The following is a 115,343-nucleotide window of genomic DNA, read 5'->3' as shown; positions in this document are numbered from 1 at the left end:
ATCGATTTCTTTAATAAGAATGATTACCAAATATTAAATATGAAATTAGAACCTATTTCTGAAGATGAACTTCCTTCAAATATTTTTTGTAAACCAAATAAGTAAATGATGTTATTTGATTTTTTAAAATATTTACAGCCGACTAATTATTTTTCTATAATAAAAAAAGATAAAACGAGTGTATTTCCTATTCCAGAAAGTTTACCAAAAGAAATCCAACAACAACTTATTATAGATAAAGAGTATGCAAGTCATGAAGCTAAAGTTTATGATGTTTCTTGGCAAGCCATTCAAAAGGGATATATAGGGAGTGAATTAAATTTCAGTGAGTTTAAAAAATTACCATTAAAAGATGAATATCGGTTTATTAGAAAATACTTTAACCCGCTTTGGTCAACCTATATATTGTTGCTAAGATTATTAAGTTTTAAAAATCCTTTTAATGAAACTTCTGCATGGTGGGCAAGCCGGAAAACCACACGAAGCAATTATCTTGAAACCCCGATAAATTATAATGAGTGGAATAACTTTGATTCTTCATTAGTAGCGGAACAGCCATTGGTGACAGTTGTTATACCTACTTTGAATCGATATCCATATTTAAAAGATGTACTATTAGATTTAGAAAAGCAAGATTACAAAAACTTTGAAATTATAATTGTCGATCAATCTAAACCTTTTCAAAAAGAATTTTATGATGATTATAATTTAAATATACATCTTATCTATCAAGAAGAAAAAGCACTTTGGTTAGCTAGAAATAAAGCAATCAAAAAAGCGAAGGGAGATTTATTGCTGTTATTTGATGATGACAGCAGAATTAAAAATGACTGGATAACCAATCATATTAAGTGTTTAGATTTTTTTAAAGCTGAAATTTCTTCGGGAGTTTCAATTTCAATGATAGGAGCAAAGGTTCCTAAAAACTATTCTTTCTTTAGAGTTTCTGATCAAATTGACACGGGTAATGTTTTAATTAAAAAAGAAGTTTTTAGAACTATTGGGTTGTTTGACCGACAATTTGAAAAAGAACGTATGGGAGATGGAGAATTTGGTTTGCGGTCATATTTACATGGTTTTTTAAATATATCGAATCCTTATGCAAAAAGGGTGCATTTAAAAGCTGAAACTGGAGGGTTACGGCAAATGGGAAGTTGGGATGGTATGCGACCGGTAAACTGGTTTGCGCCAAGACCTATACCAAGTATAATATATCTATTTAGAACATATTTTGGAAATAAATTGACGCGATTTGCATTGTTAAAGTTAATACCACCTTCCTTGATTCCTTATAAATACAAAGGAAATAATGAGATGTTAATTCTAGGGTTTTTATTAGCATTAGTATTATTTCCCTTAGTTTTGTTTCAAGTAACTAAATCATGGAGGTTAGCTTCTATTAAATTAAAAGAAGGTGCTATAATTGAAGAGCTCTAAAAAAATACTAATTGTAACATCTGAGTTCCCTCCACAACCTGGAGGCATTGGGAATCATGCATTTCATCTTGCTAATCAGCTATCAAAAAATTTTTATGAAGTAGAAGTAATAACAGATAATCGTTCTGTATCTGGATTTGAAGAAACTACATTTGATCTGGAATTACCTTATACTGTATATAGGATAAAAGTGAATTATTTAAGATTTTTCATGTACTTTAAAAGAATCTTTTTTCTTATCAAGTTGATAAAAAAAAACAAAATTATAATTGCTTCAGGTAAGTTTTCATTATGGTCGGTTGCATTCGTGAGTTTTTTTTTAACAGGAAGTATATTGCAGTAACTCATGGTTCAGAATTAAATTTAAGTCAATGTATTTTAAAAATTATTACGAATAATTCATTAAAACGTTTTTCTGAGATTATAGCAGTTTCTAATTATACTAAATCACTTATTGAAAATTTAAAATTATCTAATGTGGTTGTGATACCAAATGCTATCAATGAAAATGATTGGAATGAAAAATTAATAAAAAAGGGAACGTTTAGTGGTAATCTAAATTTAATAACCGTAGGAAATGTAACAAAACGAAAAGGACAGTTAAATGTAATTAGACAATTACCCAATTTAATTAAAAAATATCCTGCATTACAGTATCATTGTGTTGGAATTCCTACTGAAAAAGAACAATTTTTAATAAAATCTAAAAAACTAAAAGTAGCATCGCATATAACTTTTCATGGCCGTGTAAATGAAGATAAATTAAAAGAATTATTAATTGATTCCGATATTTTTGTAATGTTGAGTGGTAAAACTAAATCGGGAGATGTTGAAGGATTTGGAATTGCTATTTTAGAAGCAAATGCACTGGGGATTCCTGCAATCGGAACAAGATATTGTGGCATTGAAGATGCTATAAGCAATTATAAATCAGGAATTTTAATTTCAAACCCTGAAAAACTTTTATCAGCAATTGAAAATATTAAAGGCGATTATGTTAATTATAAAATAAATGCTCGAAAATGGGCAATGGAGCATACTTGGGATAGAATTATTAAAAAGTATATAAAAATATTTGAGCATTGAAATTAGTAATTATTTCACATACAGAACATTATTGTAATGCAAATGGAGTTATTGTTGGTTGGGGGCCTACTATTAATGAAATAAATCATTTAATAGAAGATTTTGATAAAATTACTCATATAGCAATGTTACATACAACAAATATTCCTCAAAGTTCAATGCCTTATATGTCTTCTAAAATAAATTTTATTCCTATTCCGGTACTTGGTGGCAATACGTTATTTAGTAAATTAAAATTATTACTGTATACTCCAATCATTTTAAAAATTGTTTTTAAGGAAATTATTAAAGCTGATATATTTCAATTAAGAACCCCAACAGGGATTGGTGTTTATTTAATACCTTTTTTAACTCTTTTTATAAATAAAAAGGGTTGGTATAAATATGCTGGAAATTGGAAACAGAAAAATCCGCCACTGGGATACCTTATACAGAGGTGGATGTTAAAAAAACAGACAAGAATTGTTACCATTAATGGTCAATGGGAAAATCAGTCAAAAAATATTGTAGCTTTCGAAAACCCTTGCTTGACTAATGAAGATCGAATATTAGGAAAACGTATCATTTATAAAAAGGAGTTGACAAAAAAAATGGATTACTGCTTTGTAGGAGAATTAAATTATAATAAAGGAATTGATAAGATTATAGAAGCTTTTACTGGATTATCAAATGATTATATAGGAACATTACATATTGTGGGAAATGGACAGTTAAAAGAAGAAATTGAAAATAAAGCAAAGCTCTTAGCAATTAATGTTAAGGTTTATGGAGCATTACACAAATCTAAAGTATATGAAGTATATAAGAATTCACATTTTATAATACTCCCATCTAAAAATGAAGGTTTTCCTAAAGTAATCGGAGAGGCTATGAATTTTGGTTGTGTTCCGATTGTTTCTGATATATCTTGTATAAACCAATATATTGAAAACGAACGAAATGGATTTTTAATACGTCCGAATACAGTTGAGAGCTTAAAAAAAATAATAATAGAAAAAATCTTTTATTTCACGAATGAGCAGTACAAGTTATTTGTGAAAAAAAACTATGTATTAGCAAATAAGTTTACTTATGAATATTATAAAGAAAGATTAAATAAAGAAATAATTAATAAAAAAACATCACAAAAATAATAACTACCTTTTGAAAAAGGTTACTGATGAGTTTTTATAACCTGACAATTGTTATATATCCATTTAAAGGAGATAATGAGTTTAGGTCGTATGATGTTTTAGGAATTGTTATTATCTTCTGTTAATCAAAATACATCAAAACTTATCAAATATGAAGTTATCATTATATTATAAACTTCTAATTTTTCATATCCTTTTGGCTATGGGTATTTTTTTATTTAAGCCCTTGGCATTAGCTTATTTTTTATTTATAAGTGTTTTTTTTTCTTATAAGATTTTTATGACTTCTAAAAAGTATAAAACTTTTTATGTGTTGGTTGCCTGTGCTTATATAGTTGGAATTGAAGTCTTTTTAAGAATGAATGGGGGTACTTTTTTCTACGAAGCTTGTAAGTATTTAGTGATTATTTTTATACTCATGGGTTTGTTTACTAATGGTTTTACTAATGACGCTTTGATATATGTACTATATATTTTGCTATTAATACCAGGTATATATGTAGCGGTGAGTTCGTTGGGATTTGAATCGGACATAAGGCGAGCGGTGGCTTTTAATTTAAGTGGTCCTGTTTGCTTAGGTATAGCGGCTGTTTATTGTTATAAGCGTACCATACGATTCAATCAGTTGAAATTGATTTTAGTAGCTTTTTTATTGCCTTTGGTTAGTATGACCGCTTATTTGTTTTTATATACGCCCAATTTGCAGGAGGTCATTACTGGTACAGGTTCAAATTTTGCAGCTTCTGGTGGATTTGGACCCAATCAAGTAGCCACTGTTTTGGGAATTGGAATCTTCGTTACTGCCTCCAAGTTTTTTATGTCTAAAGAATTGATCTTTCATAGACTTATTGATTTATTTTTATTGGGACTATTTGGATTCAGGGCCCTTGTAACATTTAGTAGAGGTGGTGTGATCACTGCCATGATTATGGTTTTATTTTTTTTAGGCCTGTATTATGTTAAGGTTAATTTTAAGACCAAGTTTAAAATCAAATTTTTGGTATTGGTTTTTTTAGTGATGATGGGTTTGGTTTGGATCGTAAGTTCGATTCAAACCAGTGGTTTTTTAGATATGCGTTATGCTAACCAAGATGCTGCAGGCCGTGAAAAAGAAGACATCACTACTGGGCGTGTCGATTTATTAACTTATGAATTGGGTGCATTTATGGATAATCCGTTTTTAGGGATCGGTGTTGGTAATATTAAGGAATTACGAAAGGATGAAACGGGTGTAGAGGCCGCCTCGCATAACGAAATGAGCCGTATTATTGCAGAGCATGGTTTGTTAGGTGTATTTGCCTTTTTAATATTGCTTATAACGCCATTGGTTTTTAGGTTTAACAACAGATCAAATTTATTTTTTTATTCTTTTTATCTGTTTTGGTTTTTAACCATCAATCACTCTGCCATGCGTATTGCAGCACCGGCATTTATTTATGGGCTTTGTTTGTTGAATGTTACTTATGAGGGTAAGAAAATAGACAATAGACGAAAGACAATAGATAATAGAAAGGAAAACTTAGAAGCTTTGAAACTTTGAAACTTAGAGAGATACATAAGCCCATGAAAAACATATTATACATAGGAAACAATTTGTCTGAAACAGGTAAAACCGAAACTACTATTGAAACCTTAAGTGAAAATTTAAGAATGGAAGGGTATACGGTTTATGCGTTTTCTAATAATAAGAACAAATTGTTGCGCCTTTTTAATATGCTTTTTGCTATTTTAAAATATGCCAAAAAGGTAGACTACGTTTTAATAGATACTTATAGCACCCAGAATTTTTATTATGCTTATTTGTGTAGTCAATTATGTCGTATATTAAAGTTAAAATACATTCCAATCTTGCATGGAGGTAATTTACCAAATAGGTTAAAAAGTAAACCCAAATTAAGCACGGCCATATTTAGTAATGCCTATAAAAATGTATCACCATCGTTGTATATTAAATCAGAGTTTGAAAAGTTGGGATATTCTAATGTCATTTGCATTCCAAATGCCATTGACATTAAAAACTACCCGTTCAAACAAAGGCATCACGAAGTTGTTAATTTACTATGGGTAAGGTCCTTTTCTAAAATATATAATCCGTTGTTGGCCATAAAATTATTAAAGGCGTTAAAAGATGAAGGATATAAGGCGACACTTTGTATGGTTGGTCCCGAAGGAGACGGATCATTCAAAGAAGCACAAAACCTGGCTAAAACCTTGCAAGTTGAAGTTAAATTCACCGGGAAATTATCAAAGGAGGAATGGATTCATCTATCAGAAGATTATAACATTTTTATAAACACGACCAATTTTGATAATATGCCCGTGAGTGTTATGGAGGCCATGGCTTTAGGCTTGCCCATTGTTTCTACAAATGTGGGTGGCATGTCTTTTTTGATTGAAAATGGCCATGATGGGGTATTAGTAAACCCAGATGATAGTGATGAATTTGCAAAAGCGATAAAATGGGTTGTCTCGCACCCTAATGAAACTGAACAGATGGCTTTGCATGCTAGGAAAAAGGCAGAACAATTTGATTGGGAGACCGTTAAACGGGAATGGCAGTCACTTTTACGATAGTTTTTTCAGTTAATTGAAATTTCTTACTACCTTTATAGCCTCTCAACCAAACCCAAAATGTCTCATAAAGGTATTCATTTCAATATTTCAGAACGAAAGGTTCTTTTACGTCTTTTTGATATCCTAATTGTACTTGCTGTTTTATATTTTTTAAGTGGCACTTTCAAATTTCACTACATAACAATTACCAAAGAAAATTGGATATGGGTTTTCGTCCTTATTTTATACATTTCCATCTTTGGAACCATCTTCGAACTCTATGATTTACAAAAGTCAAGCAAACTTGAAACAACGTATGCCAATATTATATTAACGGCCTCCGTAACAGTTCTTTTCTATTTTTTAACACCCTTTTTCACCCCTATACTTCCCGACAATAGGTTGCAAATAGTATATTTTTATTTGGCTATTATTTTGGCCCTTTTTATATGGCGATTTGCATATGTCACGTTTATTGTGTCGCCCAGATTTTATAAAAAAGTATTGATCGTAGGTGAAACCTCAAACATAAAAACCATTATTGAAGCGTTTAATGATTCTGACCCCAATTATAAAATAGTTGGGTTTGTTAATTGTGAAACTGATGTCACGAAAAACAAAACATTTAAAGATGTAAAAGAGTTCAACCCCAGTGACATGCTTCAGGTCATTAAAGAGGAAAACATATCGGAAATTGTTATTGCAAGTTATAATTCTGAAACCATAACATCTGAGATCTACAAAGATCTTATGACACTTCTTGAAAGCGGATTTTCCATAAAAGAATATACCCAAGTGTATGAGGAAATGACGCAACGTGTCCCTGTTCAATTTGTTGGTAAGGATTTTTATAAATATTTCCCATTTAGCAGAAGTAACCAAAATAAGATGTACTTGTTTTTTAATCATCTCTTTAATATGATAACTTCTGTAATAGGTATTTTAGGAGGAATATTATTATTGCCCATGATACTTTTGGGGAATGCTTGTGCCAATAATGGGCCTCTATTTTATATACAAGAGCGGGTCGGTAAAAATGGAAAGATTTTTAAAATAATTAAATTTAGAACCATGATTAGAAATGCCGAAACGAATGGTGCCGTTTGGTCTGAAAAAAATGATTCTAGAATTACGAAATTCGGGAAATTTATGCGAAATACGCGGTTAGATGAAATCCCTCAATTTTTAAATATTTTAAAAGGCGATATGAGTTTGATTGGACCAAGACCAGAACGCCCACAATTTGTTAATGAATTATCAAAGTCCTTGCCCTTTTATGAAACCAGACATATGGTAAAACCAGGTCTTACAGGTTGGGCGCAAGTTAATACAAGATATGGGTCTTCTGTAGATGATAGTTTGCTCAAATTACAATACGATTTGTATTATATAAAGCATAGAAGTTTTTTCTTAGATATAAATATTTTAATAAAAACACTAAGTACCATGATTTTCTTCAGGGGGCAGTAATCTGCATGGAGTTTGCAATCTCAGTATGCAGTAAGAACTTTGAATTATAAAATCGTATCAAAAATAAATACCTAATACCTAAAGCGATTAAAAAAGGTATCAGTCCTATGGCAAATACTTGTACGCCAATGATCCAATGGAGAGTTAATAAACATAAGAGGATCACCAAAAACTTCAAGTATTTAATAAACCAAGCACTTGTTTTTTTTCTTAACAATTGACCAATCATGAAAACATTAAGTACACTAGCCCAAAGCAAATTATAATTTTGATGGGTCGCTTTATGGTCTGTTGCAAACCAAAGCAATAAAATTACGATTCCAATAATACCTGTAAGACTGAACAAGGTAACATCTAACCAAGCACTTTGTTTTTGGTTTTTAAAATCTTTGTAAGTGATAAAAAGGATGAACAATCCGATAATGCCAAAAATGAATAACGGACTTGTGAAAAAATTTATTGACTCTGGTGTATCTATTTTTTTAAAAATTACCTTACTCCCTTTTACTAAAGGCTCTCCTGTTCTTTTAATAGTAGCATTTTCAAAAAATTCATGAATGTATTTTGGTAAAAACATGTGTTGTTCAGGCGTTGCTTTTTTATCGATCACAGAACCCAATGCCAAATCGATGCCAAAACAGCCCCAGGAATTCCTGTTTAAATTACTGTGAATTAATTCCCTGAATGTTTGTTGTTTAAAGTCTTTAGGCTCATTAAATTGAATAGAATTGTTTAAAGAAATGTTGGTGACATCCTTGATTTTTGTGGCGCAATTATCATAAAAGAAATCGTATAAATACCTTCTATTTTCGGGTTGGTAGTTATGGATTAAATAATCAAACAGTTTTTGTTTTTCGCTTTGTGATACATTTAAAACCTGCTCGTTGATGGTCCTGTTTTGAGAGATATAGTTGTTTAAAAAATCCTCATAATAATCGAATCCTATTAAATAATTGAGTTTTCCTTGGGCAAATTTTAAATAAAAATTAGGAGCTTCAAAATCATAAACACCATAATTAAAAACAAGGTCTGTGCCTTTAGCAATATCTTTTATCCTAAACCCATTGTGCCCAAAGGAATCATTTAGCGAAGCTCCTGGGCCAATAGTAAGTATGCTGATTTCAGCTTGGTCAGACAACATATGTTGTTGCCCATGTGTTATCATAACACATAGAAAAACGAATAGAATAAAGAGTGCTTTTTTCATTATCTAAAAATATTAAAATCAAGTTTTAATGAAAACACATTGGAATATAACGCCACACTTTGGTCGCCAATATCCGTAAATGCATAATCTATCTGCACGCCATTGTATTTAAATCCAACACCAAAACTAGGCTGAAAACTTAATTGCTCGGTATTATCAATTTGAAGTTCATTTTGAAAATTTCCAACCCCTCCACGCAAATACACCATATCTACATAACCAAATTCAAATCCAAATGCAGGGTTGATACTGGCCACCGACGATGAAATAATATCGTTATTTTGTTCAAAGCGTACATTCAAATTAACGGCTGTTAATAGCGTATAATCATAATTAAAATCGAATAATTTTGAGATACCTAGTTGTAATTTAGGAATGGTGATTTCGGTAGTTTCGGGCAATTCTTGATTTTGACCCGCAACTGCATTTTGTATTTTTGCAAATTCGGTTTCATCAATGCTCCAAGCATTAAAAGTGGTTGTAATATCCCTTGCCATGACTCCAAATTTCCAATTATTTTGTGTTTTAAATTGTACACCCAAATCCAATCCAAAACCCCAAGACGAAGCGAAATCGCCAATAATACGTCTAATCACTTTGGCATTTACGCCATAATTGAGTCCTTGCACAGGGAGTTCCCTGGCATACGAAAACGTTAGTCCGTAATCGGCCGTAGAAAACAAACTAATCCTGTCGTAATTTATATTGCCTTGTTCATCAATAAGTTGAGTGGTATTTAAAATATCATCAACTGCAAACCTAATTAAAGAAATCCCCATCGCGCTTTGGTCGTCTAAAGGCATCGCAAAAGCAGCATAATCATAATTGGCAATATTGGCAAAATAGCTGGAGTGCATCAGTGCTAGTTGATTGTCTTCCAAATTCAATAAACCTGCTGGGTTCCAATAACCTGAATTTACATCAGCAGAATGAGACGTAACCGCGCTGCTCATACCCAAAGCAGCAGCATCAACGCCAATATTCATAAACTCGTTGGAATATTTTCTAACGGTTTGGCAGAAGATATTTAATGAAGCAATAAAGAATATGGTGGTTAAGGATGTTCTCAATCGCAAATTTTTTTACAAAGATGCATATAATTTGTCAGCTAATAAACTTGAAATAACAACACTTATTGTTGGATTGTTGTTTTAGACGTAAATTCTTTGCTATTTTTACATCAAAGAAATACATAACATGAAAAAGTATATACCAAATGCGTTGACGTTGTTGAATTTGTTCTGCGGAAGTATTGCCGTCATATTTGTTTTAAATGATGATTTTGTTATTGCTTCATTATTTGTGTTCTTGGGTATTTTCTTTGATTTTTTTGATGGCTTAGCTGCTAGAAAATTGAACGTTCAAAGTGAATTGGGCTTACAATTGGACTCATTGGCAGACATGGTTACCTGCGGATTGGTGCCAGGACTCATCATGTATAAATTGTTTGCTTTATCTGATAATGCTTGGGGGCATTCCGAGATTGATTATTCCAATTTTAATCTTTCCCATATCAATGTACTACCTCTGCTGGGCTTGTTCATTACATTGGCTTCGGCTTACAGACTGGCTAAGTTTAATTTAGATGAAGATCAACAAACCTATTTTAAAGGATTGCCAACGCCAGCAAATGCGTTGTTTATTATCTCATTGCCATTAATTATGGAGTTTCAGAATAGTGATTATCTGAATACCATTATTCTGAATAAATGGTTTTTAATAATTATAACATTGGTGAGTTGTTATATGTTGAATTCTGGTATTAAATTATTTGCCTTAAAGTTTAAGGATTGGCGTTTTAAAACCAATGCGACCAGATATGTTTTTATTTTTCTGTGTGCTTTATTTATAATCGTTTTACAATTTGCAGCCATACCTATTATAATATTAACTTACATTGCCATGTCGCTTTTGGATAATGTAACTTCAAAGTAAATTTTTAGACTTATAGGTTAATCCCTTTAAAAACAAACATAATATATGGCATCAGGTTTTTTCGCATTATTAGACGATATTGGAGCGCTTATGGATGATGTTGTGGTCATGAGTAAGATTACAACAAAAAAGACAGCTGGCATTTTAGGGGATGATTTAGCGGTTAATGCCGAAAAAGCCACCGGATTTGTTGCCTCTCGTGAAATTCCTGTATTGTGGGCCATTACAAAAGGCTCTTTTCTTAATAAACTAATCATTTTACCTGTGGCTTTTTTGTTGAGTGCTTTTTTGCCTCCTGCCATAACGATACTTTTAGTTTTAGGGGCCATTTATTTAGCTTTTGAAGGGGTTGAAAAAGTGTATGAATTTTTTGTGCCACATAAACATTCCAATGACGTTATTATTTTAAGCGAACCTTCTGAAGAGGAAGTTTTGAAAATAGAGAAGAATAAAATAAAATCGGCAATCTTAACCGATTTTATTTTATCGGTAGAGATTGTCATTATCGCCTTGGGAACGGTCATAGGAAAAGATCTTTTATTTCAAATATTGGTGGTTTCCATTGTTGCCATAATCGCCACTGTTGGGGTTTATGGTATTGTAGCGCTTATTGTTAGGATGGATGATTTGGGTCTAAGACTTATAAAAAGAAGCGGTGATAAAAAGGGTATTTCAAAGACTGTTGGTACGTTTTTGGTTAATGCGCTTCCATGGGTGATTAAGAGTTTGTCCGTGATTGGTACCATCGCATTGATATTGGTAGCTGGTGGCATTTTTGTTCATAATATTGAGTTTTTACATCATTTTCTAGATGTTTTGCCAGCCATACTTCAGGAATTTGCTGTTGGGTTATTGATTGGGTTTGCGGCTTTTTTGGTGGTTAAGGGTTTTAAGGTGGTTTTTAAAAAGGATAAGCATTAATCCAGGTTCTAAAAAATTAGCCACGAATTACACAAATTCACACAAATTGATTCGTGCTAATTGTTGTGATTTGTAGCAAATAAATTAAGATTTATAATCTGGCAGGCCTTAGTTTACATTAATTAAATTCTAGGAACTGAAGGTTATATTGGTTTACTTAAACGATGGACTTTTAATTAGTTTATTCCTGCCTACGCAGGAATGACAAAATAAAAATAACGCTTATCTACTCCCGTATCTTCTTTTTGCGAAGTTCAAAATTCTGACCCAAATACACTTTACGCACCATTTCATCATTGGCCAATTCTTCTGGCACACCCGCTTTTAAGATGCTGCCCTCAAACATTAAATAGGTTCTATCTGTTATGGCGAGTGTTTCTTGTACGTTGTGGTCTGTAATTAAAATGCCTATATTTTTTTTGGTTAACTGTGCCACAATACGTTGGATGTCTTCAACGGCCACGGGGTCTACGCCAGCAAAAGGTTCGTCCAGTAAAATAAAACTGGGGTCGGTTGCCAAAGCACGTGCAATTTCGGTACGACGACGTTCACCACCAGACAATAAATCGCCTCTACTTTTACGGATATGTCCTAAACCAAATTCCTCAATTAAGGATTCCATTTTATCATGTTGCTGTTGCTTAGTAAGTTTTGTGAGTTGCAACACGCTTAATATATTATCTTCAATACTTAATTTTCTAAAAACAGAGGCTTCTTGTGCTAAATACCCAATCCCATTTTGGGCACGTTTGTACATGGGATATTTCGTGATTTCCTTGTCATCTAAATAAATAGTGCCTCCATTGGGTTTTATCAAACCCACAATCATGTAAAAAGACGTGGTTTTACCAGCACCATTAGGTCCTAACAATCCAACTATTTCTCCTTGGTTTACTTCCAAGGAAACAGACTTCACTACTTTTCGTCCGCCATAGGACTTCATTAAATTGTCAGCTCTTAAAATCATATCTGTATTGTAAACGCTAAAAATAGCAAAAACATATAACTATTTTGGCGGAGGTAAATTAATTTAGTTTTTGTCCTGGTCTTCTAAAGCATCCCAAAACTCGTAGGCACGCCTTAAATGTGGAATCACAATAGTGCCACCAACCAATGTGGCGATACTCAAGGCCTCTACTACTTCATTTTTGGTCAGCCCTAATTTATAACTGGTTTCTAAATGATATTTCACGCAATCGTCGCAACGTAAAACAGCCGAAGCCACCAATCCTAAGAGCTCTTTGGTTTTTACATCTAATGCGCCTTCGGTATACGCATTGGTATCTAAATTAAAAATGCGTTTAATAACCTTATTATTATCTGCTAGAATTTTATCATTCATTTTAGAACGATACTCATTGAATTCATTAATCATATTAGGCAAGTTTCTTTTCTCTTCTTTTTTGATTTCTAATGACAATTTTTGATATGTAGATACTCACTTCATATAAAATGAGAATAGGTATGGCAACAATAATTTGACTGGCAATATCTGGAGGGGTGATGATGGCAGATAAAACCAATACAATTATTAAGGCATATTTCCTGTATTTTTTTAAAAACTCAGGAGTTACCAATCCTATTTTTGTTAAAAAGTAAATAAGAATGGGAAGTTCAAATACCAAACCAGCTGCTATAACGGAAGATCTTACTAGGCTTATATAACTGTCTAAGTCAAAATCATTATGAACTTGCGTACTAACTTGGTAGGATCCCAAGAAATTAATGGATAACGGGCAAACAATATAATATCCAAATAAAACGCCTGTAAAAAACAGACCAGAGGCTACAATTATAAAACCTCGGGAATGTTTACGTTCGTTTTCATGCAGTGCAGGGCTTATAAATCGCCATAGTTCGTAAAGTACATAAGGAAAAGCAATAACAAAACCTGCAGTTATAGAAACCCAAATATGTGCGGAAAACTGACCAGACATGGTTCTACTTTGTATTCGAAAGGGTAATTCTTCATAACAAAAACTAGTGTTCATGCCAAAATATTGAGATAAATCACATAATATTTTATAAGTGTAAAAATCAGTTTTTGAAGGGCCAAAAATCAGAAAATCAAAAATGAATCCCTTTGCGAAAAAAGCAGCAGTAGCCGTAACCACCACAGCAATAACAATTCTTATTAAATGCCATCTTAAATCTTCGAGATGATCTAGAAACGACATCTCGTTTATGTTTTTTTTTGCCATTATATAATACCTTCTTTTATTAAATCGTGTAAGTGCACTACACCTGCATATTTGCCATGATCTTCAACAAGTAACTGTGAAATGCCATAAACTTCCATAACTTCTTTAGCTTCCAAAGCCATAGCATTGGCCTGTATACGTTTTGGATTTTTACTCATAATATCTAGAGCTGTTAGCGCTAAAAAATCATCAACCTTACTTAGCATACGTCGTAAATCACCATCCGTTATAATCCCAATAATTTCATCGTTTTCAACAACCGCAGTGACACCGAGCATTTTTTCTGTCATTTCAATAATGATATCTTTCATGCCAGTTTCTTTAAAAACCTTAGGCTTCAAATTTACGGATGATATGTCTTCAACTCTTAAATATAATCGTTTGCCCAAAGCACCGCCAGGATGGTATTTTGCAAAATCATTACTGGAAAATCCACGCAGTTCCAATAAGCAAATCGCAAGGGCATCGCCTATTACCAATTGAGCGGTAGTACTTGTGGTAGGTGCTAAATTGTTAGGACACGCTTCTTTTTCTACATAAGAATTCAGAACATAATCAGCCTGTTCACCTAAAAAGGAATCTTTACGTCCGGTTATGGCAATTATTTTATTTTTGGCACTTTTAATCAGTGGAATAAGTACTTTAATTTCGGCCGTATTACCACTTTTGGAAATACAAACCACAATATCGTCTTTAAGGATAAGCCCTAAATCACCATGTATAGCATCGGCGGCATGCATAAAAACCGAAGGCGTTCCTGTGGAATTGAGCGTTGCTACAATTTTATTGGCAATAATGGCGCTTTTACCAACACCTGTTATAATAAGACGGCCTTTTGAGTTATAAATGTGTTGTACAGCCTCAGCAAACTCATCATCAATAAGATTGGAAAGATTCAATATAGCATCCCCTTCCATGTTAATAGTCTGTATAGCAGTAGCAATAATAGAATTTATGTTTTTCAAAATTTATTATTTATTTTGATTGATGCTTTTAAAGATTTTATTATCTTTAATGATAATCAGATTAGGTTTTATCTTAATTTTGATAATCGTTACAAAACTAACGAAAAAATGAGGGTTCTCTCAACACACAATTAAATTAATTATTCGATTTGTGTTTTTATTTAAATTAAGTTTTTATACCGTTCATGTTAATAACAAAAAGTGATTTGCAAGCTGCATTAAAAAAATATTTTGGCTTTGGTAAATTTAAGGGTCTTCAAGAAGCCGTTATTGAAAGCATATTGTCAGGGAATAATACATTTGTTATCATGCCAACAGGAGGTGGCAAGTCGCTTTGCTATCAGTTGCCGGCATTGATGCAGGAAGGGACAGCTATTGTAGTATCACCGTTAATTGCCTTGATGAAAAATCAAGTGGATGCCATAAGAGGCATTTCAAACGAAGAAGGCATTGCGCACGTATTAAATTCGTCACTTAACAAAACCGAAGTAAAGCGTGTTAAGGAGGACATAAAAAATGGTATTACCAAATTATTATATGTGGCCCCAGAATCGTTGACAAAAGATGAAAATGTGGATTTTTTACGTTCGGTAAAAGTGTCTTTCATGGCTGTTGACGAAGCACATTGTATTAGTGAATGGGGACACGATTTTAGACCAGAATATAGAAACTTAAAACAAATTATTGGCAGAATAGGAGATAACATTCCTATTATTGGTTTAACAGCCACAGCAACGCCTAAAGTTCAGGAAGATGTCTTAAAAAATCTTGGGATTCCTAATGCAAAAACATTTAAAGCGTCATTTAACAGACCTAATTTGTATTATGAAGTACGCCCAAAAACAAAAAATGTAGATGCTGATATTATACGTTTTATAAAACAAAATTCCGGCAAATCAGGGATTATATATTGTTTAAGCAGAAAGCGTGTTGAAGAATTAGCGCAGGTGCTTCAAGTTAACGGTATTAAAGCCGTGCCTTATCATGCTGGGTTAGATGCAAAGACACGAACAAGCCATCAAGATAAATTTCTAATGGAAGATGTTGATGTCGTAGTGGCAACCATCGCTTTTGGAATGGGTATTGACAAACCAGATGTTCGTTTTGTAATCCATCATGATATTCCAAAAAGTATAGAAAGTTATTATCAAGAAACGGGTAGAGCTGGTCGTGATGGTGGAGAAGGTCATTGTTTGGCTTATTATTCCTATAAGGACATTGAAAAGTTGGAAAAATTCATGTCGGGAAAACCAGTCGCGGAACAAGAAATAGGTCAGGCCTTGTTACAAGAAGTGGTTGCTTTTGCAGAAACATCCATTTCCAGAAGAAAGTTTATCCTTCATTATTTTGGTGAAGAATTTGATAATGAAACTGGTGAAGGCGGGGATATGGACGATAATGTCCGTCACCCCAAAAAGCAACATGAAGCTCAAGACGATGCTAAGTTTATTTTGGAAACTATCAAAAAGACCAATGAAAAATACAAGTCTAAAGACTTGGTTAATGTTGTTATTGGGAAAGAAAATGCCCTTATTAAATCCCATAAAACAGACGAGCAGCCCTTTTTTGGTAAAGGAAATCATAAAGACAATAAATATTGGATGGCATTGCTTAGGCAATTATTGGTTGCGGGTTATCTAAAAAAAGATATAGAAACTTACGGTGTTATTAAACTAAACGAGAAAGGGAAAGCATTTATTAAAAAACCTGAATCCTTTATGATGACCGAAGACCATATTTTTGATGGTGAACAAGAAGATGGAAGTATTGTAACGTCGGCAAAAACGGTCGGACTTTCGGCTGATGAGGTTTTAATGGGCATGCTTAAGGATTTACGTAAAAAGAATGCCAAAAAATTAGGCGTACCACCTTTTGTTATTTTCCAAGACCCTTCGTTAGAAGATATGGCATTAAAATATCCCATAAATTTAACCGAATTAGCAAATGTACACGGTGTAGGTGATGGAAAAGCTAAAAAGTACGGGAAAGACTTTGTGGAACTTATTGCTAAATATGTTGAAGAAAATGATATTTTAAGACCGGACGATTTGGTTGTGAAATCAACCGGAAGCAATTCTGCCAACAAATTATTCATCATTCAAAATATAGATAGAAAATTACCGCTTAATGATATTGCTTCATCTAAAGGTATGTCTATGCAAGAGTTCATTAAAGAAATGGAAGCCATTGTCTATTCTGGTACCAAATTGAATATTACGTATTGGATTGATGATATTCTGGATGAAGACCAACAAGAAGAAATTCATGATTATTTTATGGAATCACAATCAGATGCCATTGATGTTGCCATTAAAGAATTTGATGGCGAATATGATGATGATGAGCTTCGCCTTTATAGAATCAAGTTTATAAGTGAAGTAGCTAATTAATTTTTAAGTTAAAAGTTAAAAGTTAAAAGTTAAAAGTTAAAAGTTAAAAGTTAAAAGTTAAAAGTTTTTGACTTTATATTTCTTTCTTCAGTTATCGGTCTTCAGTCATTGGTCTTTACTATGCCGTTTTCTTCTGCCACAAAAAATCATAAATCGTAAATCTTAATTCGTAAATCCTTGTTATCTTTGCGCTTCATTAAAAACGAATACCATGAAAGACGGTTTATACGCAAAATTCAACACGACTAAAGGAGACATACTTGTTGCCTTAGAATATAAAAAAACACCAGGAACGGTTGGTAACTTTGTTGCTTTAGCTGAAGGAAATTTAGAAAACAAAGTAAAACCACAAGGAAAACCTTATTATGATGGATTGAAATTCCACAGAGTTATTCCAGATTTTATGATTCAAGGTGGATGTCCACAAGGGTCTGGTGCTGGTGGGCCAGGTTACAAATTTGATGACGAGTTTCACCCAGACTTAAAACATGATGGACCAGGAGTTTTGTCCATGGCAAATGCAGGTCCTGGCACAAATGGGAGCCAATTTTTCATTACACATATAGAAACAGCTTGGTTGAATGGTAAACACACCGTTTTTGGTAAAGTAGTATCTGGTCAAGATGTTGTTGATGCGATTGCACAAGGGGATGTTATTGACAGTTTAGAAATAGTTAGAGTAGGAGCGGAAGCTGATGCCTTTAATGCGGTTGAAGCTTTTAGAACTTTTGAAGGTTCCAGACAAAAAAAAATAGCAGCAGAGAAAGCGAAATCTGAAGCAGAATTGGAGAAATTAGCGGCTGGTTTTAGTAAAACATCTAGCGGGTTACGTTATCAAATCATTCAAAAAGGAGATGGTGCAAAAGCCGAAAAAGGTAAAAAAGTATCCGTTCATTATAAAGGGCAATTAGCGGACGGAACGGTGTTCGACTCTTCATATAAACGCAATGAACCTATCGATTTTGCTTTAGGAGTTGGCCAAGTGATTCCAGGTTGGGATGAAGGTGTTGGATTACTTAAAGTGGGCGATAAAGCCCGTTTTGTAATACCAAGCGATTTGGCTTATGGAAGCGCAGGCGCAGGCGGCGTTATTCCACCCAATGCAACCCTGATTTTTGATGTTGAATTGGTCTCTGTTAAGTAAAAAATCTTTTTTTTAAATACTATTCTAAGCACTTATATATTAAGTGCTTTTTTTATATTTATATATGACAAACAATGAACTAGAAACATTAAAATATCCAATTGGTAAATTTATTTTCCCAGAGAATGTAACACAAGAATATATTGATAATTGTATTTCAATATTAGAGTACTTTCCTGAAAAATTAGAGCGTCTGGTAAAAAAAATATCAGAGGAACAATTAGATACACCTTATAGGCCAGGCGGTTGGACTGTTAGGCAAACCGTTCATCATCTGTCCGATAGCCACCATCATAGTTACACGCGTTTTAAATGGGCTTTAACAGAAGATAAACCTCTTATTAAAGCGTATTACGAAGATAAATGGGCAGCATTAATAGATTCTAAATCCGCACCCATAGAGATGTCTTTACAACATTTAAAAGCCATTCATTTTAAATTGGTTTATTTATTGAAAAGATTATCTGATGAAGATTTAAACAAATGCTTTATACATCCAGAAACTAAAAATGAGGTTTCTTTAAAGCGAAATATTGGTCTTTATGCTTGGCATAGCAACCATCATTACACACATATCGAAAATCTCTTGAAACGAAACAATTGGTTGTAACTGTAAAATATGATAAGAAATGTAAACATACACGATGCCAAACAAATAGTTGATATTTACAACTATTATGTGCTTAATTCCATTGTTACTTTTGATCAAATTCCTTTTTCTGAACAGGATTTTAAAGAGCGTATAGAAACCATATCCAGTCAGTATCCTTTTATTGTTTTTGAAGAAGATCATCATATTTTGGGTTATGCTTATGCCAATATGTTTAGGCAAAAACCAGCTTATAAACATACTGTTGAAACCACGATTTATTTAAAGCATGATGTACAAGGAAGGCAGATAGGAAGTGCATTGTATATAGAACTTTTGAAAACATTAAAGGACCAAAACTACCATGCCATTATTGGTGGACTCACCTTACCAAATGATGCCAGCGTGCGGCTGCATGAAAAACTCGGTTTTAAACAAGTGGCACACTTTAAGGAAGTTGGATTTAAGTTTAATAAATGGCTCGACGTAGGTTTTTGGGAATTGATACTATGACGGCACTTTCCACTTAATATTGCAGCCGATACTTGGTTTTTGTAATCTGGTATTTTCTTTATTTTCAAGCAAACAATCTAAGGCATGTCGCAAATTGTGTCCTGTAACAGCAATGCCATTTCCAGGTCTGGAATCGTCTATTTGCCCTCTGTAAACTAATTTTAAATCCCCATTAAAAAGATAGATGTCTGGCGTGCAGGCCGCATCATAGGCTTTGGCGACATTTTGACTTTCATCATATAAATAAGGAAATGGATAGTGTTCATTTTTGGCGTGAACCTTCATCTTATCAGGGCCATCTTGCGGATAGTTAATAACATCATTACTTGAAATCGCTATAAAGGATATCCCTTTTTTTGAATAATCGAGGGCTGTTTTAACCAATTGATGGTTTATATGAAGTACAAAGGGACAGTGGTTGCAGATGAACATAATAACTGTTCCACGTTCACCTTTTAGATTTTGTAAACTCAAATGGGTATCACTTACTGTATCTAACAAATTGAAACCAGGGGCCAAAGTCCCTAAAGGCAGCATATTTGAAGGCGTATTTGCCATAATAAACGTTTTTTCAAAGTTCGGGATAATTTGTATTTTTAAAAAATGAAATGCCTAAAACATTTTAAATAGGCTTGTATATGACCATTGAAAATATGTTAATTTGAACGGATGAATGATATAATTACTTTTGAAGATTTTACTAAAATAGATTTACGTGTGGGAACCATTGTTGAAGTGAATGATTTTCCTGAAGCCAAAAATCCTGCTTACCAATTAACGATTGATTTTGGGCAATTAGGGATTAAAAAATCGTCTGCTCAAATAACAACTTTGTATAAAAAGGAAGATTTACTAAATAGGCAAATTGTTGCCATTGTTAATTTCCCTAAAAAGCAAATCGCCAAATTTATGAGTGAGTGTTTGGTGCTTGGTGCCGTAAATGGAAAAGATGTTGTGCTTTTAAATCCAGAAATAAAAGTTGCAAATGGAAGCACGGTAAGCTAAAATTCATAAAACAACAAAGGGAACAAAAATGGTCTTTCACATTCTAAGTTCCCTTTGAAATCATTCTTTCCTTGGTTAAGATTACTTAACTAGTCAATTGGGTATACTCTCAGCTATTATAAATAATAGCACCCCTCAGAATGATTCTATAAAAATAAGAAAAGATTTTTGTAGTTCCATGTTTTCGAATCGATTGAGTTAATAATTAGAGCGATAGAGAACAATTAGGTTTTACTTATAAATAGAATAGTCTGGTAATAAAGTCGTTAAGGTTTAGCTGGTCAATTTGAAAACTACATGAAAGTAAATAGGGAGCGTATAACCTTTAGTCTAAGTTATAAAAAGGAGTTCATCGAGTTATAATGATGTATTTATGGCATAAAAAAACCGCTAACGAGAGCGGTTTGTGGTTTTTTGTTTCAGATTTATATATCCTCAAAATCAATGTCAGTAAAACTTTCTACAGATTTCCCAGATGTTTCAATGCTATCTTCTTCATCTGTATCATTTTCTTTTTTGAAATCCTTTTGGTGACGCTCGCTAATGACTTCATCGCCTTTTTCATCAATAATATAGCTGGTCATTTCAGATAATATATCTTTAAACTCATTAAAGTCTTCTTTGTAAATATATATTTTATGTTTTTTATAATGGAAAGAACCATCATCATTAGTGAATTTTTTGCTTTCAGTAATGGTAAGATAATAATCATCAGCTTTTGTTGCTCTTACATCAAAAAAGTAGGTGCGTCTTCCTGCTCTTAATACTTTAGAAAAAATCTCCTCTTTCTCCATCATGTCATTTGAATCCATAGTTATCGAATTTTATAGTATTTTCATTATTTCTATCAAAAATCTAAAAAAAATATATACTAACCAACAAATTGTATGCTTTCTTTTTAAGAAGCACAGTATTAATTAATTATAAATCAATAAAATTAAGAAATCATGAGTAAAATGATTTTGTCTAGACGTGGGTTTCACTAAGTTGCTTTAAATAGAGGTGTTTGTAGTACCCATCAACATTTATAAGTGTTTCATGCGTGCCTTCCTGAACTATTTTGCCATCGTCCAAAACAATAATTTTATTGGCATTTTTTGTGGAAGATACTCTATGGCTCACTAAAATGGTCGTTTTATCTGAAGTTATTTGATACAAGTTTTTTAATATTTTTTCTTCGGTTTCGGTATCCACGGCCGACAAGCAATCATCAAACAATAAAATTTTTGGTGATTTTATAATAGCTCTAGCAATAGAAATCCGTTGTTTTTGTCCGCCAGAAAGTGTGATGCCACGTTCGCCTAAAATGGTGTCATAGCCATGATTGAATTTAACAATGTTTTTATGAACATGTGCTTTTTTTGCAGCTTCTATAACATCCGTATCCGTGGCATTTTCTTTTCCAAACTTGATATTGTTTTTTATAGTATCAGAAAACAGAAAAGCATCTTGTGGGACATAGCCAATACTATTTCTTAAATCTTCCAGATTGTGCTGGTTGATTTCAATGCCATCTATAAGGATAGAGCCTTTGTCAATATCATAAAGCCTACCTATCAACTCCAATATGGTAGATTTTCCAGAACCCGTTTTACCTATTATAGCTAAAGTTTCTCCCGCTTTTAGTGTGAAACTAATGCCTTTTAAGGCTTGAATATTGGTATCATCATAAGTGAAAAATACATTGTTGAACGTTATATTTCCTGTCACTTCAGTGCGGTTCATAACCGTGTTTTTTATCTCTGGTTCAATAGTTAGAAATTCATTAATACGTTTCTGCGAAGCTTCTGCTTGTTGCACAATGGAAGTCACCCAACCAACAGTAGCCACAGGCCATGTAAGCATGTTTACGTAAATAATAAACTCTGCAATCGTGCCAATGCTTTCAATCTCACCACTTATATATTGTTTGCCACCTATGTAAATAACAAGTAGGTTACTAACGCCAATAAGTAGAATCATCATGGGGAAAAATAAGGCTTCAATACTAACCAGATGTATTTGTTTTTCTTTATTGGTGGTGGAAAGTTCATCAAAATTAGCCGATGTTTGAGCTTCTAAACTGTAAGCTTTTATGACCGAAATGCCACTAAATGTTTCTTGGGCGAATGATGACAGTTTTGATAAATATTCTTGAACGATGGTGCTGCGTTTGTGGATTTCCTTACTTAGTTTATAAATGGCATAGGATAAAATGGGCAAGGGCAAAATGGTATATACGGTGAGTACTGGCGCTTCATTAAACATATAAGCAATGGCAATTACAAAAAGAGCAACGGTATTAATGCTATACATGATGGCGGGCCCTGCATACATACGTACACGCCCAACGTCTTCACTAATTCTGTTCATTAAATCACCAGTTCTATTTTTTTTATAAAAATTTAACGACAGTTTTTGATAATGGTCATACACCTCATTCTTTAAATCGTATTCAATGTAACGTGATACATTAATAATGGTTTGGCGCATAAAAAAAGTAAGAATACCAGCGATGATGGCAGCACCAATAATGTAAAGGATGATTTCGGCAAGTTCGCCTTGAATCGTTCTGTCGCCAGTGTTTAGGCCAGCATTATATTTTTCAACAACTTCAAAGATGCGTTTTACATACCTTGGGGTATAAAGCAAAAAAATTCTAGCAACTATGGTAATAACAATGCCAATTAAAAGATCTTTTTTATATTTTAAAAAGTATTTGTTAAGATGCTTAAGTTCTTTCATGTGGTGGCTTCACTAATAAGGGAACAAAGATACATGTTTATACTAATAAATTCATTTTGCACACAATAGCTAAATGTTAAATATACCCTAAAGTATTACCAATAATAAACGTAAAATAGAAGTTGTTTTTTTTAAAATAGTATTATTTTTGCCGTTCAAAAGAAAAAATGATTCATCTTTTTTTAATTCAAGTTCTTTGTAAATATGCTGAATAGAAGACATATTCGAGTAAAAGTTATGCAAACCATTTACGCCTTCAAAGGTGGTGAAAGCGATGATTTTAGTCCAAACCAAAAATTCTTGCTTTTCAGTATAGATAATATGTATAATCTATATTTGTTATTAATATCACTGCTTATTGAAGTGCAAAAAAGGGCAGAAGAAGATTTACAGAAAAAGCAAAAAAAACATTTAGCAACGCATGAAGACAAAAATCCGAATAGGAAATTTGTAAATAATGAGCTATTACTTCAGCTCAAAGAAAATCTACAGCTTAAAAACCAACTGGAAACCCATAATATAACTTATTGGAGTTTAGATGCAGAATACGTGGATGTTATTTTTAAAGCTATTACTTCTAGTGATTTATACAAAACTTATTTGCAAACCAGGACATCCGATTTTAAAGAGGATAAAGAGTTTATTGTAGATATTTTTAAAGACGTTATTGCACCAAACGACAAGCTTTACGAATATATTGAAGACAAAAACCTAACTTGGTTAGACGATCTTCCAACCATAAATACCACTATTTTAAAATTATTAAGGAAAGCGAAATCAACCAATCCAGATACTCATTTTATACCTAAACTATATAAGGATTCTGAAGATAAACAATTTGCCATCGATTTATTTAAAAAGACACTCCTTAACAAAACCTCCCTAAATAAGGAGATTGAACAGAAAACCCAAAATTGGGATTCAGACCGTATTGCCAATGTCGATTTTGTATTATTGCAAATGGCTATTTGTGAACTTAAAAATTTCCCATCTATTCCTGTTAAAGTCACCATAAACGAATATTTAGAAATAGCTAAAGAATACTCAACGCCTAAGAGCAGCGTGTTTATCAACGGTATTTTGGATAAGTTGGTTAAGGAATATGAAGAAACCGGTACATTAAATAAAATAGGAAGAGGTTTGGTATAGATTTCTGTTAAGAAACCTATAAAAATTTCAAATACACTAAATAATTGTTACTTTTACAAACCTATAAATTGAAAAACTACCTAATTATGAAAAAAATAATTTTAGCATTAAGTGCTTTAAGCTTAGTCGCTTTTACGTCATGCAAAGAAGATGCATCAAAAAAAATTGATGAAGCCAACGTTGCTGTGGCGGCAGAACGAGATGCCAATTCAGGCAAATTCCCCATAATTTCATTTGATGAAACTACACATGATTTTGGTGAAATTGAAGCCAACCAACAAGTTGAAACTGTTTTTAAATACAAAAATACAGGAGATGCCCCGCTTGTAATAACAGATATTAAAAGCTCATGTGGCTGTACGGTACCTCAAGATTGGTCTAGAGAACCATTAGCTAAAGGAGAAAGTGGTCAATTTACCGTTAATTTTAATGGCAGTGGCTCCAATAAAATAACCAAAACCATTACGGTAACAGCAAATACGGAAAAAGGAATAGAGACGGTAAGTATAACGGCTTTCGTAAAACCTAACCCAAATGCAGCAGTATCAACATCTACAAATACAGCTACACCATTGATGACTTCTGGACAACAACAACAAGTTAAGTATAGTACTCAACCAGGTCACGAAGGCCATAACCACGATTAATTAAATAAAAATATGGAAGGAATTGGGCAATTTATGCCGTTTATACTAATGTTTGTAGTAGTGTATTTCTTTATGATTGCACCACAAATGAAACGTGCAAAAAAAGAAAAAAAGTTTAATGCAGAGCTTAAAAAAGGTGACAAAGTAGTCACCAAAAGTGGTTTGCATGGCAAAATATTAGAGTTTAACGACAAAGATGGTACATGTATTGTTGAAACCATGTCTGGAAAGGTGAAGTTTGAACGCTCTTCAATATCCATGGAAATGACTGAAAAAGTAAAAAAAGAACCTGTATAATAATGATACAGAAAACCAACAAGACAGGCTTCCAATTTTGGAAGCCTGTCTTGTTTTGGCGCGTTACCTTTAAAGTATAATAGGCATCTTATAAGACTTTCCTTGTAATTGGTTGTTCGTTTTTGTAACTTTGCAGCATGCAAAAAGGCATTCGAGAAAATAAGAATTACAGAATACTGAGCTTTAAATTTCTGGTTTTTAGAACCCAATCCAATAAATTCATTCCTCCTTCATTAGAATCTTAACAACACTATAAAAGATTGCCATGCTTCTTTTTTGTTGTATCAAGCACATTATTATTGGTGCTAACCCAATCCTTTTTTAAATATAATCCTTAGTATTTTCTAATATTAATTAGAAACATATATCAAATTTCATGACTATTAAAACCTATGATGCCTATTCAAAGTAACATAGTCCTGTTTAATAACAATGGCTTTGAATCAATAAACATGAATATGAGATTAACGATTTAATCATCATTAAACACAATACAAATGAAAATCATTCAAGTAAAGAGAAAAACAATACACGAAAAAAGATACAGTATAAAAATGGGACAATTAAATACAAAAGTCACTTATATTAAAAAATACATGTTCGGTTTGCCTGTTAAAACCTTGCATACATATAGGGAAACCTATTACGGAGAAGTTAAAGATTGTAACGATTGTTCATTGTTTATCTAATCATATTAAAAACAAATAAAATAATAAGATGAGAATATTAGTAATAGGTGCCGGAAACATGGGTTTAACATATGCGGAAGGAATGTCTAAATCAAGGCTGTTAAAGAAAAAAAACATCATGGTTTTGGATACCTCTGAAAAGAAATTGGAAGAACTTCATCAACTATCGCACTTTGATGCGTTTAGTGAGTTGAAAGATTGTGTGCCGCAAGCAGATATTATTTTTATAGCAGTAAAGCCCTTTCATGCCGAAAGCTTGTTTAAAGCCATAAAACCATTGGTAAACTCCGGACAAATAATCATTTCCATTATGGCGGGAGTTACTATAGCGTCTATAAAGGAGTTTTCGGGTTTAACAAAAATAGTAAGGGCCATGCCAAATTTACCAGCTAAAATAGGTATGGGGCTAACCTCTTTTGTGATATCGCCTGAAGTATCGAGAATAGAAATGTTAACTATTGAAAGTTTGTTAAATACGACAGGTAAATCCATTCAGGTAAGCAGTGAAACTTTAATAGATGCCTCTACTGGGATTTCTGGGAGCGGACCTGCGTATGTGTTTTATTTTATGCAAAGCATGATGGAAGCCGCTTTACAAATGGGGTTTTCTAAAAATGATTCAACGGTTTTAGTAAGTCAAACCTTTATAGGTGCGGTCGAACTTTTTAATCAGTCCAACTTATCACCAAATTCGTGGATGGATATGGTGGCATCAAAAGGTGGCACCACAAGAGCTGCATTAGACTCCATGGATGATAATAACGTAAAAGAATTAATAAAGGAAGCCGCATTTGCAGCCTTTAATCGCGCAATAGAACTAGGTAAAGAGAATTAATATGTATAAAGAAAGAATCGTCATTAAAGTTGGAACCAACGTTATGACCAACAATGATAATAGAATTGTTAGACCCGTGTTAAGAAATTTGGTAAGGCAAATTGCTGAACTGTATGAAAGAAACATCATGACCATATTAGTGTCTTCTGGCTCTGTTATAGCGGGAAAAGAAGTATTGGGGAAATCTAAAATTAAAGATAGAACACAGCGTAGGCAAGTGTATTCGGCCATTGGTCAACCCAGAATGATGCGGCTTTATTATGATATTTTTCACGATTATGGTTTAAAATGTGCACAGGTACTCCCTACAAAACGGGATTTTAGTCCTGGTTTGCACCGCCAAAATATGATTAATTGCTGTGAAGGTTTGTTATCAGAAGGTGTTTTTCCTATAGCGAATGAAGATGATGCTGTGTCTGTTACCATGTCCATGTTTTCTGATAATGACGAGCTGGCAAGTTTAATTGCCCAACTTATGAAAGTTGATAAATTAATTATTCTAACAGATATAGATGGCGTTTACGATGGCCATCCAGATGCTGAAGATAGTAGAGTTATATCCAACATCGTGCCCGATGAGAATTTAGACAAATATATTAATGACAGTAATAAAAACGAGGAAGAAGGTCGAGGTGGCATGGGTTCAAAGTTAGATTATGCCCAGCAGGCCGCAGCCAAAGGCATACCTACCTTTATTGCCAATGGTAAAAAAGAGAATACCATTATTGATATTATAGATGGTAAATGTGTAGGAACCAAAGTAGCTCTTTAGTTGAGGTTATAGGTTTTGTGATAAGGTAGGTTTTGAAAAAGCAACGATTCGGTATGATTACGCAAACCGTGAACTATGTAATTTTTATCTCTAATCATATAAAGCATCCCCGAAAATCATTAGGTAAGTTTGTCTATAAAGATTTAGGATTTGCAAAAACCTAATGGCATATATATTTATCATGGAAACACAAACTAAAGGATACAATTTAACCATACCCGTAAATGACTTTCAATTATCTTATGATGATGTAGGAGAAGGAAGCATCCCGATTATCTTTTTGCATGGTTTTCCTTTTGACAAAACCATGTGGCAAGGTCAATTAGATTTTTTAAAATCTTCCTATCGTTTAATCGCTTGTGATATCAGAGGATTTGGAAAATCAACGGATGAGGAATCTGCTCTAAGTATGGATTTGTTTGCTGATGATTTAATTCAGTTTATGGATAAGTTAAGTATTGAAAAAGCAATTGTTTGTGGATTATCTATGGGAGGATTTGTAGCCCTGAATGCCATGAAAAGATTTCCTGATCGTTTTGATGCGCTCATTTTATGCGATACGCAATGTATTGCAGATACTGCTGAAGTAAAAGAAAAACGCTATACCGCTATTAATGAAATTGAAAATGAAGGCGTATCTAATTTTAACGAAGGATTTATTAAAAAAGTGTTCCATAAAGATTCCATAGCAAATAAGAAGGAATTGGTTGAGGAATTAAGACATGTTGTATTTTCCAATTCGGAACATATTATTAAGCAGGGATTGATAGCCTTGGCTGAACGTTCGGAAACTTGCTCCACTTTGAAAGAGATTAACATACCAACCCTCATTCTTTGTGGTAGGGAAGATGAAGTAACACCCCTTGTCCAATCGGAATCTATGCATACTTCTATCGAAGGATCCATACTTCATGTTATTGACAATGCGGGTCATGTATCCAACTTGGAACAACCAGATGACTTCAACAAATACCTTCATGATTTCTTAACTGGTATAGAAGGTATTAATTTTGAAAAAATCAATGGGACTGAAAGAATGTCTTAATCAATTATCAATCTTCCAATGATCAGCAATAGCCTTTAGTTCTTGTTTGGTGAGGTAAGTAACAGCACCATGCTTCGGACTTGTAAAATTGGTTGTTTTCATAACGCCTTTATTAAAATGACCAATATCCTGATAGGTAACAAAATCTTTGGTTTCGCTAAAACCCATGTTGCTTGGTCTTAAACCATACACATCATACATCAGGACATAGGTGTCCGTACCAATTCTTTTAAAAACGTTAGGTGCTTCTGTATTAACTTCTTCTGGATCAATTCTTTTGTCTTGTCCTGTAAAATCTTGGTTTATTTTATCGGAAACTGCGTGCTTAATTTTGGCACCCGCAACATAAAACATTTGATATTTGTCTCCCACTTTTGTAATATCTGCATCAATACCTCCAATAGCGGTTACAAGTTTTGGTGTTGTTTCCAACTTCGTGAACGCATCATTTGTATAAGAATAGTAAATGTTCGCATCCTTATTGTTGTAACGAATCGTAAAATATACCATCATTTTTTTCTTCTCAGGATCATATATGGTTTGAGGAGCCCATGAGCAATCGATATCTCCTAGTTCAGGAAATGCTGTATCAACACGAAAATCAGAATGAGTCCAATGTATCAAGTCGTATGACTTCATCAACACAAGCGCACGGTTGTTTCCCCAACCATATTTTTCAAGAGGTCGTTCCCAATCAGTCTCACGAAATCCTGCTCGCTTACCAAAAATGTGTAAGTCGGTCATCGCTAAATAAAAAGCACCATCGGGGCCACGGGTAATATGAGGGTCACGTACACCTTTTTGTTCTGCCAACTCAGAGCCAATAAATATAGGATTACCATTATTAATATCAGTAAATGTGTAACCATCGCTACTTATGGCCATATAAGCAGATTGATTCTGGTCCTTGAAGTATACCAACAAATAACCTCCCAAATCTTTTTCATCAAACTTTTGGTCATTTTTAGGTTTTTCAAGTTGTGCTACTATTTCAATACCTGTTGGAGCCGTTGCTGTTGTGGTGTCTTGCGAATATCCAGTTTTCACGATAACTAGCCCTAATACAACTAGGATTACCTGACAAAATTTATTATTCATTTCTAATTGTTTTTTATGATATTATTTAATAAGTAGAGTGTGCAAAAAACTAACCAAGCAGATTTTTAAGATCAAGCACATTGTGACATTTTTATCTATTGTAAATATAGATAAAAGGTTATTTCGTATTCATTTTTTTTCATCATTTAACAGTTGTTAATTATGATGAAAGATCCACTTGCAGAAGTGTTTTTTGATTAAAGCTTTTTAAGAATTAAGCCGTATGTTCCAAACCTCCAGGAAATGGTCTGTACGCATAATATTGCAAAACCTCTTCTAAAGCTAATTTAAGAGCTCTATTAATGGACACCACTTGGTTTCCCAAATGAAAGTCTATTTGATTGAGTTGCATGTAGTAATCTGTAAACATGGGTACATAAAGTCCTTTGCTTATGGCTTCCATAGTATCTTGGTACAAATTCGCTTGGTTTTCTTTAATGATTTTGCAAGTTACCAAGCGTTGTTGGCCGTATTTATCCCTGGTAGCGGCATAGCCAAAAAGGCGGCAGATAAGAGCACGATATTTGTAGTCGCTACAATTTCCCATGGTGGTATCAATCAGGTTTAACGGACTGTAAATATGGCAAACGGAATGTTTTTCTTTAGTGTTGAGTTCTTTAAGCGTGTCTTCCGCTTTTCCCATTAAAAACATATGGAATGCCCAAGGTAAAAATTCCAAGGGCGAGGCTTCAATGGTTGGATTGTTACAACAGTTACCACATCCAGTTAGGCAATGCAATTTGGTTTGATCTTGAAATTGTGAAATCTCTAAATCAAGTTGTTCAAATAAACCCTCAACTAACTTTACCTTACTCTCTAAAGACATACAATTTTTTCACGAATGTACGCTATAATTTGTCTGGTTGTTAGGGTGTTAATTTATTTTTTTTTAGGATTTATTACATTGGGAAATTTAAATTTTAATAAATAAAGAGCAAGCTTATGGATACGAAAACTTAACATTGGTGTATATTTTTATACGCTATCTTTGAGGATTAAGTAACAAAACTAAAAATAACACTATGGAAGAACATATTTCAAATTTTAACGAATCCAATGAAGACGTTGTTAACAATCCAGTAAACAATACAATTGATGAACATGTGGAGGAGGTTAATAATGAAGTTTCTCAAGAAAATGCTCAAGAGGAGGTGACCAAAAAATTGAAAAAGACTAAGAAAAAAGATAAGAAGAAAGAGGATAAAAAAGAAAAGGAAAAAGAAAAAAAGAAGAAAGAAAAGGCTAAAGCAAAAGCTAAAAAAGAAAAAGCAAAAGCCAAGGAAAAAGCAAAAAAGGAAAAGGCTAAAGCTAAAAAGGAGAAATCAAAAAAGAAGAAGAAAAAATAATATCATAAAAAAAACCACTTCAAAGCGAAGTGGTTTTTTGTTATGCGCTACATATTATTTAAAATTGCTTAATTTAAACTTCTCTTTTTCATCTAACATAGTCTAATAATCTAGAAGCGAAGCAGTCTAAAATCTAAGAGCAAAGCGTTCTAATAATCTACTTAATCATCTCATAACTACGTTTAATAAAGTTTGTAAGCTCTTCACCTTTTAACAAACCTTGCGATAAACGAGCCAAATCCAAACTTTGATTAATCAAGCGTTCTTGCTTGTTTTTAGTTTTTGTTTCCAAAATCTCGCCGACTAACTTAGAGTTGGTGTTTACCACCAAATTGTACATTTCTGGGAAACCGCCCATACCAAACATACCGCCGCCGCCAGTTTGTTGCATTTCTTTCATTCGGCGCATAAATTCTGGTTGCGTAATGATAAATGGTGATGCGTCACTATCCATAGCTTCCAATTGTACCATGAATTTTTCAGAAGGAATCACTTCTTTTAAAAGCGTTTCCAAAGTAGTTTGTTGCTCTTCAGAAAGTTTAGAGATTTTAGTATCCTCTTTCTTAATTAAATTATCAATATGATCACCATCAACACGTGCAAACGATATGTTTTCTTTAGTGCTTTCCAATTTTTGGATTAAATGCGATACGATTGGAGAATCCAACAACAAGACTTCATAGCCTTTGGCTTTAGCCATTTCAATATAACTGTGTTGTGCATCTTTATCTGAAGCATACAGAATCACTAACTTGCCATCTTTATCCGTTTGATTGGCTTTTATTTTGTTGAATAATTCATCATAGGTAAAATATGCATCATCAACCGTTGGGTACAATGCGAAATCACCAGACTTTTCAAAGAATTTTTCTTCGGAAAGCATACCGTATTCAATAACGATTTTAATATCGTTCCATTTCTTTTCGAAATCCTCACGATTACCATTGAAAAGCGATTTTAGTTTATCGGCAACTTTTCTAGTGATGTAAGATGAAATCTTTTTAACGGCGCCATCAGCTTGCAAGTAAGAACGCGAAACGTTTAACGGAATGTCCGGAGAATCAATCACCCCACGAAGCATGGTTAAAAATTCTGGAACAATGCCTTCAACATTATCGGTTACATACACTTGATTTTGGTACAGTTGAATTTTATCCTTTTGGATGTTCATATCCTGACCCATTTTTGGGAAATATAAAATTCCTGTTAGGTTAAATGGATAATCTACATTTAAATGAATGTTGAATAAAGGCTCTTCAAATTGCATCGGGTACAATTCGCGATAAAAGCTTTTGTAATCTTCATCATTTAAATCGGCCGGTTGTTTCGTCCAAGCTGGAGTTGGGTTGTTAATAATATTATCAACCGTAATTTTTTTATGAGGTTCCTTGGTTTCTTTACCGTCTTTGTCAGTAATGGTTTTCGGTTCAAACTCAGGATCGTTTATTTCCTTAGTTCCAAACTTAATCGGAATAGGCATAAACTTGTTATATTTTAAAAGCAGGGTTCTGATACGTGATTCTTCCAGAAACTCTGTAGAATCTTCAGCAATGTGAAGAATGATTTCAGTGCCTCTTTCCGTTTTGTCTGATGGTTCTATGGTGAATTCTGGAGAGCCATCACAAATCCAATGCGCAGCAGGTTCATCTTTATAAGATTTGGTAATGATTTCTACTTTTTCGGCCACCATAAAAGCGGAGTAGAAACCCAATCCAAAATGACCAATGATACCAGCATCTTTAGCGGAATCTTTGTATTTGTCCAAGAATTCTTCAGCACCGGAAAAAGCCACTTGGTTGATATATTTTTCAACTTCTTCAGCGGTCATCCCCAAGCCTTGGTCAATGATATGAAGTTTTTTGCCTTCTTTATCAATCTTAACTTCAATTTTCGGATTCCCATATTCAGTTTTGGCCTCACCAATACTTGTTAGGTGTTTCAACTTTAAAGTAGCATCTGTAGCGTTACTGATTAATTCACGTAAAAAGATTTCGTGATCGCTATACAGGAATTTTTTAATAAGTGGGAAGATGTTCTCTACCGAAACATTAATATTTCCTTTTGTCATATGAATTTGTTATTTTTTATTTTCCGTGCAGACGGAAAACTGTTAAATATTCGTTTTTAATTTACTTAATAGGATTAGACAACAAAAATGCCAAGAGTCTAAAAGTGACAAACTGACACGACTTATTTTTGAATTACGATATTGGATTTTGAAGATTTAATTTTGTACTTTGTATATCTAATAAAATAGCCATGTATAATTCAAGAATAATTGGTTTAGGTAAATATGTGCCAGATAATGTGGTTACGAATGATGATTTATCTAAAATGATGGATACCACGGATGAATGGATTCAGGAGCGCACCGGTATAAAAGAACGCCGATGGATTAAGGAAGGTACAGACGATACATCGGCTGTTATGGGTGCGAAAGCTGCAAGAATTGCCATAGAACGTGCTGGTTTAACAAAAGATGATATCGATTTTATTGTGTTCGCCACCTTGAGCCCCGATTATTATTTTCCAGGCTGTGGCGTGCAAATTCAAGATATGCTCGATATGAAAACCATTGGGGCACTTGATATAAGAAACCAATGTTCTGGGTTTGTGTATGCTATTTCGGTTGCCGACCAATTTATAAAGACGGGCATGTACAAGAATGTGCTTGTTATTGGGGCAGAATACCATAGCAACGGATTGGATAAAACAACTAGGGGCAGAGGAGTCACGGTTATTTTCGGAGATGGCGCAGGCGCTGCTGTTTTAACACGGGAAGAGGATAATAAAAAGGGTATCTTATCCACACATTTGCATAGTGAGGGGAAGCATGCCGATAAGCTGATTGTAGCTTCGCCAAGTATTGCGCATTGGGTACCGGAAATTTTGGAGTCTAAAGAGGAAGATCTGTCTTATTTCCCATTTATGGATGGCACCTTTGTTTTTAAACATGCCGTCGTGCGGTTTAGTGAAGCTATTGTGGAAGGTTTAAAAGCGAACAATCTTCAAAAAGAAGATATAGACATGCTTATTCCGCACCAAGCCAATTTAAGGATTGCGCAATTTATTCAAGGAAAATTCGGATTGCGAGACGACCAGGTTTTCAATAACATTATGAAATATGGCAACACCACAGCGGCATCAGTAATTATTGCACTTACCGAAGCTTGGGAGGAAGGTAAAATTAAAGAAGGGGATCATGTGGTTTTGGCAGCGTTTGGTAGCGGTTTTACTTGGGGCAGTGCCATTATAAAATGGTAAAATTAAAAAATCCGAAACCTTTCTAAGTTTCGGATTTTTCTAGCTATTAACCAATTGCAATTAACACTAATCTTTTCGAATTTTTAATTCTGGTGACTAACTCAAATAATTATTAATTCGGTGATTGGTTACTTTGTGAACGTAATTTTTTCCGTCGATATTGTGTGTTTTTTAATTTTTAACAATTTTTAACATTGGATTATTTTTTTTCATAGAAATAGTCACCTTTGCCATATTCGTTTGTTTCTTTAGAGTGGAGTACTATTGAAATTTTATCATAGTCTCTATTTGTTGTTAATGCTTCTTTAGGTTTTTTTATTTGAGCAATATAACCAAACATATAACTGCCTCGGGCATATTCCTTTATTTTAGTAATGCTCAAAACCTCTGCTTCCGTATTGTTTATTTGAACAAATAATTCATCTAATTGAATGGAAGAAGGGGCTATGTCAATTTCCTTCTGTTTATTATCTTGCTTAAGATTTAAGCCTTTGGTTAAACTCATTGGTCTGAAATACACATAATAGGTTTCCCAAGGACTCACTTGAGGCTCCATAACATTAACGCCATATATTTCCAAGCGTTCGTATTGCGGGTTTATTTCTAAATCGCTGTAAGCAGGGATGTTCCACGCCCAATATTCTAATTTTGTTTTCCCGTAGTCGGAGGGTTTAATAGCGTACAAACAGTAGTAGTGCCCTTTAGATACTGTAAGTGAAAAATGACCATTTTTATCAGAGAGGGTTTCATAAAGGTTTTCAAAAGCTTTATTTTTTAATCTTACTGAAACACTGTCAATAGGATTGTTGTTAAAGTCTGTTACCTGCCCATATATTTTGATGGAGTCTTGAGCAGATATAAAGTATGCATTGAAGCATATTAATAAAAATAAAATTGTTGCCTTTTTCATTTGTGTCTTAGATTTTTTTGATTGAGTTAATTTATAGATACCATAATTTTGTATATGTTACACCTAAAGATTATTTTTAGGATATGAATAAAAAAACATTAGTATTAGGAGCTTCTTTAAATCCGAGTAGATATTCCAATTTTGTAATCCAAAAGCTAATTGCTCATGGGCATGACGTGGTAGCAATTGGTAAGAAAGCAGGTGAGATTGCTGGCATCAACATTGATACTGAGCAATTACCTTATAAGGATTTAGATACTATAACGCTCTATCTTAATCCAGTGAATCAAAAAGAATTTTACGAGTATATCATTAGTTTAAAACCTAAACGTGTTATTTTTAATCCAGGTACAGAGAATCCTGAATTATATAAGCTTTTAAAGGAAAACAATATTCCTTTTGAAATCGCATGTTCGTTGGTATTACTTTCTACGAATCAATATTAAGCCTAAGAAGGTGAAAATACCGTTTACGATTAACAATTCATATCCAAATTTATAACCTCCCAAATAATTTGAAGGAATGTTGGCTATGATATAACATGCTAAAACGGACGCTATGGCTACGTAAGGCACCAAATGGTCCCTGATTTTAAATTTTGTGAGGATTCCAAAAGCAAATAAACCTAATAAAGGTCCGTAGGTATATCCTGCAACCGTTAATATGCCACTAATAACACTTTGGTTCAATACATAGTAAAAGCAAATAATAACCAACACCATTAAAACGCTCATGCCAATATGGACTTTTTTACGGGTACGTTTTTGGGTATGTTCTGGTCTTTTTTCAATATTAAGGAAGTCGATACAAAAAGAGGTTGTCAAAGCTGTCAGTGCACTATCTGCACTAGAATAGGCAGCAGCGATAAGTCCTAATGTGAAAAATATGGCAACTGGTAATCCCAAATCGGAGTTAAGCGCAATTTCAGGATATAATAAATCTGTTTTTACAACACCATCAATGACAGGAACTTTGATGCCTTTGGTTTCAGCATAAACAAATAACAAGGCTCCTAAAAGCAGGAATATGAAATTTACAAATATCAAAATCAAACTAAAAGACACCATATTTTTCTGGGCATCTTTTAACGATTTGCAGGTTAGATTTTTTTGCATCATATCTTGATCCAATCCTGTCATGCAAATAGCGATGAACATGCCGCCCAAGAATTGTTTAAAGAAGTGGTTTTTTGCTAAAATGTCTTCAAAAAAGAAAATTTTATCATATTTTTCAATGGCATCGCTTCCAATAAAATCACCTAATCCCCATCCCATTTCAGAATATATTAAAACAATGGTAACAACTAGAGCGACCAGCATGAGTAATGTTTGTATAGTGTCTGTCCAAACCACCGTTTTAACACCTCCTTTAAATGTGTAAATCAAAATTAGGGCAACAGAAATAACAACAGTTAATGGAAAAGGAAAATTCCAATATTTAAAAACAAATTCGTGTAATACGCTTGCAACTAAAAATAGCCTAAATGCAGAGCCTAATACACGTGATAAAAAGAAAAAAGCGGCTCCAGTTTTATGGCTCACTATTCCAAATCTATCACCTAAATATTCGTAAATCGAAGTTACGTTAAGCCTGTAATATACTGGCATTAGAACAAAGGCAATAACCATATAGCCCAATAAGTAACCAAACACAACTTGCATGTATCCAAACATGCCTGTACCCACATCTCCTGGAACCGATATAAAAGTAACGCCACTTAACGATGCGCCTATCATGCCAAAGGCAACCAAAAACCAAGGCGAGGATTTATTGGCTCTAAAAAAGGAGTCATTACTATCGTCTTTGCCCGTTAAATAGGACACAAAAATGAGGATGCCAAAATAAATAACTATTAAAAGGAGTACGTGAAAAGGCTGCATAACTTGAATTAGGTAGGCGAAATATACAAAATTACACACCAAAACAATTGCTAATATTTTGAAATGGTTTTGGTATTTATTATTAAACCTAAAATTGTAAATTCGCAATCTATGGAATTCTCTTCAAAATTGCTAGAACGTGCCGTAAATGAAATGTCCCAACTTCCTGGTATAGGTAAGCGCACTGCATTGCGTTTGGTGCTGCATATGCTAAGGCAGCCTAAAGAACAAACCTTAGCACTGTCTGAGGCTTTGCAAACCATGCGAAAAGATATAAAATTCTGTAAATCGTGTCATAATATTAGTGATGTAGATGTATGTGATATTTGTTCAAACCCAAGTCGGAATGAAGGTATTATATGTGTTGTTGAAGATGTGAGGGATGTTATGGCTATTGAAAACACAAGTTCCTTTAAAGGATTGTATCATGTTTTGGGGGGTAAAATTTCGCCTATGGATGGTGTTGGACCCCATGATTTGAATATAGAATCATTGGTTGAAAAAGTAAAACTAGGCAAAGTAAAGGAGCTTATTTTTGCACTAAGCTCTACCATGGAAGGCGATACTACTAATTTTTACATATTCCGAAAAATTCAAGAATTCAATGTTTTAACATCAACAATAGCAAGAGGGATATCGGTAGGGGATGAATTGGAATATGCCGATGAAATTACCTTAGGTCGCAGTATTATTAACAGAATCCCATTTGAAGCTACATTAAAACTTTAATTCCTTTGATTTAGAATAGTCTTTAAGATATGATTTCAATATGTATTCCCATATATAATTTTGATGTTGTGAATTTGGTGGAGAAATTGAACAGTTTGTCCAAATCCTTAGAAGTCCCTTCAGAAATAATTTTAATTGATGATTGTTCCGATATATTTTTCAAAGAAAAGAATGAAAATGTAGGCAAAAAACACACTTATATAAAACTGGAAAAAAACATTGGAAGGGCTGCCATTAGAAATCGATTTTTAAAGTATGCAAAATATGAGTATTTACTTTTTTTGGATTGTGATTCAATTGTCCATAAGAATATTTTTTTAGTTGAATATGTTGAAGCAATAAAATCCACCCCAAACACCGTGTTGTGTGGTGGTAGGGTTTATGAAAACCAGCCTCCCCAACTGAACAAGCGATTAAGATGGAAATATGGTAAAGTAAGGGAAAGTAAAATAAGTGATGAAAGAAATTTAAATCCCCATAAATCATTTATGACCCATAACTTTGTTGTTAGCAGAAAAATATTTGAAACCATATCCTTTGATGAGAGACTAACCTCGTATGGACATGAAGATACACTGTTTGGTTTTCAGTTAAAAAAAGGAAATATAAAAGTAAGACATATTGAAAACCCAATATTAAATGGCGAATTAGAGACTAATAGCGAGTACATTTCCAGTACAGAAACCGCTATAGGGAATCTTGTTGAAATACTAGGGTTTTTAGATTGCGATAAAGGTTTTATAAAAGATGTTTCCCTCTTGAATATGTATTTTAGGGTTGCGAAATTCAAAACTATCATTGAAGTTGGTTTTAAAGTTTTTCAACCTTTGCTAAAAAAAATGTTGTCGCTAGGGTTTGTCAACTTATATTTGTTCGATTTTTACAAATTGGGAATTTTAATATTGAAAATGAAGGATAGAGACATTAAACGCATTTATAATTGAGGGTAATAACACTAAATACCAAAGATTTTAAACAGAAGTGTTCAGAATTGGTTTCTCAAATAGATTTTTATCCAGATATTATTATAGGGGTTCAAAATGGGGGAACTTTTGTTCTAAACGAGTTTAGGGATGTGGAAAAATTTGATTCTTCATATTTCGAAGTAGTAAAAATCCAAAGAAAAGATAATTTCAAAAATAATTTTTTTGCCAAAATACTTTTGAAATATATGCCATTAAAAATAGCGGATCGTCTTAGGGTCTATGAACACAATCAAATAAAAGATGGCTTAAAGGATATAAGCAAAGAACAATTATTAAAACAGGTAATAGATTGTAATATATCTTTAAATAAACCGGTAAAAAAAATACTTTTGGTTGACGATGCCATCGATACGGGAACTACCATGTTTATAGTTAAAAATAATATGATTGGAATTTTTGATGACTGTCAAATAAAAACAGCCGTTATTTCATGGACTATTGAAGAGTCCATAGTTAAGCCGGATTTTTATATATTTAAAGATGTTTTAGTACGATTTCCGTGGTCTAAAGATTTCAAAGAATAGTATTTTGAAAAAAAGGGTTTTAGTAGTCGATTTAGATGGTACACTCTACACTATCAATACGTTCCATTATTTTCTGAAATTCATTGTCTTTTTTAGTTTTAGAAAATTTAAATTCTACCTGTTTTCAGCACTTTTCTGGATTATGTTGTTAAGATTGTTTCGTTTTGTAACACATGCTAAGATGAAATATTATGTTTTAAAAACAACAGAACCATATAAATTAGATTATAGCAGGTTTGTGGAAAGTATAAAAAAACACAAAAGACATATAGAAGAAATATACAACCCAGAGTTCAGCATAAAAATTTTAGCAACAGCAGCGCCATCTTGCTATGCCAATATTATTGCCAAAAATGAAAAATTTGATGTTTGTTTGGCAACGGAATTTCCAACTAAATCATACAGCGCAGATTACGAGAATAAAGGTGAGGTGAAGAAAAACAATGTGCTTCAATATCTTCAAAGCATTGGGAATTATCAATTAGACACATTTGTTACTGATCATTTGGACGATTTGCCTCTTATGAATGTGGCACTCAATAATGTTATTTACAATCCAAACCAATTTATAGAGAAGGAATTATATAAAAGGGACATAACTTTTAAATCAAGGATATAAAGAAATACTAAAATCAATTAAAGCCAGTTTGTTAGTATATCAATAATATTAGTTTTCGATTAATCTAAAAGAATTATTGATTTTTCACTAATTTTGCATCACAAATAAAAATACCAGATTACTTTATAAATATGGCAAAATTTGAACTTAAATTACCAAAAATGGGAGAAAGTGTTGCAGAAGCAACCATCACATCATGGTTAAAAGAAGTTGGCGACACCATTGAGCTTGATGAAGCTGTTTTAGAAATAGCAACAGATAAAGTAGATAGTGAAGTGCCTAGTGAGGTGGAAGGTGTTTTAGTTGAAAAATGTTTTCATGTAGATGACGTGGTGCAAGTTGGCGACGTCATTGCCATTATTGAAACTGAAGGCAATGTTGAAGAAGAATCTTCTACATTTATTGAAGAACCAGAAGTTTTAGAAGCTGCCGAGCACGTTGCCCAAACCATGCAAGTTGCTAAAGAAACCGTGAGTCCTTTAGCTTCCAGCGACGGACGATTTTATTCTCCATTAGTAAAAAATATTGCAAAACAAGAAGGTATTTCCCAGCAGGAATTAGATACGATTTCTGGAACAGGTAAAGAAGGTCGTGTTACTAAAGATGATATTCTAGCATATATAGAAAATAAATCTAATGGTCAGAATACCTTCCAAAACAAGGTTGAAACTACAAGCCATCAAGATAAAGAAGAAGTTGTCCTTACAGAAACACCTTCGGTTCAACCTGAAGTTAAACCGATTCTACAGGAAACTTCAGTAGTAAAAGACACCATTCAAGAAACGTCTAAAGTTTCTCAAGTGCCAATAATGCCAAGTGGTGAGGATGAGATTATGGAGATGACCAGAATGGGGAAACTCATTTCACATCATATGATGGAATCCATTCAAACGTCTGCCCATGTACAAAGTTTTATTGAGGCCGATGTGACTAAAATTTGGAACTGGAGACAAAAAGTGAAAGATGATTTCATGAAACGTACAGGTGAAAATTTAACGTTCACGCCTATTTTTATGGAAGCCATTGCCAAAGCGCTTCGGGATTATCCCATGATGAACATTTCTGTTCAAGGTGATAAAATAATCAAAAAGAAAAATATCAATCTGGGTATGGCGGCATCGCTACCTGATGGAAATTTAATAGTGCCTGTTATTAAAAATGCCGATCAGCTCAATTTGTTTGGTATGACAAAACAGGTAAACGATTTAGCGAATCGTGCCAAAACAGGGAAATTAAAGCCAGACGATACACAAGGCGGTACGTATACCGTAACCAATGTGGGTTCGTTTGGAAGTATTATGGGAACGCCCATCATCAATCAGCCACAAGTTGGTATTTTGGCTCTGGGTGCCATACGAAAAACACCTGCTGTGATAGAAACTGCCGAAGGTGATTTTATTGGCATTCGTTATAAAATGTTCTTGTCCCATTCTTACGATCACAGAGTCGTCAATGGTGCCCTTGGTGGCCAATTTGTAAAAGCCGTGAAAGATTATTTGGAGGCTTGGGATAGTAATAGAGAAATATAAATAACATTCAATTATATTCAAAATCCAACCCATAAAACGGTTGGGTTTTTTGTTTTCTACACTTTTCAATTTAGTATCTTTACACATTTGTAAAATATATCTTATGCAACTCAATTTAACAAAACCCATCTGTTTTTTCGATTTAGAAACCACAGGTGTCAATATAACGACCGACAAAATTGTTGAAATTTCTGTTTTAAAAGTCTTTCCGAATGGTAAGGAAGAACGTAAAACATGGCTGGTTAATCCGCTAGTGCCCATTCCTAAGGAAGTTACGGCCATTCATGGGATTACAGATGCTGATGTAGCTGATAAGCCTTCATTTAAAGAAGTTGCCAAAGACATACATAATATGATTAAGGATTCAGATTTAGCGGGATTTAATTCCGATAGGTTTGATATTCCATTGTTGGCTGAAGAAATGTTGCGTGCTGAAGTGGATTTCGATATGAAAAACAGATTGTCCATAGATGTACAGACTATTTTCCATAAAATGGAACAACGTACCTTGAGTGCTGCTTATCAATTTTATTGCAATAAAGAATTGGAAGGCGCCCACGGAGCAGAAGCCGATACTAATGCGACTTACGAAGTTTTAAAGGCCCAAATAGAGAAGTACAAAGAGATTGAAAATGATACCAAGTTTTTGGCGGAGTTCAGCACAAGAAAACAATTTGCGGATTTTGCGGGGTTTATAGGTTATACGAAAAAAGGTGAAGAATGTTTTGCTTTTGGTAAGCATAAAGGGAAGTTAGTTACAGAAGTGTTGGAAGCTGAACCTGGTTATTTTGGTTGGCTATTAAATGCCGATTTTCCGTTGTACACCAAAAAAGTATTGACAGCCATTAAACTCAGAAATTTTAATAACAAACTTGGCTAATTTTTTCATTCCTGCGCAAGCAGGAATCTAAAAATCTAAAAATCTAACAAGTCTAAGTCAGTCTAAAAATCTAACAAATCTAGAATGAAAATCATCTGCATCGGTAGAAATTACGCAGAACATATAAAAGAGTTGGAAAACGAAAAACCGACCGATCCTGTTATTTTTTTAAAACCAGACACGGCCATTTTGTTAAAAAAGCAACCTTTTTTTATACCGGATTTTTCGAATGATGTCCATTATGAGGTTGAGGTTTTGGTTAAGATTGATAGAATAGGAAAGCACATTGATAAAAAATTTGCACATAAATATTACAACGAGATTGGTTTAGGAATCGATTTTACCGCTCGCGACGTACAAGCCAAATTAAAGGAAAAAGGCCTGCCTTGGGAAAAAGCAAAGTCATTTGATGGTGCTGCCGTGATAGGTGATTGGATTCCCATTAAAGATATTCAGGACGTAAATGCCATTGAATTTTCTTTAAAAAAGAACGAAAATATTGTTCAAATCGGAAATACAAGCCTCATGTTGTGGAAAATTGATGAATTGATAGAATATATTTCAAAATATTTCACATTAAAGATAGGAGATATTATATTTACGGGAACTCCCGCCGGTGTAGGCAAAGTTGAAGTAAATGATAAGCTCTCAGGATTTATAGAAGATAAACAAATGTTTTCAATAACAGTAAAATAAATGGAACAGCATTACAAATTAGTTAGGGTCCGTGAATTGGCGGACAACGATGAAGAGTTTATCGCCACGTTGGCGGCCGCATTTTTAGAGGAGGTTCCCGAAGATGCCGAACGGTTAAAAAAAGCAGTAGCCGAAAAAGATTATTACAATGCCTATCAAGCGGCCCATAAAATGAAGCCTACCATCGATTTATTCGAACTTGGGGTGCTTGCTACTTTAATTGAAGTGCAGGATTGGGGCAAATTCGAAAAAAAGGATATGGATATTAAACCCCATCTAAACATTGTAATTGCTGCGGTAGAACGGGCTGTTGATGAAATAAGATCAGATTTTAATTTATAATGTTAGCCGAAATAATCACCATAGGCGATGAGCTTCTCATAGGTCAAGTTATTGACACAAATTCTGCTTTTATAGCAAAAGAACTCAACAAAATTGGTGTATCGGTCTATCAAATTACCTCCGTTCAAGACGATAAATCCCATATTTTAACAGCGTTTAAAGATGCTGAAAGTCGGGTTGATATCATTATTTGTACTGGTGGTTTAGGGCCCACAAAAGACGATATCACTAAAAAAACCATAGCGGAATATTTTGACGATACTTTAGTAATGGATGCGTCGGTTTTAGCAAATATTGAATCCATTTGGAAGCAATATGTTAGGCAGACCTTGTTGCAGGTAAACATCGATCAAGCATTGGTGCCATCAAAAGCAACCGTTTTAATGAATACATTAGGAACAGCCCCTGGGATGTGGCTCGAAAAGGATAACAAAGTGTTTATTTCCTTACCGGGCGTGCCTTTTGAAATGAAAGCTTTAATCAGCAATGAGGTACTTCCTCGATTAAAAACTAAGTTTAAATATCCTTTTATTTTACATAGAACCTTGTTGATTTATGGTTTAGGCGAAAGCACTTTGGCCGATAGAATAGCGTCTTGGGAAGATGCGCTTCCAAAACACATTAAGTTGGCGTATTTGCCCGATTTAGGAAGAATGAGGTTGCGTTTGTCTGCCAAAGGATTTGATGAACAACAAATTATAGCGGATGTTCAAAACGAAATTAATAAGTTATTGCCTTTAGTTAAGGATGAGTTTTTTGACTTTGATGATGACGATGAATCTATTGAACTGGCCATAGGGCAAAAATTAACAGCCATTGGCAAGACGATTGCCACGGCTGAAAGTTGCACAGGTGGAAAAATAGCCGAACGATTTGTTGCCAATGCTGGGTCGTCGGCCTATTTTAAAGGAAGTATTGTCAGTTATGCCACAGAATCTAAAATAGATATTTTAGGCGTTTCCAAAGATGATATAGCAGAACATTCCGTGGTGAGTTCTCAAGTGGCAGAATCTATGGCGCAACATGTTTTAAGGATGTTTAAAGCAGATTATGCCATTGCAACTACGGGAAATGCTGGGCCAACCAAAGGTGAATCGGATGAAGAAGTCGGAACCGTTTTTATTGCCATTGCTACAAAAGACAACGTGTTTTCTCAAAAATTCATGCTTGGAAATATACGTTCTAAAGTCATTGATAAAGCCGCAAATAAAGCCTTTGAAATGCTCTTAAAAGAAATTTTTAAAAATTGATAATAAATAGATTGTCATAAATTAAAGATTTTGTATATTTGCACCTCGTTTTTAAACAACAATATTTAAAGTTATATAATAATGTCAAGAGTTTGTGAACTTACCGGTAAGAAGGCAATGGTTGGAAACAACGTGTCTCATGCGATGAATAAAACTAAACGCAAATTTAATGCGAACTTAGTTAAGAAACGTTTTTACATTCCAGAAGAGGATAACTGGATAACTTTAAAAGTATCTACGTCGGCTTTAAAAACTATTAATAAAATAGGTATTACGGCAGCGATTAAAGATGCAAAATCTAAAGGTTTTTTAAAATAATAGCCGCATTTAATAAGTTAAGAAAACATGGCAAAGAAAGGTAGCAGAATACAAGTTATATTAGAATGTACTGAACACAAAGAATCTGGACAACCAGGAACTTCAAGATACATTACAACTAAAAACAAAAAGAATACGCCTGACAGAATGGAGATTAAAAAATTCAATCCTATTCTTAAACGTATGACAGTTCACAAAGAAATTAAATAATTAGAGGTTTTCTAACTTCAAAATGTATTGAATCATGGCAAAGAAAGCAGTAGCATCGTTACAAACAGGATCAAAAAGATTGTCAAAAGCTATCAAAATGGTAAAATCTCCAAAAACGGGAGCTTACACATTTGTTGAAGCAATTATGGCACCAGAATTAGTTGATAATTTCTTAAGCAAGAAATAATTTACTTCTTTATAGATATTTAAAAGCTGCTTTCTTTAAGAAAGCGGCTTTTGTTTTATATTTACATCCCGTTTTAATGACAATTTTTCAGTAGATCATAATGGGCAAGAAAGTTGTTTAAACGTTTCCATAAATATTGTGGATCAAACACATAAACAAATAAACAAACAAACGAATACACGTTTTACAAGAATGAGTTTTTTTAAAAAAATATTTTCATCAGAAAAAAAAGAAACCCTAGACAAAGGACTTGAAAAATCCAAATCCACTTTTTTTGGTAAATTAAGTAAAGCCGTTGCCGGAAAATCTAAAGTAGATGATGAGGTCTTAGATAATTTGGAAGAAATTTTGGTGTCTAGTGATGTCGGCGTTAATACCACGCTTAAAGTGATAGAACGCATTGAAGCCCGAGTTGCGAAAGATAAATATTTAGGAACCGACGAACTTAATTTAATCCTTCGCGAAGAAATAGCAGGTCTACTTTCTGAAACGAATTCTGGGGAAGATACTGAATTCACCATTCCATCCACTAAAAAGCCGTATGTCATCATGGTTGTTGGCGTGAATGGTGTTGGTAAAACAACGACTATTGGTAAATTGGCCTATCAATTTAAAAAGCAAGGATTGAATGTGGTGCTTGGTGCTGCCGATACGTTTAGAGCGGCCGCCATCGACCAACTCCAAGTGTGGGCAGATAGAGTAGGCGTGCCGTTAGTTAAGCAATCTATGGGTAGCGATCCGGCGTCTGTGGCGTTCGATACGCTAAAAAGTGCCTTAACCCAAAATGCGGATGTGGTTATTATTGATACGGCTGGTCGTTTGCACAACAAAGTCAATTTAATGAACGAGCTGACCAAAGTAAAACGCGTGATGCAAAAAGTGGTGGACGATGCGCCTCATGATGTCTTGTTGGTCTTGGATGGTTCTACCGGGCAAAACGCTTTCGAGCAAGCCAAACAGTTTACAGCCGCTACAGAAGTCACTTCGTTGGCGGTTACTAAATTAGATGGTACTGCAAAAGGCGGTGTGGTGATTGGTATTTCAGACCAATTTAAAATTCCCGTAAAATATATTGGCGTTGGAGAAGGTATTGAAGACCTTCAAGTATTCAATAAATTTGAGTTTGTAGATTCGTTTTTTAAATAAGTACTCTGTTATTGACTTCGTCGAATCTTCGATTTCCTGCGTAGGCAGGAATCTACATTAATAAGGCATCTAGATTCAATCCATCAAATCATCAATTTTTATCCATAATTCATCATCAAAACCAGATAAACCGAAAGTGGGATTCAACGGATTGGCAACCTCGCCCATTCTTACCACAACCAGTTTTTTGCTTGGCACCACATAAATTTTCTGGTCATTTTTACCCAAAGCGGCGTACATATCAGCGGGTCCATAATGGATTAACGTACCATTAAATTGCAATTGGGATTGTGGTAAATGAAAGCTCGATTTCCCATTCAGCCACCATAAATAACCATAAGATTGATTGATATTTTGTGACGTTGTAGTGGCTTCATTTAAAAAACTTTCTGGAACAATTTGTGTGTTTTCCCATTTGCCTTTGGCATAAATCATCAAGCCAAAACGCGCCATACTTTTGGTATTGCTCCAGTACACATTTAAATTATCTAAATTGGTCCAAAGTCCCGTCATACCAATTTTGTCTCTCAATTTCGTGTTAAAATAACTGTTCCAAGTTTGATTGCTGGCGGCCACCACCACATCTTGCATCTTTACATACACATTATGGTAGGCCCAACGAGTCCCCGCATCGGCTTTATAGTGTAGGTTTTCAGGAGACACATCATCCCCTAATGTATCGTCTAAGCCAGAAGTCATTGAAAGCAGGTTTTTGCAGGTAATCAAGTTTTCTTTATCTAAAGGAGCACTCGTCCAACCGGTTCCTAAATAATCCGATACTTTATTGTTGATGTTTATCAAGCCTTCTTCTTGTGCTATTCCCGAAACTGTTGAGGTTAATGTTTTTCCTGCACTCGCCCAATACCAAGACGCTGTTGCGCTGTGTCCGTTAAAATAATTTTCAACAACAATTTTTCCATTATAAAGCATTATAAAACCTTTGGTGTTTTTCTCTTCCAAATAATCTAAAAGAGGCTGAAGCGCACTAGCATCCCAACCTAAATCCGAAACAGAAACCGTTTCCCAAGCATTGGAATTGATGGGTGGAAAATAAAGCTCGTCGGTTGTTGGATTTGGAGGATTATCATTGTTTGAACATCCAAAAAATAATCCAATAGTAAGTATGATAAAGATGGGCCACTTTTTCATAATGTAGGTTTTGGGTTTTACGCTATCAAATATATAAAAGGTTTAATAATAAATAGTTATATGGTTAAAAAGTTAAGAGTTAGAAGTTAAAAGTTAAAAGTTACTTCCACTAAACGATTAAACGATTAAACAAATCAACACAAACGACCCAACACCTAACAACCCTAAACCAAAATTCGTAAATCATAAATCGTATATCGTAAATCGTAAATCATTCCCTATCTTTGCACCCTTATTCAAAAAAGGCATGCGTACAAAATCTCTTAAGAAAAACCGAATTAATATAGTAACCCTTGGCTGTAGTAAAAATGTTTACGATAGCGAGGTGCTCATGGGGCAATTAAAAGCCAGCGGAAAAGATGTGGTTCATGAACAAGAGGGGAATATCGTGGTGATTAATACCTGCGGATTTATCAATAATGCCAAGGAAGAAAGCATCAACACCATTTTGGAATACGTTCAAAAAAAGGAAGATGGCGACGTGGATAAAGTGTTTGTTACGGGTTGTTTGAGTGAACGTTACAAACCGGATTTGTTAAAGGAAATCCCGAATGTGGACGAATATTTTGGTACCACCGAGCTTCCCGGATTACTGAAAGCTTTGGGTGCCGACTATAAACACGAACTCATTGGTGAGCGTTTAACCACCACGCCAAAAAATTATGCCTATTTAAAAATTGCCGAAGGTTGCGATCGCCCATGTAGTTTTTGTGCCATTCCGTTAATGCGTGGCAAACACAAAAGTACGCCGATTGAAGATTTGGTGACCGAAGCTGAAAAACTAGCTGCCAAAGGTGTTAAAGAACTTATTTTAATCGCCCAGGATTTAACTTATTATGGGTTGGATTTATATAAAAAACGCAACCTTGCCGAACTTTTGGAGGCCTTGGTAAAAGTAGATGGTATTGAATGGATTCGTTTGCATTATGCCTTTCCAACGGGGTTTCCTATGGATGTGTTGGAAGTCATGAAGCGTGAACCGAAAATATGTCATTATTTGGACATTCCCTTGCAACATATTTCTGATAGTGTTTTAAAAAGCATGCGTCGTGGCACCACAAAGGAAAAAACCACGCAGTTGATCAAGGATTTTAGAGCCGCTGTGCCTAATATGACGATTAGAACCACCTTGATTGTGGGCTATCCGGGTGAAACCGAAGACGATTACCAAACCCTCAAACAATGGGTTAAGGAGATGCGTTTTGAGCGTTTGGGCTGTTTTACATACAGTCACGAAGAAAACACCCATGCCTATAATTTAGAAGATGATGTGCCAGAAGATGTGAAGCAACAACGTGCCAACGAAATTATGGAACTGCAATCGCAGATTTCTTGGGAATTGAACCAAGAAAAAATAGGCAACACCTTTAAAGTGGTTATTGATAGAAAAGAAGGCGGTTATTTTGTGGGGAGAACGGAATTTGATTCGCCCGACGTTGATAACGAAGTGCTTATTGATGCCAGTAAAATCTATTTAAAAACGGGTGAATTTACTACGGTAAAAATTACGGATGCTGCTGACTTTGATTTGTATGGTGAGGTTGTTGACAATAAATAAATTGGATTAATTTTATTGGTTCGTTTAACGTATTTGTGTAAGATTAGTTGTGTGGTTAAGCACCTAATTTAGCAAATAAAAACCGAATAGAAAATCCGAGAATTTTCGTAAGTAGACTAGAACTAAGCAATTAATTATACACGACGTTTTTATTTCTCCTCACTAAATAAACCATCAACACTAGCTTTAAGACAAAAAGTAGATGTTCCTAAAATTTTACCACTATTTATTGGGTAGAATTTCAACATTATAGTATCATCACTTATAAGTAAAGAATTAGTTAATTCTTGTGTTAAAGCTATTGTGTCAATTAATAATTCAAATACTGGATTGCCTCTCGCTGGCTCAGGAAGAGCGTTAATCAAATCTAATTTAGAGGTAGCCATTTTCAAATCACAATTAGTTTTTATCCAATCAAGAAGTTCATTATAAAATTCACCACTCAAAACATATTGATTTCCAAAATGACCAATAAAATCTTTAGAAAATGCTTTAATCATAGATTTAGTGCTGGTCGTAAGCGTAAATTTTTTATTGAATTTTACTTTTTTATTTTTAGTTAATTCAAATAGCCTTAAAAGTGAAGTGAAATCAAGTATAAAATGCTCATACCTATAAAGGTTTAGAACTGGATAAGAAGTTTGAGTGTATTGAATTAATCCCTCTCTATCATATTCTAAATTGTAATATGCTTTTATAAAGTGTTTGGAATATTCTCCTTCAACAAGTTCTGTAAATGATAGTTTTTCTGAATAGTATTCATTTATTAATTTATGTGGATCATAATCACGTTTTCTAGTTAGCTCACTTAAAAAATCTAATAAGCTTCCTTGTTTAAGATCCTCTTCTATATTAAAAGATTCCATAGGAATTTGGCTGAATGGGTCTTTGTTATTGACTTCTTCAATTATTTCATCATGAAGGGAAAGGTATTTATTCATTATGCGTTTAACAACAATGCTTTTATTTGAATTCCCAAAATCACTAGGGAAAGTAACTATATCTCCAACTTTTTTACCTATTAATTGATTAAATTTTTTGTTTTTATCTGATATTTCAACAAACGATATTTTACCATTATTTTCATACTTAACAAAGTGACCTTTTTTAATTGAATCAAACTCTTTTATAATTTCATCTGGACATTTTACACAGGCCATGAAATATCCCATTCTCGCTTGAGAATTCGATTCATCTAGAGCTTGTCTGTAATACAACTCTAAACCCTCTTTTTGATATTTGTTTTGAATAAGGATTTCTGCGATTGCCATAGCATTTGTAGAATTGTTGAATTCAATTTTTTCAGCCAGCTCATAAAGTTTTTTGAACTGTTCATTTGAAGCGTCATCAATCTCATTCAAAGCTATAGCATAATTTGTAATTATAAATTCATCGGATTCGTCTTTATTAAAATAAAATTCGCAAATCTCTATTACTTCTAGCGACTCAAATAGTTGTCTTTTTAATTCAACTTCAAGTTGAATAATTCTCGAATTAAAAGAAAAATTAACACGCCAATTCTTTAATAATTTAATTAATTCAGAATTGTTAGATTTTGACAAATAAAGCGCTTGAATATATCTGAATAAATCAATAGACTCTTTATCATAATCTAAAAATTCCTTGTAAACTTCAATTGATTTCGAATACTCCTTTAGCAATAGGAATGTTCTTGCTAAGGTTGATTGCATATAAACTTCAGAAATGCTCCCACTCGCCCAAATCTCATTTAGATTTTGAATTGTTTCAGATTCATTTTCACCTTTGAATACTTTTAGCGTTTCTATTAAAAGATTCTTTAAATCATTATTATCGAAGTTTTTATCTTTGATATATTCATCAATTGAAATACGAGAATTTAAATTAGATTCATATAATAATTCAGCAATAAGAAACATGTGTACTAAATGATGTTTAACATCCTTAATTCCTTTTAAGAATTCCTTTGCCGTTACGATAAAGTTTTCAATTTCATCTAGTTTTGAATAACAAATCATTTTTAATGTCAAAATTTCTAATGTTTGTTCTTCCGATTCAGAAATTATTTTAATTGCATCTTTTATATCTCCAATTAAATGAAGTGAATTTGCTAAAACTAGTGTATAGTATGATTCTTTTTTATCAGATTGAGTATAGTGCTCTTTCATTTTATATACATAATCTTTTTCTCCTTCCATTAAGAATTGAAGATATGAATGTAGAAATCTAAGTGCACTGTGATTACCTTGAATTTCAGAATTATTAATAGCTTTGAGATAACTTTGTTGTATTTCAAAAATTGGTTCTAAAACACTCAAAGGTAATTTGATAGATTCATTAAAACTTATGAATAAACCCATTAGTTTTACGCTTGCACAATTGACCAAATATGCAACATCTCTAAAATTTTCAAATGTCGTAGGTTGCCCATTGAATTCAGTAATGTCTACAATAATATTATATTTAGAAAAAGCTTCAGCTAAGTCTACATATTTCTGCTTTTCTACGCTACGTGAATGAATTAGAGCTTTAAATTTATAGTCGTCTATAACAATCTTGGGTACATTACTCAAAATCTCACATAGTTTTTCACTATCTTTAATAAGGCTTTTTACAGCCCATGCCTTTGAATTATATTCGTCTAAGTTTAATATTTTATCTGCTAATTGATCAGCTTTGGCAAATTCATCTAATCTATAATAAGCATAACAAGCATTTTCTAAATTTTCTCTAGATTTATTATTCAGTTTATAAGCTCTTATGTATGCTTTTTGCCATTCGTTAATATGTTCTGGCATATATTCCAAACACCTTCCTTTTAATACCTCTAAGCTAGATTTCATAACATCTGTTGGTATGAAATTATAGTTTTCAAAGCTATCTTCTAGGGCTTTCAAATTAGAAAATGCTGTTTTTGGTTTAAAAGATTCAAGGTTGGATTTATATTGTTCAATTTGTCTCTTATATTCAAGCTCTAATTCAGATGAACTATTTCTCCTAATTTCATCTTTAATTGTTTCTATTGCTGTTTTGAATTCTGTAAGTATCTCTTGATATCGCGTTTCATCCCGGATTTCCTTTAGATACTTATAAGCAGAATCATGTTTTACTACTTCTAACTCAAAAATTTTGAAAAATTTTGAATAATCTCCTGTTATTTCTTTATTCCGTAAATCCGAATTTGGAAGTTTTGAAGCTGTTTCGAATACTTTTTTAATTTTTTCTTTTTCAGTTTTTAAAATGTCAGGATTTGAACAAAATTCTTTTAGAGCATCTTCAAATGCTTGATTTATTTGTTTTTGAACTTCTTGACTGATAAAAAGTTTTCTTCCTTCAATTACAATTCCTGCACCTAGGCTAATTCCAAAATTTGCTAATCCTTCTATCAGCGCCATTATCTACGTTTTTTTAAGAGATTGTTATTGTTATATTCAGTTGAATGTTACCTCTAAAGATAATTACGCCTAACTTTAATGATGCGAAACCGTTTTAATGCTTTATATCAGACGTTAAACGAAGATAGCTGAAAAACTTTACAAAATCAAACCAACCTATAAACATTCATCCACCAAATACAAAATAGATTCATAATTGGCATTTACCGCTTGGCTCATCGCCATTTCGCAGGTCTTGGTAGAGGCATAATAGCCATCGCAAACCACGTTATTGAGTTCTTGGGCTTCATGGTTGGTGGCAGATGTGGTGAGTTCTGGAAATAAAAATCCTCTATCGCCCGCCATGCCACAGCAACCATTATTTTTTGGTAAAATAACTTCTTTGGCAAAATGTTTGGCAAGGTTTGTAAATGCATCTTCAATCTTTAATTTTTCCAAAGCACACACCGAATGCAACACAATGCTATTTTTATACTGTTTCACGTGGCTTTTGGGAAGTACCATATCGTGTAAAAAGGCGACCGTATCTAAAATCCGTAGTTTTTTTAATTTGTCTTTGTTTTCAGCAGTTAAGGAAGCACCCATTTGTTTCAAGCTATAGGCACACGAACTGACATCAATCACTACGGGAATGGTGCCAAATTGGGTGGTGTTCCAAAGTTTTTCAATAATGGCATTGGCTGTAAAATGATACGCCTCTTGATGTCCTTTTGATGAAAATGGTTGTCCGCAACAACTGCTATTCACATCCTTTAAAACGGAAACGGCGATGTTTGTTTTTTTACAGACACTTAAAAAGGTTTCCATACTATTTTTTTCCTTGCCTTCATACGTACCCAAAACCCTAGAAATACAGGATGGGAAATAGATAATATCTGGTTTGGATGTTGACTGTGATTCTATAGCCGATAAACTGGGTGGCGATGCTATTTGGGGCGTCCATAATGGCGCGTTTGGAATGTCTTTTCTAATTTGCGTGGTTAGGTTGCTCATCGAATTTTTTCCAAAGACATTATTGATAAATGTACCGGATTTTATGGCCGATCTAATCAGCCATTGCACGGTCGCAAAATTTTTAGCAATGGTTAATGCCACAGAATTAGCAAATGTCGAGTGGTTTTCACTTCTTAGCCGTTTTACCAAATCCCCTGTATTGATATCCACAGGGCAAGCGGTCGCACATAAACCATCTACGGCACACGTGTCCAAACCATCATATTGGTATTGGTCTTTTAGCAAATTGTAATTCGCGGTATCGCCTTGATGTTCCAATGTTTTTAAGGCGCGCCGAACGACAATGCGCCGTCTTGGTGTGGTGGTGATATCTTTACTGGGGCATTTATGTTCGCAATAGCCACATTCAATACAGGTATCCACTTCAGGTTCCACCGTCGGTAAGGCCTTTAAATTTTTTAAATGCGTGTTTTTATCATCATTAATAATCACGCCCGGATTTAAAAGTCTATGAGGGTCAACGGCATGCTTTAAGGTTTTCATAATCTCGTAACCCAAACCGCCCCATTCGGTTTCCACAAAAGGTGCCATGTTTCTACCCGTACCGTGTTCTGCTTTTAAAGTGCCATCGTATTTAGTCACCACGAGTTCCACAACCTCTTTAATAAACGCGTCGTATCGATTGATTTCGTAATCATTATTAAAAGATTGGGTCACCACAAAGTGGATATTACCATCTTTGGCATGACCGAAAATAATCGCATTGTCATACTGGTGCTTTTTAAAAAGCAGATGTAAATCCACAATCGCATCGCCCAATTTCTCCACAGGAAATGCGACATCTTCTAAAATGACCGTCGTTCCGGAAGCACGCACGGCACCAACAGCGGGAAATAAACCTTTACGGATTTTCCACAACGCAGCCATTTCATAAGGCACACTTGTGAAAATAGGCGTTAAGATTAAATTTAAATACTCTGTAGTGCTTAAAAAATAATTGACTTTGTTGTCCAATGCATCAAAATCGTTTTCTTGATATTCGATGAGTAAAGCAGCGGCGAATTCTGGTAATGTTTTTACGAAATCGGGAATCGATTCCATATTTTCAACCGCTCTTAGCGAGGCTCTGTCCATGAGTTCCACCATCATAGCACCTGAATTTTTAAGAGGCACGATGGCTTTGCAAGCATCAAAAATAGAATGGAAATACAGCAGGGCAGTGGATTTAAACTTATAATCTGGAACGGTATTTAAAACCACTTCAGAAATAAAAGCTAAGGTCCCTTCCGCGCCAATAAGCAAATGTGCCAAGATATCCAAGGGATGTTTAAAATCGATAAACGCATTTAACGAATAACCGACCGTGTTTTTGGTCAAGTATTTTTTACGAATTTTATCATGCAGTTCAGTATTTGATAAAACGGTCTGTTGAAGATGGGTTAAGTTGTTAAATAAATCTTTTTCAACAGTTTCAAATCTGTTATAATCATCTTTATTTTCTGTGGAATAGGTGTTTCCGTTAGGCAAAATAAATCGCAAATATTTAACAGTATGATAGGAATTTAAAGCCACCCCACAGCACATGCCGCTGGAGTTGTTGGAGACGATACCACCCATCATCGCGGCATTGATGCTCGCTGGATCGGGACCGATTTTTTTACCATATTTTTTTAAATGGGCGTTCACCATAGCACCCGTCATGCCCGGTTGTACACGCACGGTATCACCATTATTCTCCACGGCAATCTGTTTCCAAGAATGACTTAAATCCACTAAAATACCATCGGTAATGGATTGCCCGGATAAACTGGTGCCACCCGTACGAAATACTAAAGGAATGCTGTATGTTTGGGAAAATTGAAATAAGGCAATAATCTCAACTTCGTTGATGGGTTGCACCACCGCTTTGGGCACTAAATGATAAAAACCAGCATCGGAGGCGTAAGACACCAAATCGATGTAACGCGTTTTGATTCTGCTGGCAGGTAGTATGTTTTCAAGCTCTAAGGCAATATTCTTCATATCTATATTAACGTGAGTTCAATTTAAAAGCAAGCCTAATCTAAGTATAAATTACAATATTAGTATTTATTGTCACCTTGAGCGTAGTCGAAAGGTCATGTAAATCGATAATTTATGGGTTTCGACTGCGCTCAACCTGACTTCAAGTATGAGTAAACTCACATTGATTAGAACTCGGTTTCATAATAGTGGGTCGCATCATATAGAAGTTGCTGCATTTGGTCTTTTTCAGCAGTAATTCTATCCGCATCCCAATTAAAATACTGTTTCATATCCTTTACTACCACATCTAAATGCTTGCTGATACTTTTAATGTTGAAATATAAACTACTGGTGCGTCTGACGAAAAAATCCGCCAAGGTATTTGTCATTTCATAATGAACACAGTACCATAATTCCGCTTTCACCAAACGTTCATTTGGTTTGCCTGATAGAGTTGTAGCTTTTTCTAATATGATATCTGCGTTTTTTCCAAATGTTGAACATAAATAGGAACCATAAAAAGTATCGGTAATGCCGAAATCCGCTAATTGTTTTTCAATTGTATTTATGTATAAGGTAACATCTTCAGAGGATTTTAAAGCAGGTGTTACCAATGGAATCGCATCAGTAAAGGACTCTTTAATATGTTCTTTCTTTTCTTTGGACATTGTTTTTAAAACGGTTTCAACCACCCGATGCGCCATTTTTCTGTAACCTGTTAATTTACCACCGGCAATGGAAATGAGTCCGCTATCCGACACGAAAATCTCATCTTTTCTGGATAATTCCGAAGGGTCTTTACCATCTTCATGAATCAATGGGCGTAATCCGGCCCAATTCGATTCCACATCATCAACAGTCAGCTTGACGCTTGGAAACATAACATTTATGGCATTCAGTAAATAATCAACATCCGCCATTGTAGTCACCACATGGTTTAAATTCCCTGAATAATTGGTGTCCGTTGTACCAACATAGGTGGTTTTTCCTCTGGGAATGGCAAAAACCATTCTGCCATCATCCACATCAAAATAAATGGATTGCTTAATGGGCAGTTTTTCATAAGGAAATACAATATGAACACCTTTGGTTAAATGCAGTCGTTTGTTGTCTAGGGAGACATCTTTTTTTCGAATAACATCCACCCAAGGGCCTGTAGCCGATACATAATTGGCAGCTTTGATGATGATTCTTTCTTTGGAGTTTTGGTCAATGCATTCAATATTCTCGATTTTTGAATCGGTATAATTGAAGGATGTCATTTCACAATAGTTAATAATGGTAGCGCCAAATCCAGCCGCTTGTTTTAAAATTTCGATGGTCAAACGCGCATCATCGGTTCTATATTCGGTATAATAACCACCACCTAAAAGAAATTGGTCATCTAAAAGTGGTTCCTTTTTTAGCGTTTTATGCTTGTCGAGCATTTTGCGTTTGTCATCATCATTCACATCGGCTAAAAAATCGTAAACCATTAAGCCAAGAGACGTCAGCGTTTTTCCGTAGCTGCCACCTTCAATGAGTGGCAACAGCATTTTTTCTGGAACCACTAAATGTGGCGCTAAGGTATTCAGAATGGCGCGTTCCGTCCCGGATTCATGAACCAACCCGATTTCAAATTGCTTTAAATAGCGCAAGCCACCATGGATGAGTTTCGTAGATTTATTACTGGTTCCGGAGGCAAAATCATTTTTTTCAATAAGACATACGGTTAGTCCGCGGGAAGCCGCTTCTAAAGCTATACCAGCACCTGTAATACCGCCACCAATTATAACCAAATCGAAAATGGTGTTCTGTATTTTTTCTAATGGTTTAGTTCTATGTAAAACAGAAAAAGGAATGATGCTCATTTAAGACAAGTAATGTTATGCAATCTACTCATTCGTAATGTAAAAGTGAAAATGCGTATTTATTTGTGACTAAGATATTAAATAAATAGGTGGAATTAAAAAACAACCTTTATCAATAAATGGGGGTCACTTAAATTATTAATTAAAACACGACCCATATTTTTATTGTGAATTTAATTTTGCTACTTTTGGCATCGGTTTTAAAATAAACCAATATAAACTTTCGGATAATTGACTTCTTATTGTAAAGTGATATATTTTAGGGAGTTGAAAATAGATTAACAATAACATTAAATAAAAACAAATGAAATTATTTAAATTTTTAGGAGCCATTGTATTTGCGTCATTGGTTTTTTCTTGCAATAGTAAAAAGACCGTTACAAAAGAATCATTAAAAACAGAAGTCGACTCTGTTAGTTATGCTTTAGGATTAGATGTGGCGAATAGTATTGGTGCTAGTTTTGAAGAGGTAAACAGTGAATTGTTTATGGCAGGTTACATGAATGCGATGGATTCTACGAATACCATTATGGATAAAACCGCAGTACAAACCATCATTCAGATGTATATGCAAAAGAATCAAGCTAAAATGATGCAAAAACAACAAGAACGAGCGGCTAAAGAATTGGAAGCACAATTTGGAGATATTAAAGCTGCTGGTGAATCGTTTTTAGCAGAAAACAAATCTAAAGAAGGCGTAAAGACCACTGCTAGCGGATTACAATATAGTGTTATAAAAGAAGGTACGGGTGCAAAACCAACCGCAGCTTCTACCGTTAAAGTTCATTATGTAGGATCATTAACCGATGGAACTGTATTTGAAAGTTCAGTAGATAATGGAGAGCCTGTTCAGTTTGGCGTTGGTCAAGTAATTAAAGGTTGGACAGAAGGATTGCAATTAATGACAGTTGGCTCTAAATACAAATTTTTCATTCCTCAAGATTTAGCTTATGGTGCAAACCCACGTCAAGGTGGCCCAATACAACCATTTGCTGCATTGATTTTTGAAGTTGAATTGTTGGAAATAGTAGAATAATCTATATATACCGAATGGTAGTATTATAAAAACAGGAAGCCAATGCTTCCTGTTTTTTGTTTAAAACACTATCAATAGTGCAATAATTGCCTCAAGGTTGTAACTTTGTGGCATTAAATTAAAGTGTATGAATCATAAAGCTGGTTATGTAAATATTATTGGGAACCCAAACGTTGGGAAATCAACATTAATGAATGCGTTTGTTGGGGAAAAGTTGTCTATCATTACATCAAAAGCACAAACAACACGCCACAGAATTTTAGGGATTGTAAACGGTGACGATTTTCAGGTGTTGTTTAGTGATACGCCTGGAATTATAAAACCAGCATATGAGTTACAGCAATCGATGATGGGTTTTGTGAAATCTGCTTTTGAAGATGCGGATATTTTACTCTATATGGTCGAAATTGGCGAGCAAGCTTTAAAAGATGACATGTTTTTTGAAAAGATTACGTCCTCTAAAATACCTGTATTATTGCTCTTAAATAAAATTGATACGTCTAATCAAGAACAATTGGAAAGCCAGGTACAGTTTTGGGCAGAAAAAGTGCCTAATGCAGAGATCATTCCTATATCTGCTTTAGAAGGATTTCAAGTGAAGGAAGTATTTAACAGGATTATTGAGTTGCTTCCAGAATCGCCACCATTTTATCCGAAAGATCAGTTAACGGATAAACCCGAACGTTTTTTTATCAATGAAACCATTCGTGAAAAAATCTTAATTCATTATAAGAAAGAAATTCCTTATGCCGTGGAGGTGGATACCGAAGAGTTTTTTGAGGAAGAAACCATAATAAGAATCCGTTCCGTCATCATGGTTGAGAGAGAGACCCAAAAAGGCATAGTCATCGGTCATAAAGGCGCTGCTTTAAAACGCGTAGGCGTAGAGGCTAGAAAGGATTTAGAACAATTTTTTGGCAAACAAATACACTTAGAACTGTATGTGAAAGTGAATAAGAATTGGCGCTCTAATCAAAACCAATTAAAACGATTTGGTTACAATCAGTAATAAAAACTAATGATAACTTTTTAATTAGGTAACACTAACTTTAAATAGGTACTTGATATTTGTACCTTAGTTTAGTAATTAAATATAAAAGACTTAAAATAAACTTGGTTATTGGTCTTATTGCATTTAATAAGTTTGAGTTAGTTAATTTAGTTTAAATTTTTAGTAAGCTCCAAATTGGTTTCAGTTTGGAGTTTGTTTTTTATGGTGTCTTGCATAAAATCGTATAAATCCGTTATTTCTTGTTTACTTGATGCTTTTCCTACTCTTCCAATAGCATACAGCAAAAACCATATAATCACCATCAAAATCATAAAGCCAACTTGTAGGGCATAGCCAGTATGTAATGTGATATTGGTATACGTCCATATTCCAAAAGCAATAAACAATCCCGCAATCATAAAATGTAAGAACATAAACAAGGTCCATACGGTTGGATTAGGGCCCACCAAACCACTTATAATACTGGAATGTTCTTCAATTTCGTTGATTTCAATTTGCAATTGGGGAGACCAAAATTGTCTGCTTTCATTAGATTTTCTAATAAACACATGATTATCAATACGGCTGATCACAAACAGAGATTGGGTTGATTTGGCCTGGTCAAAAGCACTTAGTGCCGCTTCTCGCTTTTTATTGATTTCGAATTTAAATCTAGGCCGTAAAGTGATGTCATTTTCGGGGAGCATGGATTCCTTTTAGTTCATGATAAATTTAATGATTTTTTGTGTTGCATGTAAGCTTTTTAATCTTTTCCCAAAATGGAGTATGCTTGAAGTATATTTGTTACTTTTGCAAAAGTTTTGAGAAAACAAAAACGAGCTTAAGCAAAAAATTATGAGCAATATAGTAGCCATTGTAGGACGTCCAAATGTTGGGAAATCAACTTTTTTTAATCGGTTGATTCAGAGGAGAGAAGCTATTGTTGATGCCGTTAGCGGTGTTACCAGAGATCGCCATTATGGAAAAACGGAATGGAATGGCAAGGAGTTTTCTATTATAGATACAGGAGGGTATGTATTGGGAAGTGACGATGTTTTTGAATCAGAAATAGATAAACAAGTAGAATTAGCGATTGATGAAGCCGATGCCATCATATTTATGGTAGATGTTGAATCAGGAGTTACTGGCATGGATGAAGATGTTGCCGCACTTTTAAGAAAAGTAAATAAACCAGTATTCTTAGTTATTAATAAAGTTGATAATTCCAAACGTAATGAGGATGCCGTAGAGTTTTACTCGTTAGGTTTGGGGGAATATTATACAATCGCTAGTATTAACGGAAGTGGTACGGGGGAATTATTGGATGACCTTGTAAAAGCGTTGCCAGAGAAAGAAAATGAAGAAGAGGTAACTTTGCCCCGTTTTGCGGTAGTGGGTCGCCCAAATGCAGGTAAATCCTCATTTATTAATGCATTAATAGGTGAAGATAGGTACATTGTAACCGATATTGCGGGCACCACACGTGATGCCATTGATACCAGATATAACCGTTTCGGATTTGAATTCAATTTAGTTGATACGGCAGGAATCCGCAGAAAATCCAAAGTAAAAGAAGATTTAGAGTTTTATTCGGTCATGCGAAGCGTCAGAGCGATTGAACATTCCGATGTGTGCTTAATCGTTATGGATGCCACACGTGGATTTGATGGTCAGGACCAAAATATATTTTGGTTGGCAGAGCGTAACCGTAAAGGGGTTGTTATTTTGGTTAATAAATGGGATTTGGTTGAAAAAGACCATAAATCTACCAACGAATTCGAAAAGAAGATAAGAGAACAACTAGAACCTTTTACAGATGTGCCTATTGTATTTATTTCTACGCTGACCAAGCAACGTATTTTTAAAGCCATAGAAACGGCCGTAGAGGTTTACAATAACAGAATTAAGAAAATAAAAACCAGTAAACTAAACGAAATATTACTTCCTATAATAGAAAACAATCCGCCTCCAGCATATAAAGCAAAATATGTAAAGATCAAATACATTATGCAGTTGCCAACAGATCAGCCGCAATTTGCTTTTTTCTGTAACCTTCCTCAGTATGTAAAAGATCCATACAAACGCTTTTTAGAGAACAAAATACGTGAACATTTCGATTTTAAAGGTGTACCCATAAGCATTTACATGCGTCAGAAATAGTCTTTGAGTAAAACATAAATTTTTGTTAAAAAGTATATGTGGCTTTATTTCCATTAAACCTTATCCTTTTAGTTAAGTCTAAAAAGCAATGTTTAATATTAAAGTCATCTAATCACTAATTGCCTAACCATCATAATTCAATGAAGTATTTTTTCACTCTAGCACTATTACTATTTACATTACTTTCATTTTCGCAAACAAAATCCTTTAAAGTTGTTGGCAAATTAATTTCAGAAGACGAAAAAATACCCCTAGAATCCGCTACGGTGTATTTAGAGCGTGCTAAAGACAGCGCGATGGTTACATATACCATTACCGATAGGGGAGGCAATTTTTCCTTAGAAAATAGAACAGGTGAAAGTGAATTAGGTATGTACATTTCCTTTGTAGGTTATGAAACATACTTTCAAAAAGTTAAAATAGATAAAGCGGAAATAAATTTAGGAACCATCAACCTAAAAACAGATACGAATGCCTTAGATGAAATTGTTGTAAGATCTACAGCTCCTATTACAGTTAAGAAAGACACCTTAGAATTTAATGTCAAATCTTTTAAAACAAAAAAAGATGCCAATATTGAAGACTTATTAAGGGAACTTCCAGGGGTAGAGATCGATGAAGAAGGTACTATTACCGTAAATGGCAAGGAAGTTAATAGGATTTTTGTTAATGGTAAACCCTTTTTTGGAGATGACCCGACGATTACAACCAGAAATTTAACCAAAGATATTGTCGAAAAAATCCAAATTCTAGACACCAAAACAAAGGACCAAGCTTTTACCGGTGAAACCGTTACAGGGGATAATAAAACCATAAACTTAGTAATAAAAGAGGAAAATAATAAAGGTGTATTTGGTAGGGTTGCAGCAGGTTTGGGTACCGATGATCACTATGAATATGCCGGGATGTATAATCATTTTGATAACGACCAGCGCATCAGTGTTTTAGCTGGAGGTAACGATATTAATTCCCCTGGTTTTAGCTTTGGGGAAATACGCCAAATGTTTGGTGGTGGTGGCGGTAACGCTGGATTTGGCGGTGGCGGTGGCGGCGGTTTCAGATCTTTTGGTGGCGGACAAGGTATTACGGAATCCCAGAATTTCGGTGGTAATTATGCAGATAAATTTGGTGAAACAACCGATCTTTCTGGTAATTATTTCTATTCTGGAAGTAATTCTGAAAATAGATCGTTAAGCAATAGAGAAAATATTTTACCTAATTCCAGGTATTTTACAACCTCTGAGTCTAATTCACTTACAGATAGTGATAGCCATAGTGCCAATGCTGAATTTGACATTAAAATAGATCCCACACTTTTAATCAACATCAGACCTTCGTTTCGTTATTCAAAAAGTACAACGATATATACGGAAGACGAATCGTCTTCTGACGACAACAATGCATTATTGAATGAATCAACACTGGCATCAAATGTAGAAAATATAGGTAAGAACTTTAGTAATCAATTAGATATCACCAAAAGGTTTGGTGCTAATGGTTCTTTTTTGAAATTTAGTATGAATAATCAATTTAATACTACTGAATCGGATGATTTTCTAAATTCAGAAACTACCTTCTTTCAAGATAGCTCAAGAGATATTTTAAGGGAGCAATATACCGATGGGAACAATAAAAACAACCAATTTAGATCGGCGGTAACTTATAGAGTGCCACTCATAGGAAAAGAATTTTTTGCGGAGTTTCAATATGCTTATTCCAATAATAAACAGGAAGACAGAAAAAGTACGTTTGATAGAGATATGAATACACTTGAATATTCAGATTTTAATACCGCTCAAAGTACCGATTTTCAATATACTAATAAAGCACAAACACCTTCGTTGGAGTTTGAATATAGGAAAGAGAATTGGTCTGCAAGTATTGAAACGTCCTATATTTTTAGAACTTTAGAAAATAATGATGATTTACGACCTGAATTGAGTTTGTCACGTGATTTTGAGGCTGTTGAGGTGAATTCTAGATTGCGTTATGCGTTTAGTCCGCAAGCATCTTTAACAGTGGGTTACAATTTAAATAATAACGTGCCTCAATTATCGCAATTACAACCTTTTGTAAATGTGTCAAATCCATTAAATACCATTGTAGGTAATCCAGAATTAGTGCCAGAGAATGCACATCGTGTGTATGTAAACTATAATACGTTCGATTTTCAAAAAGGGACCGGATTCTATGGTTATTTTAATGCCAATTTCCAAAATAACCAAGTGATTTCCAAAACAACCATTGATGAAAATTTACAAAGAGAAACTACCTATGCCAATGTTAATGGAGCTTATAATCTTACTGGATATGCATCATTAAACAAAAAGGTAAAGATAGATAGTTTAAGGACCTTGAATTTTGGTGTGGGTATAAATCCAAATATTAGACGTTCCATCAACTTTAATAACGGTATTCAATACTCCAGTCTTAACACAACCTTGTCGCCAAGCATTGACCTTCGCTTGGTTTGGCCTAATGTTCTTGAAATTGCGCCTACTTATAGCTTATCGTTTACAAGGAATACCTTTGATATTGATAATTTCAATACCCAAGAGTTTATTAGCCATAATATGATTATAAATACAGCGACATTTTTACCTAAAGGGTTTGAATGGCGTAATGACATCCGATTTAATTACAATCCAAACATTGCAGATGGTTTTCAAAAAAGTGCTTGGTTTTGGAATTCTTCTCTAGCATATTCAGTTTTAAAAGACCAAGGAACGGTAACGCTTAAAGTATACGATTTATTAAACCAGAATACCAATGCACGTAGGGTAGCTACACAAAACTACATTGAAGACACACAAAGTACCGTTTTGATGCAGTATTTTATGTTAAGCTTCAGTTGGAAGTTTAATACGCTAGGAGATCAACAAGCCCAAGGAAATAGAGGCGGCCGAGGCGGATGGCAAGGCCAAGGTGGCGGAGGAAATTTTAGAGGAGGATCTCGTTAATAATATTCTGACAAGAACAATTTAAAACAACACCAAATAGGTGTTGTTTTTTTTTGAAATAAATGGTGGCTTCACACTTTTTTTTACTTTTTGCTTGCATTGGGAAAAGTATGATTTTTAATTTAAATTTAGTTGCGTACGTAAAATTTATGTTTTTTTTAAGAATTGTCATACGATTGTGTAGTTATATTCGTTTTATTAATTATCATCAATCAATCAATCAACCAATCACATGAAACAAATCTTAATTATTGTAGTAATTATGTTTACTACGCATGCTTTTTCACAATCACAATCAATTAAAATTTCTGGAAAATTACTATCTGAAGAGGGCAATGTCCCTTTAGAATCGGCTACTGTTTATTTGGAGCGCGTTAAAGACAGTTCCATGATGACCTATACTATTACAGATAGAAATGGGTTGTTTTCTTTGGAGAACAAAACAGGGGATAGTGAATTCAATTTCTTTATTTCGTTTGTAGGTTACGAAACGTATTTTAAAAAAATAACACTAGACAGCCCAGAAATAAATTTAGGGACCATTAATTTAAAGATAGATACCAATGCCCTCGATGAGGTTATTGTTAGATCTACAGCCCCTGTAGTTATTAAAAGGGATACGTTAGAGTTTAATACAGACTCTTTTAAAATCAAAAAGGACGCTAATGTTGAAGATTTACTAAAAGAACTCCCTGGGGTTGAGGTTGCTGAAGATGGAACCATCAAGGTAAATGGTAAAACGGTGAATAGGGTTTTGGTTAACGGAAAACCTTTTTTTGGGAATGATCCCACAATAACTACAAGAAATTTAACTAAGGATATTATCGATAAAATTCAAGTAACCGATACTAAAACCGATGCCCAAGCTTTTTCAGGAGAAGAAGGCGATAGGGAAAACCAAACCATAAATCTAGTTATTAAAAAGGATAAAAACCAAGGTGTTTTTGGTAGGGTTGCTGCTGGTGCAGGAACCGATGACCGTTATGAGTATGCAGGTATGTTTAATTATTTTAATGATGACCAGCGCTTAAGTATTTTAGCAGGGGAAAATAATATTAATTCTCCTGGTTTTAGTTTTGGTGAGATACAAAAAATGCTAGGGGGTGGTAATTCCATTAGTGTTTTCAGCAATGGCGGATTTGTTATTGACGGGCGTTCTTTTGGTGCAGGCGAGGGTATTGTAACTTCTAGAAGTATAGGAGCAAATTATGCAGATGAACTCGGAAAAAAGCTGGATGTTTCCGCAAATTACTTTAATTCCAAAAGTGATTCGGAAAATGAATCGATAACTAATAGGGAAAATATTTTACCAGACAGACGTTTTTTTAATAATTCTACATTCAATACCATAACCAATAACGATACCCATAATATGGGCATGGAGTTAAAAATAAAACCAGATTCCACACTTTTAATAACGGTTCAGCCCAAATTCGGATTTTCTAAAAATGAAAACATATACAATGGCGAAGAACAATCTTTTGATGAATCTCAAGCTTTAATTAATGAATCTAGCACAGAATCCTTTACGGCTAATACGGCAAAGAATTTCAGCAATAATATGGATTTTACAAAGCGGTTTGGAAGCAAAGGGTCTTTTTTAAGAATGAATATTTACAATGATAATAATACCAATCAGATAGATGATTATCTCATGAATGAAATAAACACCTATGGCAACAATCCAGAAAATACCATACGAAACCAATATAGAAGTACAGACGATAGAAACCACAGCTTCTATTCGAGTTTAACATACAGATTACCAGTGAAGGGAAAAGAACTGTATATGGATTTTAAATATGAATACAGAAATTTAGTCACTGAAAAAAACTTGAATAGTTTTGATTTTAATGAGGCTACACAAGATTTTAGTTCAGTTAGAATTGATTCGCTGAGTACTGATTTTAAGAATATAAACATATTAAACAGCCCTTCCGTATCACTTGGTTATAGAGATGACAAATTAAGTGCCAGTGCAGAGTTTAAATTGGTGTATAGGAATCTTGAGAACACGGATGCCATAAGACCCGATTTTGATTTAACACGTAAATTTGATGCTGTTGAGTTTATTTATAATTTGAACTATAGATTCAGTCCGCAAAAATCACTTTATGTATATTATAGGTTAAAAAATAATGCGCCTAACATATCGCAATTACAAGCGTTTAGCGATGTTACCAACCCATTAAATGTCATTACAGGAAACCCTTTCTTAACTCCAACAAATGTCCATAGTTTTTATGCATACTATAACACGTTTAATCTCCAAAAAAACAATGGTTTTACTTTTTATATAAGTTCTGATATTCAAAACAATAATGTTGTTGCAAAACAAACCATTAACGAAGAACTTAAAAGGGAAACTACATATGTAAATGTTAATGGCGCTTACAGTTTATCGGGTTCTATAAACTATAATAGAAAAGTTAAAATAGATAGTTTAAAAACGGTTGATTTTTTCTTAGGAATATATCCAAGACTAACGCGATCTGTGAATTTTAATAACGATGTTCAGTACACGAACCTGGTTAAATCAATACAACCTAATATAGGTGCTAGATTTGTATGGAAAGATGTCATGGAATTTAGACCAAATTATTTTATATCATATACTCAAAATACCTATAGCCTAGAGAATTTAAATGACCAAGATTTGGTTTACCACGGATTTAATTTAAGTACGGTAGGCTATTTTTCGAAAAAGTTGGAATGGCGTAATGATTTTCGGTATACCTATAATCCCAATATAGCGGATGGGTTTCAAAAAAGTCTTTGGTTTTGGAATTCTACATTGGCTTACTCCATCATGAAAAATAATGCCACATTAACCTTGAAGGCATACGATTTATTGAATCAGAACACAAATGCTCGAAGAACAGTTAACGAAAATTACATTCAAGATTCACAGAATACAGTTTTAAGGCAATACTTTATGGTAGGTTTCAGTTGGAAATTTAACACGCTTGGAAAAGCCGGCGAGACAAATAGTGGAGGAATGATGATGGGGTATTAATAAGCGGCTATTATATGCAGAGAATTAATTCAAGTAATTTTCAATAGAATCTGTTAGCTTTTTTGGAGTATCGAGAACCAATTCAAAAATTTGGTTTTCGATACTAATTTTTTAAAGGAATACTTACTATGTGAAAATTACTTGAATTAACACTATTTTTTAAAAAATACTTAATTTTAAATCAACTAATTACCAACCACCAGAAGCGCCGCCGCCGCCAAAGCCACCACCGCCGAAGCCACCACCAAAACCACCGCCTCCAGAGCTTCCGCCTCCAAAACCTCCAGAGCCACCACCAAAACTGCCTCTACCCATATTGCTTAAAATGATGGCATCCCAAATATCGAAACCACCAGATTTATTGCCTCTGTTCCCCCCGCCACCGCTACGTTTATTGTTTGAAACGGAAATTAAAATGATGATGAAAATAATCACAAAGATCAATCCCACAGGAAATCCATTATCATTATTGGATTTTCTAGTGCCTTTATATTCGCCAGTTAACACTTCAAAAATGGCATCGGCACCTCTGTTTAATCCACCATAATAATCTCCTTGCTTAAAATATGGAATGATGTCACCTTCAATAATACGCTTAGACATGGCGTCTGTTAATAAATGTTCCACACCATAACCCGTATTAATGGCTATTTTTCTATCATCTTTTGCCAATAAAATTAGAATACCATTATCTTCTTTGGCTTGTCCAATGCCCCATTCGTGTCCCCACTGTGCCCCTAAAAAATTAATATCTTCGCCTTCCGTAGAGTTAATGACAGCAATAACAATTTGGGTAGATGTGGTATCAGAATATTTAATTAATTTATCTTCTAGGCTACTTTTTTGCTCTGCAGAAAGTAGGTTGCTATAATCATAAACACTGGTTTGAAAATCTGGTTTTTTAGGAATTTCAAATTGTGCATGTACTATTTGAATACATAATAATGCTATTAAAGACAGTAAAATGTTAATATGCTTATTGCGTGTTTTCAATTAGAGATGATTTTTAATTTAAAATGATTTTCTTTTTGGGCTATCAGTAAAAACAGAAATTAGCCTTTGGAAATGGTGTTTGGTAACTCGTTGGTATCTAAATCCGTATAAGGGAAATGTTGTTGTAGCTGTTCGCCACATTTTAAAATGCCTTCAATTAAGCCTTGTTTAAAATTACCGGATTTAAAATGAGCTTGTATGATATCCTTAGTGCTATTCCAAAAATCGATGCCAACAATGTCATTAATGCCTTTGTCACCATAAATAACAAAGGTTTTTTCTTCAACGGCTACATATATTAAAACCCCATTTTGCAATTTGGTATTGTCCATTTTTAAAGCATGAAAAACGTCCAAAGCACGATTATAGGCATCGCCTTTAGATGTTTTTTCTATATGAACACGAATTTCTCCAGACGTTTTAAGTTCGGCTAATCTAATGGCTTCTACAATCTCTTGCTCTTCATTAGTAGATAGAAATGCTTCAACCTTGTTAGACATAATTTGCTAATTGAATATGATTTTATTTGAAGTCAAAATTTACATCAGGAGCTTTTTCACTACCAGCTTCTGCTCTGAAATAATTTAATTCACTGAAGTTAAATAATCCAGCTAACATAGAATTTGGAAACGTTTTAATATGCTTATTGTAGGGTTCAACAGCGCCATTAAAACGGTCTCTTGCGACGTTAATTCTGTTTTCAGTACCTTCCAATTGGCTCTGTAATTCTAAAAAGTTTTGATTTGCTTTAATATCTGGATATCTCTCAACTGTTACTAATAATCTAGATAACGCACTACTCAATCCACTTTGAGCTTGATTAAATTCAGCTAATTGATCGGGGGTGATATTCGTAGGGTCTATGGTTGTAGCCGTGGCTTTGGCTCTCGCTTCAATCACTGCTGTTAAAGTGCTTTTTTCAAAATCTGCTGCACCTTGCACAGTTTTTACTAAATTGCCTATAAGGTCATTTCTGCGTTGGTAACTGCTCTCTACATCACCCCAAGTTTTTGTGGCTGTTTCTTTTAAGCCTACAGCAGTGTTATTAAATCCTTTTGCCCAAGAGTAAATTCCTATTACTACTACTGCAACAATAATCCATGGTAGCCATTTTTTCATTTTATATAAATTTTATGATTTTTAATCGGTTATGTAAGATTAGTAATTAATTACCAAGAAATGTTACAAATGTTCTTTAATTTTTATGAGCTGATTTCTTATATCTTCTAATTTACTTATGATTTCAAAGTTGTTGAGCGTTTCTTGCTTGTCTTCTTTTAAATGTGTTTTTGCGCCTTCTAGTGTAAAACCACGCTCCTTAACCAAATGGTAAATAAGTTTTAGATTTTTAATGTCTTCTGGCGTAAATTTTCTGTTGCCTTTGGCATTTTTTTTAGGTTTGAGGGCATCAAATTCTTTTTCCCAAAAGCGGATTAATGAGGTGTTCACAGCGAAAGCCTTAGCAACTTCGCCAATAGCATAATATCGTTTTTCGGGTAATTCTATATACATTAATCGAGAGATTGGTTTTCTAATGAAGCATGCTCAAGCATTTCATTGAATTCTTCAGCCGTTAAACTTCCATAATAAAAATTAATAGGGTCTATGCGTTCACCATCTTTAAATATTTCATAATGAAGATGCGGAGCTTCAGAACGTCCTGTACTGCCTACAAAACCAATAATATCGCCGCGCTTTACTTTTTGGTTTTTTCTAACATTGTATTTAAATAAGTGGGCATATAAGCTCACATATCCATAGCCATGATCAATCCTAATATGGTTTCCATACCCAGAAGCCGTATTGTCGGCACGTTCTACAATACCATCGCCAGAGGCATAAATAGGGGAGCCTTTTGGTGCCGTAAAATCCATACCCCAGTGCATTTTTCGAACCTTTGTAAATGGATCGGAACGAAAACCATAACCCGAAGCCATCCTGGTTAAATCTTGATTACTTACAGGCTGTATGGCAGGAATAGCTGCCAAAAGTTTTTCTTTATCTTCTGCTAGCTTGGCAATTTCATCAAGGGATTTAGATTGTACCACCAATTGCTTTTGAATGATATCCAATCGCTTATTGCTCTCAATGATTAATTTAGAATTGTCAAAGCCTTCTAAACTTTGATATCTATTTACCCCTCCAAAACCAGCTGTACGCTGTTCTTCTGGAATTGGATTAGCTTCAAAATAAACACGATAAATATTATTGTCTCTGTTAGCTATATTAGCCAAAACAAGCTCTGTTTTCTCCATTTTTTTGTTAAGCAACTCAAATTGAAGTTGGGCATTTTGCAATTCGCGTTTTAAGGCGCGTTCTTTGGGGGATTCCACAAACTGACTTGCTAAAAAAACAAAAATAAATCCAAATAAAGCAGCGGCTAGAGTAAATACAAACGCATAAGTGAAGGTCGTCCCTTTTTTACGTTCTATTTTTTTATAAGACAACGACTCAGAATCGTAATAATATTTTACTTTACTCATTATTTAATTTATACTATTTTTGCACCAAATTAAATTACCAAACATTTGGTTTTTGGTATGTAAACGAACAAACCTACAAAATATTTTTCAAAGTAAATTTAGTAAAACTAACTGATAAAAACGTAAAGAAGTTCTATCCGTTAAAAATTTAAGATAGATTTGTAGGGAAAACAAAAAAAGTTGTTTCCAAGAGAAACAATGTTTCAATAAATGTACATGAAGTCACAAGATATTCGCGCTCAGTTTTTAAGTTTTTTTGAAGATAGAAAACACCTTATTGTACCATCTGCACCATTGGTTTTAAAAGATGACCCAACCTTAATGTTTAACAACTCTGGAATGGCGCAATTCAAAGAATATTTTTTAGGAAACGGAACTCCGAAAAGCAAACGAATAGCCGACACGCAAAAATGTCTTCGTGTTTCAGGAAAGCATAATGATTTGGAAGATGTAGGTTTCGATACTTATCATCACACGATGTTCGAAATGCTTGGTAATTGGTCTTTTGGAGATTATTTCAAAAAAGAAGCCATTAATTGGGCATGGGAGTTATTGACAGAAGTCTATAAGATTCCGAAAGAGAATCTATATGTATCTGTTTTTGAAGGGAATAAAGAAGAAAATGTGCCATTTGATCAAGAAGCTTGGGACATTTGGAAGGGATTAATCAGCGAAGACCGCATTATCTTAGGAAATAAAAAAGACAATTTTTGGGAAATGGGCGACCAAGGGCCTTGTGGTCCCTGTTCAGAAATTCATGTCGATTTACGTACAGATGCAGAAAAAGCATTAGTCTCAGGAAAAAGTTTGGTGAATAACGATCATCCGCAAGTGGTCGAAATCTGGAATAACGTATTCATGGAATTTAATCGTAAAGCCGATGGTTCTTTAGAAAAATTACCAGCACAACATGTGGATACAGGCATGGGATTTGAGCGTTTGTGTATGGCATTACAAGGAAAAACATCCAATTATGACACGGATGTTTTTACACCACTTATTGAAAAAGTAGAGCAAATTACAGGTCTTAAATACACATTAAACGAAGTTAAAAATATAAGCGAAGAACAAAACAAAACCAACATCGCTATTCGTGTCATTGTCGATCACGTTCGTGCAGTGGCTTTTGCTATTGCTGACGGACAATTGCCGTCTAACACAGGCGCAGGTTATGTGATTCGTAGAATTTTACGTCGTGCGATTCGTTACGGATTTACGTTTTTGAATATCAAAGAACCATTTATCTATAAATTAGTTGAAGTATTAGCGAACCAAATGGGCGAATTTTTCCCAGAAATCAAATCACAGCAACAATTAGTTACTAATGTGATTCGTGAAGAAGAAGCGTCGTTTTTAAGAACTTTGGAACAAGGGTTACAATTATTGGATAAGGTTGTATCGGAAACTTCAGGAAAAGAAGTTTTAGGAGCTAAAGTTTTTGAACTGTACGATACTTTCGGATTTCCTAAGGATCTGACGGCCTTGATTTTAAATGAAAAAGGATATACTTATAACGAAGAAGAATTTGAAGTTGAATTGCAGAAACAAAAAGCACGTTCTCGTGCCGCATCTGAAGTTTCAACAGAGGATTGGTCGGTTTTAATCCCAGGAAATGTAGAAACATTCGTGGGTTATGACCAAACGGAAAACGACGTAAAAATCACTAGAATCCGTAAAGTGGATTCTAAAAAAGACGGCATTTTATATCAAATCGTTTTAGATAACACACCGTTTTATCCTGAAGGTGGTGGACAAGTTGGTGATAAAGGAAGCCTTATAAGCCTCCCCAACCCCTCCGAAGGAGGGGCTTCTCAAAATGAAGTGATTGAAATAATAGACACTAAAAAGGAGAATAATTTGATTATTCATTTTGCGAAAAGTTTGCCAACTGATTTAAACCAAACTTTTACAGCCAAAGTCAACACCGATTTAAGAACATCAACTTCTAAAAATCACTCCGCTACGCATTTGATGCATTTGGCTTTGAGAACCATTTTAGGAACCCATGTGGAACAAAAAGGATCGTTGGTAAATCCGAATTACTTACGTTTCGACTTTTCACATTTTTCAAAAGTGTCTGATGAAGAATTACGTCAAGTAGAAACCAGTGTCAATGCACAAATTGAAGCACAATTGCGATTGGTAGAACACAGAAATATTCCCATTAAAGAAGCCTTGGATAAAGGCGCCATGGCGTTGTTTGGCGAAAAATATGGCGATACGGTTCGTATGATTGAATTTGGACAAAGCAAGGAACTTTGTGGCGGTATTCATGTAAAAAACACCGCTGATATTTGGCATTTCAAAATCATTTCTGAAGGTGCCGTTGCTGCTGGAATTCGCAGAATAGAAGCGATTACTGGTGATGCAGTGAAAGATTTCTACCATAATCAAGAGAATACCTTGGCTGAAATTAAGGACACATTAAAAAACCCGCAAGATATTATAAAATCGGTTATTACGTTACAAGACGATAATGCGAAGTTGAAAAAACAGATTGAGCAATTATTAAAAGAAAAAGTCGACGGTTTAAAAAATAACTTAGTTTCCGAATTTCAAGAGATAAACGGTGTTAACTTTTTAACAAAGCAAGTCGATTTATCAATGAGTTCAACCAAAGATTTGGCTCAAGCTATTGGAAGTTCGAAGCCAAATTCTTTTGTGTTTTTAGCGTCAGTGGAAGATGATGCTCCCAATATCCATTGTTATATTTCAAAAGAATTAGTTGCTGAAAAAGGATTAAATGCTGGAAATGTCATTAGAGAATTAGGGAAATATATCGACGGAAATGGTGGCGGACAACCCTTCTTTGCATCAGGAAAAGGGAAAAATGTTGGAGGATTAAAAGAGGTTTTAGACAAAGCGGTTGAGTTTCTAAAATAAAATAGCTTGCAAAGACGCAGAGTCGCAAAGAAATATTTTAAAACTTTGCGAGAATAAAATAAACTATTACCTATGTCTGAAAAGAAATATCCAAAATCATTGTAGATATTAGTTATAAAATTCACACTCAATTAGGTCCTGGGTTATTAGAGTCTGTTTATGAGACTATTTTATGTTACGAATTAATAGCACGTGGATTAAAAGTCGAAAGATAAAAACCATTGCCCGTGATTTGGAATCAAACCAAAATGGATGTTGGTTTGAGAGCTGATTTAATTGTTGAAAATAAGGTTATAATTGAAGTGAAATCCGTTGAACAAATAGCAGCAGTTCATCCAAAACAAGTTTTAACTTATTTGAAAATTACGGGATTAAAATTAGGCTTATTGATTAACTTTAATGAACCATTAATTAAAACTGGAATTACAAGAATAGTCAACAATTTATAAACTTTGCGCCTCTGCGCCTTTGCGAGATAAGATGAAACTCCAAACCCAAATACCATTAACAAAGCAGTCTGAAAATCTCATAGACTATCATTCTAATGTTCTTTTATTAGGGTCTTGTTTTGTTGAAAATATAGGCGAGAAGTTATCGTATTTCAAGTTTCAAAACCTTCAAAATCCGTTTGGAATTATTTTCAATCCAGTTTCGTTGGCAAAGATTGTTCAAAGAAGTTTAAATCAACATTATTTCACGGAAAACGATATTTTTTTTAATAATGATTTGTGGCATTGCTTTGAAGTGCATTCCGAATTATCAAATCCAAATAAGGAAACCTTTTTAAATTCTTTAAACGAATTACTCGATTCCACAAATCAACAAATCAACGAATCAACACATATCATCATCACCTTAGGAACATCGTGGGTGTATCGTTTTGTTGAAACCAATACTGTGGTAGCCAATTGCCATAAAGTGGCCCAAAAACAGTTTGTGAAAGAATTATTGTCGGTTGATGATATTACGAAGTCGCTGGAAACCATTGTAGGTTTAATACATGCGGTAAATTCCAAAGCATCCATCATTTTTACGGTTTCGCCTGTGCGTCATATTAAAGATGGGTTTGTTGAAAACACACAAAGCAAGTCACATTTAATCACGGCTATTCATCAAGTTATTAAAAATCAATTATTAACAGGCAATTATCAATTGGTTTATTTTCCATCTTACGAAATTATAATGGACGAACTTCGTGATTACCGTTTTTATGCTGAAGATATGTTGCATCCAAATCAAACGGCCATCAATTATATTTGGGAAAAGTTTCAACAAGTTTGGATTTTAGCGGAAGCCTTTAAAACAATGGATGTTATTGATACCATTCAAAAAGGATTACTGCACAAACCGTTCCATCAGAAATCAGAGGCACATCAAGAATTTCTTAAAAAACTAGAATCTCATAAATTGGAGGTTCAAAAAAAATATACGCATATCACATTTTAAAACTAAGACTGTTTTTTAAACTTTAAATAGTCTTGTGGTGAATAAGTGGTTACTTTTTTAAAAGCACTAAAAAATGGGTTGTAAGAGGCGAATCCTGTTTTGTAGGCTAAAGACTCCAGAGTATTGGTTTTTAAATAACCTTGGTCGATTAAATTAAGACTATCTTTTATTCTAGAATGCATACGGAATTCCGAAAAAGAGATGCTTGAGTGGTATTTAAATAAATACACAATATGGCTTGTTGGTACGCCTAATTTATTGGCAATATCGGTAAAAGAAGCTTTGGGATTTCTAAAGATACATTCTTCATGACTCAATTTTTCAATTTCATTTATATATCCAGAAATATTGGACCTGATTTTTTCTTGTAATTTTAAATCTTGATGATTCTGTTTTGACTCAGGTTCTAATATCCAGTTTTTGTTTGTAGATTCTAAATTTTGCTCCGTATCTAATATAGGAGGCGTAAACTTGAGAAGTTTTTTGTTAAGGATAGGTAATCCGTATAATATTTCAGGAGAGATTAAGATTTTAAAAAAGATAAATAACCAAAAAACCAATATAAAAGGAGCCATTGATTTTCCGGAAATCATAGATTCAGAATTGACCTCTCTATAAATGGAAGCCAATAACGCTATAGACCCCAATACATTGAGAGTAAATAAATAGATGGACCAGTTTTTAATCAAACTAAAATGGATATCACTTATGGGGATATCTTTTTTAAACCAAATGTTATTACTTAATAATCTAAATATTAATACTAGGTAGAACAGTATAAATACTCCTATTAAAATAAAATTGGTGATGGATCCATAATGAAATAGAAAACTTTCCTTTAATGTTGTATCGGTATTAATGACATACAGGAATATAATAAAAATAAAATGCTTTAGATCTTTGGGACTGTATGCCTTTTTTTGACGCACTAGACTTTTGTAATATAAAAAAAAGCATGGAATAAGAATTAAATACAGTATGGATGGAGGGCCTTTTTTTGGTTCTAAAAAGGTCTGTATGCCCAATTCATAACTCCCATGAATGAAAAAGCGAAAAGATACTATTACAATGATTAACAATAAAAAGACATTGTAAAAAGGGTTGGATTTATAAGAAGTTATCATTAAAGCAATAGTAACAATGCCAACGATGCTAGTGAACAAAAATAAAAATGATTCTATCAATTTTTAATGGGTGGTATTTTAGTTAGTATGTAAAAATAGTAAATTAATAAAGAGTTTTTAATGGATGTAATTTATGACTAATTGGGATTTTTATGCACTTAAACGGTTTTTATCTTACTGATTAATTAAAATACTTACTGATTTAATTAAAAAAACGATAAAATGTTTGTTTTTATCGTTTAAATGCATTTTTATTGGTATGTTTACACTCGCAGAGTGAAATATGTTTGATTGAAAAATGTGTCCCTAACTAATCATCAAAACCTACTTATGAAATTATCACTCCTAGTGTGCTTTTGCTGTGCTTTTCAGCATCAAGTTTCGTCACAATCAAATTTAGTCCGATCAACTACTGGAGCTTCAGGAGCTTCAGAAGAAATAGCTAATGAAGGTAATATTTATGTAATTCAGCAAAGTATTGGACAGTCAAGTGTTATAGGTACAATTGGTGATGGGGATTATATCTTCCGTCAAGGTTTTATTCAGCCCGACGTATTATCTAAAATTATGGAAAAAAATATACCCTTAAATCTACAGCTAAGCGTATATCCGAATCCTTTTGAGGAACAGATCTCATTAGTTTTTAATGAAGACATTAAAGATGACATTCATATATCGGTATATAATATTTTGGGAGCTCAAGTGTATTCAAAAAGTTATAAGTCTGATCAACAAATAGATATAATATTAGGTTGGTTGTCATCTGGAGAATACATTTTTAAGACCATTGCTAATCGCAAACAGTTCATTTCCAAAATCATAAAAAAATAGAACTTCTGTAAATAGTTAGAAACATACTTTAAATCAACACCAATAATATGAATACTAAACTAACCCTACAATTATTGTTATTTTTTGTGGTAACAACTATAGCATCAGCACAACAGTTATACCTTGAAATAGGTAAAACGTCTTCATCATTTGATTATAAGAATTCTCAAGGCGGAACACTAGATAATTTGCAGGCTACCAACCATAATTTCATGACTCTGGGATATCGGGGTAGTATTGCATCTATTGAAAGATTGAATGGCTCTTTTGGAATTGGTTATTCTGGGTATGGAGCCATAGGAAGCGACGGTACTCTGGAAGGCATCATGGAATGGAATGTTAACTATTTAGAACTTAATGCTGGTTTGGATTATAGTTTATTTGCTATTAACAAAACAGAATTTTATCTAAAAGGGATATTTTCTACTGGATTTTTACTTCAAGGTACCCAGAGCTTAAATAATAACTTAATTAACCTTAAAAATGAAGATGATTTCAAAAATGCCATGTTCAGTTTTAAAGCAGGGGCAGGTTTCTTGCACCCAGTTTCCAGCGAATTGGCTTTTTATGTGCAATATATTTATGGAAAAAGTTTAAATCAATCCAGTAATAGTGATTATGAATCTTTAAGGATTGAAAGCCATAACATCAGTTTTGGAGTATTCATAGAACTTTTCAAAGACTAGTTTATTAATCATTTACTCAACAGCCATAGAAACCGAAAATCATAATCTACAAAAATAAAGCAATCCTCTAACCCCTAATCTTATGAAAAAAATAATACTCTTACTTTTATTGATTGTTGCTAGTTTACAGGGTTTTTCACAAACACCAGGAATTAGTTATCAAGCAGTCATTTTGAACCCAAATGAAAAAGAACTACCTGGGGCAAATGCACAAACTAGTATTTTGGCAAATAGAATTGTTGTTGTTAGGTTTACTATTATTAATGATTCCAATAACTCGGAGTACCAAGAGTATCATCAAACAAAAACCGATGCTTATGGCATGATAAATTTGCTTATAGGTCATGGAACAAGAATAGGTTCTTCATATTTTGGAGATATTGTATGGGGTGGTTTCTCAAAAAAATTAAAAGTAGACATTGATTTTTCTGGAACAGGTAGCAATTTCACTCCTTTAAGTGAGCAAGAATTAACATTTATGCCGCAACCTGCCCTTGGTCAAGATGCACAAGCCATTTTAGATAACTCGGCCAGTATTTTAGCTGAGATTACAAGAGCCACAAATGCTGAATCCGTAATTCAAGCTGATGTTAACACCAACGAAGCGGCTAGTATTTTAGCAGACATAGCACTTCAGGCCAGTATTGATAATGTTCAAGCAGATATCGATGCAAGCGAAGCGTCAATTACCTCAGCCATAGCTGCAGTACAAACGGACGTTGATAATAACGAAGCTGCTAGTATTTTAGCGGACACGATACTTCAAGCCAATATAGATAACCTTCAGCTGGATGTTGATGCTAACCAAGCGGCAGCTTCAGTAGCCATAGCTACGATTCAATCGGATGTAGATGCTAATGAAATTGCGGCACAAACTGCATTAAATTTAAAGGCCGACTTGAATTCCCCAACATTTACCGGAACCGTTTCAGGAATTGATAAAGGTATGGTGGGATTGGGTAATGTAGATAATACATCAGATGTCAACAAACCAGTTTCAACAGCCACACAAACCGTTTTAGATCTAAAAGTGGATAAGGTATTAGGTAAAGCCTTGTCGACAGAAGATTATACAACCGCTGAGAAAACAAAATTGGAGGCAATAACAGGTACCAATACTGGCGATCAGGAAATCTCCGGCATTGCTACTAATACAGCAAATATAGGCGATTTAACTAATTTAACAACCATTGACAAGTCAAGTCTAGTAGATGCAATCAATGAAATAGAAATAGGGAAAGCTGATTTAGAATCTCCAACATTTACCGGGACACCATTGGCACCTACAGCAACCGATGGAACAAATACAACCCAAATTGCAACAACAGAATTTGTGAATAATGCTGTAAATACGGCCACGCCGGTTACAGAAGTTGTGGATGAGTTTTTAGCAACAGCTTCACAAACAAGTTTTACTTTAACACAAACGCCTTCTTTGAATAGTAAGGTGAAAATGTATGTCAATGGAATTAGAATAAGTAATGCGGCTTATAGTGTCATTGGAACGACATTAACTTACATCCCAGTAAGTAATGGAGGGTATGTTTTAACAACTGGAGATAGAATTCAAATGGATTTTTATCATTAAATAACCCATATTTTAAAAGTTAATTAGATGTATATATTTAACAGGATTCTTTTAAACAAAATTTCAAATAGGTTTCGCTTATTATGTATGGTTTTCGTGGGTGTCTTTTTTTCAGGAAATGCGCAAACAATCCCATCAGGTTTTAATCTTATAGCATATGAAGGTTTTAATTATACCAGTGGTTCTTCATTACTAAATGCTAATGGTGGTGCAGGTTGGACAAATCCTTGGACGAAAGCTTATATGGATAGATACTTAAAAACGTCTACAACTGGATTTACTTATCCTGGATTAACAACAACTGGTCTTAAAGCTGAATTTGATTTTTCGTGTTATGGATCTTGCAATCAGATTGCGGCTTTAAGAAGATCAATACCCTTACAAAGCGAAGGAGTTGTTTATTTTCAATTTATATCGGTTTTTGAAGCATCTGGAGGTGGAGGTACTCCTCAAATTAGACTTTATGATGGAACAACCTATACGGGTATGATTGGCGCTGGAGGTGGTTCTTTTATGTCTATTTATTCTCTTACGAATAATAGTTCTTCCACATCAAGATTAAGTGCACAAAATTTTGTTGTTGTTAGAATAGATTATAATTTGAATAAAACGGAGATGTGGATAAACCCCGATTTGTCAAAATTTAATTATTTAAATCCAATGAGTCCATCAGCATCGATATTAGGATTTTCGCCTAGTTTTGACAGAATGGATATTTATATAAGATCAGGTAGTATTGATGAAATTACTGTTTTATCTCAGACATATGTTCCTACAATAAATAATAATGGACGCCTTTCAATTAACGCTAACGAACAAGTTAATCAATACGGAGCTTTGGCTTCTAGTGTAGGATTATCTGTGAATGGAAAAATTATTTTATCTAATTTAGATGGTTTAACCCCCGAGACAGCTGGCATAAGTGCCAAACAAATAAAAGCAGACCATGAGTCATCAGTTGATGGTATTTATTATATTAAAAATTCAAATATCAATGATGGGATGCCTTTTCAAATTTACGCAGATATGACCACAGATGGTGGTGGCTGGATGTTATTAAATGTTGGGGCAGGCACAACTGCGGCACCAGAATCTAACACGCTTACATCTCCAGATGTTTTGGGGTATTTGCCCAAAGCTCATGTTATTGAAATGGCTAAATTATCTACAGATGTTCAATTACGAGCAGGAAATTCGTCCATTTCTTATGCCCACAAAACAACGTCTACCTCTCCCTTGGCTATAGGCGCATTGCGTAGCACCGCTACAGATGTTAATGGGGCCTCAACTTGGGCGAATGGTGCTTCTTCTACGTTTGTAGTAAATTCTGGTTCTTGGCTTTGGGCTTATTGTTGTGCTGGTGCTGCGGTGGGATGGCCAAGAATGTACCATTCAGTTAATTATACTAATGGTGTACATTGGTTTGCGGATTTGGGCACTGGAAGAAAAAATTCCAATCCAAGAGACGCTTGGTTTTCAACTTGGATTAGATAGGAATTTGATTTAGAAAAATAATAAAAAATTAAATATAAAATATTGAGAAAGGTTGACTTATTAAGTCAACCTTTCTTTTTGGAATCATATAAACTTACCAGTATTCGATTTTAAATGAGTTTAGAATATTGGATATTTCTTTCAATCAAAAAATGTTCAAAAAGAAATGTATTGCATTAGGCTTAATTTAAGGCTTACTAATTTATGTGAATTGTTATTGATTCATTAAAATTGTTACTGATTCGTTTAAAAACCCCATTAGACTTATTTGTAAGCTTTATAAAATGCATTTTTATCAATAGGTTTACATTGTATTTACGAAATATTAAAACACTCTATAATTCTCAAATATAGAGATTTGTTGATATGCTATTATCAGTTTTTTTATTTATTGAGGGGTTTAATTTTGATTGATAATTTTATCACACAGTTATAAAAGGTTGTCTTAATTTAAGGCAACCTTTTATTTTTAATATTACTTAGTTATTAAAATACGTAATTCATCGTATTGATTTCATGTTTTCTAAGTTGCAATTTTGGTTTGCTATTAACCATAAAACAAATTCAACAATGAAAAATTTAAATCAATTAATTTTATTATTTGCGACTGTACTGTCAATACATATTGTACAGGCGCAAAAATCTGAAACACCCAACTACAAATACGACCTGGGTGGCAATATTGAAAAAATGATACTTACTGATTCTGGAGTATTATTAGTAACACACGGAAGTGGGTTAGCAGGTATAAAACCGGGACAGGAAGGCTTGGTGTTTAACTTTGACGATTACGGAAAAGTGAAAGAGGAAGAACTTAACATTGTACCTAATTCTCCCTATGTCATGGTAGGACAAGCAGGTTTTGGTGGTATCTCTGCAAAACAAAGTGTTATAGACGTTGTTTCTGGGCAACGTGTGTTCGATACCAAAGCCAATGGATGGAAAGCTGCTGCGCAACCTACATTAATTTTACCTGAAAACAAATTAATTGTCACTGGACAACGTACATCAAAAGAAGATTTTGCCCAGGCGGTTGGTATTTATGATATGGCCACCGGTAAAGAAGAAAAACTCTTTACATTAAAAGGGTTTGATATGATGGTGGGCAGACCAAGTATTATTGATGGTGGATTGATTATACCAACAGGAAAAGGCTTAACACGAATTGATTTGGCAACAGGTAATGAGAGTTGGACCATGAAGCTGAAAAATGTAGCCTTTGTTGAACCAGCAGAAGATGGCAAATCAATGTATGCTTTTGTAAGCTTAAATAGTGGAAAAAACCAAGAAGTTCACAAAGTAAGTTCCTCTGGAACAGCCATGTGGGCAGATGGTAATAAGGTGAAAGGCACTGTTTCCAATTTTCAGATAACACCAAAAGGATTGGCTATTGTTAGTGATGTTGTCTCTGGTGGTAATTCGGTTTTAGCCGCTAAAGGACAAAGCAATATTTCATTTTTGTCATCCACTACAGGTGAGGATTTATGGGAAAAAGCTCCTAAAACAAAAGGCTATGTGCAGCATTTCTATGTCATGGATGATGGTATTTTGTTTGGTATTTATGAAGGGGGTATCAATAAAATTTCATTTGAAGGGCAAACATTATTTAAAAAACCATTAAGTACGGGTGAAAATATACACACCATGGCGTTAACAAAACAAGGCGTAATTTACATTACTGATGAAGATGCCAACATTATAAATTTAACAACAGGCGAGCCTATTTGGAACAAGCCCATAAAATACAAAAGAGCGAAGGCTGTAACAAGTACGTATGATGCCGCTCATAAACGCTATTTAATAAGCACTGGGGAGGAAATGATTGCTATAGATGAAAATTCTGGAGATATTAGTACGTTGGCAACCTATGCCTTTGAGGAAAAGGAGGATCCAACACATTTAGAAGTTCGGAATGACGGTTTACTTTTATCATCCGATCAAAATGTGATGATGCTTAATTTTGATGGAAGTAAAAAGTTTCACGAGTATTATGCGTCGCCAGGCAAGAGCACCTTTGCAAAAATAGCTCTTGGAGCTTTAGCAGTAGCATCTACCGCCATGGCAAGTGCTGCGGCATATCAAGCTGGAGCAAATAAAAATGCCATTGGGCAGTATAATGATTATGGTGCACAAATGAAACGTGAATCAGATATGTATGCGGCCATTGGATCGGCTTCGTTTGCCGAAATGAGCAAGCGTTTTAAAGCTACTGCGGCAACGCAAGATGCTCAGTTTATCTTAACGAAGTTAGATGATGGTGTTGGTTTAGCGAAAGTGAGTAAAGATTCAGGTAAAGTTGATAAAGAAATAGTGTTAAAAGATAAAAAACCAGAGTACGAAGTAGATGAATTTGGTGGCTTTTTGTATTATAAAGCAAGCGCCAATAGTATTTATTCCTATAATCTGCAAAAATAAATCTTGTTGTTGAGATTTGTTTGATTAGGCGTGATGAATTTTTATTACGCTTAATCTTTTTTTAATAACACTTAATCGAAAAATTAGTTGAGGTTCAACATATTAAATTATTTTTAGTTTGCTATTAATCAGTTGAAAATAAACATCAGTTGCGATAATCATTAAAAAATGATTTGTGATTGGTGTTTTTTTATGCTAATTATTCATCTAAACATTAAAAACACTCTTTATTATTCAATATTTTCATTATGATGTTTAATTTGCTTTTTAGTATAGCTATTTACGGCTCCATTATCGTATTGGTTATTTTTATAATCTATATATATAGGCATACTATCAAATTAAATAGTATGGGTAAAGAAAAATATACAACACTGGAAAAAAACTTAAAAAAAGAGATGACTAAAGGGAAAATTATTAATGGACATATGTCATTGGCAACTAATTTAGAACTAAACCTTTTTAATCGGTTTTTTGAAATTAGTAAAGAACTTATTGAAGTGCAAAGGTTACTTTTAAATTCTAATTCAATATGAAGAAAGTTCTTTGTTTGACCATATGCGTGATTTTTAACTTTCCTACATATTCGCAAGAGGCATTAAAAATTATTGATAGTTTAAAACAAGTCATATCCAAAAATCCTACTGATTCCCTCAAGATAAAAGCCTATAGCGATTTGTGTTGGTATTACCGAGATGTTTCCATTGATTCTGCTTTTTATTATGGAAATACGGCATTAAAGCTTTCCCAGAAAACAAAAAACGAAAGTGGCGAAGCACAAGCGTATAACGATTTAGGCATTTTATATTACGATTCTTCCAATTATACAAAATCCATATCCTATTATAAAAGAACATTGGCTTATAGAGAAAGCATACAAGATTCTATGGGTCTGGCTGCTATCAATAATAAATTAGGGATTTCGTACCAACGAATTTTTAAAATGGATTCAGCCATTTACCATGCCACAAATGCTTTAAAAATATATGAAGCTAAAAATCATAGTAGATATGCTGCTCTTATAAAAAATAATATTGCCAACATTTATCAGGAGTTTAAACAGTATAAAAGGGCTCTAGCTACGCATCTTGAAGTGGCCAAGACCTATGAGCAAATTAATGATTATGAAGGCTTAACAATATCTTACACCAACATTGGTAATGCTTATTTATATTTAAAAGATACCACTCAAACTTTAAATTATTATGCAAAAGGAATCGAGATAGCCGAAAAACAAGGTTTAAAACGGGAATTATCCACCTTATATAACAATCTAGGTTCCGTTTTTAAAGGACAAAAAAAGTTTGCTGAAGCGATTGAAATGTATAACAAATCATTAACACTAAGAACAAATCTTAGCGATAATTATGGAGTTGCCAGTGCAGCTATCAATTTAGGAAGTCTATACCTTTCTAATGGTGACATTAATAATGTTGAAGACCAATTACGGTTTGGGCTAGATATTTCAAAAAAAATAGAAGCGAAGGAATTAGAGATGAATGCATACGCCTCATTGTTGTCTTATTATGCGTTTAGGAAAAATACAGATAGTGTCATTCATTATCAAAACAAGTACAATAGCATTCAAGATTCCATTTTTAATGAAAGAATAACCAAGGAAGTTTTAGATGTTCAAGAAAAGTACAACGCATCTGAACGTGAAAAGGAAATTCTCGCGCAGCGTGCCAATATCGCTGAAAAAGAATTAGATATAAATCAAAAAAACACTCAAATTATAGGTTTAGGTATTTTAGCCCTTGTATTGTCTTTGTTAGGTTATTTGGTTTACAAACAACAAAAACTAAAAAACCAGCAACTACAAAAAGAAGGCGAATTAAAAGAAGCTTTAATTAAAATTGAAACCCAAAACAGCTTACAAGAACAGCGTTTAACCATTTCACGCGATTTGCATGATAATATAGGGGCGCAACTTACCTTTATTATATCGTCTATTGAAAATCTCCAGTATGGCTTTAAAATCACTAATGAAAAGTTAACCAATAAATTAACTAGTATCAGTGCATTTACCAAAGAAACCATTTATGAATTGCGTGATACCATTTGGGCCATGAATAAAAATGAAATTTCTTTAGAGGATTTACAAACACGCATTACAAATTTTATAGAGAAAGCCAATATAGCTTCTGATGAAACGGCTTTTGAATTCAATGTCGATTCAGAATTAAACAAAGACATTACCTTCACATCGGTTCAAGGCATGAATATGTACAGAATCATTCAAGAAGCCATTAATAATGCTTTAAAATATGCTGAAGTTAAAACTATTATGGTATCGTTCAAAAAGGTTAATAATCATTTAGAAATTTCAATTTCTGATGATGGTGTAGGATTTAATATAAATGAGATTCAGCTTGGAAACGGACTCAACAATATGAAAAAGCGAGCAGCAGATATGGGGGCACATATTGTTATGGAAAGTCAGATTAATAAAGGTAGCAACATAGTATTAACTATATGATTTTAAGTTATGAGTGTAAAAATTGGCATTGTAGACGATAATGTTTTTTTGATTAACGCCGTAAAAGAAAAACTGTCTTTTTTTGAAGATCTAAGTGTTCGATTTACTGCCAATAATGGCTCTGATTTACTAACCCAATTACAAACCAATCATAACCTCGATTTAATCCTCATGGATATTGAAATGCCAGTTTTAAATGGTATTGAAACTACGGAGATTGTCAAGCAAAAGTATCCGCACATTAAAATCATAATGCTCACTGTTTTTGATAATGATGAAAATATTTTTAATGCCATAAAAGCTGGCGCAGATGGTTATTTATTAAAGGAAATTAACCCTAAGGATTTGCATGAAGGGATTTTAGAAACGTTAAACGGAGGTGCAGCCATGAACCCTTCCATAGCCATGAAAACCTTAAAACTACTTCGAAACCCCATAGATTTTAATTGTAAAGATACGCTGGAAGATATAAAACTATCCGAAAGGGAAATACAAGTATTAGAGCAATTAAGTAAAGGCTTAAGCTATAACGTCATTGCAGAGCATCTTTTTTTATCTACAGGGACCATTAGAAAGCATATTGAAAATATTTATAAAAAATTACAGGTGCACAATAAATTAGAAGCTGTAGAAAAAGCCAAAAAGAATCATATTATATAAACTTAGTTTAACCTTTAGATAATATCTGCTCGGCTTTATGGGGCTATATTTGTAAAAACATTTGAATTAGTCACTAACATTAGTTAGACTTCTCTGTCGAAGAAAACTAATGTTTTTTTATGTCCAATAATCTCGGTTATAGTTTTGTTTTCAAACTTGCCCAACCACCACCGTTTATAACTTCAATATGATGGCGTTTTAAAATACTAGCAGCAGATCCAGAACGCATACCACTGGCACAACAGGTTATAATTGGTTTATTCAGTTTTTTAATGTCATCTATTTTAGAATCAATTATTTGCAAGGGTATATTTTTAGAACCAGCTATGGCACCTTGGCTATATTCGGCTTTTGTTCTAACATCAATAATAATAGCACCTTTTTTAAGAAAACCTTTAATGTCTTCTTCTTTGTTTTTTAGAAAAAAATCCAATAGTCCCATAATTTTTATTTTTTGACAAAATACGCGATTTAATTACAAACTCAATGTAACAATAGTTACCAGCATTTTTTTCAGTATCTTCGATTTTTAATTCTGAAAGCTGCAAATGGAAACGGAATCTTACGTAAAACTTTTAATTGAAAATAGGGTTGGATATATAGAATTTTTCCATCCAAATCGGAACTCAATGCCTAGTGATATTTTATCTCAGTTACAAGAAACTATCGTTGCAGCTGGAAACAACGACGCTATTAACGTGATTGTTTTAAAAAGTGGTGGTGATAGAACCTTCTGCGCCGGGGCAAGTTTTAACGAAGTTATTGCGGTAAATGATGCCGAAAAGGGAGAAGCTTTTTTTTCTGGTTTTGCACATGTCATTAATGCCATGCGTAAGTGTCCAAAATTAATTATTGGTCGTGTTCAAGGGAAATCGGTTGGGGGCGGTGTTGGTTTGGCGGCGGCGACAGATTTTTGTTTGGCAACCAAATATGCTTCTATAAGATTAAGTGAATTGAGTATTGGTATTGGCCCTTTTGTGATAGAACCAGCTGTTTCTCGAAAAATAGGTTTAGCGGCCATGTCCCAAATGACCATAGATGCTGAAACGTTTTTTTCTGCGGACTGGGCAAAAGAAAAAGGCTTATATGCTGATGTTTTTGAAACGGTTGAAGCTTTAGATGACGCCGTGAAAGTTTTAGCAGAAAAACTAAGTGCTTACAACCCCAAAGCTTTAAAACAAATGAAAACCGTGTTTTGGGAAGGTACCGCACATTGGGATACCTTGCTGATTGAAAGAGCTAAAATTAGTGGTATTTTGGTTTTAAGCGATTTCACAAAATCAACTTTAAAACGGTTTAGGTAGGTTTTAAATAAGTTGGCGTGCATTAAATATTAGAACTCAAATTGAAAATCATTACTTGGAATTGTAATATGTCTTTCAGAAAAAAAGCTGAATTTATACTGAATGAAAATCCAGATATAATTATTGTTCCTGAAAGTGAAAGTCCCGAAAAATTAAGGTTTAAAAAAGGCATGACTTTACCAAATGATGTTTTTTGGTACGGAGACAATCCAAACAAAGGAATAGGGGTTTATTCATATTCAGATTTTAAAATATCAATATCCTACTTACATAATCCTGACTTTAGATACGTAATACCATTGTCTATAAAAAGTAATGACCTTGAGTTTGTTTTAATAGCAATTTGGTGCCAAAAACCGAAAAGCAGTGACAATTATGGAACTCATACTTGGAATGCTATAAACTACTATTCAGAATTATTAAGCAACGAAAAAGTAATAATAGCAGGAGATTTTAACAGTAGTTCGATTTGGGACAAGAAAAATAGAGAGGCAAATCATTCAAATATTGTTTATAAATTAAAAGACATAGGAATAGAAAGTGTTTATCATTTATTTTACAACGAAGAACAAGGAAAAGAAAGTAATGCAACTTTATTTATGCATCGAAAAATAGAAAGACCTTATCACATTGATTTTTGTTTTGCGTCCAATTATTTTATCAATCGGCTAAAATACGTCTCTATTGGAAAATATGAAACTTGGACCCAATTAAGCGACCATAAACCAGTAATTTGTGAATTTGAGAACTGAACAAAATAACCATAAAAACAAAAAAGCAACTTGAGAAAGTTGCTTTTTTGTGTTGTCATTATTGTTGTGCTCCCGGAGGATATTTTTGCATAATCTTTGAAACAAACTCTTTAATACGTTCTTCTTTTTGTTCCATATTTCTGCTTAAAAATCCAGTTCCCATACCTTGCCAAACCAATTCTTTTTTATTGGCATCCAATAAATCTACAAACAGAACACCTTCTGTACTGGTAGATACGTTGGGTTGGTTCCAACCCCAGCCCCAACCAGGACCGTAAAAACCACCCATACCCCATGGACCAAAGCCTCCCCAGCCCCAGCCGCCCATGCCCCAATTGTTGTTGTAAACATCAACACGTTGGTTGGACTTGGTAAAAATACTCACTAACAAATCAGGGTTTTCAGATTTTGTAAAACCTTTGGCTAAAAGCTCAGTTTCTATTGCGCGAAGAATGCGGCGTTTATCTAAATCGTTGATTTCGGCTTTATCGATGCCATTTTTAAAAAAGGCAAATGTTTTGTATGCCCCAAAATTGGCGTTTTTATCGTAATCTGTTGCTACACGCACAGAGCTGCATGATGTTACCACAAATAGAACAACTAAAAGCGGCACGGTTTTGAATACATTTTTCATAGTAGTTTAGTTTTTAAATTTTCTTTTTAACAATTTTTTCCTGAAATCATAAGGTTAAAACACTCATAGCAATGGTTTTAAAACACTTTCAGTATTTCTATTAGCATCAAGAATCATACCAACCGATTGGGGTTTAAGGGATTCCAAATCTAATTTCTATAACTATTTTTTTTATCATAGCCATAGGGGCAATGTCTACAAGCACTTTCACAACAATACCCTCGTTTTAAAAGATATTGTTCCGTAAAGCACCTGTAACCTTCGGGTGTTAGGTAAAAATCATCTTCTTCAACAGGTATTATTTTCTTCATAATATAACAAAGATAATGTAAATTCGATTATTTTTTGAACGTGTTAACGAATGGTTGTAGTTTCTAAATATTTAGTGCCCAAAGGTTATACTGGCTTTGCTTTTTTTCCATTTGTGTTTTTAAAGCATACGCATTTAAGAAAGGATACTTGTTTGTTGAACCATGAAAAAATTCATTTAAGACAACAATGGGAGTTGTTAATTGTACCCTTTTATGTGTTTTATATTGTTGAATTTTTAGTGAGATTGTATCAATATAAAACATGGCATTTAGCTTATAGAAACATTTCGTTTGAACGTGAGGCTTATAAAAATGAATCGAATTTAGACTATCTAAATCACAGGTCTTTTTGGTGTTTTTTACAGTATATTCGCAACCATGATGTTCCAATTACATAAAAGCCTTAACCAGAAAATTAATTTACCTCCTGAATTCGGTGTTGAATTATTTTTAAAACGTGAAGACGAGATCCATCCATTCGTTTCGGGCAACAAATACAGAAAACTGAAATATAATATTGAAGAAGCTCAAAAAAAAGGCTTTAAAAAACTACTCACTTTTGGCGGTGCTTATTCCAATCATATTGCGGCCGTTGCTTATGCCGGACACATGTTTGGTTTCGAAACCTTGGGCATCATTAGGGGAGATGAGTTAAAAGACAGAATAGATGATAATGCGACGCTTTCATTTGCGAAAAACCATGGTATGCAATTCGAATTTGTTACAAGGGAAGCTTATAGAACAGATAAATTAATAAATGACTATCAGGATTATTATATAATTCCCGAAGGCGGAACAAATGTGTTAGCTGTAAAAGGTTGCGAGGAAATATTAACTGAAATGGATGTAGATTTTAATTATATATGTACTTCAGTTGGGACGGGTGGGACTGTTAGTGGACTCATAAATTGTTCACAACCTAGTCAACAAGTTTTAGGCTTTCCTGCCTTAAAAGGTTCTTTTTTACAAGAAGATATTAGTAAATTTGTATCCAAACCTAATTGGAAACTTATCACGGATTATCATTTTGGGGGGTATGCCAAAATTAATTTGGAGTTAATTCGTTTTATAAATGCGTTTAAAGAACAACAACATATTCAGTTAGACCCCGTTTATACTGGAAAAATGATGTTTGGGATTTTTGATTTAATTCAAAAAGGCTATTTTCCAAAAGGGTCAAGAATTTTAGCCATACATACCGGCGGATTGCAAGGTATAGAAGGTATGAATAATACATTAAAACAAAAAAACTTACCGTTAATTGAATAAAGACATGAACAAAGTAGTGCTTATATTAGTAGCATGTATGGTGTTTAGCTGTGGTTCTAAAAAAGAAGCAGCTAGAAAAAAAGATCCTAGAAAAACAAATACAGAGCGTGTTGTCATTCAGGAAAAGTCTGAGGATAAACCTGTAATTAGAGAAAACAAAGAACAAACCAATAACACAGAAACTAATAAACCTATAAGTTCTACTGAAGATTATATAGCCACATTTAGTGCGATTGCCCAAGAAGAAATGCGTTTGTATGGCATTCCAGCTAGTATTACCATAGCACAAGGTATTCTGGAGTCTAATTCAGGGAAAGGAAGGCTTTCTGTAGAGGCTAATAACCATTTTGGAATCAAATGTCATGATTGGACGGGGGACAGAATTCATCATGACGATGATGCTGCGCAAGAATGTTTCAGAAAATATGTGGATGCTAAATATTCTTATAGAGACCATTCTCTGTTTTTAACCACAAGGCCTAGGTATTCAAAGTTGTTCAATTTAAAAAAGAATGATTACGAGGCTTGGGCTAAAGAATTAAAAGCGGCGGGTTATGCAACCGATAGAAAATATCCGGACAAATTAATTAGCCTCATAGAGCGTTATGAGTTGCATAAATTAGATGAAGCCGTTGTTGGCTATAAATATGAAAAAACCGTGGTATCCAATAAAACAGGAAGTACCACATATACCGTGGTAAAAGGGGATACTTTGTATTCTATTTCCAAAAAGTATAATATGACGGTTAAAGAACTTCAAGATATGAATGGTTTAAGAGACAATGCATTGAGCATCGGACAGGAATTATTGATAAAACCATCAAAAAACCTTTAATATATGATTTACAAACGAAGTAGTGCCTTGTTTGCTGAGGCAGAACGCGTTATTCCCGGAGGTGTTAATTCGCCAGTAAGAGCTTTTAAAGGTGTAGGGGGAACTCCAATTTTCGTAAAAGAAGCAAAAGGTGCTTATTTATATGATGAAGATGGTAACCGTTTAATTGATTATATCAATTCTTGGGGGCCGATGGTATTAGGTCATGCGTATCAGCCAGTTGTTGATGCCGTTATAGAAAAGGCTAAAAAAGGCACTTCTTTTGGTATGCCTACGGAAATTGAAACCAAAATAGCGGAATTGGCAGTTTCTATGGTGCCAAATATTGATAAAATTCGGTTTGTTAATTCTGGAACGGAAGCCTGTATGAGTGCCGTTAGATTAGCGAGAGGTTACACCAATAAAGATAAAATAATCAAGTTTGCTGGGTGTTACCATGGGCATAGCGATTCATTTTTAATCCAAGCAGGTAGTGGTGCCAGTACGTTTGGAACACCCAATAGTCCCGGTGTTACAAAAGGCACTGCAAAAGATACCTTACTTGCGAGATACAATGACATTGAAAACGTCAAACAATTAATTGAAGCCAATCCCAATGAAATTGCTTGTATTATTATAGAGCCGGTTGCTGGCAATATGGGTTGTGTGCCTCCTAAAGAAGGGTTTTTACAGGCATTAAGGGAATTATGTGATGCCAATAATATTCTATTGGTTTTTGATGAGGTGATGACTGGCTTCAGATTGGCTAAAGGTGGTGCTCAAGAGCTTTATAATATCGAGGCGGATATTGTTTGTTTCGGAAAAGTAATAGGAGGAGGGCTACCAGTAGGTGCGTTTGCGGCAAGAGAAGAAATCATGAATTATTTAGCGCCTGTTGGTCCCGTTTATCAAGCGGGAACATTAAGTGGAAATCCCTTAGCTATGGCTGCAGGGTTGGCGATGCTTACAGAATTAAATAATGATGCAGAGGTTTTTAATCGATTGAATGAAAAAACCGAATATTTACATACAGGGATTGCTAATGTTTTGAATAAAAATAAGGTTGTCCATACCATAAACAGAGTTGGCTCCATGATTTCCGTTCACTTTGATAAAGATGCTGTTATTGATTTGGAAACGGCTGCGAATGGTAACAATGATAGGTTTAAAAAGTTCTTTCATGGGTTGTTGCATGAAGGCATTTATATTGCGCCTAGTGCTTTTGAAACTTGGTTTATCACTGATGCGTTATCCTACGAGGATCTAGACTATACTATTAATGCTATCAATAATGTAGCTAAGACTTTATAAAAAAAAGCATTTCCGGAAGGAAATGCTTTAATCACTAAACTTAGAATCTAACTAAAATCAATAACTCAATTTAAAATCTTCTATTTCTAAAATTATTATTTTGTGCAAAGCGTTTGTTATGTCTCATCACTTTGTCAAATCTATTTTCCATGTGTGCTTGAGCGTTGTCCCATTTTGCGCGTTGCTCAGCATTTAAAATGATATTCATTTTTAGTTTTGTAGAAATTTGGTCATCTAATCTATCATTTGCTCTTCTTAAATAGGCCTCTTTGGTAGGTTTCTCTATAGTGCCACTTTCTCTTTTGGCCCTATTGGCTTCCATAGTTGATTGTCTTTTAGTGGCATTTGCTAAATTTATTTTATAGATTTCTTTTTGTTGGAATTCATTTAAATCTAAATGTAATGTCATTCTTTTGGTTTGTAATCCAGCAGACTCTTCAGGTGTTAGCACCATCATTTTCTGAGATATTTCTTTTCTCTCTGGACGTTGCATTCTTTGTTGAGCGATACCTTGAATAGATATTAAAGTTAAGGTAATTAATAATAATTTTTTCATGTCTTATAGTATTATGGGTTTGTTTGCTAGTAAGACTTTATAAAATTTCAATGGTTTAAGGCATATACCTTTTTTAACTCTAAATTAACAAGAGTTAAGTTTTTTAAAGAGAAGGAGTTATGTTGGCTATTCACAGTAATAACAACATTAAGAGAAAAAAACATGAGTAACAATATCTTAAAAATTTAACACTTTAAATTTATTATTCTTAATAAAAATGTAAAATTTAAAGGAATAGTGTTAAACATTTCTAAATTGATTTTAACACTTCGAACTAATTTTGTCTATTTGTATAAGAATTTATTTAAAACATAAAATAGTCAAAAAATTATTTGGTTTAATAGTAAATTAATAAAGTTTAGTTGGTTAGTTAGTAAAAACCCCATAATTCTTAAGTTATGGGGTTTTTTTGTGTTAAAAATGATCAAGTAAATTAACCTTTGTTAAAGTGAAATAGTAGCATTTTATAAAGTAGCTCTTTTTCAAAGGGTTTTGGAAGGTAGTTGTTCATTCCACTAAAGATAGCTTTATTGATGGCCTCAGTAGTAACATTGGCCGAAAGACCAAAAATAATAACCTCTTTATTTTGATTTCTTATCAATTTTGTCGCCTCAAAACCATCCATTTCTGGCATATGTATGTCCATGAAAATTAATTGATAATTTTTTTGTTGTACTTTTTGTAAAGCAATTTTTCCATTTTCTGCTGTATCGGCTTTTACGCCTATACTCTCAAGAAGTTTTTTTAGAACAATAATATTCACATTATTGTCATCAACTATTAAAACTTTAAGATCTGGTAGATTAATATTTTTTTTAATGTCTATTAAATGTTCCTTTTCCTGATTTTTTGCAATTTTAAATGTGAGGGATATTTTGAATTTTGAGCCTATATTTGGTTCACTTTCAAGAGATATTTCTCCACCCATCATAGTTACTAAATGTTTAGAAATGGCCAATCCTAAACCACTGCCTTCATATTGTTTTTTTGTACTGATATCAATTTGTGTAAACCTGTTAAAAATAGTATCAATTTTATCTTCTGCAATGCCAACCCCTGTGTCTTCAATAATAATATGTGTTTGAAGTAATTCATTCTCTAATTCTATTTCGCTATACGTCAACAAAACGCCTCCTTTATTGGTGAACTTCAAGGCATTCTTAAGGATGTTGCTTGTAATTTGAAGCATTTTGTTTTGATCCCCTAAAACGTTTAAACCTAATGTGTTTTTTAAATTTGTTTTTAAATATAAATTCTTTTTCAAGAAAAGAAATTGGTTGATCTCTACAAGTTCTTTTATTTTCTCCAAGGGGTTGAATACCATTTCGTTTAATTCGATATTGCCCGATTCTATTTTGTCTATATCTAGAATATCATTTATAAGATTTAAGAGGTTGCTGGAAGACATATCCATTAAATCGATATATTCTCTATTTGTTTTGTTTAATTTACTATTTTTTAATAATTGAATAAACCCTAGAATGGCATGCAATGGTGTTCTTATTTCATGACTCATATTCGACAGAAAATCTGTTTTAGCTTGTGATGCTTTTTCTGCATTTTTTCGAGCATTGTTAAGATTCTTGTTAGCTCTTTTTAAAGCTAAATTGGATTTCTTGGCAAGTATACTGCCTTTTTGTGCTTTTAAGTAAAAATGGACAAGTAGAGACACAATAATAGATAAAAATAGACCAACAATAAAGGCCATATTTTTAGTGTATAAGGCTTCTTCCAATAATAATTTTTCAGTAGGGAATACGTTTAAATGCCAGGATTGTCTATCCGATTCATCTACTTCTATTTTAGTAGTATAAACAATATCTCTTTTAGTTTTATGTTTTATATCTCGGTTTACTTCATAAAATAGATTTCCTTTGTCGTCATAAAGTTCGATACTGTACTGGTTTTCTAGGTAATTAACAAATCTATTGAAGTTTGTACTAAAATCCATGCCGCCTGTTATGGTTCCTTGAAACCGATCATTGAAATATACAGGTACATCAACAAGAAAGGAGTGTCCCTGTTGCGTAAGTTTTAGCCAAGATGTTATATTGGTTTTGCCATTTTTGGAATGTTTAATCCATTCATCCCTTCTGTAATCAAGAGTTGAAATATCTAAGCCTAGGGCTTCAACATTCTCTTTGTAGGGATTGATTTTTTTAATGATCATTGAACTATCAATCCATTCTATAAATATAAAGGAGGCATTCTGTTTTAATAATAAATTGGCATCATGTTCCCAATTCTCATAATAGCTACCATTTGTAAACTCTAACCTGTATTTAAGATTTTCAAGATTGGATATATCGGAATTAACTATGTTCTTCAACTCTTTAGACAATAGAGCGCCAGTTTCATAAACTTGCGCCTTTACTAAAGAATGATGCCTGTCTAAAGCAATTTTGTATACAATAAGAATTAATGTAACAAGAACCAAAAAAGAGGTAATGGGCAAGAAATTTAAAAATCTATTTTTTATTAAATTTTTTGGCATTGCAGCATTTTAGTTTGGTTGTATTCCTAAAGATACTGTTTATTCTGACGATTTTTAAAAATATTAAACAATAATTGTCACAAAAAGACTTCCATCTGTTGCTTTGTCGACTTTTGCTAAATTATTTTTGGTAAGTTCTTTAATTGATACATCCCATTTTTTATTGGACAAACCAGATTGAATTTTTAAATCGTTAAGTTCCAATTTTTCCGCCTTTTTTAATAATTCGAAAACTGCCTTTGCTTCATCGCTAAGGGCAACAGCTTTTTTTTCTGGACGCATTTGCGGAAAGAACAATACTTCCTGTATGGATTGGTTATTGGTTAAAAACATAATCAATCTGTCCATACCAATGCCCATGCCCGATGTTGGCGGCATACCATATTCTAAGGCGCGTAAAAAGTCGTAATCAATAACACCAGTGGCTTCGTCATCACCTTTTTTGGCTAATTCCATTTGATGCTCAAAACGTTCGCGTTGGTCTATAGGGTCATTTAGTTCAGAATAGGCATTCGCTATTTCCTTACCACAAACCATTAACTCAAATCGCTCTGTTAGTTCAGGATTTTCGCGATGCTCTTTGCATAACGGACTCATTTCCTTTGGGTAATCGGTTATAAATGTAGGCTGTATATAGTTGCCTTCGCATTTTTCGCCAAAAATTTCGTCAATCAGTTTGCCTTTTCCCATGGTTTCATCTACGGCAATGCCCATACTTTTAGCGGCAAGTCTAATCTCATCTTCCGTTTTTCCCGTAATATCAAATCCTGTGAATTGTTTTATGGAATCTGCCATGGTTACTCTGGCATAAGGTGCTTTAAAATCAATATCATAGTTGCCAAACGTCGCCTTAGTGGTTCCATTTACAGCGATGGCACAGTGCTCCAGTAAACGTTCACAAAAATCCATCATCCAATTGTAATCTTTATAGGCCACATAAATTTCCATAGCCGTAAACTCCGGATTATGCGTTCTGTCCATGCCCTCGTTTCTAAAGTTTTTAGAAAACTCATAGACGCCTTCAAAACCGCCAACAATCAATCGTTTTAAATACAATTCGTTAGCAATCCGCATGTATAATGGAATATCCAAGGCATTATGGTGCGTCATAAACGGACGCGCCGCAGCACCACCAGGAATGGGTTGCAACACAGGTGTTTCAACCTCAAAATATCCAGCATCGTTAAAAAAACCACGCATGGCATTAAAGAGTTTGGTGCGTTTTACAAATACTTCTTTTACATGTGGGTTTACCACTAAATCGGCATAACGCTGTCTGTAACGTTGCTCAGGGTCTGTAAACGCATCATGTACATTGCCTTCTGCATCGGTTCTTGGTAATGGTAATGGTTTTAACGATTTACTAAGTAAGGTAAAGTCTTTTACCTTAACCGTTTTTTCGCCTACTTTGGTGATAAATAATACACCTTCTACACCCACAAAATCACCTATATCCAAAAGCTTTTTATAGACCTCATTATATTTGGTTTTGTCCTCACCTTCACAAATTTCGTCCCTATTAAAATACACTTGTATCCTGCCTTCGCCATCTTGTAATTCAGCAAAACTAGCATTCCCTTGAATACGACGGGACATTAATCTCCCAGCAATCACAACCTTAGCATCTTCCTTGAAATCGTCCTTAATTTGCTTTGAATTATGAGATACCGGAAATAAATCGGCAGGATACGGATTAATACCCATTTCGCGTAATTTTGTTAATTTCTCTCTTCGTACAAGTTCGTGTTCTGATAATTGCGACATATTCTAATTTCTGAGTGTGATTTTTTTTGAAGGCACAAAGATAAACATTTGATTTGCGAATTACGAATTAGGAATTACGATTTTTTTGGTGTTTCCCTTCCCGATAACTATCGGGATGTCACTTTGGTATTTCATATAAACCAAAAATTAAGTGTAACAAAATATATACTTTTAAGTCCAATATGTATCATCAATCAATTATAAACAATCATGAGTATTTGGAGAGTGTTATTATGTATATTTTGTCCGCCCTTAGCCGTTATAGGTAAAGGGTGTGGCTCCATATTAATTGTTTTTTTGCTTTGGCTTTGTGGCTGGGTACCTGGGGTTATTGCCGCTTTGGTTATTCTTAATAATCCCAAGAATTAGTTCAAAATATTATTTAAATAGTAATGTTCTCGATACATTTTTCTTCCATTCCATTTCAGAAAAACACTCGAACTGACATATCGTTTCAAGCCCAAAAAAGTCGTAATTTTGCAATCTATGAATAAGACCATAACACTGCAAGATTTAGGCTTAAAAGACTATAAACAAGCTTGGGATTACCAAGAGCGGTTGTTTAAAGACATTGTGGATGTCAAAATCAAGAATAGGCGAGAAGACACCCAAACTGAAACCAATAATTATTTCTTATTTGTAGAGCATCCTCACGTGTATACGCTTGGTAAAAGTGGCGATATGTCTAACCTGCTTTTAAACGAGCAACAGCTTGCCGAAAAAGGCGCCACGTTTTATAAAATAAATAGAGGTGGTGATATTACCTATCATGGTCCTGGACAAATAGTGGGTTATCCTATTTTAGATTTAGATAATTTCTTTACGGACATTCATAAATACCTTCGTTTTTTGGAGGAAATCATTATCCTGACCCTTGCTGATTATGGTTTAAAAGCCGAGCGTAGCGAAGGTGAAACAGGTGTTTGGCTAGATGTAGGCACGCCTTTTGCCCGTAAAATTTGTGCCTTGGGCGTTCGTGCCAGCCGTTGGGTCACCATGCACGGTTTTGCTCTCAATGTAAATGCCAATTTGGGTTATTTTGATAATATCATTCCTTGTGGTATTCGCGGAAAAGCAGTGACGTCGCTTCATGTAGAATTAGGCGTGGAAAAAGTGGATGAAGCAGAAGTAAAAGAAAAACTCATCAAGTATTTTGCTGAACTTTTTGAGGCGAATTTTAAGTGATGTTTAACGTTTCGAAGTTTCTGTCACTGAGAATGTGGTTCCAAATACTCATCTGCTATGTTTGTCATTTTATCTAATACAATAGCTTAGATCATAATAATTAAGGGGTTATAGTAGGTATTAAATTAAAATCTACTTTCTGTGGTTCTCTTTCTTTAACTTGAGTTAAATCCACATCAAACAATTTAGCATAAAACAAATCGAACGCAAAATAGGCCGCTAGATATTTGTCATTTAAGACTGTTATATATCTACTTGATAACGGAGCGCCAAATAATTTAGGGCTCATACTGTTCGTCTCTATAAGCGCATGAAGTGTTGTGTTTAAATTTTTGTCTTGAATATTGTTTGCGATACAGTTAAAAAAAGCGCTATCATAGTCTAAATGACTGGCATTATTATTCATATTCCATAAGTCATTTTTGGTCTTCAAAACATTAAATACTTCAACCGTGTGAGGCGTTGCAATTTCTGAAAAAATAGCTCTATCACTTAAAGCATCCCGCATGAATTGTGCATATGCTAGTTGTAAACTGGAGTTAGGGGACGTTTTTCCATAAAAGCTACTAATGTCATCTTCAAAAGCAAAAAGAGCTTCATTGATGAGTTTTGAATCCATGCCATCACAGTTTAATACAAGGCCTTTATCAGCATATTTATAATCTGATAATGACACGACGGGAGTCTCTTTTTTACAGCTGAATAATGTTACTACTAGTGCTAGTACAATAAGGTTAAATTTTGAATTCATTTTAGGCTTCATTTTTTAATCGTTGTTGTTCTAAAGTTTCTGATAATCGTTTTTCTATAATGGGTTCTATCAGGGTTTTTCGTTGATTTGTTTTTACAAACGGGTAGAGCTCCAAGGCATCCTTCATTTTATCACTTGGATTTACATGCTTATTGGTGCCTGTTAAAATAAGGTTGCCTGCATTAAACTGTTGTTGTTCTTTTTCGGCACTCTCTTTTATTTTTCGTTGAATGGTACCTTCTTTAAGTTGTTTTAAAAAACCACCATTAGCTTCTATGTTTTTAAATAATTCCAAAGCTTTTTCCGCTAATTGATTGGTAATCGTTTCAATATAATAGGCACCGTCGGCAGGATTATTGACCTTATCAAAATAACTCTCGTGCTTTAATATCAATAATTGGTTACGTGCCATACGAGTTCCAAAGGCATTTACTTTATGATAGATCGCATCATACGACAGATTACAAATCGTATCACTGCCTCCTAAAATGGCACTCATACATTCGGTTGTGGTGCGAAGCATGTTGGTGTTATAATCGTATAATGTTTTGTTGCGTTTTGTGGGTGTTGTATAGATGTGGCAATCTTGGTTGAAATTGTATTCAGAAGCCAAGGTTTTCCAGAGGATGCGTAAGGCCCTTAGTTTTGCGATTTCGAAAAAGTGGTTGCTTCCGACTGAGAGGTTGAATATACATGTGGCAGATTGCTTCGCTTCGCTCGCAATGACGCTATCCAAGCGATTTAAATACTCGTTAGCATGTGCTAATGCATAGGCTAATTGTTGCACCATATTAGCGCCTGCATTTTGATAAAGAGTGGCATCAACACTAAACGTGTTTGTGGATTTAACAATGTTTTCAACCTGGGAAAAATCGGTATTTAAAGTCGAGAACCAGTTGCCGTTTCTTGCCAAATGGCCTATAATGTCTGTGTGGATGTGGATTCCTTCCCAATAGTTATCAGGATTCGCAGGAATGACAATAAAATCTTCTGAAAGAAACTGAAGTTCTAAATGAATAGGCGTAGCGGCAGTATCTATATTTTTTAATAAGGCTTCAACGGACACAGATGGATTTGGAACAATGAATTTAATGCTATCAGCCCCTTTTTTTATGGCTTTTAAGGCTTTTTGGTTGGATTTGTTAACATCTACCACATAAATGGTTTCGCATATACGCCATTGGGTTGCTTTGGTGTTTGATGTCTGAGGAAGTTCCGTTAAGTCCTCCCCATGATAAAAAGGTTTTACCGAAATATCCTCATTGGTTTTCCAAATCAGGGTGTTGTTGTAATCGGCTCCAGCAAGATCGAATTGTATTTTTTGTTTCCATTGTTTGGAAGTAACAGGCGTAAATTCATTAAATAACAACTCATTATTCATTATCTATTGCTATTACTTATTATCAATAATTATTCATCATTCAATACCCAAAACCCAAAACCCAAAACCCAGAACCTAGTGCCCAATACCCAGTACACACTACTCATCAACCTCCAAACTATCCTCATACTCAATAATAAAAATCTCCTCATTGTCACGTTTCATATAATATTCCTCACGTGCAAATTTTTCCAATCCTTCTTCGTTGTTTAGTTTTTTTAGGGCCTTATTATCTTTTTCAATTTCTTTTTGATAATACTCTTTTTGGGATTCTAAATCATCAATCTCATGATTTAATTCTCTGTGGATTAACCAAGAATTGGCATCGAAAAACAGCATCCAAATAAAGAACACAAACAGAATAAGAATAAATATGTTCTTAAAAGGTTTTAACAATGTTTTTTTGTTGAAGGTCATTTTATAATTTTTGATGTATTATGGAGCGAACGATATCTATAGCAACCGTGTTATGTCTATTGTTTGGAATAATAATGTCTGCATATTCTTTAGTTGGTTCAATAAATTGCTCGTGCATAGGTTTTAAGGTGTTTTGGTACCTGGTTAATACTTCATCCAAATCCCGTCCTCGTTCAGAAATATCACGTTTTAATCGGCGTATCAATCGTTCATCGGTATCAGCATGGACAAAAATTTTAATGTCGAACATCTTTCTTAATTCTGGATTTGTTAGAATTAAAATACCTTCCACAATCATCACTTTTCTAGGATGTGTTACTGTGGTATCACCGGTTCTATTATGTGTAACGAACGAATATACAGGTTGGTGTATGGGGTTGCCTTTTTTTAATTCCTTTAAGTGATTTTCAAGCAATTCAAAATCAATGGACCTTGGATGGTCAAAATTAATAGTAATACGCTCTTCATAACTTAAATGCGTTGTGTCTTTATAATAGGAATCTTGTGAAATAATGCCCACTTCCCCTTCGGGAAGTTCATTTAAAATCTTATTAACAACAGTTGTCTTTCCGCAACCTGTGCCACCTGCAATACCAATAATAAGCATAAAAACGTTTTACGAACCACACAAAGTTAGTTAAACGGGAAGTGAGTTTAAATGTTAGAGGGATTTATTTTTTATGATTGTCTGTAACTAATCATATTACAAGTGTTACCCTGAACTTGTTTCAGGGTCTCATTAATAAAATGATGATTATTAATGGATATAGGATGCTGAAACACTCTTGATAGCCATCGGGACAGCATGACAACTTAATGAAGGTATATTCATTATTTTTTGATATCTGCAACTTCCTTTACGGTCACCATCTTATCATTTTTATTCCCCCAGCTGTTGGTGATGTAGTTCATTACATCGGCAACTTCGTCATCAGTCAATCCTTGGCTAGCCATCAAGCTATTGTATTTCTTTCCGTTTACCGTTATTTCTCCTTGCAACCCATACTTAATCGCGTGAATGCTTTTGGCTCGATGGTCCATTAAAAAATCTGATTTCGCCAAAGGCGGAAACGCCCCCGCGAGACCTTCCCCGTTACCCATGTGGCACGTAATGCAGAAGTCTTGATAAATCTCGCTTCCACGTTTCTTGCTTTCATCTAAGTCTTTATTCTGACTATAAATCGTGTTCCAAGCTATTGAGAGTAATCCCAAACAAATGGTTAAGTATAACTTCATTAAATTAATTCGGGATTACTTTAACAATGCCTTTTCCTTCTACGCCTAAGTAAATGAAGCCGTCTGGTGCTTGTATCACATTTCTAACACGCCCAATGCCTTCAAAAAGTTTTTCGCGTTTCACCACTTTATTGTTTTCAAGCACCAAACGCTCCACGTACCCAAATTTTAAAGACCCTACCAAAAGATTGTTTTTCCAATCTGGATATTTGTCTGATGTCACCATAGCAAAACCAGAAGGGGCTATAGATGGCACCCAATAAAATAAAGGTTGTTCCATGCCTTCTTTTGCGGTTAATTCAGTAAGAATCGTATTGTCATAATTAATACCATAAGATATCACAGGCCAACCATAATTTTTAGCTTTTTTAATGATGTTAATTTCATCACCACCTTGTGGACCATGTTCGTGTGTCCATATTTCACCAGTAACAGGATGTTTTATCATGCCTTGTGGATTTCTATGGCCATAACTATAAATGGCTTTTTTCGCATTTGGTGTATTTACAAACGGATTGTCCTCTGGTATTCTACCGTCATCAAACAATCTGTAAATTTTACCGTTATCTTTTGTTAGGTCTTGCGGATTCACAAAATGGTCGCCACGTTCGCCAGCAGAGAAATACAAATAGCCATCGTTATCAAAAACAATGCGAGAGCCAAAATGCTGGCCTCTTGTGGTATTTGGACCTGCTTTGTATAAAACTTCCTGATTTGTTAAAGACGTGCCACTTAATTTTGCTCTCATAATGGCGGTATTGCCACCAGTGCCTTCACCTTCAGGGGATGCGTAAGAGATATAAATCCAACCATTATTGGCATAATCTGGATGTAGTTTGATATCCAATAAACCGCCTTGCCCACGATTATATACTTCGGGAACGCCAGAAATATTGGTTTTTACACCATTTTTAAAATGAATCAATGCACCCGCTTTTTCGGTAATAAGCATACTGCCATCAGGTAGAAATTCCAATCCCCATGCAATAGGGACATCTGAAACTATGACTTCTGTAGTATATGTAAGCGTTGCAGGATCTTCAGCTTTAACAGATGATTCTGTTTGTTGTGCGCACGCAGAAAGCGTTACGGCAATTAACGGAATAATAAAAATAAGCTTTTTCATATGTGTTTATTTATTGTTTTTAAGGTCGTAATGTTATCGTTATCGCCTTATTCATTGGTTTTTTTATAAAAAACTTGTTGTTAATGGCGATTTCATAGTATATAAGACTGTTCTAAAGTTAGTGAGAATTATTTAAAAATTATAATTTACATTAATTCCCGCATAATAATTAACGGGATTGCCCGGATAATAAAATCTTGCAGGCGTGGTTCCAAACGCTGGGGCATTGATAAGTACTTGCGATGCGTATTTTTCATCAAAAATATTATCCAAGCCATAAAATATATTGGTTCTTAATTTTTGGGTAATATTTAATCTATAGCCCACTTTTAAGTTTGTTAATTTGTAATTGTCTGAATATAGACTGTTGCTGTCAGTCATAGGGATACTACCCACATATTGAAAATTAATGTTTCCGTAAAACCCTATTTTGGAATTAAAATCGATACCCGCATTAAAGACATCGCTAGGCACGCCTGTTAAATCGTTACCTGAAAAATTGTCTGTATCATCAACAAATTCCTTGAATGTATAATCGTTTAGCGAATAACTCACAAAAGAGCCAAGCGTAAACGATTCTTTAGTTAAGATATTATAGTTTAATGCCAATTCAAGGCCATCATGCTGCGTTCTACCTGCATTAATACCAATATATTGGTCTAAAGCTGTTCTTCTGGAAACTAGCAGGTTTTTAATATCCATTCTATATAATGCCAAGTTAAAAAACAATTTATTTTTAATGACTGTACCGCGCGTACCAACCTCAAAATTCCAACCTGTTTCTGGTTTTAAATCTTGGTTTATTTGGCCGTCAGGCATCAAGGTTTCTAAAAGCGTAATGGGCGAAAAGCCGTGACTAATATCAGAATACACCGCAATATCTTCAGAAACAAGATGTGAAATACCAAGCTTAGGAGACAAAATACCATTAAATTCATAAGAACCCGATTGGTCTGGATCTTCATCAGAAACCATAAAACGATCGTCTAAATCGTATGAAGTTTGATTATAATTTAAGCCAAGCGTCAGCATTGTTTTTTCCGTTAGGTTATAATTGGTTTCTAAAAACACATTAAAATAAGAACGGTTCTCTTTAAAATCAACCAATTGGTCTCCTTGTACACTGCCCGTGCCTTCTGGGAACTCTTGATAACGATTTACATAAGTGCCATATTTATAATTATCCCTAAACACTTCGCCACCTATGGTCCAGTCTAAATTTTTACCGAATAATGTGGTGTTGCCTATCAATCGGCTTCTTAAACCTATGGCAAAGGTGTCGTCTTCTAAAATATCAAAAGGTCTTGGTTCATAACCACTTCCAAATGATGTAAATACACTGGTGCTTTGTTTTAAATGGTCGTTGTATTCGTGGTTCCAAGATAAACCAAAAATACCACGTTGTGCATCTTCGTAGCCTTTTGCCTGTTGCCAAGTAAACGCTGCGGAAGACGGATTATTTATATACGCATTTTGACTTATGGAACTTGGTATGTAAGCAAACAAATCAACATAACTCATTAAAAACGTCAGTTCATCCTTTTCACTCAAAAAGTGATTGGTATTTAATGTGAATGTTTGTCGGTCATATTCGCCATTAGCCCTGTAACCATCCGTGTGCGTATTACTGTATATAGCCCTAAAACTGTTTTTTTCAGACCCGTGGTTTACATTAATCACTTCTTTAAACAAGCCAAAAGAACCAAACATAAATTCGCCATTGGCAGTCGTTTCATTTAAATACGCGTTTTGAGGAGTGAGGTGTATGGTACCTCCCAAACCAGCACCGTAAACACTAGATGATCCTTTGTCAATTTCCATTCTGGCAATAGAAGTGAGTTCAAAATCTTCAATATTGGTTTCGCCACTACCATTGGTTAATGGAATGTCCTTAAAATACGCTCTAATTTTAGCCGTACCATACAGGTTTCTAGAACCAACACCCCTTATGGTAATTCTATTGGTGTTAAGAGCCCCAGTTTGCATTAAAACACCTGGAATACGACTTAAAGTGGGAGCTATGTTGGTACTGTTAGCGCGTTCAATATCGGTTGTTGAAATAACATTCACTGTCGATGTAGCTGTTTTTAATCGTTTTGGTAGCTGATTGGCATTAATGACCACCTCATTAAGTTCGGAAGGGTTGATGCTAAGCTGAATGATTTTGTAGCTTTGGCTAACATGGACTTCAACTTGATTATATCCTGTTTTTTTAAACAGGTAATTACCAGACTGTGTCACTTCAAATTCACCTTGGTTATTGGAGACATAGGATTGATTGTCTGTTAAACTGGTAATATTCACATTGTTTAAAGGGGTGCCATTTTCAATATCAATTACTTTTCCTTTGAAGGAGTTTTGTGCAATCATGGTATGCATTGGAAGCAAAATACATACTAAAATGGTTTTAAAAACGAATCTCATTTTTGTGTTTAGTTTGGTTTTTTAAATAAAGGCATAAAACTATTACTAAATATTTAATTTTTTTGACTCATTTGCTATAAAAGAATGTTAATTGTGGTTTATTACAGAACCTGCAAGTTATTTTTTGAAATAAAAATAAAACATCTTGCAAAACATCAATAATTACATATATTTGCACACTTGTTTTTGGAACTTGAAATAGTTAATTTCATGGATTAAAAAATAAGACGAATTGAACAGGTTGTCGAAAGCCAAGCGCGAGCTAGCTATACACAAAAAATGTCCTTTGGACATTTTCTTAACGTTCATTTCGGGGTGTAGCCCCTCGACTTCGCTCGGGATAAACTACACTACGGGTTAATATTCTTCGGGGTGTAGCGTAGCCCGGTTATCGCGCCTGCTTTGGGAGCAGGAGGTCGCAGGTTCGAATCCTGCCACCCCGACCAAGAAAATCCAACACAAACGTGTTGGATTTTTTTATTTGCGGAGTTTCCAGGTTTACCTAAGGAAACGGAGTAAATAAAAAAATCTACAGCAAATCCCATTTGCTGTTGGATTATCTTGAGCAACACCCCTTATTCAGGATCACGACCAGAGGGAGTAATGCTTATAGTCCAGCGGAGTTTCCAGGTTTACCTAAGGAAACGGAGTAAATAAAAAAATCTACAGCAACTCCCATTTGCTGTTGGATTATCTTGAGCAACACTCCTCTATTCAGGATCACGACCGCAGGGCGTAATTCCAATAGTAAGCAAACAAAAAAAAAGCTTCTAAAATAGAAGCTTTTTCACCAACCAAAGAAGTCCTAAAATAATCCTAGTCTGACACTAGGCGTATTAACTCTAACATTTGTGCTCATAGTAGTTCTTTGTCGTGGATATCTGTCATAGTAGTAACCTTGATATCCATAATAGTAAAAAGAGGCATGATGATAGTAATAATCACTATGGTGACAATGATGGTTACAATGCTCATAATGGTTAGCATAAGCATCTTTTTTGCCTTTCATATAAGCTTTGTAAGCTTTTTTGTCTTTTCGCTTTAAATCGTTTTCATAGTTTTTTTGTTCTTTCCAAAACGTTTCTTCTTCGGCTTTGTTTTTTGAACTGAATTGTTGTTCGAATTTTGCGTCTTCCTCAGCTCTTTTTTGATAATAGGATTTTTTATCAACGGTTGCTTCATTTGAGAGGTCATTGTCCTGGGCATTTGTTATAAATGAAAAACTTAATACGATAAGAAATACGATTGTTTTTATAGATTTCATAACTTGAATTTTTAATGGTTTTTCAATATTAAGACACCTTATATCCGTTTTACCCTACCTTTTTTTAGAGATTATTTAAATTTTTTATTTTAAAAATCAAATCCTAGAGAAAATTGCCAAACCCTGTTTTTAGGATGGCCTTCATCATACACACTTCCTAACCCTAAGTGATAGCGAACGCCTAAACTGACTCCTGAGTCTGTTTTAAAACCAGCTCCTAAATTAACACCCCAATCAAAGTTATCTGGTTCAAATTCTTGAGATGTATCAAACAAATTAAAGCTACTGTCAAATTCTTCCTTATGGGAAATAGCTAATCCTACTTGTGGACCCACTTCTAAAAAGAAGTTTTCATCGGGATATAATTTTAGCAATAATGGTAGATTTATGTAATCCAATTTTTGGGTGAATGTTCCGCTGTCATCCCGTAATTCGTAACCTTGTTGGGAGTATAGAACTTCGATTTGTAAAGATGTGCTTTCCGATATGAATGATTCGCCATATAAACCAATATGAAATCCGTGTCTTTGTCCGGTTTCAGTATCTCCATCAAAACTTACCGCGGCTAAATTATAACCTGCTTTGATACCTGAATTGGATTGTTGTGCTTGAGCTTGAATCGTTAGCGTTGCACTGAGTATGAATAAGAATTTTAAAATCGTTTTCATTGTCTTAAGTTTTTAATAGTTAAATGATTTTTATTTTCCGCCGTTTGCTTGCAAATCGGCAATGCATTTTGCATCAAGTTGCGGTGCCGTGCTGGAGCCCATTAAATTTGATAATCCCGAACCGCTTTCTGCGGCCCAATACATCAAACAACTTTCTACGTTGCAATGTTTGGCATGTTCTGGATCTTCATGATTTTCAACCATATTGGAACCTAGATTAGTCAGACCAAGTAAATGCCCGAATTCGTGCGTGATTACCGTGGTTTCTAAAACACTTCTGCTGGGTTCAAAAGCACTGTTGCTTAAATCTTGAATGGTTTCTTCAAAAATCACAAAGGATGTATTTCTATAAGCCGTTCCTAAAACAGTACCAGAATTTGTGGTATTGGCAGAAGCACCATCAATAAAAAGTGCCCAAACAGCTATTTGATTGGTAGTATTGTATTTAGTTCGGTTGGCATCTTCAATAGCCATAATGTCTTGATTTGTATAAGATGCTTTTCCTGTGGAGGCAATGGCTCTGGTTTCTACAATAATACCATTAGGCTTAAAAGTTCGGGCGTTTAAAAAAGAAACAAAATTATCAATGCTGCTTTGAGATGGTTTTAAACCTTCAACATAAACCAATTCAATAACCAAACTTTTAAAGGTGTGATCAGAGAGCAAATCGTTCGAGGAACTTCCGGTTGCTTTTTGGTTTTCGGATTTATTAATGGTTTCATCAACCGGTCTTAAATCGTCATCTTTTGAGCAGGCTGCCAAAACAAATACGATGCATACTATTTTTAATATTTTTTTCATGTCATTATTATTTTAAAATAAGCAGCTGCTGGTTTCCCAACAGCCGCCTCACCAAAACAAGTTGGCAACCAAACCAACCTACCTGAAATTAAATAAATACTAAATTTGGGTCAAAACCAGTGTTATGGCAGCATTGGTTGTGCTTTTTAAAGAGATGGATGTATTATTAAAGCTTGTTACTTCCCAAGTATGGTTAAGTAAACTAAATGCTGCATTTCCAGAAAAAGTTACGTCTAAAAACACGTCTGTTTCTGATGTTACTTCATAAGTGCCCTCAACGGTACTAATAGTTGCATTTACTGCTTTACATGTTAAGTCGTTTGCAAAATCTATAGTATAGTTTGCATAATCTGTGGTTTTATTTACACCGGCAGTTATAAAAGATTGTACTTTAAATGATCCATCAACGATAATGGTTTCTAGATTTTTTGCTTCAGCTTCAGCAGTATCTTCAGCGTCTTCAATATCTAGACAATCACTAATACTTGCTTGTAAATCTAAATCGCTTGTTATGGATATAACGGTATCATTATTTAAGGTTGCAGCAATGGGGTACTTAATAGCGAACAGTTCATTATTTCCAAAGTTGTTCATGTAAGTGTATAATTCTTGCTCAGATTCAATAACAACGCTACCAGTTTGCTCCAGCGTTAAGCTATAGGTTAAAATAGTGATAGGGAAATCAATATCGATACAAGAAATCGCATTTTTACCTTCATTTTCAAGGGTTTCACAAGCATCAATTAGGGCATCGTATTCTGCTTGATTCGTAACAACCACCTCCGTGTAATTACTTGTTTTAACTGTTAAAGGGAATTGTAATGTAATGATATCATTATCATTAGTGATTTGACCTAAAATGTTTAAAACCAATTGATAATCAGATTGTGTTAGTAAAGTTACTTCGATACCATTTACATTAGCGACCACAGGAAGTAATATAGATGAACACGATGTACCATCTAAAAAATCATCAAAGCTTCCATCATACATACTAGAACGTTTAAGGTTGCTGGCTGTTTGGGAGTTTGCCGCATTCGTGTTAGGGTTTTGTCCGTTCTCACTATCCAATTCGTCTTGACAGGATGTGAATGCCAAAAATGTGACTAATAAAATTGCTGTAATAGATTTTAAATTTTTCATGATAATAGTTTTTTGGGTTATTAATTTTTTTTCTTTTTCATAGCGATTTTTTCGCTTTCTGTAATTAAGACAACCAGGTTTAAATTTACCCTACCAGGATATTAAAATTAGTTTTATGGTTAAGTAGATGGAGGCTAAAATAGATGTTACTAGTACAATTTTTAATAGAGTTTCTATGAATTTAATAATATTGTCAGATTTCAAATAATTTGTTTTCATTTTCGCATTAAGACAACTATGTATATATTTACCCTACTTTTATAAATGTTTTTTAATTTTCAGCCTCTGATAACATATTTAAATGGACATTAACAACCCCAAACTTTGCGAAGAAAATTATTTCAATCATTTTTATTTAGAGCATGTACAACATGCCAGTAATTTTGCTTTCTACAAATGTGGCGATAAGGATCATGCGCTGGATTTAGTTCAGGACGCATTTTCTAAAATTTGGGAAAATTGCTCCAAAATAGATTTTACAAAAGCAAAAACCTATTTGTTTACTACGGTTAATAATTTGTTTTTAAACAGCGTTAAACACAATAAAGTGGTTTTAGAATATGCTAAAGCGGCTCCTTATATTGACAAAACAAACGAAAGCCCAGAATATTTATTGGAAGAAGAAGAGTTTAAAAAGAAACTTCAAAACGCCATCTCATTATTAACGGATGCGCAACGCGAGGTATTTTTATTGAACAGAATTGACGGAATGAAATACAGGGAAATAGCCGAATTATTGGGCGTTTCACAAAAGGCAGTCGAAAAAAGAATGACGGGTGCTTTAAAAATATTAAGGGAGCACATAGAAAATATTTAGCAGTAGGTAGGGTAAATTTAAAGTTAGTTGTCTAAGACTTGAAGGATCATACAATGAAAAATGAACATAACATATTAAAGTGGTTAAATAATGAGCTTTCTGAAGACGAAGTTAAAGATTTAAAACAATCTGAAAACCTTGAAACTCTAGAGAAAATAGCTTTTTATGTCTCACAAATGCAAGCACCAAAAATGGATGCGCAGCAGGCTTTGGCTGCTTTTAAGGAAAGAAAACGTTCTAAAAAAGAAACCAAAGTCATTCCATTAAACTTTAAAACGTTTATACGTGTGGCTGCTGTTTTTGTGGTGATGCTAGCATCGTCTTATTTTTTATTCTTCAACAATACAAAATCTTTTGAAACCCAAATAGCGGAAACCCAAACCATCATGTTGCCTGATGCTTCCGAAGTTATTTTAAATGCCCAATCTACATTAAAGTACAATAAGAAAACTTGGAATGATACGCGTGATTTAGAATTAAGCGGAGAGGCCTTTTTTAAAGTCAGCAAAGGGCAAAAGTTTACGGTAAATACCCCCATAGGAATGGTTCAAGTGTTAGGAACCCAATTCAATGTAAAAGAACGCCCCAATTACTTTGAAGTTCAATGTTATGAAGGATTGGTAGCAGTAACTTATAACCATAAAACCCTGAAATTATCCAAAGGAAAATCATTCAGAGTGCTGGATGGAACCATTCAAGTTGTAGGTGATTTTAATGCTGAAAATCCGTCGTGGTTGCAAGCTGAATCAAGTTTTGATAAAATTCCGTTAAGCCAAGTCGTTAATGAATTAGAAAGGCAATACGACTTGAAAATTGATTATAAAGCTGTGGATGGGTCACAATTATTTACAGGAACATTTACACATTCAGATAAAAATATTGCGTTACAATCCATTACCATTCCTTTAAAATTGAGTTATAAAATAGAAGGTAGAAATGTTACGTTATATAACTATGGAAAGTAGAAAATGGATCATTTATATACTTGTATGTTTTATTCAATTTTGTTTCGGTCAAACCAATTCTGAAAAGGTACCGCTAACAGAACTAATAATAGCCATTGAAACTAAATTTGATGTAAAATTTTCATATGCCCATGAAGATGTGGTCAACATTTCCATTGAAAAACCAGACGCCAATTTTAATCTTCAACAAACTTTAAGTTACTTAAATAGCAAAACACTTCTAAATTTTAAAACATTAGATAATCGCTACATTACGGTATCGGTGATTGATAAAACAATGACTGTTTGTGGTAAGGTGATTTCAGCTGTAACCAATGAACCTTTATTTGGCGCTTCCATTTATATAAGCCATACCAATAGAGGTGTTATTTCAGATGATCAAGGTAAGTTTCAGTTAGAGCATGTGCCTTTAAAATCATTTATAACCATATCGTATTTAGGCTTTAAAAATGACCAAGTACCTATGGAATCTTTGTTTAATGAAGAGGGTATTTGTAACACCATAGCGCTTGAAGAAAGTCAGGAAACCCTCAATCAAGTGCTTATTACCAAGTTTTTAACCACTGGTCTGCAAAAGCTCATAGACGGAAGCACGGTTTTAAATACAGAGAAATTCGGTGTTTTACCCGGACTTACGGAACCAGATATATTACAGTCCATACAAGCACTTCCGGGTGTTGAAAGTGTGAATGAAAGTATCGCCAATATTAATGTAAGGGGAGGTACAAACGACCAAAATTTAATCCTTTGGGATAACATAAAAATGTACCATTCGGGACATTTTTTCGGACTTATTTCAGCATACAATCCCAATTTAACGAACAATGTTGTCGTCACAAAAAATGGTACTTCCAGTGAATTTAGTGACGGCGTGTCCAGCACCATTAATATGTCTACTAAAGATGCGTTGACCCATAAATTGCAAGGTGGTGTGGGGGTTAATTTAATAAGTGCCGATGCTTTTTTGGAAATACCCATTACTAAAAAACTGGCGTTGCACCTTTCTGGAAGACGCTCGTTTACCGATTTTATTACATCACCTACTTACGATAATTATTTTGAGCGTAGTTTTCAAGATAGTGAGTTAACCACCAATAGCGACAATATTAGTGAAAGCAATCGGTCGTCAGAGTTTTTCTTTTACGATTACACAGCAAAACTGTTATTCGATTTGAATGAAAACCATAAGTTTCGCGCCAACATTATTGGTATCAGTAACAATCTGGATTATAAAGAAAATTACACCAATAATAACGATCAATCAGAGTCAAAAACAAGTAATTTAAGTCAGGAAAACATGGGTTTAGGGACTCAATGGAATGCCATTTGGACTGACACATTTACGACGGATGTCATGGCATTTTATTCCAAATACAATGTTGATGCGATTGACTATAGAGTGGACACCGACCAAAAACTAACGCAATCGAATGAGGTACTGGAAACAGGTGTTAAAATGAATACGAAGTTAAAACTTAACACGCATTTGAATTTCCTAAATGGCTACCAGTTTAGTGAAATAGGCATTCTTAACCAAACAACCGTTTCTGCACCGTCCTACGATAGAACTAAAAAAGATGTCTTGCTCAACCATGCTGTTTTTAGTGAACTGGAATTTAATAACAACCAAACGTATGTTAGGTTTGGGGTCAGAGCTAATTATTTTCAGAAGTTTGCTAAGTTTTTAATGGAACCCAGATTAAATTTAAGACAAAAGCTTTCTAATGAATTTGCTTTAAAATTACAAGGGGAATTTAAAAACCAATCCGCCACACAAATAGTCGATTTTCAAGATGATTTTTTAGGTGTTGAAAACCGACGATGGATTTTAGCCAATGAACAGAGTATTCCCATTTCGGAAAGCAAACAAGCCTCGTTTGGGTTTGAATTCAACCAGAATAATTTGGTTTTAGATGTGGAAGCATTTTATAAAAGGGTAGAAGGGATTACGGCTTCCAATCAAGGGTTTTATAATAATTTTCAGTATATCGATGCGACGGGGAGTTATGAAGCGAAAGGGGTGGAATTTTTGGTTAATAAAACGGCAAGCACTTACAGCACTTGGTTAAGTTATACCTATAGTGTTAATGATTATGAGTTTGAATCGTTTACACCATCAAAATTTCCCAATAATATAGATATAAGACATTCTGTGTCATTAGCGTTTAATTATAATCTGCTTGATAATTTGGAAGTGTCCGTAGGTGGTATTTGGCGTAGCGGACAACCTTTTACACAACCTGTTACTGGTAACGAAACCATACAAGATGGTAGCCAAACGGTTGTAAATTATGACACACCAAATAGTAATAATTTAGACGATTTCATGCGATTGGATGCTTCCATAAATTATAATTTTAACTTCTCAAATGATATTAAAGGTTCTTTGCGGGCGGGCGTTTTAAATGTATTGGATAGGGAAAACACCATTAATAGATATTATGAAGTTGATCCAAATGATTCTGAATCCACCATTCAAATAGATAATAAATCGCTTGGCCTAACGCCTAATATTAGTTTAAGGGTTAGGTTTTAATGGTTGGTCATTGCGAGGAGGTATGACGAAGCAATCTGTTTAATTGTAGTTCCCCATCATGAGATTGCTTCGTGCCTCGCAATGACGAGACCACTGTCATTGCGAGGAAGTATGACGAAGCAATCTGTTTAATTGTAGTTCACCCTCATGAGATTGCTTCACTGCGTTCTCAATGACGTTATGCATTCAACTCCTGCATAATTTCTGCAAACAAACGGTACGATGTAATACGATCCTTGCTATCATAAATATTCGTCACGGCAATGAGCTCATCAATCTGTGTGGCTTCAATAAACGCTTTCACTTGTTGGTTCACGGTGTCTTTATTGCCGACAAAGGTATATTTAAGCATCTGTTGTACTGAAGGATGCTGTTTCATAGCGCGTAGCTCATCGGTCATGTCCGTTGGAGGTTGCATAAAATCCCTTTTGCCTGTTAATAGGCCTACAATCATTTTATAAAGTGAGGTCGAAATACGTTCCGCTTCCTCGTCGGTATCAGCCACAATGATGTTAACACCGGCAAAGGTATAGGGCTTTTCAAGGACGTCGCTTGGTTGGAATTCACGTCTATAAATATCAAGCGCAGCTAGTAATTGGGGCGTTGCAAAATGACTGGCAAAGGCATAAGGCAAGCCTTTTTTCGCTGCCAAATGGGCGCTATCG

108 protein-coding genes, 1 tRNA gene and 1 pseudogene (2 of these 110 running past the window's edge) are annotated in these 115,343 nt (G+C 34.1%); 67 read left to right on the top strand and 43 right to left on the bottom strand.

All coding sequences use genetic code 11. The features are described 5' to 3' along the window. From CDH49_RS08660 to CDH49_RS08625, 8 genes are all read left to right on the top strand, one after another. A protein-coding gene (locus tag CDH49_RS08660) for an FkbM family methyltransferase (protein WP_157805292.1) crosses the window boundary here: on the top strand, nt 1–105 show its final stretch. 711 nt of this gene lie to the left of the window's left edge; the window shows 105 of its 816 coding nt (coding positions 712–816); its start codon lies off the left edge, out of view; it ends in the stop codon at nt 103–105. Next, nucleotides 106–1,437, top strand: coding sequence for a glycosyltransferase family 2 protein (locus CDH49_RS08655; RefSeq protein WP_239970623.1), 1,332 nt, complete (start codon nt 106–108; stop codon nt 1,435–1,437). Beyond that, nucleotides 1,424–1,780 carry a glycosyltransferase gene (locus CDH49_RS15910; protein ID WP_100615106.1) on the top strand — a complete coding sequence of 119 codons (357 nt, stop codon included), beginning with the start codon at nt 1,424–1,426 and terminating at the stop codon, nt 1,778–1,780. The genes CDH49_RS08655 and CDH49_RS15910 overlap by 14 nt, the downstream gene beginning before the upstream one ends. Continuing rightward, the gene (locus CDH49_RS08645) at nt 1,729–2,523 is read left to right on the top strand and encodes a glycosyltransferase family 4 protein (RefSeq protein WP_100615105.1); all 795 of its coding nucleotides are present in this window, start codon (nt 1,729–1,731) and stop codon (nt 2,521–2,523) included. The genes CDH49_RS15910 and CDH49_RS08645 overlap by 52 nt, the downstream gene beginning before the upstream one ends. After that, nucleotides 2,520–3,656, top strand: coding sequence for a glycosyltransferase (locus CDH49_RS08640; protein WP_100615104.1), 1,137 nt, complete (start codon nt 2,520–2,522; stop codon nt 3,654–3,656). The genes CDH49_RS08645 and CDH49_RS08640 overlap by 4 nt, the downstream gene beginning before the upstream one ends. A gap of 151 nt (nt 3,657–3,807) precedes the next feature. After that, complete coding sequence (locus CDH49_RS08635) at nt 3,808–5,196, top strand: O-antigen ligase family protein (protein WP_100615103.1); 1,389 nt, start codon at nt 3,808–3,810, stop codon at nt 5,194–5,196. A gap of 23 nt (nt 5,197–5,219) precedes the next feature. Next, a complete protein-coding gene (locus CDH49_RS08630; protein ID WP_100615102.1) occupies nt 5,220–6,230 on the top strand; it encodes a glycosyltransferase family 4 protein in 1,011 nt (336 codons plus the stop codon). A 57-nt stretch (nt 6,231–6,287) separates the two neighbouring features. Continuing rightward, complete coding sequence (locus CDH49_RS08625; RefSeq protein ID WP_100615101.1) at nt 6,288–7,679, top strand: sugar transferase; 1,392 nt, start codon at nt 6,288–6,290, stop codon at nt 7,677–7,679. Here CDH49_RS08625 and CDH49_RS08620 read toward each other — a convergent pair. Together CDH49_RS08620 and CDH49_RS08615 are read right to left on the bottom strand one after the other, a co-directional pair. After that, complete coding sequence (locus CDH49_RS08620; protein WP_100615100.1) at nt 7,666–8,886, bottom strand: lipoprotein N-acyltransferase Lnb domain-containing protein; 1,221 nt, start codon at nt 8,884–8,886, stop codon at nt 7,666–7,668. The genes CDH49_RS08625 and CDH49_RS08620 overlap by 14 nt on opposite strands. After that, on the bottom strand, nt 8,886–9,956 hold the full coding sequence (locus CDH49_RS08615) for a putative type IX sorting system protein PorV2 (RefSeq protein WP_394344564.1): 1,071 nt from the start codon (nt 9,954–9,956) through the stop codon (nt 8,886–8,888). The genes CDH49_RS08620 and CDH49_RS08615 overlap by 1 nt, the downstream gene beginning before the upstream one ends. Nucleotides 9,957–10,083: 127 nt before the next feature. Here CDH49_RS08615 and CDH49_RS08610 point away from each other — a divergent pair, with 127 nt between their 5' ends. Then, entirely contained in the window at nt 10,084–10,821 is a 738-nt protein-coding gene (locus tag CDH49_RS08610) for a CDP-alcohol phosphatidyltransferase family protein (RefSeq protein WP_100615098.1), read from the top strand. Between the two features lie 45 nt (nt 10,822–10,866). Further along, nucleotides 10,867–11,742: a DUF808 domain-containing protein gene (locus tag CDH49_RS08605; protein WP_100615097.1), complete on the top strand. Its 876-nt coding sequence runs from the start codon at nt 10,867–10,869 to the stop codon at nt 11,740–11,742. A gap of 226 nt (nt 11,743–11,968) precedes the next feature. Here CDH49_RS08605 and lptB read toward each other — a convergent pair whose 3' ends face one another. The 4 genes from lptB to CDH49_RS08585 form a co-directional block, all read right to left on the bottom strand. Further along, nucleotides 11,969–12,709, bottom strand: coding sequence for an LPS export ABC transporter ATP-binding protein (gene lptB, locus CDH49_RS08600; protein ID WP_100615096.1), 741 nt, complete (start codon nt 12,707–12,709; stop codon nt 11,969–11,971). Between the two features lie 63 nt (nt 12,710–12,772). Beyond that, entirely contained in the window at nt 12,773–13,117 is a 345-nt protein-coding gene (locus CDH49_RS08595) for a carboxymuconolactone decarboxylase family protein (protein WP_394344563.1), read from the bottom strand. A 1-nt stretch (nt 13,118) separates the two neighbouring features. Further along, on the bottom strand, nt 13,119–13,943 hold the full coding sequence (tatC, locus tag CDH49_RS08590; RefSeq protein WP_100615095.1) for a twin-arginine translocase subunit TatC: 825 nt from the start codon (nt 13,941–13,943) through the stop codon (nt 13,119–13,121). Then, the gene (locus tag CDH49_RS08585; RefSeq protein ID WP_100615242.1) at nt 13,943–14,860 is read right to left on the bottom strand and encodes a KpsF/GutQ family sugar-phosphate isomerase; all 918 of its coding nucleotides are present in this window, start codon (nt 14,858–14,860) and stop codon (nt 13,943–13,945) included. The genes tatC and CDH49_RS08585 overlap by 1 nt, the downstream gene beginning before the upstream one ends. Nucleotides 14,861–15,093: 233 nt before the next feature. Between CDH49_RS08585 and recQ the strand changes: the two genes are divergently transcribed. From recQ to CDH49_RS08565, 4 genes are all read left to right on the top strand, one after another. Beyond that, nucleotides 15,094–17,298: a DNA helicase RecQ gene (recQ, locus tag CDH49_RS08580; protein WP_100615094.1), complete on the top strand. Its 2,205-nt coding sequence runs from the start codon at nt 15,094–15,096 to the stop codon at nt 17,296–17,298. 211 nt (nt 17,299–17,509) lie between these two features. Further along, nucleotides 17,510–18,442, top strand: a complete 933-nt coding sequence (locus CDH49_RS08575) for a peptidylprolyl isomerase (RefSeq protein WP_100615093.1) — start codon at nt 17,510–17,512, stop codon at nt 18,440–18,442. Between the two features lie 64 nt (nt 18,443–18,506). After that, complete coding sequence (locus CDH49_RS08570; RefSeq protein WP_100615092.1) at nt 18,507–19,052, top strand: YfiT family bacillithiol transferase; 546 nt, start codon at nt 18,507–18,509, stop codon at nt 19,050–19,052. Between the two features lie 9 nt (nt 19,053–19,061). Continuing rightward, the gene (locus CDH49_RS08565; protein WP_100615091.1) at nt 19,062–19,544 is read left to right on the top strand and encodes a GNAT family N-acetyltransferase; all 483 of its coding nucleotides are present in this window, start codon (nt 19,062–19,064) and stop codon (nt 19,542–19,544) included. On the opposite strand, the gene CDH49_RS08560 is transcribed toward CDH49_RS08565, so the two are convergent. Continuing rightward, complete coding sequence (locus CDH49_RS08560; RefSeq protein WP_100615090.1) at nt 19,539–20,102, bottom strand: thioredoxin family protein; 564 nt, start codon at nt 20,100–20,102, stop codon at nt 19,539–19,541. The two genes, CDH49_RS08565 and CDH49_RS08560, sit on opposite strands and share 6 nt — an antisense overlap. A 111-nt stretch (nt 20,103–20,213) precedes the next feature. On the opposite strand from CDH49_RS08560, the gene CDH49_RS08555 reads away from it, so the two are divergent. Next, on the top strand, nt 20,214–20,549 hold the full coding sequence (locus CDH49_RS08555; protein ID WP_100615089.1) for a tRNA-binding protein: 336 nt from the start codon (nt 20,214–20,216) through the stop codon (nt 20,547–20,549). A gap of 425 nt (nt 20,550–20,974) precedes the next feature. Here CDH49_RS08555 and CDH49_RS08550 read toward each other — a convergent pair whose 3' ends face one another. Both CDH49_RS08550 and CDH49_RS08545 read right to left on the bottom strand, forming a co-directional pair. Beyond that, on the bottom strand, nt 20,975–21,361 hold the full coding sequence (locus tag CDH49_RS08550) for a PUR family DNA/RNA-binding protein (RefSeq protein WP_100615088.1): 387 nt from the start codon (nt 21,359–21,361) through the stop codon (nt 20,975–20,977). Nucleotides 21,362–21,515: 154 nt separating this feature from the next. Continuing rightward, complete coding sequence (locus CDH49_RS08545) at nt 21,516–23,273, bottom strand: ABC transporter ATP-binding protein (RefSeq protein ID WP_100615087.1); 1,758 nt, start codon at nt 23,271–23,273, stop codon at nt 21,516–21,518. A 237-nt stretch (nt 23,274–23,510) separates the two neighbouring features. On the opposite strand from CDH49_RS08545, the gene nusB reads away from it, so the two are divergent. From nusB to CDH49_RS08510, 7 genes are all read left to right on the top strand, one after another. Continuing rightward, nucleotides 23,511–24,422, top strand: a complete 912-nt coding sequence (nusB, locus tag CDH49_RS08540) for a transcription antitermination factor NusB (protein ID WP_100615241.1) — start codon at nt 23,511–23,513, stop codon at nt 24,420–24,422. 86 nt (nt 24,423–24,508) lie between these two features. Further along, nucleotides 24,509–25,069, top strand: a complete 561-nt coding sequence (locus tag CDH49_RS08535) for a DUF1573 domain-containing protein (protein ID WP_100615086.1) — start codon at nt 24,509–24,511, stop codon at nt 25,067–25,069. Nucleotides 25,070–25,081: 12 nt separating this feature from the next. Next, complete coding sequence (yajC, locus tag CDH49_RS08530) at nt 25,082–25,366, top strand: preprotein translocase subunit YajC (RefSeq protein WP_100615085.1); 285 nt, start codon at nt 25,082–25,084, stop codon at nt 25,364–25,366. Nucleotides 25,367–25,863: 497 nt separating this feature from the next. Beyond that, entirely contained in the window at nt 25,864–26,055 is a 192-nt protein-coding gene (locus CDH49_RS08525; RefSeq protein WP_100615084.1) for a hypothetical protein, read from the top strand. A gap of 28 nt (nt 26,056–26,083) precedes the next feature. Continuing rightward, entirely contained in the window at nt 26,084–26,890 is an 807-nt protein-coding gene (gene proC, locus CDH49_RS08520; protein WP_100615083.1) for a pyrroline-5-carboxylate reductase, read from the top strand. Between the two features lies 1 nt (nt 26,891). Next, on the top strand, nt 26,892–27,662 hold the full coding sequence (gene proB / locus CDH49_RS08515) for a glutamate 5-kinase (protein ID WP_100615082.1): 771 nt from the start codon (nt 26,892–26,894) through the stop codon (nt 27,660–27,662). 163 nt (nt 27,663–27,825) lie between these two features. Next, nucleotides 27,826–28,707: an alpha/beta fold hydrolase gene (locus CDH49_RS08510; protein ID WP_204524810.1), complete on the top strand. Its 882-nt coding sequence runs from the start codon at nt 27,826–27,828 to the stop codon at nt 28,705–28,707. Here CDH49_RS08510 and CDH49_RS08505 read toward each other — a convergent pair whose 3' ends face one another. Both CDH49_RS08505 and CDH49_RS08500 read right to left on the bottom strand, forming a co-directional pair. Further along, nucleotides 28,708–29,805, bottom strand: coding sequence for a glycoside hydrolase family 43 protein (locus CDH49_RS08505; RefSeq protein WP_100615080.1), 1,098 nt, complete (start codon nt 29,803–29,805; stop codon nt 28,708–28,710). It abuts the gene before it with no gap. 214 nt (nt 29,806–30,019) lie between these two features. Next, nucleotides 30,020–30,631, bottom strand: coding sequence for a YkgJ family cysteine cluster protein (locus CDH49_RS08500; protein WP_100615079.1), 612 nt, complete (start codon nt 30,629–30,631; stop codon nt 30,020–30,022). A gap of 196 nt (nt 30,632–30,827) precedes the next feature. On the opposite strand from CDH49_RS08500, the gene CDH49_RS15635 reads away from it, so the two are divergent. Next, nucleotides 30,828–31,151: a hypothetical protein gene (locus CDH49_RS15635; RefSeq protein WP_157805291.1), complete on the top strand. Its 324-nt coding sequence runs from the start codon at nt 30,828–30,830 to the stop codon at nt 31,149–31,151. Between the two features lie 157 nt (nt 31,152–31,308). Here CDH49_RS15635 and htpG read toward each other — a convergent pair whose 3' ends face one another. Further along, complete coding sequence (gene htpG, locus CDH49_RS08490; protein ID WP_100615078.1) at nt 31,309–33,219, bottom strand: molecular chaperone HtpG; 1,911 nt, start codon at nt 33,217–33,219, stop codon at nt 31,309–31,311. 191 nt (nt 33,220–33,410) lie between these two features. On the opposite strand from htpG, the gene CDH49_RS08485 reads away from it, so the two are divergent. Continuing rightward, a complete protein-coding gene (locus CDH49_RS08485) occupies nt 33,411–34,415 on the top strand; it encodes a 3-oxoacyl-ACP synthase III family protein (RefSeq protein ID WP_100615077.1) in 1,005 nt (334 codons plus the stop codon). Nucleotides 34,416–34,614: 199 nt separating this feature from the next. On the opposite strand, the gene CDH49_RS08480 is transcribed toward CDH49_RS08485, so the two are convergent. Beyond that, a complete protein-coding gene (locus tag CDH49_RS08480) occupies nt 34,615–35,325 on the bottom strand; it encodes a carboxypeptidase-like regulatory domain-containing protein (protein ID WP_100615076.1) in 711 nt (236 codons plus the stop codon). Between the two features lie 83 nt (nt 35,326–35,408). On the opposite strand from CDH49_RS08480, the gene CDH49_RS08475 reads away from it, so the two are divergent. Further along, the gene (locus CDH49_RS08475) at nt 35,409–35,771 is read left to right on the top strand and encodes a CoA-binding protein (RefSeq protein ID WP_100615075.1); all 363 of its coding nucleotides are present in this window, start codon (nt 35,409–35,411) and stop codon (nt 35,769–35,771) included. On the opposite strand, the gene CDH49_RS08470 is transcribed toward CDH49_RS08475, so the two are convergent. Beyond that, a complete protein-coding gene (locus tag CDH49_RS08470; RefSeq protein WP_100615074.1) occupies nt 35,748–37,205 on the bottom strand; it encodes a sodium:solute symporter in 1,458 nt (485 codons plus the stop codon). The two genes, CDH49_RS08475 and CDH49_RS08470, sit on opposite strands and share 24 nt — an antisense overlap. A gap of 111 nt (nt 37,206–37,316) precedes the next feature. Between CDH49_RS08470 and recR the strand changes: the two genes are divergently transcribed. From recR to ftsY, 13 genes are all read left to right on the top strand, one after another. Next, on the top strand, nt 37,317–37,934 hold the full coding sequence (gene recR / locus CDH49_RS08465) for a recombination mediator RecR (RefSeq protein WP_100615239.1): 618 nt from the start codon (nt 37,317–37,319) through the stop codon (nt 37,932–37,934). A gap of 29 nt (nt 37,935–37,963) precedes the next feature. Continuing rightward, nucleotides 37,964–38,878 (top strand): glycosyltransferase family 2 protein, encoded by a 915-nt coding sequence (locus CDH49_RS08460; protein ID WP_100615073.1) that lies wholly within the window; start codon nt 37,964–37,966, stop codon nt 38,876–38,878. Beyond that, complete coding sequence (locus CDH49_RS08455; protein WP_100615072.1) at nt 38,875–39,444, top strand: phosphoribosyltransferase; 570 nt, start codon at nt 38,875–38,877, stop codon at nt 39,442–39,444. The genes CDH49_RS08460 and CDH49_RS08455 overlap by 4 nt, the downstream gene beginning before the upstream one ends. 4 nt (nt 39,445–39,448) lie before the next feature. After that, a complete protein-coding gene (locus tag CDH49_RS08450; protein WP_157805290.1) occupies nt 39,449–40,063 on the top strand; it encodes a haloacid dehalogenase-like hydrolase in 615 nt (204 codons plus the stop codon). A gap of 131 nt (nt 40,064–40,194) precedes the next feature. Continuing rightward, complete coding sequence (locus CDH49_RS08445; protein WP_100615070.1) at nt 40,195–41,592, top strand: dihydrolipoamide acetyltransferase family protein; 1,398 nt, start codon at nt 40,195–40,197, stop codon at nt 41,590–41,592. 103 nt (nt 41,593–41,695) lie between these two features. Further along, nucleotides 41,696–42,472 carry a 3'-5' exonuclease gene (locus tag CDH49_RS08440; RefSeq protein ID WP_100615069.1) on the top strand — a complete coding sequence of 259 codons (777 nt, stop codon included), beginning with the start codon at nt 41,696–41,698 and terminating at the stop codon, nt 42,470–42,472. A gap of 84 nt (nt 42,473–42,556) precedes the next feature. Beyond that, on the top strand, nt 42,557–43,168 hold the full coding sequence (locus CDH49_RS08435; RefSeq protein ID WP_100615068.1) for a fumarylacetoacetate hydrolase family protein: 612 nt from the start codon (nt 42,557–42,559) through the stop codon (nt 43,166–43,168). After that, nucleotides 43,169–43,510 (top strand): Hpt domain-containing protein, encoded by a 342-nt coding sequence (locus CDH49_RS08430; RefSeq protein ID WP_100615067.1) that lies wholly within the window; start codon nt 43,169–43,171, stop codon nt 43,508–43,510. Next, nucleotides 43,510–44,760, top strand: coding sequence for a competence/damage-inducible protein A (locus CDH49_RS08425; RefSeq protein WP_100615066.1), 1,251 nt, complete (start codon nt 43,510–43,512; stop codon nt 44,758–44,760). Before CDH49_RS08430 ends, CDH49_RS08425 begins: the two co-directional genes overlap by 1 nt. An 81-nt stretch (nt 44,761–44,841) precedes the next feature. Continuing rightward, nucleotides 44,842–45,078: a 50S ribosomal protein L28 gene (gene rpmB / locus CDH49_RS08420; RefSeq protein WP_100612069.1), complete on the top strand. Its 237-nt coding sequence runs from the start codon at nt 44,842–44,844 to the stop codon at nt 45,076–45,078. Between the two features lie 27 nt (nt 45,079–45,105). Then, nucleotides 45,106–45,288 carry a 50S ribosomal protein L33 gene (gene rpmG / locus CDH49_RS08415; protein WP_100612071.1) on the top strand — a complete coding sequence of 61 codons (183 nt, stop codon included), beginning with the start codon at nt 45,106–45,108 and terminating at the stop codon, nt 45,286–45,288. A 34-nt stretch (nt 45,289–45,322) separates the two neighbouring features. Beyond that, nucleotides 45,323–45,475, top strand: coding sequence for a DUF4295 domain-containing protein (locus tag CDH49_RS08410; protein ID WP_100615065.1), 153 nt, complete (start codon nt 45,323–45,325; stop codon nt 45,473–45,475). Between the two features lie 192 nt (nt 45,476–45,667). Beyond that, nucleotides 45,668–46,621 carry a signal recognition particle-docking protein FtsY gene (gene ftsY, locus CDH49_RS08405; RefSeq protein WP_239970620.1) on the top strand — a complete coding sequence of 318 codons (954 nt, stop codon included), beginning with the start codon at nt 45,668–45,670 and terminating at the stop codon, nt 46,619–46,621. A 75-nt stretch (nt 46,622–46,696) separates the two neighbouring features. On the opposite strand, the gene CDH49_RS08400 is transcribed toward ftsY, so the two are convergent. Beyond that, nucleotides 46,697–47,770 (bottom strand): serine hydrolase domain-containing protein, encoded by a 1,074-nt coding sequence (locus CDH49_RS08400; protein WP_100615063.1) that lies wholly within the window; start codon nt 47,768–47,770, stop codon nt 46,697–46,699. Between the two features lie 247 nt (nt 47,771–48,017). Here CDH49_RS08400 and rimO point away from each other — a divergent pair, with 247 nt between their 5' ends. Then, entirely contained in the window at nt 48,018–49,328 is a 1,311-nt protein-coding gene (gene rimO / locus CDH49_RS08395; protein ID WP_100615062.1) for a 30S ribosomal protein S12 methylthiotransferase RimO, read from the top strand. Nucleotides 49,329–49,477: 149 nt separating this feature from the next. Here rimO and CDH49_RS08390 read toward each other — a convergent pair whose 3' ends face one another. From CDH49_RS08390 to CDH49_RS08380, 3 genes are all read right to left on the bottom strand, one after another. Continuing rightward, nucleotides 49,478–52,702, bottom strand: a complete 3,225-nt coding sequence (locus tag CDH49_RS08390) for a tetratricopeptide repeat protein (RefSeq protein WP_100615061.1) — start codon at nt 52,700–52,702, stop codon at nt 49,478–49,480. A 156-nt stretch (nt 52,703–52,858) separates the two neighbouring features. After that, on the bottom strand, nt 52,859–55,678 hold the full coding sequence (locus CDH49_RS08385) for an FAD-binding and (Fe-S)-binding domain-containing protein (protein WP_100615060.1): 2,820 nt from the start codon (nt 55,676–55,678) through the stop codon (nt 52,859–52,861). A gap of 167 nt (nt 55,679–55,845) precedes the next feature. Next, on the bottom strand, nt 55,846–57,510 hold the full coding sequence (locus CDH49_RS08380) for a glycerol-3-phosphate dehydrogenase/oxidase (RefSeq protein ID WP_100615059.1): 1,665 nt from the start codon (nt 57,508–57,510) through the stop codon (nt 55,846–55,848). Between the two features lie 304 nt (nt 57,511–57,814). Here CDH49_RS08380 and CDH49_RS08375 point away from each other — a divergent pair, with 304 nt between their 5' ends. Both CDH49_RS08375 and era read left to right on the top strand, forming a co-directional pair. After that, nucleotides 57,815–58,546 carry an FKBP-type peptidyl-prolyl cis-trans isomerase gene (locus CDH49_RS08375; protein WP_100615058.1) on the top strand — a complete coding sequence of 244 codons (732 nt, stop codon included), beginning with the start codon at nt 57,815–57,817 and terminating at the stop codon, nt 58,544–58,546. Between the two features lie 127 nt (nt 58,547–58,673). After that, entirely contained in the window at nt 58,674–59,555 is an 882-nt protein-coding gene (era, locus tag CDH49_RS08370; RefSeq protein ID WP_100615057.1) for a GTPase Era, read from the top strand. 149 nt (nt 59,556–59,704) lie between these two features. Here era and CDH49_RS08365 read toward each other — a convergent pair whose 3' ends face one another. After that, nucleotides 59,705–60,244, bottom strand: a complete 540-nt coding sequence (locus tag CDH49_RS08365) for a GTP-binding protein (protein ID WP_100615056.1) — start codon at nt 60,242–60,244, stop codon at nt 59,705–59,707. 148 nt (nt 60,245–60,392) lie between these two features. Between CDH49_RS08365 and der the strand changes: the two genes are divergently transcribed. From der to CDH49_RS08350, 3 genes are all read left to right on the top strand, one after another. Then, a complete protein-coding gene (der, locus tag CDH49_RS08360) occupies nt 60,393–61,697 on the top strand; it encodes a ribosome biogenesis GTPase Der (RefSeq protein WP_100615055.1) in 1,305 nt (434 codons plus the stop codon). Nucleotides 61,698–61,837: 140 nt separating this feature from the next. Further along, complete coding sequence (locus CDH49_RS08355; protein WP_100615054.1) at nt 61,838–64,657, top strand: outer membrane beta-barrel protein; 2,820 nt, start codon at nt 61,838–61,840, stop codon at nt 64,655–64,657. Between the two features lie 232 nt (nt 64,658–64,889). After that, on the top strand, nt 64,890–67,673 hold the full coding sequence (locus CDH49_RS08350; protein ID WP_100615053.1) for an outer membrane beta-barrel protein: 2,784 nt from the start codon (nt 64,890–64,892) through the stop codon (nt 67,671–67,673). A 189-nt stretch (nt 67,674–67,862) separates the two neighbouring features. Here the strand turns inward: CDH49_RS08350 and CDH49_RS08345 are convergent, their stop codons facing one another. The 5 genes from CDH49_RS08345 to CDH49_RS08325 form a co-directional block, all read right to left on the bottom strand. Beyond that, complete coding sequence (locus CDH49_RS08345) at nt 67,863–68,645, bottom strand: TPM domain-containing protein (protein ID WP_239970629.1); 783 nt, start codon at nt 68,643–68,645, stop codon at nt 67,863–67,865. Between the two features lie 80 nt (nt 68,646–68,725). Continuing rightward, complete coding sequence (locus tag CDH49_RS08340; RefSeq protein WP_100615051.1) at nt 68,726–69,166, bottom strand: TPM domain-containing protein; 441 nt, start codon at nt 69,164–69,166, stop codon at nt 68,726–68,728. A 22-nt stretch (nt 69,167–69,188) separates the two neighbouring features. Beyond that, nucleotides 69,189–69,785: a LemA family protein gene (locus CDH49_RS08335; protein WP_100615050.1), complete on the bottom strand. Its 597-nt coding sequence runs from the start codon at nt 69,783–69,785 to the stop codon at nt 69,189–69,191. Nucleotides 69,786–69,848: 63 nt separating this feature from the next. After that, nucleotides 69,849–70,178: a MerR family transcriptional regulator gene (locus tag CDH49_RS08330; RefSeq protein ID WP_100615049.1), complete on the bottom strand. Its 330-nt coding sequence runs from the start codon at nt 70,176–70,178 to the stop codon at nt 69,849–69,851. After that, nucleotides 70,178–71,149 carry a M23 family metallopeptidase gene (locus CDH49_RS08325; protein WP_100615048.1) on the bottom strand — a complete coding sequence of 324 codons (972 nt, stop codon included), beginning with the start codon at nt 71,147–71,149 and terminating at the stop codon, nt 70,178–70,180. Before CDH49_RS08325 ends, CDH49_RS08330 begins: the two co-directional genes overlap by 1 nt. 216 nt (nt 71,150–71,365) lie before the next feature. Between CDH49_RS08325 and alaS the strand changes: the two genes are divergently transcribed. The 3 genes and pseudogenes from alaS to CDH49_RS08310 all read left to right on the top strand — a co-directional run bounded on the left by alaS (nt 71,366) and on the right by CDH49_RS08310 (nt 75,478). Next, the gene (gene alaS / locus CDH49_RS08320; protein WP_100615047.1) at nt 71,366–74,032 is read left to right on the top strand and encodes an alanine--tRNA ligase; all 2,667 of its coding nucleotides are present in this window, start codon (nt 71,366–71,368) and stop codon (nt 74,030–74,032) included. A gap of 86 nt (nt 74,033–74,118) precedes the next feature. Beyond that, nucleotides 74,119–74,481, top strand: a pseudogene (locus tag CDH49_RS08315) (GxxExxY protein). Between the two features lie 31 nt (nt 74,482–74,512). Continuing rightward, on the top strand, nt 74,513–75,478 hold the full coding sequence (locus CDH49_RS08310; protein ID WP_100615046.1) for a GSCFA domain-containing protein: 966 nt from the start codon (nt 74,513–74,515) through the stop codon (nt 75,476–75,478). Nucleotides 75,479–75,480: 2 nt separating this feature from the next. Here CDH49_RS08310 and CDH49_RS08305 read toward each other — a convergent pair whose 3' ends face one another. Next, nucleotides 75,481–76,662 carry an AraC family transcriptional regulator gene (locus tag CDH49_RS08305; protein ID WP_100615045.1) on the bottom strand — a complete coding sequence of 394 codons (1,182 nt, stop codon included), beginning with the start codon at nt 76,660–76,662 and terminating at the stop codon, nt 75,481–75,483. Between the two features lie 270 nt (nt 76,663–76,932). On the opposite strand from CDH49_RS08305, the gene CDH49_RS08300 reads away from it, so the two are divergent. The 8 genes from CDH49_RS08300 to CDH49_RS08265 all read left to right on the top strand — a co-directional run bounded on the left by CDH49_RS08300 (nt 76,933) and on the right by CDH49_RS08265 (nt 86,755). After that, complete coding sequence (locus CDH49_RS08300; RefSeq protein ID WP_157805289.1) at nt 76,933–77,433, top strand: T9SS type A sorting domain-containing protein; 501 nt, start codon at nt 76,933–76,935, stop codon at nt 77,431–77,433. Between the two features lie 47 nt (nt 77,434–77,480). Beyond that, nucleotides 77,481–78,119 (top strand): hypothetical protein, encoded by a 639-nt coding sequence (locus CDH49_RS08295; RefSeq protein ID WP_100615043.1) that lies wholly within the window; start codon nt 77,481–77,483, stop codon nt 78,117–78,119. Between the two features lie 82 nt (nt 78,120–78,201). Then, nucleotides 78,202–79,707, top strand: coding sequence for a hypothetical protein (locus tag CDH49_RS08290; protein ID WP_100615042.1), 1,506 nt, complete (start codon nt 78,202–78,204; stop codon nt 79,705–79,707). Between the two features lie 87 nt (nt 79,708–79,794). Beyond that, nucleotides 79,795–81,201 (top strand): fibrinogen-like YCDxxxxGGGW domain-containing protein, encoded by a 1,407-nt coding sequence (locus CDH49_RS08285; RefSeq protein ID WP_100615041.1) that lies wholly within the window; start codon nt 79,795–79,797, stop codon nt 81,199–81,201. 570 nt (nt 81,202–81,771) lie between these two features. Continuing rightward, entirely contained in the window at nt 81,772–83,616 is a 1,845-nt protein-coding gene (locus CDH49_RS08280) for a PQQ-binding-like beta-propeller repeat protein (RefSeq protein ID WP_100615238.1), read from the top strand. Between the two features lie 350 nt (nt 83,617–83,966). Continuing rightward, a complete protein-coding gene (locus tag CDH49_RS15630) occupies nt 83,967–84,152 on the top strand; it encodes a hypothetical protein (protein ID WP_157805287.1) in 186 nt (61 codons plus the stop codon). Continuing rightward, complete coding sequence (locus CDH49_RS08270; RefSeq protein ID WP_100615039.1) at nt 84,149–86,095, top strand: tetratricopeptide repeat-containing sensor histidine kinase; 1,947 nt, start codon at nt 84,149–84,151, stop codon at nt 86,093–86,095. Before CDH49_RS15630 ends, CDH49_RS08270 begins: the two co-directional genes overlap by 4 nt. 9 nt (nt 86,096–86,104) lie before the next feature. Continuing rightward, the gene (locus CDH49_RS08265) at nt 86,105–86,755 is read left to right on the top strand and encodes a response regulator (RefSeq protein ID WP_100615038.1); all 651 of its coding nucleotides are present in this window, start codon (nt 86,105–86,107) and stop codon (nt 86,753–86,755) included. 136 nt (nt 86,756–86,891) lie between these two features. Here CDH49_RS08265 and CDH49_RS08260 read toward each other — a convergent pair whose 3' ends face one another. Then, entirely contained in the window at nt 86,892–87,197 is a 306-nt protein-coding gene (locus CDH49_RS08260; RefSeq protein ID WP_100615037.1) for a rhodanese-like domain-containing protein, read from the bottom strand. Nucleotides 87,198–87,303: 106 nt separating this feature from the next. On the opposite strand from CDH49_RS08260, the gene CDH49_RS08255 reads away from it, so the two are divergent. Then, nucleotides 87,304–88,059 (top strand): enoyl-CoA hydratase/isomerase family protein, encoded by a 756-nt coding sequence (locus CDH49_RS08255; protein ID WP_100615036.1) that lies wholly within the window; start codon nt 87,304–87,306, stop codon nt 88,057–88,059. A 41-nt stretch (nt 88,060–88,100) separates the two neighbouring features. After that, on the top strand, nt 88,101–88,811 hold the full coding sequence (locus CDH49_RS08250) for an endonuclease/exonuclease/phosphatase family protein (protein WP_100615035.1): 711 nt from the start codon (nt 88,101–88,103) through the stop codon (nt 88,809–88,811). Between the two features lie 58 nt (nt 88,812–88,869). Here the strand turns inward: CDH49_RS08250 and CDH49_RS08245 are convergent, their stop codons facing one another. Both CDH49_RS08245 and CDH49_RS15720 read right to left on the bottom strand, forming a co-directional pair. Further along, on the bottom strand, nt 88,870–89,445 hold the full coding sequence (locus CDH49_RS08245; protein ID WP_100615034.1) for a DUF4136 domain-containing protein: 576 nt from the start codon (nt 89,443–89,445) through the stop codon (nt 88,870–88,872). Between the two features lie 149 nt (nt 89,446–89,594). After that, nucleotides 89,595–89,756 carry a DUF5522 domain-containing protein gene (locus tag CDH49_RS15720; RefSeq protein WP_162296713.1) on the bottom strand — a complete coding sequence of 54 codons (162 nt, stop codon included), beginning with the start codon at nt 89,754–89,756 and terminating at the stop codon, nt 89,595–89,597. 50 nt (nt 89,757–89,806) lie between these two features. On the opposite strand from CDH49_RS15720, the gene CDH49_RS08240 reads away from it, so the two are divergent. From CDH49_RS08240 to hemL, 4 genes are read left to right on the top strand one after another with little or no spacing between them, the layout of a single operon-like run. Continuing rightward, the gene (locus CDH49_RS08240) at nt 89,807–90,154 is read left to right on the top strand and encodes a hypothetical protein (RefSeq protein WP_100615033.1); all 348 of its coding nucleotides are present in this window, start codon (nt 89,807–89,809) and stop codon (nt 90,152–90,154) included. Next, entirely contained in the window at nt 90,135–91,025 is an 891-nt protein-coding gene (locus CDH49_RS08235; RefSeq protein ID WP_100615032.1) for a 1-aminocyclopropane-1-carboxylate deaminase/D-cysteine desulfhydrase, read from the top strand. Before CDH49_RS08240 ends, CDH49_RS08235 begins: the two co-directional genes overlap by 20 nt. A 4-nt stretch (nt 91,026–91,029) precedes the next feature. Further along, entirely contained in the window at nt 91,030–91,860 is an 831-nt protein-coding gene (locus CDH49_RS08230; RefSeq protein WP_100615237.1) for a glucosaminidase domain-containing protein, read from the top strand. A 3-nt stretch (nt 91,861–91,863) separates the two neighbouring features. Next, nucleotides 91,864–93,150: a glutamate-1-semialdehyde 2,1-aminomutase gene (gene hemL, locus CDH49_RS08225; RefSeq protein WP_100615031.1), complete on the top strand. Its 1,287-nt coding sequence runs from the start codon at nt 91,864–91,866 to the stop codon at nt 93,148–93,150. 70 nt (nt 93,151–93,220) lie between these two features. On the opposite strand, the gene CDH49_RS08220 is transcribed toward hemL, so the two are convergent. The 3 genes from CDH49_RS08220 to lysS form a co-directional block, all read right to left on the bottom strand. Further along, nucleotides 93,221–93,706 carry a hypothetical protein gene (locus CDH49_RS08220; RefSeq protein ID WP_100615030.1) on the bottom strand — a complete coding sequence of 162 codons (486 nt, stop codon included), beginning with the start codon at nt 93,704–93,706 and terminating at the stop codon, nt 93,221–93,223. A gap of 433 nt (nt 93,707–94,139) precedes the next feature. Continuing rightward, nucleotides 94,140–96,200, bottom strand: coding sequence for a response regulator (locus CDH49_RS08215; protein WP_100615029.1), 2,061 nt, complete (start codon nt 96,198–96,200; stop codon nt 94,140–94,142). A 63-nt stretch (nt 96,201–96,263) separates the two neighbouring features. Then, nucleotides 96,264–97,964, bottom strand: coding sequence for a lysine--tRNA ligase (gene lysS / locus CDH49_RS08210; protein WP_100615028.1), 1,701 nt, complete (start codon nt 97,962–97,964; stop codon nt 96,264–96,266). Between the two features lie 210 nt (nt 97,965–98,174). Between lysS and CDH49_RS08205 the strand changes: the two genes are divergently transcribed. Together CDH49_RS08205 and lipB are read left to right on the top strand one after the other, a co-directional pair. Beyond that, a complete protein-coding gene (locus tag CDH49_RS08205; RefSeq protein WP_100612146.1) occupies nt 98,175–98,333 on the top strand; it encodes a YqaE/Pmp3 family membrane protein in 159 nt (52 codons plus the stop codon). Nucleotides 98,334–98,450: 117 nt separating this feature from the next. Then, a complete protein-coding gene (lipB, locus tag CDH49_RS08200) occupies nt 98,451–99,149 on the top strand; it encodes a lipoyl(octanoyl) transferase LipB (RefSeq protein WP_100615027.1) in 699 nt (232 codons plus the stop codon). Between the two features lie 100 nt (nt 99,150–99,249). On the opposite strand, the gene CDH49_RS08195 is transcribed toward lipB, so the two are convergent. The 7 genes from CDH49_RS08195 to CDH49_RS08165 all read right to left on the bottom strand — a co-directional run bounded on the left by CDH49_RS08195 (nt 99,250) and on the right by CDH49_RS08165 (nt 106,484). After that, nucleotides 99,250–99,900, bottom strand: coding sequence for a hypothetical protein (locus CDH49_RS08195; RefSeq protein ID WP_157805286.1), 651 nt, complete (start codon nt 99,898–99,900; stop codon nt 99,250–99,252). 1 nt (nt 99,901) lies between these two features. Then, a complete protein-coding gene (locus CDH49_RS08190) occupies nt 99,902–101,281 on the bottom strand; it encodes a methylmalonyl-CoA mutase subunit beta (RefSeq protein WP_100615025.1) in 1,380 nt (459 codons plus the stop codon). A 99-nt stretch (nt 101,282–101,380) separates the two neighbouring features. Further along, a complete protein-coding gene (locus CDH49_RS08185; RefSeq protein ID WP_100615024.1) occupies nt 101,381–101,698 on the bottom strand; it encodes an FtsB family cell division protein in 318 nt (105 codons plus the stop codon). A 1-nt stretch (nt 101,699) separates the two neighbouring features. Further along, the gene (udk, locus tag CDH49_RS08180; protein ID WP_100615023.1) at nt 101,700–102,305 is read right to left on the bottom strand and encodes a uridine kinase; all 606 of its coding nucleotides are present in this window, start codon (nt 102,303–102,305) and stop codon (nt 101,700–101,702) included. A 224-nt stretch (nt 102,306–102,529) separates the two neighbouring features. Beyond that, nucleotides 102,530–102,934 carry a c-type cytochrome gene (locus CDH49_RS08175; protein WP_100615022.1) on the bottom strand — a complete coding sequence of 135 codons (405 nt, stop codon included), beginning with the start codon at nt 102,932–102,934 and terminating at the stop codon, nt 102,530–102,532. A 4-nt stretch (nt 102,935–102,938) separates the two neighbouring features. Continuing rightward, nucleotides 102,939–104,060: a PQQ-dependent sugar dehydrogenase gene (locus tag CDH49_RS08170; RefSeq protein WP_100615021.1), complete on the bottom strand. Its 1,122-nt coding sequence runs from the start codon at nt 104,058–104,060 to the stop codon at nt 102,939–102,941. A gap of 132 nt (nt 104,061–104,192) precedes the next feature. Further along, complete coding sequence (locus tag CDH49_RS08165) at nt 104,193–106,484, bottom strand: TonB-dependent receptor domain-containing protein (protein ID WP_100615020.1); 2,292 nt, start codon at nt 106,482–106,484, stop codon at nt 104,193–104,195. A 368-nt stretch (nt 106,485–106,852) separates the two neighbouring features. Here CDH49_RS08165 and CDH49_RS08160 point away from each other — a divergent pair. Next, nucleotides 106,853–106,930, top strand: a tRNA-Pro gene (locus CDH49_RS08160). Between the two features lie 359 nt (nt 106,931–107,289). Here the strand turns inward: CDH49_RS08160 and CDH49_RS08155 are convergent. From CDH49_RS08155 to CDH49_RS08140, 4 genes are all read right to left on the bottom strand, one after another. Continuing rightward, nucleotides 107,290–107,748 (bottom strand): hypothetical protein, encoded by a 459-nt coding sequence (locus CDH49_RS08155; protein WP_100615019.1) that lies wholly within the window; start codon nt 107,746–107,748, stop codon nt 107,290–107,292. Between the two features lie 89 nt (nt 107,749–107,837). Further along, nucleotides 107,838–108,416, bottom strand: a complete 579-nt coding sequence (locus tag CDH49_RS08150) for a porin family protein (protein WP_100615018.1) — start codon at nt 108,414–108,416, stop codon at nt 107,838–107,840. Nucleotides 108,417–108,446: 30 nt separating this feature from the next. Then, complete coding sequence (locus CDH49_RS08145; RefSeq protein ID WP_100615017.1) at nt 108,447–109,217, bottom strand: membrane metalloprotease; 771 nt, start codon at nt 109,215–109,217, stop codon at nt 108,447–108,449. Nucleotides 109,218–109,316: 99 nt separating this feature from the next. After that, nucleotides 109,317–110,360 carry a hypothetical protein gene (locus CDH49_RS08140; RefSeq protein ID WP_100615016.1) on the bottom strand — a complete coding sequence of 348 codons (1,044 nt, stop codon included), beginning with the start codon at nt 110,358–110,360 and terminating at the stop codon, nt 109,317–109,319. Nucleotides 110,361–110,661: 301 nt separating this feature from the next. Here CDH49_RS08140 and CDH49_RS08135 point away from each other — a divergent pair, with 301 nt between their 5' ends. The 3 genes from CDH49_RS08135 to CDH49_RS08125 are packed head-to-tail and all read left to right on the top strand — an operon-like array spanning nt 110,662 to nt 114,678. Then, nucleotides 110,662–111,177, top strand: coding sequence for an RNA polymerase sigma factor (locus CDH49_RS08135; protein ID WP_100615015.1), 516 nt, complete (start codon nt 110,662–110,664; stop codon nt 111,175–111,177). Between the two features lie 53 nt (nt 111,178–111,230). Continuing rightward, nucleotides 111,231–112,142 (top strand): FecR family protein, encoded by a 912-nt coding sequence (locus CDH49_RS08130; RefSeq protein WP_100615014.1) that lies wholly within the window; start codon nt 111,231–111,233, stop codon nt 112,140–112,142. After that, on the top strand, nt 112,132–114,678 hold the full coding sequence (locus tag CDH49_RS08125) for a TonB-dependent receptor (protein ID WP_100615236.1): 2,547 nt from the start codon (nt 112,132–112,134) through the stop codon (nt 114,676–114,678). Before CDH49_RS08130 ends, CDH49_RS08125 begins: the two co-directional genes overlap by 11 nt. Before the next feature lie 178 nt (nt 114,679–114,856). On the opposite strand, the gene CDH49_RS08120 is transcribed toward CDH49_RS08125, so the two are convergent. Continuing rightward, nucleotides 114,857–115,343, bottom strand: partial view of an LLM class flavin-dependent oxidoreductase gene (locus CDH49_RS08120; protein ID WP_100615013.1) — the end only. The gene runs 521 nt beyond the window's last position; 487 of the gene's 1,008 nt are visible here — the last part of the coding sequence; its start codon lies beyond the right edge, outside the window; the stop codon is at nt 114,857–114,859.

This window comes from Confluentibacter citreus (assembly GCF_002807055.1).
Taxonomy (GTDB): domain Bacteria; phylum Bacteroidota; class Bacteroidia; order Flavobacteriales; family Flavobacteriaceae; genus Confluentibacter; species Confluentibacter citreus.
The sequence above is the reverse complement of the archived record's forward strand: the minus strand, read 5'-3'. Positions and strand labels throughout refer to the sequence as shown.

Bases quoted from the DNA above. Each gene is read 5' to 3' on its own strand.
- CDH49_RS08585 (WP_100615242.1), bottom strand. From the start codon at position 14,860: ATGGAAGGGGATGCTATATTGAATCTTTCCAATCTTATTGATGATGAG.
- CDH49_RS08550 (WP_100615088.1), bottom strand. From the start codon at position 21,361: ATGGATTCAAATGACATGATGGAGAAAGAGGAGATTTTTTCTAAAGTA.
- CDH49_RS08630 (WP_100615102.1), top strand. From the start codon at position 5,220: ATGAAAAACATATTATACATAGGAAACAATTTGTCTGAAACAGGTAAA.
- CDH49_RS08645 (WP_100615105.1), top strand. From the start codon at position 1,729: ATGGTCGGTTGCATTCGTGAGTTTTTTTTTAACAGGAAGTATATTGCA.
- CDH49_RS08205 (WP_100612146.1), top strand. From the start codon at position 98,175: ATGAGTATTTGGAGAGTGTTATTATGTATATTTTGTCCGCCCTTAGCC.
- CDH49_RS08155 (WP_100615019.1), bottom strand. From the start codon at position 107,748: ATGAAATCTATAAAAACAATCGTATTTCTTATCGTATTAAGTTTTTCA.
- CDH49_RS08220 (WP_100615030.1), bottom strand. From the start codon at position 93,706: ATGAAAAAATTATTATTAATTACCTTAACTTTAATATCTATTCAAGGT.
- CDH49_RS08355 (WP_100615054.1), top strand. From the start codon at position 61,838: ATGAAGTATTTTTTCACTCTAGCACTATTACTATTTACATTACTTTCA.
- CDH49_RS08510 (WP_204524810.1), top strand. From the start codon at position 27,826: ATGGCATATATATTTATCATGGAAACACAAACTAAAGGATACAATTTA.
- CDH49_RS08625 (WP_100615101.1), top strand. From the start codon at position 6,288: ATGTCTCATAAAGGTATTCATTTCAATATTTCAGAACGAAAGGTTCTT.
- lysS (WP_100615028.1), bottom strand. From the start codon at position 97,964: ATGTCGCAATTATCAGAACACGAACTTGTACGAAGAGAGAAATTAACA.
- CDH49_RS08545 (WP_100615087.1), bottom strand. From the start codon at position 23,273: ATGAAAGAACTTAAGCATCTTAACAAATACTTTTTAAAATATAAAAAA.
- CDH49_RS08390 (WP_100615061.1), bottom strand. From the start codon at position 52,702: ATGGCGCTGATAGAAGGATTAGCAAATTTTGGAATTAGCCTAGGTGCA.
- CDH49_RS08560 (WP_100615090.1), bottom strand. From the start codon at position 20,102: ATGGCAAATACGCCTTCAAATATGCTGCCTTTAGGGACTTTGGCCCCT.
- htpG (WP_100615078.1), bottom strand. From the start codon at position 33,219: ATGACAAAAGGAAATATTAATGTTTCGGTAGAGAACATCTTCCCACTT.
- CDH49_RS08230 (WP_100615237.1), top strand. From the start codon at position 91,030: ATGAACAAAGTAGTGCTTATATTAGTAGCATGTATGGTGTTTAGCTGT.
- CDH49_RS08240 (WP_100615033.1), top strand. From the start codon at position 89,807: ATGGTTGTAGTTTCTAAATATTTAGTGCCCAAAGGTTATACTGGCTTT.
- CDH49_RS08380 (WP_100615059.1), bottom strand. From the start codon at position 57,510: ATGAGCATCATTCCTTTTTCTGTTTTACATAGAACTAAACCATTAGAA.
- CDH49_RS08325 (WP_100615048.1), bottom strand. From the start codon at position 71,149: ATGAGTAAAGTAAAATATTATTACGATTCTGAGTCGTTGTCTTATAAA.
- CDH49_RS08400 (WP_100615063.1), bottom strand. From the start codon at position 47,770: ATGAAAAAGTGGCCCATCTTTATCATACTTACTATTGGATTATTTTTT.
- der (WP_100615055.1), top strand. From the start codon at position 60,393: ATGAGCAATATAGTAGCCATTGTAGGACGTCCAAATGTTGGGAAATCA.
- CDH49_RS08435 (WP_100615068.1), top strand. From the start codon at position 42,557: ATGAAAATCATCTGCATCGGTAGAAATTACGCAGAACATATAAAAGAG.
- CDH49_RS08535 (WP_100615086.1), top strand. From the start codon at position 24,509: ATGAAAAAAATAATTTTAGCATTAAGTGCTTTAAGCTTAGTCGCTTTT.
- CDH49_RS08505 (WP_100615080.1), bottom strand. From the start codon at position 29,805: ATGAATAATAAATTTTGTCAGGTAATCCTAGTTGTATTAGGGCTAGTT.
- CDH49_RS08440 (WP_100615069.1), top strand. From the start codon at position 41,696: ATGCAACTCAATTTAACAAAACCCATCTGTTTTTTCGATTTAGAAACC.
- yajC (WP_100615085.1), top strand. From the start codon at position 25,082: ATGGAAGGAATTGGGCAATTTATGCCGTTTATACTAATGTTTGTAGTA.
- CDH49_RS08130 (WP_100615014.1), top strand. From the start codon at position 111,231: ATGAAAAATGAACATAACATATTAAAGTGGTTAAATAATGAGCTTTCT.
- recR (WP_100615239.1), top strand. From the start codon at position 37,317: ATGGAATTCTCTTCAAAATTGCTAGAACGTGCCGTAAATGAAATGTCC.
- CDH49_RS08595 (WP_394344563.1), bottom strand. From the start codon at position 13,117: ATGATTAATGAATTCAATGAGTATCGTTCTAAAATGAATGATAAAATT.
- CDH49_RS08425 (WP_100615066.1), top strand. From the start codon at position 43,510: ATGTTAGCCGAAATAATCACCATAGGCGATGAGCTTCTCATAGGTCAA.
- rpmB (WP_100612069.1), top strand. From the start codon at position 44,842: ATGTCAAGAGTTTGTGAACTTACCGGTAAGAAGGCAATGGTTGGAAAC.
- tatC (WP_100615095.1), bottom strand. From the start codon at position 13,943: ATGGCAAAAAAAAACATAAACGAGATGTCGTTTCTAGATCATCTCGAA.
- CDH49_RS08280 (WP_100615238.1), top strand. From the start codon at position 81,772: ATGAAAAATTTAAATCAATTAATTTTATTATTTGCGACTGTACTGTCA.
- ftsY (WP_239970620.1), top strand. From the start codon at position 45,668: ATGAGTTTTTTTAAAAAAATATTTTCATCAGAAAAAAAAGAAACCCTA.
- CDH49_RS08245 (WP_100615034.1), bottom strand. From the start codon at position 89,445: ATGAAAAATGTATTCAAAACCGTGCCGCTTTTAGTTGTTCTATTTGTG.
- CDH49_RS08175 (WP_100615022.1), bottom strand. From the start codon at position 102,934: ATGAAGTTATACTTAACCATTTGTTTGGGATTACTCTCAATAGCTTGG.
- CDH49_RS08300 (WP_157805289.1), top strand. From the start codon at position 76,933: ATGAAATTATCACTCCTAGTGTGCTTTTGCTGTGCTTTTCAGCATCAA.
- CDH49_RS08430 (WP_100615067.1), top strand. From the start codon at position 43,169: ATGGAACAGCATTACAAATTAGTTAGGGTCCGTGAATTGGCGGACAAC.
- proB (WP_100615082.1), top strand. From the start codon at position 26,892: ATGTATAAAGAAAGAATCGTCATTAAAGTTGGAACCAACGTTATGACC.
- CDH49_RS08135 (WP_100615015.1), top strand. From the start codon at position 110,662: ATGGACATTAACAACCCCAAACTTTGCGAAGAAAATTATTTCAATCAT.
- CDH49_RS08185 (WP_100615024.1), bottom strand. From the start codon at position 101,698: ATGACCTTCAACAAAAAAACATTGTTAAAACCTTTTAAGAACATATTT.
- hemL (WP_100615031.1), top strand. From the start codon at position 91,864: ATGATTTACAAACGAAGTAGTGCCTTGTTTGCTGAGGCAGAACGCGTT.
- CDH49_RS08170 (WP_100615021.1), bottom strand. From the start codon at position 104,060: ATGAAAAAGCTTATTTTTATTATTCCGTTAATTGCCGTAACGCTTTCT.
- CDH49_RS08655 (WP_239970623.1), top strand. From the start codon at position 106: ATGATGTTATTTGATTTTTTAAAATATTTACAGCCGACTAATTATTTT.
- CDH49_RS08335 (WP_100615050.1), bottom strand. From the start codon at position 69,785: ATGAAAAAATGGCTACCATGGATTATTGTTGCAGTAGTAGTAATAGGA.
- CDH49_RS08165 (WP_100615020.1), bottom strand. From the start codon at position 106,484: ATGAGATTCGTTTTTAAAACCATTTTAGTATGTATTTTGCTTCCAATG.
- CDH49_RS08285 (WP_100615041.1), top strand. From the start codon at position 79,795: ATGGTTTTCGTGGGTGTCTTTTTTTCAGGAAATGCGCAAACAATCCCA.
- CDH49_RS08350 (WP_100615053.1), top strand. From the start codon at position 64,890: ATGAAACAAATCTTAATTATTGTAGTAATTATGTTTACTACGCATGCT.
- CDH49_RS08575 (WP_100615093.1), top strand. From the start codon at position 17,510: ATGAAAGACGGTTTATACGCAAAATTCAACACGACTAAAGGAGACATA.
- CDH49_RS08260 (WP_100615037.1), bottom strand. From the start codon at position 87,197: ATGGGACTATTGGATTTTTTTCTAAAAAACAAAGAAGAAGACATTAAA.
- nusB (WP_100615241.1), top strand. From the start codon at position 23,511: ATGCAAACCATTTACGCCTTCAAAGGTGGTGAAAGCGATGATTTTAGT.
- CDH49_RS08635 (WP_100615103.1), top strand. From the start codon at position 3,808: ATGAAGTTATCATTATATTATAAACTTCTAATTTTTCATATCCTTTTG.
- CDH49_RS08190 (WP_100615025.1), bottom strand. From the start codon at position 101,281: ATGAATAATGAGTTGTTATTTAATGAATTTACGCCTGTTACTTCCAAA.
- CDH49_RS08605 (WP_100615097.1), top strand. From the start codon at position 10,867: ATGGCATCAGGTTTTTTCGCATTATTAGACGATATTGGAGCGCTTATG.
- CDH49_RS08330 (WP_100615049.1), bottom strand. From the start codon at position 70,178: ATGTATATAGAATTACCCGAAAAACGATATTATGCTATTGGCGAAGTT.
- CDH49_RS08140 (WP_100615016.1), bottom strand. From the start codon at position 110,360: ATGAAAAATTTAAAATCTATTACAGCAATTTTATTAGTCACATTTTTG.
- CDH49_RS08215 (WP_100615029.1), bottom strand. From the start codon at position 96,200: ATGCCAAAAAATTTAATAAAAAATAGATTTTTAAATTTCTTGCCCATT.
- CDH49_RS08525 (WP_100615084.1), top strand. From the start codon at position 25,864: ATGAAAATCATTCAAGTAAAGAGAAAAACAATACACGAAAAAAGATAC.
- CDH49_RS08385 (WP_100615060.1), bottom strand. From the start codon at position 55,678: ATGAAGAATATTGCCTTAGAGCTTGAAAACATACTACCTGCCAGCAGA.
- CDH49_RS08460 (WP_100615073.1), top strand. From the start codon at position 37,964: ATGATTTCAATATGTATTCCCATATATAATTTTGATGTTGTGAATTTG.
- CDH49_RS08195 (WP_157805286.1), bottom strand. From the start codon at position 99,900: ATGAATTCAAAATTTAACCTTATTGTACTAGCACTAGTAGTAACATTA.
- CDH49_RS08290 (WP_100615042.1), top strand. From the start codon at position 78,202: ATGAAAAAAATAATACTCTTACTTTTATTGATTGTTGCTAGTTTACAG.
- CDH49_RS08410 (WP_100615065.1), top strand. From the start codon at position 45,323: ATGGCAAAGAAAGCAGTAGCATCGTTACAAACAGGATCAAAAAGATTG.
- CDH49_RS08475 (WP_100615075.1), top strand. From the start codon at position 35,409: ATGAATAAAAAAACATTAGTATTAGGAGCTTCTTTAAATCCGAGTAGA.
- rpmG (WP_100612071.1), top strand. From the start codon at position 45,106: ATGGCAAAGAAAGGTAGCAGAATACAAGTTATATTAGAATGTACTGAA.
- CDH49_RS15630 (WP_157805287.1), top strand. From the start codon at position 83,967: ATGGGTAAAGAAAAATATACAACACTGGAAAAAAACTTAAAAAAAGAG.
- CDH49_RS08375 (WP_100615058.1), top strand. From the start codon at position 57,815: ATGAAATTATTTAAATTTTTAGGAGCCATTGTATTTGCGTCATTGGTT.
- CDH49_RS08265 (WP_100615038.1), top strand. From the start codon at position 86,105: ATGAGTGTAAAAATTGGCATTGTAGACGATAATGTTTTTTTGATTAAC.
- CDH49_RS15635 (WP_157805291.1), top strand. From the start codon at position 30,828: ATGGAAGAACATATTTCAAATTTTAACGAATCCAATGAAGACGTTGTT.
- lipB (WP_100615027.1), top strand. From the start codon at position 98,451: ATGAATAAGACCATAACACTGCAAGATTTAGGCTTAAAAGACTATAAA.
- recQ (WP_100615094.1), top strand. From the start codon at position 15,094: ATGTTAATAACAAAAAGTGATTTGCAAGCTGCATTAAAAAAATATTTT.
- lptB (WP_100615096.1), bottom strand. From the start codon at position 12,709: ATGATTTTAAGAGCTGACAATTTAATGAAGTCCTATGGCGGACGAAAA.
- CDH49_RS08500 (WP_100615079.1), bottom strand. From the start codon at position 30,631: ATGTCTTTAGAGAGTAAGGTAAAGTTAGTTGAGGGTTTATTTGAACAA.
- CDH49_RS08610 (WP_100615098.1), top strand. From the start codon at position 10,084: ATGAAAAAGTATATACCAAATGCGTTGACGTTGTTGAATTTGTTCTGC.
- udk (WP_100615023.1), bottom strand. From the start codon at position 102,305: ATGCTTATTATTGGTATTGCAGGTGGCACAGGTTGCGGAAAGACAACT.
- alaS (WP_100615047.1), top strand. From the start codon at position 71,366: ATGAAGTCACAAGATATTCGCGCTCAGTTTTTAAGTTTTTTTGAAGAT.
- CDH49_RS08480 (WP_100615076.1), bottom strand. From the start codon at position 35,325: ATGAAAAAGGCAACAATTTTATTTTTATTAATATGCTTCAATGCATAC.
- CDH49_RS08340 (WP_100615051.1), bottom strand. From the start codon at position 69,166: ATGTCTAACAAGGTTGAAGCATTTCTATCTACTAATGAAGAGCAAGAG.
- CDH49_RS08150 (WP_100615018.1), bottom strand. From the start codon at position 108,416: ATGAAAACGATTTTAAAATTCTTATTCATACTCAGTGCAACGCTAACG.
- CDH49_RS08555 (WP_100615089.1), top strand. From the start codon at position 20,214: ATGAATGATATAATTACTTTTGAAGATTTTACTAAAATAGATTTACGT.
- CDH49_RS08470 (WP_100615074.1), bottom strand. From the start codon at position 37,205: ATGCAGCCTTTTCACGTACTCCTTTTAATAGTTATTTATTTTGGCATC.
- CDH49_RS08365 (WP_100615056.1), bottom strand. From the start codon at position 60,244: ATGCTCCCCGAAAATGACATCACTTTACGGCCTAGATTTAAATTCGAA.
- CDH49_RS08445 (WP_100615070.1), top strand. From the start codon at position 40,195: ATGGCAAAATTTGAACTTAAATTACCAAAAATGGGAGAAAGTGTTGCA.
- CDH49_RS08620 (WP_100615100.1), bottom strand. From the start codon at position 8,886: ATGAAAAAAGCACTCTTTATTCTATTCGTTTTTCTATGTGTTATGATA.
- CDH49_RS15720 (WP_162296713.1), bottom strand. From the start codon at position 89,756: ATGAAGAAAATAATACCTGTTGAAGAAGATGATTTTTACCTAACACCC.
- CDH49_RS08310 (WP_100615046.1), top strand. From the start codon at position 74,513: ATGAAACTCCAAACCCAAATACCATTAACAAAGCAGTCTGAAAATCTC.
- CDH49_RS08125 (WP_100615236.1), top strand. From the start codon at position 112,132: ATGGAAAGTAGAAAATGGATCATTTATATACTTGTATGTTTTATTCAA.
- CDH49_RS08565 (WP_100615091.1), top strand. From the start codon at position 19,062: ATGATAAGAAATGTAAACATACACGATGCCAAACAAATAGTTGATATT.
- CDH49_RS08485 (WP_100615077.1), top strand. From the start codon at position 33,411: ATGTATAATTCAAGAATAATTGGTTTAGGTAAATATGTGCCAGATAAT.
- rimO (WP_100615062.1), top strand. From the start codon at position 48,018: ATGCGTACAAAATCTCTTAAGAAAAACCGAATTAATATAGTAACCCTT.
- CDH49_RS08145 (WP_100615017.1), bottom strand. From the start codon at position 109,217: ATGAAAAAAATATTAAAAATAGTATGCATCGTATTTGTTTTGGCAGCC.
- CDH49_RS08255 (WP_100615036.1), top strand. From the start codon at position 87,304: ATGGAAACGGAATCTTACGTAAAACTTTTAATTGAAAATAGGGTTGGA.
- proC (WP_100615083.1), top strand. From the start codon at position 26,084: ATGAGAATATTAGTAATAGGTGCCGGAAACATGGGTTTAACATATGCG.
- CDH49_RS08570 (WP_100615092.1), top strand. From the start codon at position 18,507: ATGACAAACAATGAACTAGAAACATTAAAATATCCAATTGGTAAATTT.
- CDH49_RS08270 (WP_100615039.1), top strand. From the start codon at position 84,149: ATGAAGAAAGTTCTTTGTTTGACCATATGCGTGATTTTTAACTTTCCT.
- CDH49_RS08235 (WP_100615032.1), top strand. From the start codon at position 90,135: ATGATGTTCCAATTACATAAAAGCCTTAACCAGAAAATTAATTTACCT.
- era (WP_100615057.1), top strand. From the start codon at position 58,674: ATGAATCATAAAGCTGGTTATGTAAATATTATTGGGAACCCAAACGTT.
- CDH49_RS08295 (WP_100615043.1), top strand. From the start codon at position 77,481: ATGAATACTAAACTAACCCTACAATTATTGTTATTTTTTGTGGTAACA.